At 58.1% G+C, this 100,735-nt stretch carries 85 protein-coding genes; 23 read left to right on the top strand and 62 right to left on the bottom strand.

Features of this window, described 5'->3' with window-relative positions; translation table 11 throughout:
- Window positions 1-122: 122 nt before the first annotated feature.
- From sppA to ADG881_RS00425, 3 genes are read right to left on the bottom strand one after another with little or no spacing between them, the layout of a single operon-like run.
- Window positions 123-1,097 (bottom strand): signal peptide peptidase SppA, encoded by a 975-nt coding sequence (gene sppA, locus ADG881_RS00435; protein WP_007150095.1) that lies wholly within the window; start codon window positions 1,095-1,097, stop codon window positions 123-125.
- A 2-nt stretch (window positions 1,098-1,099) separates the two neighbouring features.
- Window positions 1,100-1,789 (bottom strand): HAD-IA family hydrolase, encoded by a 690-nt coding sequence (locus ADG881_RS00430; protein WP_007148956.1) that lies wholly within the window; start codon window positions 1,787-1,789, stop codon window positions 1,100-1,102.
- Window positions 1,786-2,739, bottom strand: coding sequence for an RluA family pseudouridine synthase (locus ADG881_RS00425; RefSeq protein ID WP_007150845.1), 954 nt, complete (start codon window positions 2,737-2,739; stop codon window positions 1,786-1,788). Before ADG881_RS00425 ends, ADG881_RS00430 begins: the two co-directional genes overlap by 4 nt.
- Before the next feature lie 618 nt (window positions 2,740-3,357).
- Here ADG881_RS00425 and rne point away from each other — a divergent pair.
- Window positions 3,358-6,627, top strand: a complete 3,270-nt coding sequence (gene rne / locus ADG881_RS00420) for a ribonuclease E (RefSeq protein WP_039925838.1) — start codon at window positions 3,358-3,360, stop codon at window positions 6,625-6,627.
- 334 nt (window positions 6,628-6,961) lie between these two features.
- Here the strand turns inward: rne and murB are convergent, their stop codons facing one another.
- From murB to ADG881_RS00380, 8 genes are all read right to left on the bottom strand, one after another.
- Window positions 6,962-8,005, bottom strand: a complete 1,044-nt coding sequence (gene murB, locus ADG881_RS00415) for a UDP-N-acetylmuramate dehydrogenase (protein WP_007149347.1) — start codon at window positions 8,003-8,005, stop codon at window positions 6,962-6,964.
- Window positions 8,002-8,475, bottom strand: a complete 474-nt coding sequence (locus tag ADG881_RS00410; RefSeq protein ID WP_083787435.1) for a low molecular weight protein-tyrosine-phosphatase — start codon at window positions 8,473-8,475, stop codon at window positions 8,002-8,004. The genes murB and ADG881_RS00410 overlap by 4 nt, the downstream gene beginning before the upstream one ends.
- Window positions 8,475-9,230, bottom strand: coding sequence for a 3-deoxy-manno-octulosonate cytidylyltransferase (gene kdsB, locus ADG881_RS00405; protein ID WP_007149286.1), 756 nt, complete (start codon window positions 9,228-9,230; stop codon window positions 8,475-8,477). The genes ADG881_RS00410 and kdsB overlap by 1 nt, the downstream gene beginning before the upstream one ends.
- Before the next feature lie 175 nt (window positions 9,231-9,405).
- Complete coding sequence (lpxK, locus tag ADG881_RS00400; protein ID WP_007150611.1) at window positions 9,406-10,401, bottom strand: tetraacyldisaccharide 4'-kinase; 996 nt, start codon at window positions 10,399-10,401, stop codon at window positions 9,406-9,408.
- A gap of 9 nt (window positions 10,402-10,410) precedes the next feature.
- The gene (gene msbA, locus ADG881_RS00395; protein ID WP_039925835.1) at window positions 10,411-12,159 is read right to left on the bottom strand and encodes a lipid A export permease/ATP-binding protein MsbA; all 1,749 of its coding nucleotides are present in this window, start codon (window positions 12,157-12,159) and stop codon (window positions 10,411-10,413) included.
- The gene (locus ADG881_RS00390) at window positions 12,156-12,581 is read right to left on the bottom strand and encodes a biopolymer transporter ExbD (protein ID WP_007150916.1); all 426 of its coding nucleotides are present in this window, start codon (window positions 12,579-12,581) and stop codon (window positions 12,156-12,158) included. The genes msbA and ADG881_RS00390 overlap by 4 nt, the downstream gene beginning before the upstream one ends.
- Window positions 12,578-13,207 carry a MotA/TolQ/ExbB proton channel family protein gene (locus ADG881_RS00385; RefSeq protein WP_039925832.1) on the bottom strand — a complete coding sequence of 210 codons (630 nt, stop codon included), beginning with the start codon at window positions 13,205-13,207 and terminating at the stop codon, window positions 12,578-12,580. The genes ADG881_RS00390 and ADG881_RS00385 overlap by 4 nt, the downstream gene beginning before the upstream one ends.
- Before the next feature lie 30 nt (window positions 13,208-13,237).
- Window positions 13,238-15,466, bottom strand: coding sequence for a DNA internalization-related competence protein ComEC/Rec2 (locus ADG881_RS00380; protein WP_156790303.1), 2,229 nt, complete (start codon window positions 15,464-15,466; stop codon window positions 13,238-13,240).
- Between the two features lie 332 nt (window positions 15,467-15,798).
- Here ADG881_RS00380 and ADG881_RS00370 point away from each other — a divergent pair, with 332 nt between their 5' ends.
- Window positions 15,799-16,401: a DUF2062 domain-containing protein gene (locus ADG881_RS00370; RefSeq protein ID WP_039925826.1), complete on the top strand. Its 603-nt coding sequence runs from the start codon at window positions 15,799-15,801 to the stop codon at window positions 16,399-16,401.
- Here ADG881_RS00370 and lolD read toward each other — a convergent pair.
- Window positions 16,384-17,070 carry a lipoprotein-releasing ABC transporter ATP-binding protein LolD gene (lolD, locus tag ADG881_RS00365; RefSeq protein ID WP_007149563.1) on the bottom strand — a complete coding sequence of 229 codons (687 nt, stop codon included), beginning with the start codon at window positions 17,068-17,070 and terminating at the stop codon, window positions 16,384-16,386. The genes ADG881_RS00370 and lolD overlap by 18 nt on opposite strands.
- Complete coding sequence (locus ADG881_RS00360) at window positions 17,063-18,298, bottom strand: lipoprotein-releasing ABC transporter permease subunit (RefSeq protein ID WP_039925823.1); 1,236 nt, start codon at window positions 18,296-18,298, stop codon at window positions 17,063-17,065. The genes lolD and ADG881_RS00360 overlap by 8 nt, the downstream gene beginning before the upstream one ends.
- A 181-nt stretch (window positions 18,299-18,479) precedes the next feature.
- Between ADG881_RS00360 and ADG881_RS17160 the strand changes: the two genes are divergently transcribed.
- Genes ADG881_RS17160 through ADG881_RS00345 form a run of 3 tightly spaced genes read left to right on the top strand, consistent with a single transcriptional unit; the run spans window position 18,480 to window position 21,495 of the window.
- Window positions 18,480-19,493 carry a hypothetical protein gene (locus tag ADG881_RS17160; RefSeq protein ID WP_007150501.1) on the top strand — a complete coding sequence of 338 codons (1,014 nt, stop codon included), beginning with the start codon at window positions 18,480-18,482 and terminating at the stop codon, window positions 19,491-19,493.
- Window positions 19,494-19,534: 41 nt separating this feature from the next.
- Window positions 19,535-20,542, top strand: coding sequence for an agmatine deiminase family protein (locus ADG881_RS00350; RefSeq protein ID WP_007149349.1), 1,008 nt, complete (start codon window positions 19,535-19,537; stop codon window positions 20,540-20,542).
- A gap of 59 nt (window positions 20,543-20,601) precedes the next feature.
- Window positions 20,602-21,495, top strand: a complete 894-nt coding sequence (locus tag ADG881_RS00345) for a carbon-nitrogen hydrolase (protein WP_050760095.1) — start codon at window positions 20,602-20,604, stop codon at window positions 21,493-21,495.
- Between the two features lie 336 nt (window positions 21,496-21,831).
- On the opposite strand, the gene ADG881_RS00340 is transcribed toward ADG881_RS00345, so the two are convergent.
- Window positions 21,832-22,743, bottom strand: coding sequence for a LysR family transcriptional regulator (locus ADG881_RS00340; protein ID WP_007149022.1), 912 nt, complete (start codon window positions 22,741-22,743; stop codon window positions 21,832-21,834).
- Window positions 22,744-22,901: 158 nt separating this feature from the next.
- On the opposite strand from ADG881_RS00340, the gene ADG881_RS00335 reads away from it, so the two are divergent.
- Both ADG881_RS00335 and ADG881_RS00330 read left to right on the top strand, forming a co-directional pair.
- Window positions 22,902-24,242, top strand: coding sequence for an OmpP1/FadL family transporter (locus ADG881_RS00335; protein WP_007151414.1), 1,341 nt, complete (start codon window positions 22,902-22,904; stop codon window positions 24,240-24,242).
- 12 nt (window positions 24,243-24,254) lie between these two features.
- Window positions 24,255-27,566 carry an Ig-like domain-containing protein gene (locus ADG881_RS00330; protein ID WP_007149336.1) on the top strand — a complete coding sequence of 1,104 codons (3,312 nt, stop codon included), beginning with the start codon at window positions 24,255-24,257 and terminating at the stop codon, window positions 27,564-27,566.
- 358 nt (window positions 27,567-27,924) lie between these two features.
- Here ADG881_RS00330 and ADG881_RS00325 read toward each other — a convergent pair whose 3' ends face one another.
- From ADG881_RS00325 to ADG881_RS00305, 4 genes are all read right to left on the bottom strand, one after another.
- Complete coding sequence (locus tag ADG881_RS00325; protein WP_155134750.1) at window positions 27,925-28,512, bottom strand: hypothetical protein; 588 nt, start codon at window positions 28,510-28,512, stop codon at window positions 27,925-27,927.
- 408 nt (window positions 28,513-28,920) lie between these two features.
- Window positions 28,921-29,721, bottom strand: a complete 801-nt coding sequence (locus ADG881_RS00315; protein WP_007150300.1) for a polysaccharide deacetylase family protein — start codon at window positions 29,719-29,721, stop codon at window positions 28,921-28,923.
- On the bottom strand, window positions 29,711-30,889 hold the full coding sequence (locus ADG881_RS00310; protein WP_007149679.1) for a glycosyltransferase: 1,179 nt from the start codon (window positions 30,887-30,889) through the stop codon (window positions 29,711-29,713). Before ADG881_RS00310 ends, ADG881_RS00315 begins: the two co-directional genes overlap by 11 nt.
- Window positions 30,890-31,192: 303 nt before the next feature.
- Window positions 31,193-32,362: a sulfotransferase gene (locus tag ADG881_RS00305; protein WP_007148555.1), complete on the bottom strand. Its 1,170-nt coding sequence runs from the start codon at window positions 32,360-32,362 to the stop codon at window positions 31,193-31,195.
- Between the two features lie 120 nt (window positions 32,363-32,482).
- Between ADG881_RS00305 and ADG881_RS00300 the strand changes: the two genes are divergently transcribed.
- Window positions 32,483-33,286, top strand: a complete 804-nt coding sequence (locus ADG881_RS00300) for a glycerophosphodiester phosphodiesterase (RefSeq protein WP_007148913.1) — start codon at window positions 32,483-32,485, stop codon at window positions 33,284-33,286.
- Here ADG881_RS00300 and ADG881_RS00295 read toward each other — a convergent pair.
- The gene (locus tag ADG881_RS00295) at window positions 33,250-34,419 is read right to left on the bottom strand and encodes a patatin-like phospholipase family protein (RefSeq protein ID WP_007149749.1); all 1,170 of its coding nucleotides are present in this window, start codon (window positions 34,417-34,419) and stop codon (window positions 33,250-33,252) included. The two genes, ADG881_RS00300 and ADG881_RS00295, sit on opposite strands and share 37 nt — an antisense overlap.
- Window positions 34,420-34,549: 130 nt before the next feature.
- On the opposite strand from ADG881_RS00295, the gene ADG881_RS00290 reads away from it, so the two are divergent.
- Window positions 34,550-35,674 carry a GNAT family N-acetyltransferase/peptidase C39 family protein gene (locus ADG881_RS00290; RefSeq protein ID WP_007148621.1) on the top strand — a complete coding sequence of 375 codons (1,125 nt, stop codon included), beginning with the start codon at window positions 34,550-34,552 and terminating at the stop codon, window positions 35,672-35,674.
- 199 nt (window positions 35,675-35,873) lie between these two features.
- On the opposite strand, the gene nqrM is transcribed toward ADG881_RS00290, so the two are convergent.
- The 11 genes from nqrM to ADG881_RS00235 form a co-directional block, all read right to left on the bottom strand.
- Complete coding sequence (gene nqrM, locus ADG881_RS00285) at window positions 35,874-36,110, bottom strand: (Na+)-NQR maturation NqrM (RefSeq protein WP_007151334.1); 237 nt, start codon at window positions 36,108-36,110, stop codon at window positions 35,874-35,876.
- A gap of 1 nt (window position 36,111) precedes the next feature.
- The gene (locus tag ADG881_RS00280; protein ID WP_007150716.1) at window positions 36,112-37,122 is read right to left on the bottom strand and encodes an FAD:protein FMN transferase; all 1,011 of its coding nucleotides are present in this window, start codon (window positions 37,120-37,122) and stop codon (window positions 36,112-36,114) included.
- Between the two features lie 199 nt (window positions 37,123-37,321).
- Window positions 37,322-38,551 (bottom strand): NADH:ubiquinone reductase (Na(+)-transporting) subunit F, encoded by a 1,230-nt coding sequence (gene nqrF / locus ADG881_RS00275; protein WP_007150714.1) that lies wholly within the window; start codon window positions 38,549-38,551, stop codon window positions 37,322-37,324.
- Between the two features lie 15 nt (window positions 38,552-38,566).
- Window positions 38,567-39,187: an NADH:ubiquinone reductase (Na(+)-transporting) subunit E gene (nqrE, locus tag ADG881_RS00270; protein WP_007150757.1), complete on the bottom strand. Its 621-nt coding sequence runs from the start codon at window positions 39,185-39,187 to the stop codon at window positions 38,567-38,569.
- Window positions 39,188-39,199: 12 nt separating this feature from the next.
- Window positions 39,200-39,865, bottom strand: coding sequence for an NADH:ubiquinone reductase (Na(+)-transporting) subunit D (locus tag ADG881_RS00265; RefSeq protein WP_007148629.1), 666 nt, complete (start codon window positions 39,863-39,865; stop codon window positions 39,200-39,202).
- Entirely contained in the window at window positions 39,865-40,695 is an 831-nt protein-coding gene (locus tag ADG881_RS00260; RefSeq protein WP_007149451.1) for a Na(+)-translocating NADH-quinone reductase subunit C, read from the bottom strand. The genes ADG881_RS00265 and ADG881_RS00260 overlap by 1 nt, the downstream gene beginning before the upstream one ends.
- On the bottom strand, window positions 40,695-41,954 hold the full coding sequence (locus ADG881_RS00255; RefSeq protein ID WP_007150141.1) for an NADH:ubiquinone reductase (Na(+)-transporting) subunit B: 1,260 nt from the start codon (window positions 41,952-41,954) through the stop codon (window positions 40,695-40,697). The genes ADG881_RS00260 and ADG881_RS00255 overlap by 1 nt, the downstream gene beginning before the upstream one ends.
- A gap of 2 nt (window positions 41,955-41,956) precedes the next feature.
- Window positions 41,957-43,303: a Na(+)-translocating NADH-quinone reductase subunit A gene (locus ADG881_RS00250; RefSeq protein WP_007149803.1), complete on the bottom strand. Its 1,347-nt coding sequence runs from the start codon at window positions 43,301-43,303 to the stop codon at window positions 41,957-41,959.
- A gap of 267 nt (window positions 43,304-43,570) precedes the next feature.
- Entirely contained in the window at window positions 43,571-45,010 is a 1,440-nt protein-coding gene (locus tag ADG881_RS00245) for a glyceraldehyde-3-phosphate dehydrogenase (RefSeq protein ID WP_007150258.1), read from the bottom strand.
- A gap of 194 nt (window positions 45,011-45,204) precedes the next feature.
- Entirely contained in the window at window positions 45,205-45,801 is a 597-nt protein-coding gene (locus ADG881_RS00240; protein WP_007151439.1) for a uracil-DNA glycosylase family protein, read from the bottom strand.
- A complete protein-coding gene (locus ADG881_RS00235; protein ID WP_007149630.1) occupies window positions 45,798-46,676 on the bottom strand; it encodes an acyl-CoA thioesterase II in 879 nt (292 codons plus the stop codon). The genes ADG881_RS00240 and ADG881_RS00235 overlap by 4 nt, the downstream gene beginning before the upstream one ends.
- Before the next feature lie 195 nt (window positions 46,677-46,871).
- On the opposite strand from ADG881_RS00235, the gene ADG881_RS17825 reads away from it, so the two are divergent.
- The 6 genes from ADG881_RS17825 to ADG881_RS00205 are packed head-to-tail and all read left to right on the top strand — an operon-like array spanning window position 46,872 to window position 50,497.
- Window positions 46,872-47,981 carry a collagen-like protein gene (locus ADG881_RS17825; protein WP_007151279.1) on the top strand — a complete coding sequence of 370 codons (1,110 nt, stop codon included), beginning with the start codon at window positions 46,872-46,874 and terminating at the stop codon, window positions 47,979-47,981.
- Complete coding sequence (locus tag ADG881_RS00225) at window positions 47,981-48,754, top strand: hypothetical protein (RefSeq protein ID WP_007150522.1); 774 nt, start codon at window positions 47,981-47,983, stop codon at window positions 48,752-48,754. The genes ADG881_RS17825 and ADG881_RS00225 overlap by 1 nt, the downstream gene beginning before the upstream one ends.
- Window positions 48,755-48,761: 7 nt before the next feature.
- Entirely contained in the window at window positions 48,762-49,175 is a 414-nt protein-coding gene (locus ADG881_RS00220; RefSeq protein ID WP_007149237.1) for a phage tail protein, read from the top strand.
- 13 nt (window positions 49,176-49,188) lie between these two features.
- A complete protein-coding gene (locus tag ADG881_RS00215; RefSeq protein WP_007150393.1) occupies window positions 49,189-49,599 on the top strand; it encodes a phage tail protein in 411 nt (136 codons plus the stop codon).
- Between the two features lie 8 nt (window positions 49,600-49,607).
- Window positions 49,608-50,024, top strand: coding sequence for a phage tail protein (locus ADG881_RS00210; protein ID WP_007150579.1), 417 nt, complete (start codon window positions 49,608-49,610; stop codon window positions 50,022-50,024).
- Complete coding sequence (locus ADG881_RS00205; RefSeq protein WP_007150419.1) at window positions 50,024-50,497, top strand: GNAT family N-acetyltransferase; 474 nt, start codon at window positions 50,024-50,026, stop codon at window positions 50,495-50,497. The genes ADG881_RS00210 and ADG881_RS00205 overlap by 1 nt, the downstream gene beginning before the upstream one ends.
- Here the strand turns inward: ADG881_RS00205 and ADG881_RS00200 are convergent.
- Complete coding sequence (locus tag ADG881_RS00200; protein ID WP_039925815.1) at window positions 50,472-50,759, bottom strand: hypothetical protein; 288 nt, start codon at window positions 50,757-50,759, stop codon at window positions 50,472-50,474. The genes ADG881_RS00205 and ADG881_RS00200 overlap by 26 nt on opposite strands.
- A 108-nt stretch (window positions 50,760-50,867) precedes the next feature.
- Here ADG881_RS00200 and mfd point away from each other — a divergent pair, with 108 nt between their 5' ends.
- On the top strand, window positions 50,868-54,347 hold the full coding sequence (gene mfd, locus ADG881_RS00195; RefSeq protein ID WP_007149410.1) for a transcription-repair coupling factor: 3,480 nt from the start codon (window positions 50,868-50,870) through the stop codon (window positions 54,345-54,347).
- Between the two features lie 158 nt (window positions 54,348-54,505).
- A complete protein-coding gene (locus ADG881_RS00190; protein ID WP_007150955.1) occupies window positions 54,506-55,102 on the top strand; it encodes a peptidoglycan binding protein CsiV in 597 nt (198 codons plus the stop codon).
- A 5-nt stretch (window positions 55,103-55,107) separates the two neighbouring features.
- Here ADG881_RS00190 and ADG881_RS00185 read toward each other — a convergent pair whose 3' ends face one another.
- Together ADG881_RS00185 and ADG881_RS00180 are read right to left on the bottom strand one after the other, a co-directional pair.
- The gene (locus tag ADG881_RS00185) at window positions 55,108-56,829 is read right to left on the bottom strand and encodes an alpha/beta hydrolase (protein ID WP_007148798.1); all 1,722 of its coding nucleotides are present in this window, start codon (window positions 56,827-56,829) and stop codon (window positions 55,108-55,110) included.
- 149 nt (window positions 56,830-56,978) lie between these two features.
- Complete coding sequence (locus tag ADG881_RS00180; RefSeq protein WP_007148681.1) at window positions 56,979-57,896, bottom strand: oxidoreductase; 918 nt, start codon at window positions 57,894-57,896, stop codon at window positions 56,979-56,981.
- 425 nt (window positions 57,897-58,321) lie between these two features.
- Here ADG881_RS00180 and ADG881_RS00175 point away from each other — a divergent pair, with 425 nt between their 5' ends.
- Window positions 58,322-58,738 carry a thioesterase family protein gene (locus tag ADG881_RS00175; RefSeq protein ID WP_007148830.1) on the top strand — a complete coding sequence of 139 codons (417 nt, stop codon included), beginning with the start codon at window positions 58,322-58,324 and terminating at the stop codon, window positions 58,736-58,738.
- A gap of 24 nt (window positions 58,739-58,762) precedes the next feature.
- On the opposite strand, the gene ADG881_RS00170 is transcribed toward ADG881_RS00175, so the two are convergent.
- The 15 genes from ADG881_RS00170 to topA all read right to left on the bottom strand — a co-directional run bounded on the left by ADG881_RS00170 (window position 58,763) and on the right by topA (window position 75,249).
- A complete protein-coding gene (locus tag ADG881_RS00170; protein WP_232211659.1) occupies window positions 58,763-60,475 on the bottom strand; it encodes an alpha/beta hydrolase in 1,713 nt (570 codons plus the stop codon).
- Window positions 60,476-60,591: 116 nt separating this feature from the next.
- Entirely contained in the window at window positions 60,592-61,797 is a 1,206-nt protein-coding gene (locus ADG881_RS00165) for an NAD(P)/FAD-dependent oxidoreductase (RefSeq protein ID WP_007149639.1), read from the bottom strand.
- A 103-nt stretch (window positions 61,798-61,900) separates the two neighbouring features.
- Window positions 61,901-62,167 carry a hypothetical protein gene (locus ADG881_RS00160; RefSeq protein ID WP_155134549.1) on the bottom strand — a complete coding sequence of 89 codons (267 nt, stop codon included), beginning with the start codon at window positions 62,165-62,167 and terminating at the stop codon, window positions 61,901-61,903.
- A 298-nt stretch (window positions 62,168-62,465) separates the two neighbouring features.
- Complete coding sequence (gene cysK, locus ADG881_RS00155; RefSeq protein ID WP_007149098.1) at window positions 62,466-63,434, bottom strand: cysteine synthase A; 969 nt, start codon at window positions 63,432-63,434, stop codon at window positions 62,466-62,468.
- Between the two features lie 39 nt (window positions 63,435-63,473).
- Complete coding sequence (locus ADG881_RS00150; RefSeq protein WP_007149580.1) at window positions 63,474-64,499, bottom strand: CNNM domain-containing protein; 1,026 nt, start codon at window positions 64,497-64,499, stop codon at window positions 63,474-63,476.
- Between the two features lie 57 nt (window positions 64,500-64,556).
- A complete protein-coding gene (locus ADG881_RS00145; protein WP_007148750.1) occupies window positions 64,557-65,300 on the bottom strand; it encodes an S-methyl-5'-thioinosine phosphorylase in 744 nt (247 codons plus the stop codon).
- Entirely contained in the window at window positions 65,300-65,872 is a 573-nt protein-coding gene (locus ADG881_RS00140; RefSeq protein WP_007149652.1) for a hypoxanthine-guanine phosphoribosyltransferase, read from the bottom strand. Before ADG881_RS00140 ends, ADG881_RS00145 begins: the two co-directional genes overlap by 1 nt.
- Entirely contained in the window at window positions 65,859-67,016 is a 1,158-nt protein-coding gene (locus tag ADG881_RS00135; RefSeq protein WP_007150993.1) for a mechanosensitive ion channel family protein, read from the bottom strand. Before ADG881_RS00135 ends, ADG881_RS00140 begins: the two co-directional genes overlap by 14 nt.
- A gap of 41 nt (window positions 67,017-67,057) precedes the next feature.
- Complete coding sequence (nagZ, locus tag ADG881_RS00130) at window positions 67,058-68,104, bottom strand: beta-N-acetylhexosaminidase (RefSeq protein ID WP_007150126.1); 1,047 nt, start codon at window positions 68,102-68,104, stop codon at window positions 67,058-67,060.
- Complete coding sequence (locus ADG881_RS00125; protein ID WP_007150839.1) at window positions 68,104-68,574, bottom strand: L,D-transpeptidase; 471 nt, start codon at window positions 68,572-68,574, stop codon at window positions 68,104-68,106. The genes nagZ and ADG881_RS00125 overlap by 1 nt, the downstream gene beginning before the upstream one ends.
- A gap of 94 nt (window positions 68,575-68,668) precedes the next feature.
- Complete coding sequence (locus ADG881_RS00120; RefSeq protein WP_007148573.1) at window positions 68,669-69,325, bottom strand: TetR/AcrR family transcriptional regulator; 657 nt, start codon at window positions 69,323-69,325, stop codon at window positions 68,669-68,671.
- Window positions 69,326-69,533: 208 nt separating this feature from the next.
- Complete coding sequence (locus ADG881_RS00115) at window positions 69,534-70,781, bottom strand: hypothetical protein (protein ID WP_232211748.1); 1,248 nt, start codon at window positions 70,779-70,781, stop codon at window positions 69,534-69,536.
- 53 nt (window positions 70,782-70,834) lie between these two features.
- Entirely contained in the window at window positions 70,835-71,626 is a 792-nt protein-coding gene (locus tag ADG881_RS00110; RefSeq protein WP_007150055.1) for an outer membrane lipoprotein-sorting protein, read from the bottom strand.
- Window positions 71,627-71,900: 274 nt separating this feature from the next.
- Window positions 71,901-72,431, bottom strand: coding sequence for a hypothetical protein (locus tag ADG881_RS00105; protein ID WP_039925810.1), 531 nt, complete (start codon window positions 72,429-72,431; stop codon window positions 71,901-71,903).
- A 73-nt stretch (window positions 72,432-72,504) separates the two neighbouring features.
- Window positions 72,505-75,249: a type I DNA topoisomerase gene (topA, locus tag ADG881_RS00100; RefSeq protein ID WP_007149281.1), complete on the bottom strand. Its 2,745-nt coding sequence runs from the start codon at window positions 75,247-75,249 to the stop codon at window positions 72,505-72,507.
- Between the two features lie 215 nt (window positions 75,250-75,464).
- Between topA and ADG881_RS00095 the strand changes: the two genes are divergently transcribed.
- Window positions 75,465-75,902: a universal stress protein gene (locus ADG881_RS00095; RefSeq protein WP_007149061.1), complete on the top strand. Its 438-nt coding sequence runs from the start codon at window positions 75,465-75,467 to the stop codon at window positions 75,900-75,902.
- Window positions 75,903-75,952: 50 nt separating this feature from the next.
- Here ADG881_RS00095 and ADG881_RS00090 read toward each other — a convergent pair whose 3' ends face one another.
- A complete protein-coding gene (locus ADG881_RS00090) occupies window positions 75,953-76,603 on the bottom strand; it encodes a cyclic nucleotide-binding domain-containing protein (RefSeq protein ID WP_007150848.1) in 651 nt (216 codons plus the stop codon).
- A 321-nt stretch (window positions 76,604-76,924) separates the two neighbouring features.
- Between ADG881_RS00090 and lexA the strand changes: the two genes are divergently transcribed.
- Genes lexA through ADG881_RS00075 form a run of 3 tightly spaced genes read left to right on the top strand, consistent with a single transcriptional unit; the run spans window position 76,925 to window position 78,792 of the window.
- Entirely contained in the window at window positions 76,925-77,539 is a 615-nt protein-coding gene (gene lexA, locus ADG881_RS00085; RefSeq protein ID WP_007149021.1) for a transcriptional repressor LexA, read from the top strand.
- A 55-nt stretch (window positions 77,540-77,594) separates the two neighbouring features.
- Window positions 77,595-78,011, top strand: a complete 417-nt coding sequence (locus ADG881_RS00080; RefSeq protein WP_039925808.1) for a DUF1499 domain-containing protein — start codon at window positions 77,595-77,597, stop codon at window positions 78,009-78,011.
- Window positions 77,959-78,792, top strand: coding sequence for a TatD family hydrolase (locus ADG881_RS00075; RefSeq protein WP_050760093.1), 834 nt, complete (start codon window positions 77,959-77,961; stop codon window positions 78,790-78,792). The genes ADG881_RS00080 and ADG881_RS00075 overlap by 53 nt, the downstream gene beginning before the upstream one ends.
- Here ADG881_RS00075 and ADG881_RS17300 read toward each other — a convergent pair.
- Both ADG881_RS17300 and rlmKL read right to left on the bottom strand, forming a co-directional pair.
- Window positions 78,781-79,110 (bottom strand): glutaredoxin family protein, encoded by a 330-nt coding sequence (locus tag ADG881_RS17300; RefSeq protein WP_083787434.1) that lies wholly within the window; start codon window positions 79,108-79,110, stop codon window positions 78,781-78,783. The two genes, ADG881_RS00075 and ADG881_RS17300, sit on opposite strands and share 12 nt — an antisense overlap.
- Complete coding sequence (rlmKL, locus tag ADG881_RS00065; protein WP_007151267.1) at window positions 79,107-81,221, bottom strand: bifunctional 23S rRNA (guanine(2069)-N(7))-methyltransferase RlmK/23S rRNA (guanine(2445)-N(2))-methyltransferase RlmL; 2,115 nt, start codon at window positions 81,219-81,221, stop codon at window positions 79,107-79,109. The genes ADG881_RS17300 and rlmKL overlap by 4 nt, the downstream gene beginning before the upstream one ends.
- A 255-nt stretch (window positions 81,222-81,476) precedes the next feature.
- Here rlmKL and rmf point away from each other — a divergent pair, with 255 nt between their 5' ends.
- Window positions 81,477-81,683 (top strand): ribosome modulation factor, encoded by a 207-nt coding sequence (gene rmf, locus ADG881_RS00060; protein ID WP_007149522.1) that lies wholly within the window; start codon window positions 81,477-81,479, stop codon window positions 81,681-81,683.
- A 216-nt stretch (window positions 81,684-81,899) separates the two neighbouring features.
- On the opposite strand, the gene ADG881_RS00055 is transcribed toward rmf, so the two are convergent.
- From ADG881_RS00055 to ADG881_RS00005, 11 genes are all read right to left on the bottom strand, one after another.
- Window positions 81,900-82,910, bottom strand: a complete 1,011-nt coding sequence (locus ADG881_RS00055; RefSeq protein WP_007148539.1) for a quinone-dependent dihydroorotate dehydrogenase — start codon at window positions 82,908-82,910, stop codon at window positions 81,900-81,902.
- 589 nt (window positions 82,911-83,499) lie between these two features.
- Window positions 83,500-85,881, bottom strand: a complete 2,382-nt coding sequence (locus ADG881_RS00050; RefSeq protein WP_007148966.1) for an RND family transporter — start codon at window positions 85,879-85,881, stop codon at window positions 83,500-83,502.
- A gap of 11 nt (window positions 85,882-85,892) precedes the next feature.
- Complete coding sequence (locus ADG881_RS00045; protein ID WP_007150865.1) at window positions 85,893-86,984, bottom strand: YCF48-related protein; 1,092 nt, start codon at window positions 86,982-86,984, stop codon at window positions 85,893-85,895.
- Window positions 86,985-87,101: 117 nt separating this feature from the next.
- A complete protein-coding gene (locus tag ADG881_RS00040) occupies window positions 87,102-88,508 on the bottom strand; it encodes a DUF1329 domain-containing protein (RefSeq protein ID WP_039925801.1) in 1,407 nt (468 codons plus the stop codon).
- Window positions 88,509-88,554: 46 nt separating this feature from the next.
- Window positions 88,555-90,558 (bottom strand): DUF1302 domain-containing protein, encoded by a 2,004-nt coding sequence (locus ADG881_RS00035; protein ID WP_007150927.1) that lies wholly within the window; start codon window positions 90,556-90,558, stop codon window positions 88,555-88,557.
- 232 nt (window positions 90,559-90,790) lie between these two features.
- On the bottom strand, window positions 90,791-93,400 hold the full coding sequence (gene pepN, locus ADG881_RS00030; protein WP_007148554.1) for an aminopeptidase N: 2,610 nt from the start codon (window positions 93,398-93,400) through the stop codon (window positions 90,791-90,793).
- Window positions 93,401-93,512: 112 nt separating this feature from the next.
- On the bottom strand, window positions 93,513-95,873 hold the full coding sequence (locus ADG881_RS00025; protein WP_007148701.1) for a hypothetical protein: 2,361 nt from the start codon (window positions 95,871-95,873) through the stop codon (window positions 93,513-93,515).
- A gap of 280 nt (window positions 95,874-96,153) precedes the next feature.
- Entirely contained in the window at window positions 96,154-96,426 is a 273-nt protein-coding gene (locus tag ADG881_RS00020; RefSeq protein WP_007149160.1) for a YeaC family protein, read from the bottom strand.
- Window positions 96,427-96,550: 124 nt separating this feature from the next.
- Window positions 96,551-97,441, bottom strand: coding sequence for an NAD(+) kinase (locus tag ADG881_RS00015; protein ID WP_007148707.1), 891 nt, complete (start codon window positions 97,439-97,441; stop codon window positions 96,551-96,553).
- A gap of 78 nt (window positions 97,442-97,519) precedes the next feature.
- Window positions 97,520-98,593: a cyclic nucleotide-binding domain-containing protein gene (locus ADG881_RS00010; RefSeq protein WP_007150435.1), complete on the bottom strand. Its 1,074-nt coding sequence runs from the start codon at window positions 98,591-98,593 to the stop codon at window positions 97,520-97,522.
- 133 nt (window positions 98,594-98,726) lie between these two features.
- Entirely contained in the window at window positions 98,727-100,088 is a 1,362-nt protein-coding gene (locus tag ADG881_RS00005; protein WP_007150770.1) for a hypothetical protein, read from the bottom strand.
- Window positions 100,089-100,735 lie beyond the last annotated feature (647 nt).

The following is a 100,735-nucleotide window of genomic DNA, read 5'->3' as shown; positions in this document are numbered from 1 at the left end:
GCCTCTTCTAGCTTCTAGCTTCTAGCTTCTAGCTTCTAGCTTCTAGCTTCTAGCTTCTAGCTTCTAGCTTCTAGCTTCTAGCTTCTAGCTTCTCGTAGCTCGTAGCTCGTAGCTATATATGATCAACGAATCACCGGCGAGGCGCTCAGACCCAACTGGGCCGCCATGCCTTCACCAATGGACACACCAAAACGGCGAATAAACTCTTCCATGGGTGAACGGCTGGAGCTGTAATTCAGCATTTCTTCCTGACCGGCCACCTCACGGATCACCTGCCCCGGGCTCATCAGGCCGTCAATCAGCCCCAGATCCAGTGCCCGCTCACCGGTCCAGAACAACCCCGAGAACAGTTCCGGGTGGCTATCCACTTTCAGACGATCGCCGCGACCTTCTTTCACTGCAGTAATAAACTGCTGGTGAATATCATCCAGCATGGTCTGTACATGCTTGCGATGGGCCGGCTGAATCGGCGAGAACGGGTCCATCAGGTCCTTGTTTTCGCCGGCGGTCAGCACACGGCGCTCCACGCCCAGCTTGTCGGCAGCCTGCTCCAGCCCGAACCCGGCCATGATCACACCAATGGAGCCGACGATACTGGCCGGATCTGCATAGATTTCATCCGCTGCGGAGGCGATAAAGTAGGCCCCGGAGGCGCCCACATCGGTAATGGCCGCATACACTTTCTTGTCCGGGTACTCGGCCCGCAGCCGCTTGATGGCGTTGTACACCTGGTTTGATTGCACCGGCGAGCCACCCGGGCTGTTGATCTTCAACAGTACGGCAGTGGTATTTTCCGCTTCAAACGCCCGCGTCAGGCCGGTGACGATCAAGTCTGCACTGGCATCCTGATCCGGCGCGATCACACCGTTTACGTCAACAATCCCCACGTGCTCTTCCGCCATGGTCACCGCAGAACCGGTTTTGCCCGGAATCACCATCACCAACAGGGTAAACAGGTATATAAAGGTCAGCGCCTTGAAAAAGATGCCCCAACGGCGGGACTTGCGCTGTTCATCCTGGGCCTGACCCAGCAATTTCTCGATCAGCTTCCATTCCCGCTCATTCTGCGGGGGCTGGGAAGATGGCTGATTTTCCATAGTCACACACTCTCCATTACAAATTCAGACGCCGCCAAACCCACCAGCGGTAGCAAATGGTCCAATCGGTCTATCACCGCCAAAGGCTCGCACGGGAGCAATTGCTCAACCGGGTGGGCGCCATAACTCACGCCAATACGGTCAACCCCGGCAGCACGGGCCATCTCCAGATCGAATGTAGTATCGCCCACCACCACGGCCCGCTCTGGCGGCACAGCCATGGTCTCCAGCAACTCCAGCACCATGGCCGGATGCGGCTTGGACTGGCTTTCATCGGCACACCGGGAGGCATGAAAATAACGGTCCAGACCGGTATTCCCCCACACCCGCTGCAACCCCTTGCGGCTCTTGCCAGTGGCCACCGCCAGCTTAAAGCCACTTTCGCGCAAGTGAGTCAGTACCTGTTCCGCCCCCGGATAAAGGGCGCTGGGGGTCTGCTCGGCGGCGATAAAGTGGAAAGCGTAGCGATCACGCATGGCGACGATCCCTGCATCGTCCAGCTGTGGATAGAGCGTGGCGATGGCCTCCGGCAAACCCAGCCCGATGATACTGCATACCACCGGGTCAGCCAGGGAAGGCAGCTCCAGATCCAACGCCGCCAACTGCATGCAGCTGACAATGCGGCCGGTGGAATCCATGACCGTGCCATCCCAGTCGAAAATCACCAGGTCATAAGGACGCGCATTATTCATCGCTGGCTCCTGAGGGCCGTCAGAATCGCCTCGTAATCGTCATCCAGTGGTGCGGTAACCGTCAGCCGCTTGCCCGTGTTCGGATGCACAAATACCAGGGTGCGGGCATGCAGACAAAGGCGGCGACGGCCAATTTCGGCCAACAACGCTTCTCCTTTGGCAATTCCGTATTTGTCATCCCCCAACAAGGGAAAGCCGCCAAACTGGCTATGCACCCGAATCTGGTGGGTGCGACCGGTTTCCAGAGTGGCCTCCACCAATTGCGCTTGGGCAAACCGCTCGAGCAGACGATAATGGGTCACCGAAGGCTTGCCCTCACGGGAAACCCGCACGATACGCTCGTTGCCATTCATCATTTTCAGCAAGGGCGCATCAAGAGTGCGCTCCTTGCCCTTGAAGCCCTGACACAGCAACCAGTAACGCTTTTCCACCTGGCCGCCCTGCATCAGGCGTTGCAGCTTGCGCAGAAACGAGCGCCGACGGGCCACCATAATCAATCCACTGGTATCGCGGTCCAGCCGGTGCACCAGCTCCATTTCCTTTTCATCGGGATACATCACCCGCAGGGCCTCAATCAGCCCCAGGCTGACACCACTGCCACCATGCACCGCCAGGCCTGACGGCTTGTTGAAAATGAACAGCTGGTCATCCTCATAGACACAGGCCCGCCGCAAGCGCTCGGCCAACCCTTCGCTCACCGCCGGCGGCGCGGCGGATTCACTGGTACGAATGGGCGGAATACGCACCACATCACCACTGGCCAGGCGAGTGGTCTGCTTGGCGCGTCCCTTGTTAATGCGCACCTCACCGGAGCGAATAATCCGGTAAACACGGGATTTGGGCACCCCTTTAAGGTGGGTAAACAGGAAATTATCCAGGCGCTGACCGTGCCGGCCTTCATCAATGGTGACAAACGTCACCCGGTTCGCTGCGGGGGTATCTTCTGACATGGCGCGATTCTAAGCGTGATCGGCGGAAATGTCTGCATCTGGCGCGGGGAAGCTCAGCAATCTATCTGATTGATCCGGCTGGCCTTTTGTTGCTATAGTCAAGCGTCGACCTGAATAGGCAACGGCGACGCGCAGCGAACATTCGCCGTTCGGCCCTCTCCGGCTACAGCCGATGAAGACAGAGCCCGCCCCCAGGTCACAGAAAAAGCGTTAGGCCCACCTTCCACACGGGAAATACCCACACGGAACTGGGCACACGCTGCAGAAGACCCATTTACAGCGCCCGAAAAACGGGCCCTGAACATTAACGATGGTGGCCTGCAGCGCCGGTCAAACGACCTGGAAAACAGACAGACAAGAGTTTACACATTGCTGTGTGAGGATAACCACGGCAATCGCGTGAAGCATTACAGACTGGCCAACTGCCAGCATGATTACGCACTAAACATTGCACACAACTCGGAGAGCCGCTGACTCAGGCAACACGATCACCAAGGAAAGCGATCCACACGCCCAGCGTGCGCCCAACCCGTGACATGCCTGCCACAGCACTCCCCCTGGTCTGCTACCGGTTACACCCGGCCCTGCCCCATGCCACCACAAACTTGTGGTAGCACCATGAAACGTATGCTTATTAACGCCACTCATCCTGAAGAGGTTCGGGTGGCACTGGTCGACGGACAACGTCTGTATGACCTGGATATCGAACACCGCACACGGGAACAGAAAAAAGCCAACATCTACAAAGGCAAGATCACTCGGGTAGAACCTTCCCTGGAAGCCGCCTTTGTCGACTTTGGTGCCGAGCGCCATGGCTTTCTTCCCCTCAAGGAAATTTCCCGCCAGTACTTCCAGAAAGACCCCAAGGACATCCAGGGTCGCATCAACATCAAGGAAGTCATCAAGGAAGGTCAGGAAGTCATCGTTCAGGTGGCCAAGGAAGAGCGCGGCAATAAAGGCGCCGCCCTCACCACCTTTATCAGCCTGGCTGGCCGTTACCTGGTCCTGATGCCCAACAACCCCCGCGCCGGCGGCATCTCCCGCCGCATCGAAGGGGAAGAACGGGCGCAGCTGAAAGAAGCGCTTGGCGCCTTGACCATTCCCGACGAAATGGGCGTCATCGTGCGCACCGCCGGGCTGGGCCGCAGCGCTGAAGAGCTGCAGTGGGACCTGAACTACCTGCTGAAGCTGTGGACCTCCATCGATGAGGCTTCCCAGGACCGCAAGGCGCCTTTCCTGATCTATCAGGAATCCAACGTCATCATTCGTGCCATCCGTGATTACCTGCGCAAGGATATCGGCGAAGTCCTGATCGACTCCAAGAAAGTCTATGACGAAGCCCAGGGCTTTGTTCAACAGGTCATGCAGGACTTCCAGCACAAGATCAAACTGTACGACGACGAGACCCCGCTGTTCTCCCGTTTCCAGATTGAGTCGCAAATCGAAACCGCCTTCGAGCGGGAAGTGAAGCTGCCTTCCGGTGGCTCCATCGTGATCGATCCGACAGAAGCGCTGGTCTCCATCGACATCAACTCCTCCCGTGCCACCAAGGGTGCGGATATCGAAGAGACCGCCCTGCAGACCAACCTGGAAGCCGCAGAGGAAATTTCCCGACAGCTGCGCCTGCGGGATATCGGCGGCCTGATCGTGGTGGATTTCATCGACATGGGCCCGGCGCGCAATCAGCGTGACGTGGAAAACCGCATGCGCGATGCGCTGGAAGCGGACCGCGCTCGCATCCAGCTGGGTCGCATCTCCCGCTTCGGCCTGCTGGAACTGTCCCGTCAGCGCCTGCGCCCCAGTCTTGGGGAAACCTCCAGCATTGTTTGCCCGCGCTGCGACGGCCAGGGCCACATCCGTGACGTGAAATCCCTGGCGCTAAGCATCCTTCGTCTTATCGAAGAAGAAGTGATGAAAGAGCGCACCGGCGAGATCCAGGCACAGGTGCCGGTGGCCGTGGCCACCTACCTGCTCAATGAAAAGCGCGATCCCCTGCGTGCCATTGAGAAGAACCACAACGTCCGCGTGGTGATCATCCCCAACCAGAACCTGGACACGCCTCACTTCGAAGTGGAGCGCATCCGTGATGACCAGACCAGCACCCAGTTGAGCCATGAGATGGACCTGCTGGAAGGCAACAAGGATGCGGATATCGCCTCCGCCCAGGACACGGAAATCAAGACCCAGGAACCGGCCGTCAAACTGATGGCACCGGACACCGCCCCGCCGCCGCCCAAGCCCGCGGCTGCCGCACCGACGCCACAGGTCCAAAACCTGGGCCTGCTGGCACGTCTGTTCTCCTGGCTCGCCCAGGTCTTTACCGCTGAGCCCAAGCCGGCCAAGGCAAAGAAAGAACAGCCCCAGCGCAAAGGCGATAACAAGCAGCGCCAGCAGCAGAACAGCCGTGGCGGCCGTGGTGGTAATACTCGTAACCGTAACGACAACCGCAACAACGATAACCGCGGCAAGAACGACAACCGCAACAAGCGTGATGGCGGCAAAGGTGGCGATAACGACAATCGCAATAACCGCAACAAACGTCAGAACGACAAGGACGGTGGTCGCAAGAACGATAACCGCCAGGCGGACAATCGCTCTTCCGACAATCGTGACAACCGTGGCGACAACAAGGACGACGGCAACCGCAACGAACGCCGTGGTCGCAACGACAACCGTCGCAACAACCGCAACAATGACAACCGTGGCGACGGTCGTAACGAAAATCGTAACGACAACAAGCCCGACAACAAGGCAAATGACGGCGGCAAGCCGCGTAATAACCGCAAGCCGGACAACGCTGCTGACAACGCCGAGAGCAAAGGCAGCGACAAGGGTCCGAAAGCCCCGCGCCGCACCGATGCCAAGGACGATCGTCCGCTACGCGAACGCCAGCGTCCTGGCAAAGGGGAAAACAATAGCGACGGCAAGAGTGCGGTAGCTGAAGCCTCTGCGGACAAACCGCAGCGCAACAATGCGCCCAAACCGGCCCGTCCACGCAACGAACAGCCCGCACCCGTGGATGACGAAGGTCACCCGCCTGCCAAGCTGGTTCCGGCTCAGGAGCCGTCTGCGCAAGCGAAGGCCGACGATCAGGCTAAAAAAGAGGTAGCCGACAAGGCTGCTCAGGCCGAGCAACAGCCGGCGGCCAGCAAGCCACAAGCCGCAGCTGAACCGAAGCAGGAACAGACCGCCGCTCCGGCTCAGCCGCAGCAACCTGCTGCCGAGCAACAATCTGCCGCCCAGGCCCCGGCCGCGCAAAACACCGCTGCACCGAAAGCCCAGGACGACAAGCCGGCCACCGTTCAGCCGGCAACCAGCAACAGCGATACGGCTGCCGCTGCTCCGGCGCAGGAAAAGCCGGAGGCCGATAGCCAGCCGCAGCAGCCCAAGACTGACGCCCCGAAAACCGCCGATGCCGAGAAAGCGACGCAACCCGCTCCACAAGCGGAAGCCGCCAAAGACGCTCCGGCAGCGCCAGCAGCAGCTCAGCCAGAAGCGGCCAAACCGGCTGAGGCGCCAGCGCCGACCAAACCGGTAGAGGAAAAGCAGGCAGAGAAAGCGGTAGAGGCCGAAGCCCCCAAAGCAGAAGCCCCCGCCGCCGAGCCAGCAGCTCCAAGCCGGGCCAGCAATGATCCGCGCTCCCCGGGCTACAAACCGACCCCGGCAGCCCCGGCGCCAAAGGCGGAAGAAAAGCCCAAGCCGGCACCGGCCAGCAATGAGCTGCCCAGCCGTGCCACGGAAGTGAAAGCGGTCAAAGCCGAAGCCAAGCCTGCTGCTGCCGAGCAGGGCCGCGCCAGCAACGACCCACGCCAGCGCCGCCGTGAGCAGCTCGCTGCCCAGGAAGCGGCTGCCAAGGCGCAACAAGCGGAATCGTCCTCGGAAGACTGAGGACATTCCAGCCACAAAAAAGCCCGCTTCGTGCGGGCTTTTTTGTGGCTTATGGTTCTTCACGGATTAAAGTGAACAACACGCTTCTCGCCGTCTGAAGGGTTTATCGCGAATAAACGCTCGACGCCGGATGCCTGACGTACCCCCCCTTAGCCTGAACAGCTGTCGTTATTGCGGTATCTCTTTTGAGAGGTATTTTTGAGGGTTTCTTTGAGGAGCTGTCAGGGCCATCATTCAGACAATAATCGGGTATTGCTCCAGCTACATGCTGAAATCAATTGTGGCCATGGGTCTCATGCATCCCATCCGTCTATGGGGGCTCTGGGGCTCCTGGCTATGGTAACAGCACCGGCTCCTGCTCCAACGACACACCAAACGTCGCCTGCACGTCAGCGCACACCGCTTCTGCCAACGCCACCACATCCGCACTGGTGGCACCGCCATGATTGACCAGCACCAGCGCCTGTTCGCTATGCATACCAACAGGGCCCAACCGCTTACCCTTCCAGCCGGCCTGCTCGATCAGCCACCCTGCTGCCAGTTTCACGCCATCCGCTTGTGCGTACGCCACCAAATCCGCAAAACGCACCTTTAACGCATCACCCTGCTCTTTGGTTACGACCGGGTTTTTGAAAAAACTGCCCGCGTTAGCCAACACGGCAGGATCCGGCAGCTTACTCTGACGCACCGCAATCACATGCTCGCGAACCGCAGCGGGGGAAATATCCGCTTGCGACAAGTGGCCAAAGCGCGCCTTGAGCGGCCCATAGCTCACATTACACTGGGGTGTTTTATTCAGACGAAGCTCGATGCCGGTAATGATATAGCGGCCACGATCACCGCTTTTGAAACGACTGTCGCGGTAGGAGAATTCGCATTCATGGCCGGCAAAATGGACTACCTGGGCGGTGACCACATCCATCACCGTCACCTGCTCCAGCACCTGGGACAACTCGACGCCATAGGCACCGATATTCTGAAAAGGTGCCGCCCCCGCCGTACCGGGAATCAAGGAAAGGTTTTCCAGCCCTTGCCAGCCCTGCTCAACGGTCCAGTCCACCAGATCATCCCAGTGCACGCCAGCACCGGCGGCCACCCAGACATGGGTGTCGTCTTCCTTCACCTGCGCCATGCCATCAATAGCCAGGCTCAGTGTCAGCCCCGGCAGATCAGAACGAATCACCAGGTTACTGCCTTCACCGATCACGAAAAGCGGCTCTGCCGGATTACGCTCCGCCAGCACCTGTGACAATGCATCCAGCGTGGTCGGGCGGGCCAGACGATGGGCTCGTGCTGGCAACCGCAGGGTATTCAGGGACGTCAGATCCGCATCGCAGATCTGCTCGAACGAACCGGTCGGTGGCGCCGCCTGGCTCACAGTTGCTCCCGCACGCGGCTCAACAATCCTTCAGCGCCATCTTCAATCAAGTCCAGCACGGTATCGAATCCGTCTTCGCCGCCATAATAAGGGTCGGGCACTTCCCGCACCGAAGTGTGCTGTGCATAGTCCAGAAAACGGGCAAGAGTGCCCTGATACGATGCTGGTCGCATGGCCTTCAGATCCGCCAGGTTGGCGTCATCCATGGCCAGCACCCAATCAAAGTCCGCAAAATCCGCCGGGCTGACTTGCCGGGCGCGCAAGGACGCCATGGAATAGCCCCGCCGCAACGCCGCTTCCTGGGTGCGGGGATCCGGCGCCTTGCCGATATGCCAATCGCCGGTTCCAACGCTATCAATACGAATACGATCTTCCAGGCCTGCAGCCTTCACGCGTTCACGAAAGACCACTTCAGCGGTGGGTGAACGGCAAATATTCCCCAGACAAACAAACAATACCGACACGCCCATCATTTACCTCCCAGCTGCGCCCGCAGGCGATCAAGGTCCGCTTGGGTATCGACCCCACCGGGCACTGCCTCACAGGCAGGCTCCACGTGGATGGCCACGCCATTGGCCATGGCCCGTAGCTGCTCCAGAGATTCCAGCTTTTCCAGTGTGGCCGGCTGCCATTGCACATACTGATGCAAGAACGCTACCCGGTACGCGTAGATCCCGATATGCCGCCACCACTGCCCTGCGGACATATCCTGTTTGCCATCGGCAAAGGCATCACGGTGCCATGGCACCGGCGCCCGGGAAAAATACAGCGCCCTGCCCGAATCATCGAAAACCGCCTTCACCACATTGGGATTAAACAGGTCTTCCGCGCTTTCAATGGCTTCACACAGCGTTGCCATCTGGCAGTCCGGGTTCGCCGCCAGATTGGCCGCTACCTGATTGATCACCGCAGGAGGAATCAATGGCTCGTCACCCTGCACATTAACGATAATGTCATCGTCAGCCAGCGACAGTTTTGCAGCCACTTCCTGAAGACGATCCGTCCCGGAGGGGTGATCATCACGGGTCATGACCACCGGCACGGTGTCACCCAGCACATCGGCAATGCGGGCATCGTCAGTGGCCACATAGACCTGATCAGCACCACTTTGCTGGCAGCGTTCCGCCACCCGCTCCACCATGGTTTTACCGGCAATGTCCGCCAACGGCTTGCCCGGCAAACGGGTAGACGCATACCGCGCCGGCACCACTACGTAAAAACTCATTCACTACCTCGAAAAAAATCAGGGCCGAAGTTGAAAGTGTAAAGTTCAAAGTTAAAACGCGAAAATGTTCAGCGCAGATTTTGATAATTTTCCATTTCGCGCTGTTAGGTACGCGGGCACAGCCTTGGAGTCACTCCCGCTTTAGACGCGCTTTTCAACTTTGAACTTTAAACTTTCAACTCTCTTTACCGTTCACTCCCAACGCCCGATCAATCATCTGATCCAGCAACCCGTCCGGCAAGCTCGCGGTCACCGGAAGAAACCACCAGTGGGGCTCGGCAAAGGGGGCACATTTCACCGCGTCCTTTTCTGTCATCAGGACAGGCAGCCCATCGGCAAAGGCCAGATCCGCCGGTTGATAGGCATGATGGTCGGGGAAAACGTGAGGCGTCGTGCTGAGCCCCAGAATACTGAGCAGATTAAAGAAGCGCTTGGGATTACCGATACCAGCGACCGCATGGACCTGGGGATGTTGGCGCAGGAAGTCGTCAGGGCTGAGAGTGCGGTCGTCGGCCAGGCATGTCATGCCTGACGGGCGCATGATCATGGGATAGGCACCGGTCCATCCCCCGCCAGTGCTGATGACAAAATCCACTTCCTTGAGCCTGGTGGCAGGCTCTCTTAATGGACCTTCCGGCAGGCAGCGGCCGTTACCCAGGCCACGCTGACCATCCACCACCACCACTTCGGCGCTGCGCGGCAGAGCATAATGTTGCAAGCCATCATCGCTGATCACCAGATCCGGCGCGTACTCGCGAATCGCCACGTCCAGCGCATTGCGCCGGTCCGGATCCAGCACCACAGGGGCGCCGGTACGGCGAGCTATCAACACCGGCTCATCCCCTACGTCCAGCGCATCACTGCTAGCGGACACATGCTGGGGATACTGTTCGGTTTTACCGCCAAAGCCGCGGGATACCACCGCCACTTTCAAGCCCCGGGAGCGCGCCGCTTCCACCAACGCAATCACCAATGGGGTTTTGCCTGTTCCCCCCACGGTGATATTGCCCACTACCAACACCGGGACGGGAGGGCTTGGGCGTTGCTTCCTGAATTGTTGCAGACGGCGCCGCGCCTCAAGAGACACCAGCGCAGACAGAGGCCGCAGTGGAACCAGCCAGGGGCTGCCCTTATACCAACCCTGTTGAATCCATTCGCTCAGTGACCCCATGTCGTCCGCTTACTCCTCGGAAAAATTCATCCGGTACATTTGCGTATAGAGCCCGTTCTTTTCCAGCAATTCCTGGTGCGAGCCCTGCTCGATCAATTGGCCCTGATCCAGCACCATAATGCGGTCCGCTTTTTCGATGGTAGACAAGCGATGGGCAATGACCAGGGTAGTGCGCCCTTCCATCACCTGCTCCAGGGCCTGCTGGATGTGGTGCTCAGACTCGCTATCCAGCGCACTGGTCGCTTCATCAAGAATCAGAATAGGCGCATCCTTGAGCAGCGCGCGGGCAATCGCTATCCGCTGCCGCTGGCCACCGGACAATTGCACACCATCCTGGCCCAGCAAGGTATCCAGGCCATGCTCAAGCTGTTCAATAAAGCGCCAGGCGTGGGCGTCCTGCGCCGCTTTTATGATGGTGGCGTCATCCGCGCTGCGCAGCTCGCCGTAGGCAATGTTATTTCTCACGCTGTCGTTAAACAGCACCACCCGCTGACTGACCATGGCAATCTGGTTGCGCAGCTCGCCAAGCTGGTACTCATCCAGGGGAATGCCGTCGAGAAGAATGCGCCCCTGATCCGGATCAAAAAAGCGTGGCAGCATGGCGCTGATGGTGCTTTTACCCGCACCAGAGCGGCCAACCAGCGCCACCGTCTCACCGGCCTTGATGGAAAAGTTAAGATGCCGCACCACCGGAGAGGCCGGGTCATAACCAAAGGTCACACCCTGGAACTCGATATTACCGTCAGCCTTGGTAGCCACCGCATAGGTACCGGTATCCACTTCCTGCTCGGTGTCCAGCAATTCAAACAGGCTGGCCGCACCCGTTACGCCCCGCTGCACTTTCACGTTCACATCCGTGAGCTGCTTGAGCGGTTTCTGGATCATACCAGCGGCGGCAATGTAGGAGAGAAAGCCCCCCACGGTCAGGTCTTCACCCATCAAGTGAATATACAGATAGGTAATGGCCCCAATGCCCACCGCCACAAACAACTGCACGATGACCGTACTAGCAATCTTGCTGGCATTGAGCTTTACGTTCTGCTTGGCAAAACTGCGGCTGACATTGTGGAACCGGTCTGCTTCCTGTTTCTGCCCGCCAAAGATCTTAACCTCGCCACTGCCCTCAATGGCTTCACCCAGAAAATGGGTAATGTTCGCCATGGACGACTGAATCCGACGACTGATTTTCCGAAAACGTTTGCTGGTCACGTTCATAACCAGGGCAATCAACGGCGCCACGGCCACCAGAATCAGTGTCAGCTTCCAGTTCTGCCATAACAGAAAACCAAACAGGCCAATCACCGTGAGACCTTCGCGGATAATCACGATAATGGCATCGCTACCGGCACTGGTGACCTGCTGCGCATCAAAGATGATCTTCGACATGATGCGGCCAGACGCATTGCGGTGGTATTCCGACTGGGGCAATTTCAGCACATGGCCGAATACATCATTACGCAGCACATACACGATCTGCTGGGCCACCCAGTTCATGGAATAACTGCCCATGAACTGGCCCAGGCCCTGGAAAATCACCAACACCAATGGCGCGATCGACACGATCAGCACGCGCGCATCGGTCGGGTTGACGATGGTTTCCCCCAAGTAACCGGCCAGCTGTGCCGCCCCTGCCTGGGTCCCGGCATACAGGGCATAGCCAATAACGCTGATAATCAGCATGAACCAGTAAGGGCGGACGTAGCTCAGTAGCCGCTTGTAGGTAGGCCACACGTCCTCGGAGGAAAGGGGTTGAGTCATTTTGCCTCGTTGGGGGATTCGCGAGTGGTGAGCGACAGCTTAACAAAACCCAGCTGCCCGGCCACGTCATAAACACGCACGACAGCCTGATACGCCACATTGGCGTCCGCATAAATTTGCAACGGTTGATCCGTTTTATCCTGCCCAAGACGCAGCAACGCAGTACGCAGCGCATTGCTGTCACTGGCTGCCAACTTCTCGCCGTTCACCAGGTAATCGCCCGTGGAGGTAATCGTCACTTCAACTTGATCATCCACCTGAGCCTGCGGAGCGCCATCGGCTTCCGGCAAGGTGATCGACAACTGTGTCTTGTCATCAAACGTGGTCGATACCATGAAGAAAATCAGCAGCAGGAACACCACATCAATCAAGGGTGTCAGATTAACGCTGATCTCCTCCTGGCTGGGCCGGGGAAATTTCACGCCTTCTCTCCCGGTTCTGCCTCACGATCACCGTGTACCAGATCCACCACATGAACGGCGCTTTGCTCCAGCTCCACAGTAATTTCTTCTACCCGGCGTACAAAGAAGCGGTGAAAGAAGATTGCCGGAATAGCAACCACCAGGCCCGCTGCAGTGGTCAGCAGTGCCTGGGAAATACCACCAGCCAGCTGTGCCGCGTCACCAGTGCCGTGAATCATGATCGCCGCAAACACATCGATCATGCCGACCACGGTGCCCAGCAAGCCCAGCAGCGGAGTAATCGCCGCGATAGAGCCCAGGGTGCTGAGAAATTTCTCCAGCTCGTGCACCACACCAGTGGCACTTTCCTGGATACTTTCTTTCATGATGTCACGACCATGGCGAGCATTGGCCAGGCCGGTCGCCAGGATGCGACCCAGCGGCGAGCTGTCGCGCAGCTTCACCAGATTGCCTTCATTAAGCAGGCCGCGTTTCAGCAGCGTCTGCACCTGGGGAACCGTATCCGCTGGCGCCAGTTTGCTGGGCCGCAGGGTCCAGAAACGTTCAACCACAATGGCCAGCGCCACCACTGAACAGATCAAGATCGGGAGCATCATCCAGCCCCCGGACTGCACAAGATCTTGCACCTTAACTTCTCCCCTTGCTCACAAATCGGGTTACCAAAAACGCCAGCGAGCCGGTCCATGCCAGGGCCGGGCATACGCTTGTCGCCATTTTGTTATAAGCCGGCCATTATCGACGCCCCCCTGTCGAAACACAATCATGCCATCCAGGTCCGTGCGCAGAACTGTGATGCCCGCGCTATCCAGCGTATTCAGCACCTGCGGATGAGGGTGACGGAACCGGTTGCGGTAGCCGGCGCTGACCAGCGCAACATCAGGCTGCAGCTGACGCAGCAAGGCATCGCTGGTGCTCGATTTACTGCCATGATGCCCCAGCACCAACAGATCCACGGGCGCCAACGCCCCAAGCAAACGGTATTCCTCCTGGAGGCCGATATCGCCAGGCAGCAGCGCAGAGGCAAAGGCCCCATCCACATGCAGCACGCAGCTGGCGCCATTCCCTTCCCGACCTGATTCACGGGGCCACAGCACCGTGAAGGTCACGCCGTCCCAGCGCCACTGATCACCGGCCTGGCATAATTGGCTACCTGGCACCCTGTGCGGCTCGCCACTGAGCAACAGGCCTGATGCCGGCAAGTCAGTCAGCCCGCCGGCATGGTCATTGTCACCATGACTGATCACCGTGCGGTCTACCTGCTGCCCCGTCACCGACAGCCACGGCCTCATACTCTGGGCCGCCATGCTGCCACCGGGCCAGGACGGCCCGGCATCATAAATCAGCAGGTGTTCACGGGTACGTATTACCAATGCCAGCCCCTGCCCCACATCAAAAGCCGTCAGTGACCACTCCCCCGGCGCCAGTGTTGCCGGCTTCTGCGTCAACCAGGGCAGCAGGAAAAGCGGCAGCAAGCGTCGAGGAAACGGCAAAAAAGGCATCAGCAGCAACATCAACCCAACCATCAGGACAATACCTGCGGTCATGGACGGCAGCCTGAGCCATGACGGCACGCCCAGATTCGCCAGCCATGTCATGACCCACACGGAAAATTCCACCCCGGTCGCGGCAGCACCCAACAGCCAGGGCTGCTGGAACAGCGCCCCCAGCAATGCCGCGGGGATAACCAACAAGGTGTAGAGCGGAACCAGAATCAGGTTTGCCAGCGGGGCGCTGGGTGTCCACTGCTGAAACAGCACCGCACCCGCCACGGCCATCACCACCGGCAGCAACAGCATCAACTGCCAGGGCGCATGGCTGCGGGTCAACATGGCGATACAGGCGACCGCACCGAATGACAGCCACAGGCTCGCTGACAACGCAGCCAGCGGCGTGATCAACAACACCACCAACAAGGCCATACCCAACGCGCGCCACAGCGAAACCGGCACTCGCCACCACTGGGCCAGTGCCACCACGATCAGCATTACTAGTGCACGCATGGTGGGCAGGCTGAAGCCCGCCAGTGCCGCATACCCCATGGCACCGAGCAGCCCCGGCAGCCAGGCAAGCTGCTGCAGCGAATATCGTCGCAGCGCAGGAATTACGCCTTGCAGCACTGGCGCAAGCAATGCCCTGCCCAGCCACCAGAACCACCCCGCCACGATGGCAATATGCAGCCCGGAAATGGCCAGCAGGTGAGCCCCGCCAGTGAGTTGAAAGGTACGCCAGAGAGACGACGGCAGCCCGGCACGGTCACCAACAACCAACGCCGGCAATACCGCTTTGCCGAAGGGAGAGCCAGACACCGATGCCGCCACCCGAGAGGACAGCGCCTCCCGCCAGGCATCCACGCCACCATGATTGGCGATTATCGAAACACGCTCGAGCTTGCCACGGGCATCCACCCCGGCGGACAGATCGGCACGGGCACGGTCCGGACCAAACCGGTTATACACGCCACGCGGCACCTTCAGCTCTGCATCCAGAGCCACCCGGTCACCCGCGCTCAGCAACACCGAAGGCGCGTAGCTATTGAGTACCACCTGGTGCGTGCCGGGCCATGCCTCACTGCCCCACACCGTCAGATGGATCTGCTGGCGAACCTGCCAGCGGCCGAAGCGAAATTCACGGCGAGTAACCGGAATATCCCGCACCTGCCCCTGCAGGCTGAGCACCGCCCGGTCCTGCTCTGCAGGCAGGCGTTGTGCCAATCCCTGGTGCAATTGCCAAACGCCGAAACCGTAGCCCAGCACCAACCAGACGAGCCACAGGGAACGGTAACGCCACCCCCCCACCGCTGCCACGGCAGAAAGCACCAGCAACGGCCATAACACACCCAGCCAGCAGCCAGCCACCATGGCCGCTGCCGTCAACCACATACGCATCCTTGCTCCGCGGTATTTTCTGAAACGACGACGTGAAAACGATTCAACAGACATCACAACATGACGATTCTGTTGACGAACCCAACAATCCCGAAAGCCGTCAGCGAAGGAGTATGCCTTTTTTATCGATGCGGGCATAATAGCGCCCGCGGGGAAACAGGAAGGGAGCACACACGCCCTTTTGCCCCACTTTTTTCGCGGTTAATCCCGGCACGAACGTACCGGGCATAGCAACGAACTGATAGAGTGCGTTCGTGGACGGCAAGATAACGCCAGCCAGAATGTACCGGGGCAGCCAGACGCTCCCGACCCCAGCCAGTAGATGCGAGTTCATGCCAAAACGGATATTCCGCAAATACCTGCCAACACCCGAACGCATTCGGCAGACCAAGTCGTTGAGCTTTCTCGGGGAGGTGTTGTCGGACCCCAACCTCTGGCACATCAACCGCCGCTCACTGGCGGGCGCGGCCTTTATCGGCATCTTCTCCGGTTTACTACCCATTCCCCTGCAGATGGGACTAGCCGCGTTACTGGCGGTACGTTTTCATTGCAACCTGCCACTGTCGGTGATGCTGGTCTGGATTTCCAACCCGGTCACCTATGTCCCCATTTTCTACTTCACCTACCGCATCGGCGCCTGGTTGTTGGGCATGCCGCCCCACAGTGGCGAAGGCATTACCGTGGCCTGGTTTGTGGAGCAGTTGATTCCCCTGTGGGTGGGCTCGTTGCTGTGCGCATTCCTGTTCGGTGGGCTGGCCTACCTGGCAGTGAAGGTCAGCTGGCGGCTGGCGGTGATTCGTAGCTGGAACCTGCGGGCACACCGGCGCGTCCGGGCGGAACGCCGGGAGGCCAGACAGGAAGCAAAGGAAAACGCCAAAGAAGAGGCAAAACGTGAGGCCGACGAGGCCCGCGACGACTCAAAGCCGCCGCAGTAACCCGTCGTGCAGCTCATATTGCTGCGGGCAGCGGGACGCAAACTCCCTATCGTGGGTCACGATCATGAACGCCGTGCCCAGATTCTCATTCAACTCGATCATTAGCGCCTGCACTTGTGCAGCGGTGCGCTCATCCAGATTCCCGGTGGGCTCATCCGCCATTACCAGTGCCGGCTCGGTCACCAGCGCACGGGCAATCGCCACCCGTTGACGCTCACCGCCGCTTAACGCCGAAGGCTTGTGCTTGAGACGAGGCCCCAACCCCACCCGCTCCAGAATCGCTGCGGCCCGGGCCTGACAATCCGCCGGCTTTTCGCCACGGATCAACAATGGCATGGCCACATTTTCCAGCGCGGTAAATTCCGGCAACAAATGATGAAACTGGTAAACGAACCCCAGGTAGCGGTTGCGCAGCCGCCCGGTTTCGCGGTCATTCAACGATGCCACCGAAGTGCCTGCGATAGAGACCGACCCGCGGGTAGCGTGATCCAGCCCGCCGAGCAGATTCAGCAAGGTCGACTTACCTGAACCGGACGCACCGATAATCGCCAGGATATCGCCCTTGTGCACGGTCAGGTCCACACCCTTGAGCACTTCCAGTTCGTTATTGCCCTCTTCGTAGGCTTTCACCAACGTTTGCGCATGCAGGACAGGCGTCGAATCATTCATAACGCAGCGCCTCCGCAGGTTGTACCCGGCTAGCGCGCCAGGAAGGATACAGGGTGGCAGAGAAACTAATGAACAGCGCGATCCCCACAATGGTGCCCACATCGGACCACTGCAGCTCGGACGGCAGATAATTCACAAAATAGGCATCAAACAAGCGGGTATTAAAGGTCTTCTCTACCCACTCGGCGATATTGCTCACATTGGTCGCCAGCAGTACGCCAAGCGCGGTCCCCAGTAAAGTGCCCGCCACCCCGATCAGCGTGCCCTGAACCATGAAAATGCGCATGATCGTGCCCGGTGACGCCCCCAGCGTGCGCAACACCGCAATGTTGCCGCGCTTCTCGGTCACCAGCATCACCTGGCTGGAAATGATATTGAAGGCGGCCACCGCCACGATGAAGCTGAGCAACAGCGTCATCATGGTCTTTTCCATCTTGATGGCCTGGAACAGGTTGCCGTGGCTGCGGGTCCAGTCACTGGTGTAGTAATTCGGCCCTAGCTCCTGTTGCAGCGTCCAGCCCAGATTCGAGGCACTAAACAGGTCGTTCAGCTTCAGCCGCACCCCTTGCACTGTGCCCGCCTGGCGAGCCAGTTTGGCGGCGTCCGCCACATTCACATAGGCGTAAAGCGAATCGACCTCGGCCCGCACCCGGAAAATCCCGGTGACGGTGAACCGCTTGAAACGAGGCATCACCCCGGCTGGCGAGATAGTGGCTTCCGGTAGCACCAGGGTCACCTTGTCACCCAGCTCCGCTCCCAAGCGCCGCGCCAGCCCATAGCCCAGCACCATATCAAACTCACCCGGCTCAAGGCTTTCCAGCTCGCCCTGATGCATGAAATCGCCGACGATGGACACCTTGCGCTCGGCATCAGGCTCAATGCCGTTGATCAGCGACCCGGCCACATTGCCACGATGGGTCAGCATGCCCTCCAGTTGCACGAACGGTGCCGCCGCCTGGATCTCGTCGTGATGATCCACCCGGTTGGCCAGCGCCTGCCAATCCTGCACCGGCTCACGGCCATGCACCGAGAGGTGCGTCACCATGCCCAGAATGCGGGTCTGCAGCTCACGATCGAAGCCGTTCATGACAGAAAGCACCGTTATCAGCACCGCTACGCCCAACATCAGGCCCAGTGCGGAAATCAGTGTAATCACCGAAATAAAACTGTTGCGGGCACGGGCGCCGGTATAGCGCAGACCCACATAGAAGGATAGAGGTCGAAACATGCAGCGCATTTAACCCGAAACCCGGAGCAAATACTACGGCCATCACCGCCGGAAGCCGGCGCAAAGACCCCGGCACTCCGCTTTGTGATCGGCGTCAGCGTTCGCCTGCTAGCAAAATGGTTGAATAAGTTTACCTAACTTTCTAATATCGAAAGAAAATACAATCTCGCCGGGGGAAGAAATGAAGATAAAAATAATGACGTTGCTGGCCTCAGCAGCGCTGGCCATGCCCGCTGCCTCACTGGCGGCCGACGTTCCCCAACGCGGCATGTCCCAATCCCAGGTCCGCGCAGAATTCGGCGCCCCCAACCAGAGCAAGGGCCCGGTGGGCAGCCCCGCCATCACCCGCTGGTTCTACAACGGCTTCACCGTCTACTTCGAAAACAACACCGCCTTGCACACCGTCGTTGATCGACCGGCAAGTGCCGCACCGGATGTGGTCTCCGGCCAGCAGGTCGATACCCTGCCCCCCATCGAAGAAAAAACGGAAGAAAAAACCGCAGCGACCACCAACGCACCGGCATCTTCAGCCAGCACCAGCGACAACAATGATCAGGGTGCGCCAGTATTCGATCCGGTTTCCGGCCGTTTTGTCAGCGAAGGCGACAACGACGCCACCCCGGCCAGCAGCCCGGCACAATCCACGCCTGCCGCTACCACACCAGGCCAGGCCACAACCCCTGCACCGGAAACGAAAGCCGCAGCCACCACGGAAAGCGCCCCCGCCGCACCCGACACCGCCAAGCCAGCGACAAAAACGGCTGAAACGGCCCCCGCCGCTGCAACCAAGGCAAGTACTCCTACCCAGACAACAGCCCCCGCCGCTGGCGCCACCGACGAAGGCGAATTCCGCTTTGACCCCGTCACTGGCCGCATCATCATCGCTGGCGAAGACACGCCCGAACAGGCTGCGCAGAAGAAAGCGGCCAGCGTAGAGCAAGAAGCCCGGCAGTCCGTTGACCAGGCCAGCGAAGCGGCCAATCAAGCGGTAGAAGACAGCCAGGCCAAAGCACAAGGCGCCGTTGATGACGCCAACGAGAAAGCACAGGCTGCCCAGGCTCAAGCCGAGCAAAACGTGGAAGAACACGTCGAGCAGGCAGAGCAGACCCAACAGGCCGCAGAGAACGCGGCGAACGACGTAAAAGACACGGCCGATGACGGCGGTTTCTATATTGACTGGGGTGCCCGCCAGTAGCACACTCGCGCGCATAGCCAACCCTGCGGACACTCTTCGCTATGCGCCAACTTCTTCCTGAATGGACTCCCCAATGGGGGGTCCTGCTCGCCTGGCCCGACGCCCATACCGATTGGGCCGACCACCTGGCCGACGCCGAAACCTGTTATCTGGATATCCTCGCGGCCCTGCTTGATCACGAGCATGTGCTGCTGGTGTGCCGTAACGCCCACACCCGTGAACATATTCACGCTCAGGTCGCTGCACGGGGCATCGACGCCCAGCGCCTGCAGGTGGTGATCGCCGACTACAACGACACCTGGGCCCGGGATTTCGGCCCCATCGCCATTCGCAACGGCGAGCAGACACAGCTGCTGGACTACACCTTTACCGGCTGGGGCGGCAAGTTCGCCGCCGACAAGGACAACGCCCTCAACCAGCAACTGCCCTGGCAGCTCCCCCAGGAAACCCACGCCCTGGTGCTGGAAGGCGGCGCCATCGATACCGATGGCCATGGCAACCTGCTGACCACCCGCCACTGCCTGCGCAACCCCAATCGCAACCCGGACCTCTCAGAAGCGGAACTGACCGAACAGCTGAAACAACAACTGGGCGTCAAAGACATCTGGTGGCTGGACCATGGCGAACTGGAAGGCGACGACACCGACGCCCACGTGGACACCCTCGCCCGCTTTGTGGACGAGAAAACCCTGGTCTATGTGCAATGCCAGGATACCCGCGACAGCCACTACCCCGGTCTCGCCGCCATGGAACAGGAACTGCAGAGCCTGGCGGACAAGCATGATTTGACCCTGGTCCCGCTGGCCCTGCCGTCTGCCCAGTATTGCCGCGAGGGAGAACGCCTGCCAGCCACCTATGCCAACTTCCTGATCACCAACGAGAAAATTCTGGTGCCGATTTATGGCTGCGACACCGACCAGCAAGCACTGAATGCCCTGCAATCCGTATCCGGGCCGCGCACGGTGGTGGCCGTCAACTGCCGGGTACTGATCGAACAGCACGGCAGCCTGCACTGTGTCACCATGCAATTGCCGCAAGGCGCGCTTTAAGCCTGTTAACAACCCGGTCAAAACTGAGCCTGGCCTGCCCCAGTACAAGGAAAATGCCCATGCGTGTTGCCGTTATCCAGCAAACAAACACCGCCGACCTGCAAGCCAACCTGGATCATTCCCTGGCGCAGGTGCGCGAGGCCGCCGCCCAGGGCGCGGAACTGGTGCTACTGCAGGAATTACACCGCAGCCTGTATTTCTGTCAGACCGAGGACACCAGCGTCTTTGATCTGGCCGAATCCATCCCCGGCCCCAGCACCGAAACCCTGGGTGCACTGGCCAAAGAGCTGGGCATCGTCATCGTCGGCAGCCTGTTTGAAAAGCGCGCCACCGGCCTCTACCACAACACCGCCGTGGTGCTGGAAAAAGACGGCAGCCTGGCCGGCATCTACCGCAAGATGCACATCCCGGATGACCCGGGCTTCTATGAAAAATTCTATTTCACCCCCGGCGATGCAGACTTCAACGATGGCCGCAGCGGCTTCAGCCCCATCGAAACCAGCGTGGGCAAACTGGGCCTGCTGGTGTGCTGGGACCAATGGTACCCGGAGGCCGCCCGCCTGATGGCGCTGGCCGGCGCGGATCTACTGCTCTACCCCACCGCCATCGGCTGGGACCGCACCGATGAACAGGACGAGCAACAGCGCCAACTGGACGCCTGGATCACCATTCAGCGCGCCCATGCGGTCGCCAACGGTTTACCGGTGCTGGTCGCCAACCGCACCGGCTTTGAACAAAGCCCGGCCGACGACAGCGGCATTCAATTCTGGGGAAACAGCTTTATCTGTGGGCCACAGGGCGAATTCCTGGCCCAGGCCGACAGCGACAACGAGCAGGTGCTGCTGGCCGACGTGGACCTGCAACGCAGCGAGTCCGTACGCCGCATCTGGCCCTACCTGCGCGACCGGCGCGTAGACGCCTATGGTGACTTGCGCAAACGCTACCGGGACTAGCAGGCTGCTAGGGAACCTCTAAAGAACGCCTTGCATGCTCAGCGCGGCCTGGGTGTGTTGGCGCACTGGGCACGGCAGCTCGCTTCCCTGACCACAGAGCGCACGGAAACCGCCCAACAATAATACGCGCGCCCCTTTACCTCCTTGTCAGGCAGATAAATCACGCCATTGAGAATGGATTTCACAATAACCAGAGCGGAAATGACGAAAATCGTGCGGGGAAAGCAGCAATTATTCTTTTTTGAGGGCTAAAAATAGCGATTCTGTCTCGCACAAGAGCGAAAGCACCATCAAAAAAATAAAACTTATATTCAGGAAAAAACGCCCGTCAGACGATTAATGCTCCCCCTTTCCTGCGGGGACTTTCTCAAAAAGAAAATCCATAAAAACCCGAGTCTTCGCCGGTAAACACTTCCTTTCCGGGTAAACCAAATAAAAATCCAGATCTGGCGGGCGATAATTCGGCAGCACTTCCACCAGGCGTCCATCATCAAGGTAAGGCTGAATATCCCAGGCACTTTTCAACGCAATACCCATACCGTCCACAGCCCATTGCAATAACACTTCACTATGATCGGTATGCAGCCTGCCGTGCACCTTGACCGCATGCCGGTCCCCCTGGTCATCGTACAGCGGCCAGAAGTCCTTGAACGACGCATGGCAATCCAGAATCAGGCACTCATGGTCGCGTAAATCCTCCGGAGTTTTCAGCGCAGGGTGCGTGGCCAGATATTGCGGCGAAGCGATCAAGTGGCAGCGGTTGTCCATCAGCTTTCTGGCCACCAGAGAAGAGTCTTCCGGCTGCCCAATGGCAATCGCCACATCCAGCCCTTCACTCACGAAATCATAGGGTCTGTCGCCCAGAAACAGTTGCACCGGCACCTCTGGAAAGCGGGCAATAAACTCTTTCACAAGCACCGCAATACGGTTGCGCCCCAACCCCATGGTGGACCACACGCGCAAGGTGCCGTGGGGCCCCTTGGCAAGCTGCACCACCGCCTCGGCCGTGTCCTCCAGGTCGCCCATCAAACCATCCAGCCGCTCAAACAGGGCGCGCCCTTCATCGGTCACCTTCATCGCCCGGGCATTACGGTTGACCAACCGCACCCCCAGCTCTTGTTCCAGGTGGCGTAAGCGCTGGCTAATGGTCGCTGGCGACATCCCTAATACCCGCGCCGCATCGGTCATCTTCCCCGCTTTGACCAACTGCACAAACACGCTGAATTCCTTTATCAGCTTTACCGTCATTTTTATTCCTAAAAGTAGTTTTTATTTTTTTCGGTTTTTAAAAGATGCACCCAAGTCCTAGTCTGAAGTTCGTTCACAGGTCCTATACATAAACGTAAAAAGTCTCACGAACAACCACTAACCAACAAAAACAGATACCAACAACAGGGAAACGTGATATGAAAATGCCATCTTTCCGGCACGCCGGTTTGACTTCGCTTGCTTTTATCGCCCTCACCCCAACCGCCATGGCCAATATGGGCAATATTGGTACTAACTACGGTGTATTACCGGGGGATGTGGCCAGTGCCCAGGCACTCTCGCTCTTCAACAGCGATGTATCCGCTACCTATTACAACCCGGCCTACCTGGCCCATGACGAGCGCGGGGAACTGACACTGGGGCTGTTACATGCCGATCACGATCTGCGCATCAGCAGCCAGGGAGGCGCAGCACCGCTGGGCCGCAGTAGCGACGTGATTCAGGACACCCCCTCCCAGCAAACACTTATCGGGATGAAAACGAATCTCAGTTCGCTAACAAAAAGCGAGCACCCCATTTATTTTGGTTTTATCGCGGGGGTAGAAAAATACGGCGAAGAGATGCTGGCGTTTAACTCCAGCACCTCCAACAGCGGGCAATATTTCAGTTACGGCCGCCAGCCGCTGTTCCTGAACCTGGGGGGCGCCACCGAAATCCTGCGCGGCATCGACGTGGGGCTGACTGCCCGCGTCACCTTGCACGCGGACGCCGAGCTGTACGCTTATACGGACCTGCAGGGCAACACCAGCCTGGAAAGCCTCAATGTCAGCGCCAAGCCCTCCATACGCCCGATTTTCGGGATGAACGTGAACTGGGCCGAAACCTTCTGCGGCGGCGGCGACTGCCTGTTTGACGGTATCGAGACCGCCCTCTCCTTCCGCGGCCATTCCAATACCGAAACCAAGGTCGAAGCCACCACCATTATTCCCGGCACCATTCCTTCCCCCGGCCTCAACCTGGCCATCGCCACCCTGGATGCTTACCAGCCGGATATCACCTCCCTGGGCATGCTGTACCGCAGCGACCGCTGGCGGCTCGGGCTCACCCTGGAATACCAGGCCTGGTCCGATCTCAGTGATGAATTCGAAAGTGACACCATCAAGGACCAGGCAAACCTGAACTTCCAGGATGTGCTGATCCCGCGCCTGGGGGGCGAATTCCGGGTGAATGACATGCTCACCCTCACCGGCGGCGTCGCCTTCCAGGAGTCGCCCTTGGAAGGCAAACGCAGCCTGGATGTGAACTACCTGGATGCGGACCGCACCCTCATCGGCCTTGGCGCCACCCTGGAACTGCGTGATCCGCCTGTTCTGGCTTACCCGCTATCACTGTCTTTCGGTTACCAGTACCAGATGATCGACGAGCGGGACTTCGAGCTCACCTCCACCGACCCCATGGTGCCAGTGAATCCCTATGAAACCGTCACCACCGAAGGGGACGTCAGTGTCTTCTCCGGCTCCATGACCATGAAATTTTAATCGGAGGCTATAATGAAAAAAACGCTAGCAACCCTCACCTCCGCCGTGCTGCTCGCCGCCTGCGGCGGCGAAGACAGTGGCAGCACCAACACCGATACCTGGAACGCCGGCAGCCAATCGCTGGTGTACAGCTACCCGGCCAAAGGGCAAACCGAAATTGCCACACCTGCGCCGGTGATCCTGCGTTTCACCAGTGCGGTGAACAGCAGCAGCGCACAAAGCCATATCACCCTGCACGAGGGCAATCGCAACGGCACCAGCCTGAGCTACACCCTGCGCGAAATCGACAACGGCCGCGGCCTCGTGCTCACCCCCGACACCCGGCTGACACCACTCTCGCGCTACACCGTCGTCGTCGATGGCCTGCCGCTAGTGGATGGCGATACCGACAGCCATGTTTTCAGCTTTACCACCCGCGCCCTGGAAGAAGGGCCACGCAGCCAGGTACTGGCAAGCAGCGACTTTGCGCTAAGCCGCCTGGTGCCCGACGGGCAAGCGCTACCGGTCATGGACTTCTCCACACTCCGGCTGCAGTTCTCCCAGCCGCTGGACCCGGCCAGCGTTCAATACGGCAACGACAGCACCGACACCCTCACCCTGAGCGGCCCCGGCGGTGAGCTGGTCGAAGCCCGAGTACTGGTAGACGGCCCCTACCTCACCCTCGACCCAACCAGTGACCTGACACCGGGCCAAAACTACACCCTGACACTGGCGAGCGGGCTGGCCAGCACCGCAGGCAATGCACTGGCTGCCGACAGCTACACCCTGACCCCCAAAGACTCCCGCCCCCGCGAAGTCATGGTCCAAAAAGTCAGTGACTCGGCCAACCGCGCCTTGCTGTCGCCACTCACCGGCCTGCCGATTAACGAGGTGCCCATTAACGCCACCCTGCTGGGCGACGACAATGCCACCCAACAAGGGGGGGACGTTCACGCTGAACTGGCCTTCGTGCCCAACTACCCGGAGGTCACCCCCTTCACCGTGCCCCGCAGCACCGTTCTCGCCGGCAGCAGTATCGATGTGAATATTGGCGGCGAAGTCCCCGCCGGTTTCAGCACCGGTGCGGTTAACGTGCACTTCCTGTCCGATGCCAGCGGTTACCTGCTACCTAACCCCTACACACAGCGGGCCGATGCGCCCCGGCAGGTGCGCCTGTTCATGGATGTGGCCATGTCCACCGAAGACCCCACCGCCAACGGCGGCGTCACCCAGGACATTCTGCATATCGAACTGGTGGGTACCGCCCTGGTAGTCGACGGCATCATGACCATTGATGCGGTCAGCATGGTAGAGCCGAATATCCTTGGCCTGGAAAGGGGTTACGGCACCCTGAGCTTCCACATGGAAGCCTACCGGGACCAACTAAACCCGCCAGAACAGGTGGCGGATACCACGCCCCCGGAGTTGCAAAGCTGGCAACCGGGGGGAAACGGCACTCTGCAAAAGCCTGACGCCCCCGTCATCCTCAATTTCAGTGAGCCACTCAATAGCGACACTCTCGACGGCAATATTACTCTGCTCGAAAATGGCAGTGAAATTGACAGCCAGTGGTATCAGGATGGAGCTGCTGTGGTGATCAAACCGGATACGCCATTGCAACGCGACAATGACCAGATGTCTTTCAGCTATGAAGTGCAACTGGGGACAGAAATCACCGACCTGGCTGGCAATCTACTGGTTCCACCTTCACTGACTCCTTTCAAGCTGACCCAAATCGTACAACAGCGGACCAACCCATTTACCGGGATGTTAGAACCAGTGGAACAACGCTCCCCCATTGTTCTGGCCACGATCCCGGGCTTTCCTTGTGCTCTGGACCCGGCCACCCGTGACCTTGCCAACAATGATGCGGGTCGTTGTCTAGGCGGTTTTCCCGGTATTGATACGGGTAGCGCCTATGATATCAAACCCGAAGACGACCACATCCCTGTTACTCAATTGTCAGCCAACCGTCCAATCGTCGTTGAGTTTTCCCGGCCCATCGATCCACAATCCGTCGTGCTGGGCAGCAGCTTTATCGTGGAGGAAATCAACCAAAGCGGCGCTACACTTGCCAGCGTCGACGGAGATATAAGACTGGAGGGCCAACGCCTCTCTTTCTGGCCGGAGTCTCCCTGGCAGCCCGGCTCACTATATCGTTACACCCTGGGTTCCAATGGCGACAGCATGTCTGCGCAGGCACAGTGCGATGGCAGTGAATCCATCTGTGATATGAATGGGTTCCCACTGCAAACCAATGTGCTGGGCAGCGTTGAGATCAAACCGGTGACTGCCCCTCAGGCTGGAGCGCTATTCCCTCCCGAACGAGAATATCAGGTCATCAAAAGTGCCATTGCCAGCAACGGAGGAGGCCCTGCAATGGTTCAGTATTTCAGGGGGGGCAGCAGCACTGAAGACGTGTTGCAGATGTTGAGCAATCAGCCCAGCTATGACAGCAATGCCAACTTTGTCCACGATATCAACGAAGTTGTATCAGATGGTCCGGATTTTTTTGCCATCCCCCTTTACACCGACTATCAATACCCGTTTGAAGAACCGTCCGCTGCCGGGCAACCTCTGGACCCTGAGGCAGATCAGGAACTGGATCCCAATGGTGTCCTCCCGCCCCCCAACAGCGCCAAGGTGTTATCGCGCCGCTTCAACGGCAATACACCACTGGAACAACCAGTACCCGTAATCAATGGCGCCAATGTGGGTTGCGGATACGCGGAAGCCGTCCCCTATGACCCACCATTCGATTTCTTTGTCTATGGTGTTCCCATGGAATGCCCCGAACAAAAATTCACCTATCTCACCGGAGCCCTCGCGGCGGAAGTAACGCAGGAATATGTGGACGGTCAAGGCCTGAAAGTCAAAATCTGGCCGGGACAGATCATGAGTACCGGCCTGAAAATACGCCAGCGACTCCTGAACGTTAGCAATTTGATCAAAGCATATAGTGGAGCTCAATTGCTGAGGATGCGTTATGAAGAAGACGAGAACGGAGATCGTACACAACCCATTACCGGATGGATTCATGAAGTCGATGGTAAGCCATACTTATCAGCAACGGTTGATCTCTACATGGAAGGGCTTGAACTAAAAGAGGCACTTAACTTTACAGATCCAACCCATAATCTGCTGAGCTATCCGATCACCATGAACCTCTCGGGCGAAGTAAAGTTTCTGGCCGATGGGCGAATGGTCATTGAGCAGTATAATCTTGAACCTGTCGACTTGAATATTCGTGTACAGATCAATGACGGTTCTTATGCAGGCGAGATTTTGCTGACTATCCCTGCTCATGGTAACTATCTTCAATACGTATCCGACCCTATTAAATAGTAGATCGGAAGGAAAGGTTAACCGCGGGTTTGCAGGAATCGGGGAGTGCGGCTATTGATAAAGCTGTTTTTAGCCAAGCTGAATAATATGGACATTCTTGCCATGACCCCATGGCAAGAATGCTTGGGGAGGCCCCGCTCCCTTCCTTCGCATTTTCCGTCTTTCTGATTCCGAGGAGCAGGTCAAATTCATTCCAGATACCAACATATGCGGGATCAATATAAAGCTTTAAGTAATAGCAAAAAAGTGTTGACTAGCCTCCCTTCCGCAATAGATCAACCCATTTCCATAAAATGTGCAATGACCCAAAAAAAAGAGGGAGCCAAGCTCCCTCTTTTTTACCGCTATGTCTGTCTTCTTACCAGACGTTAATGTCATCCCCGGGATGGCTGATATTCTGCAGCGTGCCATTCACCGTACAATTTCCGATAGCCGCATTGAAGGTAAATTCTGACTCATCCAGGTAGGAGCTGACTCCATTGCTGAATGTGGCCGGAACCGGTGTTGTGCTACCACCGCAGGCCCCGAGAGGACCGGTGACATCCACGTTACTGAATTGCAGAGATACCGGGTCGACAAAATTCGGCGAGTCTGTCGGAGCATCACTGTTATCGGCCACAGCAGTCCAGTTGGTACTGAAATTCAGCACAACAGCAGAGCACAAACCGCCACCAGTAACGTTACCACCCGTTACTTCAATGATGGCTCCTGTATGGTTGGGATAAGTTCCAGCCGGGTAATAATCCACATTACCATCCAGCTCTAAAGTACAGTTGACCGGAATACCATATTGGGTCAACGCGCTCGCGCCACGAAATGTGGCACTCACAGGGGTAGAGCTCACCACAGCACCGGAGTTGTCACGGATTTCTGCGGCCATGGCGTTGCTGCTCAGCACCATCGCTGAACTTACTGCGACAAAGATCATTGTTTTCTTCAGTTTCATTGGATTCTCCATTGATATCTTTATTGATAAAATCACGGAGGAGTTATCCCTCCCTCAATCTTTGCCGATACTGTCAAGAACCTTTTTTGTCCTTATCGACATCACCACAATGGACAAAACAACAGAAAATCAATACAACAAAAATACAAAAGCTAACATCCAAAAATATAAACCATGAGAAATCATGTTATTTCATGCATTTATCTTATTTATAGGGAAATACTTTTTTATAAAAGCTGAGTTTACTTATTTTTCACAAAATTCCTGAACTCAGCTTTTGATTTATATGTATTTCATCACTCTGAAAATCCGCTAATATGGACGATGAAAATTTCGTGTGCCATATCATATCTGTTGCGCCATATCTGTAATGTACCGTGGCGAAAGACCGAGTACGTCACAGTACGCTTACCCGCCCTTCTGGCGGGTTTTTTTTGGATATTTGAAGGATATTAAAGTGGTAGTGGACAGCAGACTAAGACTACCTGGATCGACTTTGACGTTCGTCAGTACCTGGGGATAAGCCACAGCCTTCGTCACCGCTTTTATCAACGGCGTAATTTCACCGGCAAGCCGCAACTCAAAATCGTCCGGATGCAGCCCGATGCGTATCGGTGTTCCAGAGCGGCGGGACTGGCTGATATTAATGGCATTGAAAAAGCGTAACGTCCAGGCGCGAAACGCGGTGTCCGCTTCAAAACCTGCCAACGGCAGCCGGGTGAAGGTGTGTTTGTGGGTATCGTGAACACCAGACAAGGTTTCCACATACCGAAACGGCAACCCGGCAAGCTGTGCCGGGGTCAACGCGCCCAATGCCCACGCCGGCGGCACGTACAATGGCGATGGGGTCAGACCGTTACGGATAAACCAGCGATAACAGTCCCACACCAGCCGCTGAATGCCGTCGCCGGAGAACGACAGATGCTCCGCCACATCCCGTGACAACAGTGCGCTGTGCAAGCGGTGATAAAGCGTCATGGGTGGCTGACAACGGTGAGACCAGCCATGGCCGGCCAACGGATGCCCCGCCTCCTGCAGAGCCCGCAACCAATCCAGGTCTTCTGCCTGCCAGCCTTTACCGGGAACGACCAGCAAGGTCACCGCTTGGGCGGGCAACTTCAGCCGCGCCAGCATGGCGGTGACACGCGTGCGGGTCTCGGGCATCACATCGTGAATCGAAACCAGTGCGGTTAATGGCTCAGAGCGCATTGCGGATGTAACTGCTACTCAGGCGGCGCAGCAATGCCAGGGTGGGAGAAGGCAGCGCCGGGTTTGGGTTGGGTGCCAGCGTGGCACAGTGGGCCAGCACCGCCGTCCACTGCGTCACCGCATGGTCGTTCATGGATAATGCGGCCTGGCGGGCCTGGCCGGCCTTAAGCGAGCGGGTTACCGGGCTGAGTGATTGCAGGCGTTCAAGGGTATCGAACAAGCTTTCCCCTTCGTCCATTATCCACAGGCCGCTGGCCAATGCCGGCCATTCATTGATGCCGCAGGCCGGCGTGGTAATCACCAACCGCTCCCGCGCCATGGCTTCCAGCGCTACCGTACCAAAGGCTTCCACCGATGAGGGCAACACCAGCACCTGACAGCGATCCAGCATGCTGACTACTTGCTCTCGGGTACACCAGCCGTGGAAATGCAGGTTACCCTGCTCACCGCAGGCTTTTTCCACCTTGCCGCGTAGCGGGCCGTCGCCGGCAATTTCAAACTGCAAATCCGGGCGACGGGACGCCAGCGCGAGGAAGGATTCAATGTTCTTTTCCGCCGCCAGCCGGCCCACATAACAGACCCGCTGCACGGTATTGTCCAGCTCGACCACTGGCGTATGCACGAACTCGCGGGCCAACGGTGTGCCCACCAGCTGCGGATTGCGCGCCCCCGCTGCCCGGGCCTGGGCGATCATCGATTCGCAGATGGTAGCGGCGGTTTCGCTGCCCTGAAACAGGGTGCGGTTCACCCAGTTGAGAAAGCCGCCAGCCAGCCGCGCCAGCCGTTTTCCCCAATACAGCTCCACCAGGCGGTTGTAATCCGTCTGGAAAGTAACGCACACCGGAATCCCCCATTTCTTGGCGATCCAGTAGCCGATCATGGAGAAAATACCGGGCCCCGGAATCACGATCACATCCGGTTTCATTTCCCAGACCAGCGCGCTGAGTTCACGCACTTTGGGAAAGAACAGCCGCTGGGTGGGGTCGCCGGGAATCGGTATGGACGCACCCTGGCAAGGATGAGGATCCTGCATGCAGGGCTGCACCAGTTCCACTTGCGCCACCTGATCTTTCAGATGCGAGGCCAGGTCCTGGAAGTAGGCGCCGACGCCATTCCGCCCCTTGATCGCATCCACCACAAACAGTATGCGTAGCTCTTTGGTATCCATGGCCGGCAGTATCCGGGCCGCTCATGTCGATAATGTGACAGGAGCGTCACGCCATGACGGTGTAATTGCGACAAGATGTAACGAAGCCCTAACTCGCTGTAAGAGCGTCGCTGGCCGCGCGATTCCGTGACATCTACAACGACGCTGTAGGAGCGCCGCTTGAGGCGCGAATCTGCTTGCCTCATCAGCTGCGAGTCACGAGAAGCGTGTAACGAAAATCGAAACCCGCGAATGGATTTTTGCTTTTCGAAACTCGCTTCTAGCAACTCGAAACTATTTTGGTTCGCGCCTCAAGCGGCGCTCCTACAGCGGTTTTTCATCAGTGTTGGGGAGCGGGTATCCAAAACGTTCATAGACCCAGCCGAAGACATCAACCAGCTCATGGGGACTGATGCCCAGTTCGTCCGAACTGTAATGATGGCCGCTGCGGTACTGTTTGGCCTTGCGATCCTGCTCCTGCAGACGCTCGCAAAATTGCGTGTCGGGCTGCCAACCAAACCGCTGGTAAAAACCCTGTACGGTCTCGCCAGGAGCAGATGCCAGAGTTTCCATCACCGACAGCGCCTGGCGCTGTTCCGGCATCTGATTTACCACCTCCAGCAGGTGACGATAGTAGTATTCCAGCATTGCCAGAAACCCTTCACGCCAGTAGCCGGTGGTGTCACGGCCATCGAACAGGCGCGCTCCTATAAGGATGGAATTCACCTGCGATGGCACCGCTGCAGAGGGGCTGCGCAGGCAGCCGATAAAACGGGCATCCGGAAAGGCGTCGGCCAGGGTTTCCATCCACGGGGTAAACGATGGGTTCTTCGATAGCAGGTTTTTTTCCGGGCCGTGGAAGTAAAGGTGGCGCTGAATAAAACGACGGTAAGCGCGCATCAATCGCTGCTTTTCTTCCGGGCGGCCATCGCGGTCCAGAAACGTCAGTTGCCACAGGGCAGGAACAGGCACCGCAAGCACCAGCAGAAAGCAGCCCCACACCGGGATCAATCCCAGATAATCCTCTTCCGGATCCAGCAGCCCGGTCTTGTGCACCCCGTCCAGCCCGCCCAACAAACGCCTTTCCGCCCAAAACAAAAGCCGCGCCCCTGGGCGGCCGATCACTTTGTCCAGGTGAGCGACGCCGGTCCAGAAATAGCGCTGAGTAATCGAGGGGGCAAACAGCAGCTCCCATAGGGCCGTGGTGGTAAAGCGTTCATCCATGGCCAGCAGTCGGTGCAGGAAGGTGGTACCGCTGCGGGGCACGCCTACCACAAAAAGCGGCTCACGCACCTGGACGCGACGAAAATCAGGAAACAGCAAATAATCCAGCCCCAGGCCGATGCCATTGACTCCCTGCACCAGCAGGAATACCGGCCAGAACAGCAGCATTACCAACAGCCGCTGCAACGAGAATCCGCGCAGTTGGCCCTGGTAACCGGGGAACCAGCTGGCGGCAAACAGTGCGGTATAACGTTTCAACAGCGTTGGCATGATCAGGCTCGAAGGGAAGAAACGTTGAAACAATAAAACAGTTTCAAGTCACAAAAATGACAACACTGCCTCTTGTGTCCAGGTCACAGCGCTGTCATCTTTCTCGCAAAGAATTGCGCTATGACACTGCCAATGACCGACCTGACGAACCCTTCTGCTTACCCTGCTCTGGTAGGCCACCGTGGCGCCCGCGGCGAAGCGCCAGAAAACACCTTGGCCAGCTTTCAAGTGGCAATAGAAGCCGGTGTGACAGAAATGGAGCTGGACGTGCGGCTATCTTCCGATGGCCAATTGATCGTGCTGCACGACAGCGACGTAACCCGCACCACCGGTGTCCGTGGCAATGTACGCCAGTACACCCGTGCCCAGCTTGGCGTGATGGATGCCCGCCGCAATACCCCCGGCTGGCACAGCCCCACCGGCATTCCCTCACTGCAGGAAGTGGTTGAACTCTGCGGCCCGGATATGCGTTTTCAGTTCGAGGTGAAAGGGGCAGACCGTACCGTCCTCCACCAGCTGGCTCATCACCTCACGCACATGATCCATGATCAGCAGCTGCAATCACGGGTGGTGATCACGTCCAGCCACACCGGCTTTCTACGCATGATCGGCACCATGGCCCCGGATATCGAACGGGGTTACGTGTGCCAGCATCGTTACCTGCAACCCACTCGCCGCGCCAAAGGGCTGGGCTGCAGCTGGGTGATCGCACATTACTCGCTGGTAGGCCCGGCGTTGATGCGCCGGGCCAAACGACGGAGCTTGAAAGTGTCCGTGTGGACGGTGAACGACCTGACCGAAGCCGAACGGCTGGCCAAACTGAAAGTGCACAGCATCATCACTGACTTCCCCACCAGCTTTGTCAGCCACTTCCGCCGCAAACACCGTTACGGCTCTTCGGAAGCCGCCTCCATTAACGGCTGATCGTTAAGAAACGCCATGATCTCTTCTTTACGGGCCATGGCGTCCTTGCGCCCCATCTCGATCAAGGCATTGGTGAAGCCGGGCTCAAACAGCAGATAACTCATGGCACTGGCCCCGGGGGAACGGGTCGCCCCGGAGCTGCGCAGGAAGAATCGCAAGGTGCGGGGCAATTCACGGATATGCTCCGCCGCGATTTCATCAATGGGCCGCGAGGGGTAAATTTTCAGCACATCCACTTCTCGCAGCTTGATACCGTGCTTTCTGCGGGTGCGCTCGCCCAGAGCAGACAGGGTGTGATTGATTCGCTCAAGCCGCTCCACATCCCCTTCCAGCGTATCCACGAATACACTGTTCAAAACATGCCCCAACACCTGTGCCATGGAAGGATAGCCGCTGAGCCGACGCTGATGCCCGGCACTGACGTTGCCGGAGACACCAATCACCAGTAAGCGCGTGGCGCCCAGATGCAGGGCCGGGCTCAACGGTGCCAGCTGACGCAGTGCCCCATCGCCGTAGTAGGCACCATCCACATTGCTGGCGGGGAACAGGATAGGAATCGCCGCGGATCCCAATAAATGCTCCACGCCAATGCGCGAACGCTTGCCCTTGCGGCGCGCCCGGATCCATTCGGGCAGTTCATCTGCGCCCTGAAAAAAGCTCACCGACTCGCCACTGGCATAGGCAGAGGCCGTAATCGCCAATGCCCGCAGGTGCCCCTGATCCAGACTCTCCTGGATACGGCGAAAATTAATCACCAGCGACAGCAACCGCTGCAGTGGCGTGTTATCAAGAAGGGAGCTGCGCTCCGGGGTTTTGCCCGTGGCCACGCCGGAGAAAAACCAGCGCATCACGCCACGCAGGCAGGCGTACAGGTCCGTACGGTAGACCTGCTCAGCGGTAATGTTCGACCAGACCCGTTCCAGCCCTCGCACCGCAGCCCGGTAGTTGCCCGCATTGGCTGACAGCGCCGCCGCATTGATCGCCCCCGCCGAGGTGCCGCAGATAATCGGGAACGGGTTGGGAGCGCCGCGCGGCACCATCTCCGCAATCGCCGCCAGGACACCGACCTGGTAGGCGCCCCGCGCCCCGCCGCCGGACAATATCAATCCTCTCACCGGATCCTGCTTGTGCATCGATACCCTCCCTGTTGGTTGTAGTCAGTATGCCGCGCTGACCGCCACGCCACCACCGCCCGGCGTATGAATAATGCTGGCGGGGCAATACGCACTGCCTTATTCTGAACGCTCTCAAGGACACAGGATTATGTGCGCTTTCTCCCTCCGCCCTGCTCTTCCCGACGATCTGGATGCACTCACTGCGCTGGAACAGCGTTGCTTTTCATCCGATCGACTGTCCCGTCGCAGTTTCCGTAAATGGCTTAAACGTCAGCATACTGGCCTCATCGTTGCGCTGGATGAACAACAGCAACTGGCTGGCTATGCGCTGGTGTTGTTGCAGCCCGGTACGCGTCTTGCCCGGCTTTACTCCATCGCAGTGGATCCTCAACAACGGGGCAAAAAACTCGGCGAGCATTTACTGGAAGCCGCCGAAGACTATGCGCACCAGCAGCGGCGTCTGTTCCTGCGACTGGAAGTGCGCAGGGATAACGCCGCGGCCATCGCGCTGTATGAACGCATGGGCTACCGCCTGTTTGCCCAGACGGCGGACTATTACGAGGATCACGAAGACGCCCTGCGTTACCAAAAGCGGCTGCACTATCAGCCCGGCAACCCGCCCGCCAATCAACGCGGCAACCCTGCTCCTCAACATTTGCCCTGGGTCCAGCAGACCACCCCGTTCACCTGTGGCCCCGCCTGCCTGCTGATGGCCCTGGCCGCGCTGAAACAGCAAACGCCCACGACCACAGAGGAACTGTTGCTGTGGCGCGAAGCCACCACCATTTTCATGACCGCAGGCCATGGCGGCTGCCATCCGCTGGGGCTGGCGCTGGCCGCCCGGCAACGAGGCCTCAACGCCCGCGTCTGGTGTAACCAGACCGGACCCCTGTTTGTGGATTCAGTGCGTGATAGCGATAAAAAAACGGTAATTACCACTGTGCACGATCACTTTGTCAGCGAATGCGCGCGGCAAGGAATCCCTGTCCACTACGAAGATTTTGGCGCCAATGAGGTGGACAAGGCCATTATCGCCGGCAGCATCGTACTGGTGCTGATCAGCACCTGGCGGCTGGATGGCCGCAAGGCTCCACACTGGGTCGCCATCAGCGGCAGCGACGAAGAATGCTTCTACATTCATGACCCGGACCCCGGTGAAGACCAGGTACCTATGGACTGCCAGCATGTGCCCATCACACGGGAAAAATTTGATCAGATGCGACAATACGGGCAGGCAAAGCTGCGCACGGCGGTGATATTGAGCCGCCCGTGAGTAACGCCTTGCTGAGCGTCGCCATAAAACCGTTTCGAGAAGCGAGTTTCGAGTCGCGAAAACCCGACACTTCCGCTCTTTGAGATTTTGCTTTTCGAAACTCGCGACTGCTGTTATCCCGCCGCCAGCGACGCTCCAACGGGTCGTTCAGGCACAAAAAAGCCCACACGGGGCGGGCTTCTTGTGGCCGGGCGCGGGCTTACATCTTCATCACGTCTTTACCCAGGGTGGCCGCTTTTTCGCTGTTCACCTTGCGGGCATTTTCTTCACATTCGTCGTCGTTACCGCCGCAGATTTCACAGTCCTGTTTCATGCCCAGTGAGGCCAGGCCACCACAGGAGCCTTTGACCGGCTTGTTGGAAAGGATCACGCCCACAGCCATGCCGGCGAAAAGCAGGCCAATGAAAACTACTGCTGCCACAATGGTCATGAACATGTTACTTACCCTCCACAATTGCATCGAAGGCGGGAGTTGATAACTCTTCCACGCCCTTATTGGTTCTGACAATAAAAAAGACTGCCAGTTCATGGTCTTTGGCGAAAGCCATTCCTTCATCCGGGCCCAGCACCGTCATGGCGGTGGCCAGACCGTCAGCCATCATGGCACTTTTGTGCAAAACGGACACCGAGGCTAACTGATGCTCCACCGGGTAACCGGTACGGGGATCAATCGTATGGGAATACAAGCGGCCGTCCGACTCAAAGAAGTTCCGGTAATCGCCACTGGTGGCCACGGCCATATTCTTCAGGTCTACCACCTGCTCCACTTCGCGAACACCCGCAATCGGGCGTTCTACGGCAACCCGCCAGGGCTGTTTATAGGGCTTGCTGCCCTTGCCCAGCAGTTCTCCGCCGACCTCTACCAGGTAGTTATTCACACCATGGCTATCCAGTAAGGCCGCCACCTTGTCCACTGCAAAGCCTTTCGCAATGGATGACAGATCCACATAGACGCCGCCGGGCTGCAGCAGTTGCTGCTCGCTGAGCAGCAGTTTCTGCCAGCCAACCCGTTCCTTCGCTGTCTCGACTTCGCTGGCCTCTGGCGGCTCAAACCGGTCCGGGTCCGGCCCGAAGCCCCACAGGTTAACCAGCGGCCCCACCGTCACGTCATAGGCACCACCGGTTTGTTCCGACAGAGAGAACGCGGCCAGCAGCACCTTTACGGTATCCGCGGGAAGGTTCATCAGGGTCCCCGGCTCGGCGTCGTTGAAGCGGCTCAGGGAGGAATCCGGGCGGTAGGTGCTCATCTCCGCGTTCACCTGCTCCAGCGCCGCTTCGATATCCCCCTTCAACGCTTCCACGCCTTCGTCCGGGGTACCGGTGTATTTGACGCTCCAGGTCGTCCCCATGGTGGGGCCACTGAGTACAGACAGGCGATTCTTGCTGTCATCACAGCCCGTCAGCAGCAGCGCCAGGGAGACAATCAGCAGAGGAAGAATGCGGGGCATTGTCATGTTCCGGTGGTTAGCAGGAGCGAGCTCAAAGGTTAAAGTTCAAACGCGCGTTGCCCAGGCACCACGCTGACACGGCTATAGCCGCGACGAGCAATTTCGCAGGGAAATGCACAAGATCACCGCTTACCTTTTCAACTTTAAACTTTGAACTTTCAACTTAAAGAAACGCCGGCCCGAAGGCCGGCGTCTGGAATTATCCGCCGAAGTCATCCAGCAGGATATTTTCCGGTTCCACACCAAGATCTTCGAGCATCTTGATTACCGAGGCGTTCATCATCGGCGGACCACACATGTAGTACTCGCAGTCCTCAGGGGCCGGATGGTCCTTCAGGTACTGTTCGAACAACACGTTATGGATAAAGCCGGTAAGGCCGTCCCAGTTGTCTTCGGGCTGCGGATCCGACAGGGCCAGATGCCACTCGAAGTTATCGTTCTCGTCCGCGAGCAGATCGTACTCTTCATTGTAGAAGCACTCACGCACACTCCGCGCACCGTACCAGAAGCTGATCTTGCGCTTGGAATCCAACCGTTTGAGCTGATCAAAGATATGGCTACGCATGGGCGCCATACCCGCGCCACCACCGATGAAGACCATTTCCGCATCGGTTTTCTTGGCGAAAAACTCACCGAAGGGTCCGAATACGGTGATCTTGTCACCCGGTTTCAGGTTGAAGACGTAGGAGCTCATGATCCCTGGCTGAATATCCTTGGACCCGGGAGGCGGCGTCGCGATACGGATATTGAACTTCAGGATGCCCTTCTCTTCCGGGTAGTTGGCCATGGAATAGGCGCGAATCACTTCTTCGTTGTTCTTGGTGTTCAAGTCGAAGAATTTGAAACGTTCCCAGTCACCGCGGTATTCCTCGTCGATGTCAAAGTCGGAAAACTTCACATCAAACGGCGGCGCTTCCAGCTGCACATAACCACCCGCGCGGAAATCCACGTTTTCGCCTTCCGGCAATTTCAGCGTCAGCTCTTTAATGAAAGTGGCAACGTTATTATTGGCAATAACCTCGCACTCCCACTTCTTCACGCCGAAGAATTCTTCCGGCACCTGGATCTTCATGTCCTGCTTCACGTTGACCTGACAACTCAGGCGCCAGCCATCGCGAATCTGCCCTTTGGTGAAGTGGCCTTCTTCGGTGGGAAGAATGTCTCCCCCACCGTCGAGTACCTGGCAGCGACACTGCGCACAGGTACCGCCGCCACCACAGGCTGAAGACAGGAAAATCCCCTGGTCTGCCAGGGTGCCCAACAGCTTGCCGCCGGCGGGCGCATCAATGCCTTTTTCGGCATCGTCGTTAATATCGATGTGTACGTTACCGGTTGCCACCAGACGGGAACGGGCAGCAAGAATCACCGCCACCAGCGCCAGCACAATGGCAGTGAACATGACGACACCGAGAATAATCTCAACACTCATGATTCAACTCTCCCCTTACAGCTGCACGCCGGAAAATGACATGAAGCCCAGTGACATCAGACCCACGGTAATGAAAGTGATGCCCAGACCTTTCAGACCATCCGGTACGTCGCTGTACTTGAGCTTTTCCCGGATACCCGCCAGCAATGTAATCGCCAGCGCCCACCCGGTGCCGGCACCCACGCCGTATACCATGGACTCACCCAGGGTGTAGTCACGCTCCACCATGAACAGGGAAGCACCCAGAATGGCGCAGTTCACGGTAATCAGCGGCAGGAAGATACCCAGCGCGTTGTAGAGGCTCGGCACATACTTGTCCAGGGTCATCTCCAGAATCTGCACCAGCGCGGCGATAACGCCAATGTAGCTGAGCAGCCCCAGGAAACGCAGATCCAGCTCGGCCAGCGCCGGTACACCGGTCCAGGCCAGCGCCCCTTCATCAAGCAGGTAGGTTAGCAGCAGGTTGTTCACCGGCACGGTGATGGTCAGTACCACCACCACGGCAATCCCCAGGCCAATAGCAGTCGAGATCTTCTTGGATACGGCAATAAACGTACACATGCCCAGGAAGAAGGCCAGCGCCATGTTTTCAACAAAGACGGCGCGGACGAACAGGCTCAGATAATGTTCAAACATTCCTCGTCTCCGTTAAAACGCGTCGCTGACACGGGTGTGTGGCTTCATCTTGAAGTCGTCCGGCTCTACCTGCTCCGGCTTCCACGCGCGGATGGCCCAGATGAACAACCCGATCAGGAAGAAAGCGCTCGGCGGCAGCAGCATCATGCCGTTGGTCATATACCAGCCACCCTCGGACACCTTGGGCAGAATTTGATGACCGAACAGGCTACCGGCACCCAGCAACTCACGGGTAAAACCGAGGCCCAACAGGATCGCGGAGTAGCCCAGGCCATTGCCCACACCATCCAGGAAAGACGGAATCGGCGGATTCTTCATGGCGAAGGCTTCCGCACGGCCCATCACGATACAGTTGGTAATGATCAACCCCACGAACACCGACAGCTGTTTGGAAATGCTGTAGGCGTAGGCTTTCAGGAACTGATCCACCACGATTACCAGCGACGCAATAATGGTCATCTGCACGATGATCCGGATGCTGGAAGGAATGCTGTTGCGAATCGAGCTTACGAAGAAGTTCGAGAACGCGGTTACTGCGGTCAATGCGATACACATGGTGACCGTAGTACTCAGGTTGCTGGTTACCGCCAGCGCGGAACAGATACCCAAGATCTGTAGCGCGATGGGGTTGTTGTCGAAAATCGGACCTAACAGAATGTCCTTGGTTTTCTCCGCCATTACGCGTCTCCTTCCGGCTGCTCGCTGGATTCAACGGCATCCGTGGCTTCTGCCACATCACCGCCACCTTGCCGCATGCGCTTCAGGTAGGGGCCAAAGCCGTTCTCGCCGACCCAGAAGCGAAGCAGGTTGCTGACACCTTTGCTGGTCAGGGTAGCGCCGGCCAGGCCGTCCACCTTGTGTTCAGCATTCGGGGTGTTGCTTTCCACCGTACCCTTGATGACCTGGATTTCCACCTCGCCCTGATCACCGTACAGCTTCTTGCCTTCCCAAAGGGCCTTCCATTTGGGGTTATCCACTTCACCGCCCAGGCCCGGGGTTTCGCCATGCTCATAGAAACCCAGACCGGCCACGGTGTTGGCGTCCGGCTCCAGCGCCAGGAAACCGTAAAGCGTGGACCACAGGCCATAGCCGTGAACCGGCAGGATGATACGGCTCAGTTCGCCATTATCACCACGGGCCAGGTATACCTCGGCCACCTCCGCCTGGTTCTTGATACCGGCGATGTCCACGTCGCCACTAAGGCGCTCGGACTGGGCCGGGTCCTTGGCGGCGGTACGCTGATCGTAGCTTTCCGGCATTTCGACATAGTCACCGCTGTCGATGTCGACAAACTTGCGCTCGATGGACTTGAACTGCTCGTTCACGTCCTGGCTAGCGTCGTACATGCCAGCGGCAAGCAGGATGTTCATGCGCTTGTCGATCAGCTTGTTTTCGTTCTGCACCGGGCGCAGGCTCACGGCGGCGGTAGCAACCACCACACCGCAGACCACACACACCAGGAAGGCAACCAGCAGGGTCTTGCCGACGCTTTCATTTTTTCCAGCCATTACACTTCTCCCCCGGTACGACGCAGACGACGGCGAATGTTTGACTGAGTGACAAAGTAGTCAATCAGCGGCGCACACAGGTTACCGAACAGGATTGCCAGCATGATGCCTTCCGGGAAGGCCGGGTTGATTACCCGGATCAAGACGGTCATCACACCAATCAGGGCACCGAAGATGTATTTACCGGTGTTGGTCATGGACGCAGACACCGGATCGGTGGCCATGAAGATCATGCCGAAGGCGAAACCGCCCACGCTCAGGTGCCAGTACCACGGCATGCCGAACATGGCATTGGTCTCGGACCCAATCACGTTGAACAGCGCAGACATGCCCACCATGCCCAGGAACACGCCCAGCACAATGCGCCAGGAAGCGATCTTGGTCATCAACAGGGCCGCGCCACCGATCAGGATAGCCAGAGTGGACGTCTCACCGATGCTGCCCTGAATATTACCCAGGAAGGTATTCATCCAGCTCAGGCTGGCGGTGGCCGCCGCTGCGCCTTCAGTCAGGGCGTTACCGGTCAGGCCAGCCGCGTAGTTCAGGCTGCCAGAGGCGGCCAGAGACAGGGAGGTAGCGCCGGAGAAGTTGTCCACGGCGGTCCAGACTGCATCACCGGACATCTGCGCCGGGTAGGCAAAGTACAGGAACGCACGGCCAACCAGTGCCGGGTTGAGGAAGTTCTTGCCGGTTCCCCCGAACACTTCCTTGCCGATAACGACACCAAAGGAAATCCCCAAAAAGACCTGCCACAGCGGAATGGACGGCGGCAGAATCAGGGTAAACAGAATACCGGTCACGAAGAAGCCTTCGTTCACCTCATGGCCGCGCTTCCACGCGAACAGGCCTTCCCAGATGAAACCACCCAGGTAGACGGTAATCAGAATGGGAATGTAGTAGACCGCACCATGCAGCACGTTGGCCCAGATACTGGCCGGATCAAACCCGGTCAGCGCCGCCACCAGGTCACTGCGCCAGCCGGCCAGCGGACTGGCACCGAGCTCGGCAATCTGCATGTTGGCTTGATAACCGGTGTTCCACAGACCGAACAGGATCGCCGGGAAGGTGCAGAACCACACCGTCATCATGATCCGCTTCAGATCGAGACCATCACGCACGTGGGCCGCGGAACGGGTTACCGAATCCGGGGTGTAGAGCATGGTGTCGAACATTTCGTAGAAGGTGTAATACTTCTCGAATTTGCCACCCTCGTGGAAATGGGGGGACACTTTGTCATCCAGAAACTTTCTCATACCCATGCTCAGCCCTCCGCCTCAATCGTGGTCAGGTTGTCGCGCAGAATCGGACCGTATTCATACTTGCCCGGGCACACGAAGGTGCACAGGGACAGGTCTTCTTCCAGCAACTCCAGGGCACCGAGGGCCGTGGCGCTGTCGGTATCACCAACGATCAATGCGCGCAGCAGCTGCGTCGGCAGAATGTCCAGCGGCATCACTTCTTCATAGGCCCCCACCGGCACCATGGCACGCTCGGAGCCGTTGGTGGTGGTGGTGAAGTTGAAGCGCTTGCCCGGCATCAGCTTGGACAGGTAGATGTTCATCACCGAAAAACGGTTGGTGCCGGGTGAGATGTAACCCAGCAGCTCACGTTCATGGCCTTCACGCAGGGCCGTCAGCTGGCTGGTGGTACGGCTCAACCAGGCCACCGGGCCACGGGCGTTGTGACCGTTCAGCACAGAGCCGGAGATCAGGCGGTTATCGCCACTTTTCAGCTCGCCCTGAACGAAATCGTCCACGCTGGCGCCAACACGAGTGCGCAGAGCACGCGGTGTTTTTGCCTGCGGGCCGGTCAGCGCAACCACACGGGCGGAGCTGATCTTGCCGTCAGTGAACAGGTTGCCAATGGCAATCACGTCCTGATATCCCACGGACCAGACGGTTTTGTGCAGGCCCACCGGATCCAGGTGGTGAATGTGGGTGCCCACATTGCCAGCCGGATGCTTGCCCGCAAACGCCTCTTCACGCACCTGGCCACCGGCAAAGCTCGGCAAGTCCGTGTTCGGACCACGACACACCCATACCGGGCCGTCCGTCAGGCGGCTCAGCACCACCAGACCATTGCGGAAGGCCTGCTCGTTTTCCTTGATCACCACCGCCGGGTCCAGCGCCAGGGGGTTGGTGTCGAGAATGGAAACGAAAAGGGAATTGGGAGTACTGCCGGGTGCCGGCACCTTGCCGAACGGGCGGGTACGCAGCAGGGTCCACTCACCGGAATCCACCAGCTGTTGCTGTACCGCTTCGCGGTCCAGGGAAGCCAGCTGATCGGCATTGTGAGAGGCAAAGGTGACTTCATCTTCCTGGTCTGCCACTTCAATCACCACGGATTGAAGCACGCGCTTGTGACCACGATTGATCGCAATCACCTTACCGGCAGCAGGAGCGGTGTATTTCACACCCTCGGTTTTCTTGTCCGTGAAGATCAGCTGGCCTTTCTTGACCACGTCTCCCTCGCGGACTTCCATAGTGGGTTTCATCCCCACATAGTCACCGCCGAGCACGGCAACAGAACGAACCTGATGACCTTCCTCAATCGTCTGGCGCGGTGCACCAGCGATGGGCAGATCAAGGCCCTTCCTGATTTTAATCATAGTTTCTCGCCCACGTTGCGTGTTGCTGAAGTCGAGGCACACCCCCAGATCGCCCTGAAAAGCAGGGAATTACCGGGGATGTTCGCAAATTCCGGAATATGCAATGGATGCCGACAAAAACCCGGCGGGCACATTATAAAGTCGTACCTGCCTGTTCGCCAGCACCGTCAGACCCGCCTTTTGTCGCATGGAACCATCTTGGTGCGACAAAAAAACGGGAAATGCACCGAAAAAAAGCCCGCAGGGCGGGCTTCTTCATTCCGGGGTTCAGTCCTTTGGATACGCCGGGAATTCCACCCCGGAGATCTGCTGCAGGATGCGAAGCACCTGGCAGCTGTAGCCGAACTCGTTGTCATACCACACATACAGCACGCAGTGGCGGCCATTCACGATGGTCGCTTCCGCGTCAATCACGGAGGCGTGACGAGAGCCGACGAAATCCGTAGACACCGCATCCGGGCTGCTTACGAAATCCACCTGGCGCTGCAACGGAGAATGCAGGCTCACCCAACGCAGGTAATCGTTGAGCTCTTCCAGAGTGGTTTCCTTGCCCAGAGTCAGGTTCAGGATCGCCATGGACACGTTCGGGGTTGGAACGCGGATGGAGTTACCGGTCAGCTTGCCGTCCAGATTCGGCAATACCTTGGTGGCAGCAGTGGCCGCACCGGTTTCGGTTAGCACCATGTTCAGGGGTGCAGAACGACCACGACGGGGACCTTTGTGGAAGTTATCCAGCAGGTTCTGGTCGTTGGTGTAGGAGTGCACGGTTTCCACGTGGCCAAACTCGATGCCGAACTTGTCTTCCAGCGCTTTCAGCGGCGGAACGATGGCATTGGTGGTACAGCTGGCAGCAGAAATGATCTTGTCGCTGTCCTGGATCAGATCATTGTTCACGCCGTGAACGATGTTCTTCATGTTGCCCTTGCCCGGCGCAGTCAGCATCACACGGGAGACGCCGTTGCACTGCAGGTGCTGGGACAGGCCTTCTTCATCGCGCCACTTGCCGGTGTTGTCGATTACCACGGCATTGCTGATGCCGTAATCGGTGTAATCGATGGACGACGGGTCGCTGGAGTAGATCACCTTGATGAAGTTGCCATTGGCGATGATCGCATTCTCTTCTTCGTCCACGGCAATGGTGCCGGCGAACGGGCCGTGAACGGAGTCACGACGCAGCAGGCTGGCGCGCTTCTGCAGGTCACCCTTGCCAGACTCGCGCACCACAATAGCCTTCAGGCGCAGGCCATCGCCGGAACCGGCTTTTTCGATCAGCAGGCGGGCCAGAATACGGCCGATACGACCGAAGCCGTACAGCACCACATCGGTACGCTCAGGCATGCCAACCTTGCTGCTCACCGCTTCTGCCAGCTCTTCGCGCACGTAGTCTTCAATAGACAGGCCGCGATTGTCCTTTTTGTACTCCACCGCCAGTTTACCGACATCAATCCGGCAAGGGCCGAGATCCGACTTCGCCACTTCCTGAAGAATCGGGAAGGTATCGACCACAGACAGCTCGGAATCTTCGACCTGCTTGACGAAACGGTGGCTCTTCAGAATCTGGATAACAGACTTGTTGACCAGGGAACGGCTGTACACGGTCGTGGTAACGTTCTTTTCACGATGCAGGCGGCCGATCATGGGGATCATGGCTTCTGCAATTTCTTCGCGATTTTTCCAGCGTCCGAAATGGTCTTCCAGTTTGCTCACGGAGATGGCCCTCTCAGTTTGGGTTCAGGCGGCGGAAAGCGGCGTCATTGCCCTGCTTCCCGGCCCACCTGCGGTGGTGGAGTTCGGGGCGCGCATAATAGCGCCAAAAAGCCGCATTATCCACCCGGGTTACGGGGATATTGCGCGCCATGATTCGGCCCTGGCCGAAACAAACCGCCAGCTCATCAGCCTTATCATCCCGCAGGCGGTGCCTGCAAAGCGGTGGCAACCTGTTCGCGCAGCACCGGCACCACTTCCTCATCAAACCAGGGCCGCTGGCGCAGCCACAGGCGATTGCGGGGGCTGGGATGGGGCAACGGGAAAAACCCCGCCTCCAGCGCCCGGGCAAAATGCCGCACATTGTCGGTGAGCGTTTTACCCGGCTGCGGCAGGTAGTACCGCTGGGCGTACTGCCCCACCAGCAACGTCAGACGCCGGTTCGGCAGCTCCGCCAGCAGCGGCCCATGCCATTGCGGCGCGCATTCCGGGCGCGGCGGCAGATCGCCGCCTTTCCCGCGCCCCGGGTAACACAGCCCCATGGGCACAATCGCCACCTGGTCCGCGTCGTAGAACGTTTCAGGGCCGATCTGCAGCCAGTCGCGCAACCGTTCACCGGACGGATCATTCCAGGGGATACCGGTTTCATGAACACGCGTCCCCGGCGCCTGCCCCACGATCAACAGCCGGGCGCCCTCCCCGGCCTGCACCACTGGCCGCGGCCCCAGAGGCAGGTGCGGCTCACACAGCCGGCAAGCGCGCACCTCTTCCAGCAGGTCGATCAGCTGTGTCATTCCGCCGGGCTGTCAGAGGGGTGCAAACGCATCAGCCCTTCCTGGGCCACCGACGCCACCAGCGTGCCGTCCTGACGGTAGATGGAACCGAAATTCAGGCCACGGGAGCCGCCTGCGAAAGGACTATCACTGCGATACAGCAGCCATTCATCAATGCGAAAGTCATCATGGAACCACATGGCATGGTCGATACTGGCGCACTGCACATTCGGCTGCCAGAAATTCATCCCGTGGGGCAGCATGGCGGTGCCCATCAGGCCGAAGTCCGAACAGTAGGCCAGTAGTGCCCGCTGGGTCATGGAGTCGGCCTCGACCCGATCCACCACCCGGAACCAGACTTCGCGGATCGGCGGCTTGGGCTCAGAGGAGATGGAATCCTGCGGCGTTACCGGGCGGAATTCCACCGGACGTTCGGTCAGAAAATCCTGCCGGTACTGCTCAGGCAAACGATCCACCAGCTTCCTGCGAATCGCCTCATCGTTTTCCAGCCCCTCCGGGCCCGGCACGTCCGGCATCGGCGCCTGGTGGCAAACGCCTTCCTCGGCCACCTGGTAGGACACCGCCAGAGAAAAAATCGGCCGGCCATGCTGGATCGCGTTCACCCGGCGTGTGGTGAAACTCTTGCCGTCACGGATACGGTCCACGTCATAGACAATCGGTATATTGAAGTCTCCCGGACGCAGAAAATAAGCATGCAGCGAATGCACAGGGCGACTTTCATCCACCGTCCGCGATGCCGCCAGCAGCGCCTGCCCGGCCACCAGCCCCCCAAACACGCTGCGCTGGCCATTGGCCTCGCTCTGCCCGCGAAACAAATTGTTCTCCAACTGTTCCAGGTCAAACAGACCCATCAGCTCCTGAACCGGTGCTTTCATAGCCAATCCTCAGCGCAATAAAACCCATGGTCGCCATACTACCTGCAACGAAAAAGAATTTTGAGATTGACGACATACTGGAAAGTAGGCAGGCGCAATAGCGGATACAGCTTGTTTGTTTAACAAAGAAATGCCTAATATGTCTTCAACGACTAAAGAAGGCCCGACCTTCTGCATCTCCTGGGGGACAATCTGATGCTTCAATCACTTCGCTATTGCCTGGCGGCAATAGGGGTTTTCTGCGCGCTTGCCACAACGTCTGCCCACGCAGACGTACCTTCCCGCCTGGTAGTTCAGGGATATCTCACCGACCTTAGTAGCCAGCGCCCTTTGCACGGCACCTTTGATGTGGTGGTCACCCTTTACGATATGTCCGGGCGAACCACGGAATATCAAACCGCTGGCGGCACAGCCACCGATCCCCAGGGACTCGGCGCGGTACTGTGGACTGAAACCCAGGTAATCACCGCCGAAGACGGCCGCTATAGCGTGGTTCTCGGCGCCGAACCACACAATTCCTTGCCCGACGATCTGCTCGGCAGCGATCAGGTAGAACTGGGTCTGGCCATCGATGGCGACAGCGAAATGACGCCACGCCTTGCGGTCACCACCGGTAGTGTCCCCTACGCCTTGCAGGCGCGTGAAGCCGAACAAGTTAATGGCGACATCACCCCACGCACAATCAGCATCGCCGATGACCTTGTCATTAATGAATTCGGCGAGTGGGTTGGACCGGATAGCGGATTGATTGGCCCCAAGGGTGATACCGGTGACGCGGGGCCTGCTGGCGCAGACGGTGTTGATGGCGCAACTGGCCCCAAAGGGGATACCGGCGCCCAGGGGCCTGCGGGCCCCGTCGGTGCCACTGGCGCAGTTGGACCGCAAGGACCTGCCGGCCCGCAAGGTCCCACCGGTGCTGATGGCGCCACCGGACCCAAAGGGGATACCGGCGCCCAAGGGCCTGCGGGTCCTATCGGCGACACTGGCCCTCAAGGCCCCCAAGGCCCCATGGGCACTCCGGGTATGATGGGCCCCCCTGGCCCAATGGGCCCCACCGGCATGACCGGCCCCGCCGGCACCTTTAGCACCAGCAATGTTGCTCAAAAGGCCTGTACCAGTGCGACAAGCTGTCAATGTGACAGTGGCGTGGTACTCGCCGGCGGCGTTCAGTGCGCCAGCAATAGCTACATTACTAACAGCTACCCCAGTGCCGCCGGCGTCTGGAGCGGCAGCTGTGAAACCTGGCAGACAGGCGCAGCCGCTACGCCCAGCGCCATCACCATTACTTGCGCGGTAGCCAACTAATGGCTATCACGCGACGGCAGTTTATCGCGGCAGGGGGCGCGGCCGGCGTGCTGTTAAGCACCCCTCTGCTTGCTGGAGCCACTGCCACCCGCGTAGAACTGGTCAATGGCGCCCGCGCCATTGCCCTGGGCGACAACCAGCGATTGCAGGTCAGCGATCATGGTCGACAGGCCCTGTGGCAACGCAATGGCAGCATTAAGAGCCTCACTACCGGCGCAGCCTACGAAACCCGTATCGTGGCCGCCGCACTGGATGGCGACAACGTTGTCCTGCTGGATCGCGGCCAGCGCCAGCTCCGCTGGTTCCGGCCCGACGGTTCACAGGCGCGCCAAATCAACCTGACCGAGCTGCAGGAGCCTGCTGACTTTGTCCTTCATGGCGCACACGCGCTGATTGCAGACGTACACGGCCACCGCCTGATGCGCTTGAATCTGCGCACGGGGGCGAGCCAGTGGGTGGAAAGCGACCGCCCGCTGAATGGCCCTGCCTCGCTGGCCAAGACCGGGGATCGCATCAGCCTGCTCACTCTCGGTGACCGGCGGCTGCATCACTTCACCCTGACCGGCCATAGCCTGGGAAGTGAAGTGAGCGCCATGAACATGCCCAGCGGGCTGACCGCCGTCAACGACCAGCTACTGGTCCTGGACCGGTGCCAGAAACAACTTTGCTGGGCGGATCGTTCCACCCCGCTACTGGCACTCCCCCAAACCGGCGCTCAGCAGCTGGCTCACTTGAGCTGGCAACCGGGCAGTAACCTGCTGATCAGCGTATGAGGTCACTATGAGCGAACCCTTTATCGCCGAAATCCGCATCTTTGCGGGTAACTTTGCCCCACGCGGCTGGGCTTTTTGTAATGGGCAACTGCTGCCGGTCAACCAGAATACCGCGTTGTTCAGCCTGATTGGCACGACTTACGGAGGAGACGGCCGCTCGACAACCGCCCTGCCCAACCTGCAAGGCCGAGCACCCGCACATCCCGGCAGAGGCCCCGGGCTGCCAAGCTATCGCCTTGGTCAGTTGGCCGCAAACAACCCGGTAGAAGTGGTACAGAGCGTCACGCCTGACCGTAACCTGGGCAATAGTCAGACCACCCGCACCGTGGCCGCCAAAATACCTGCGGGCGATCAGCGCCACCCTTATCTGGGGCTGAATTTCATTATTGCCCTGCAAGGGCTCTATCCATCCAGAGGCTAGGAGTCATTTACTGATGAGCGAACCCTTTCTCGCTGAAATCCGCATTTACGGCTTCAACTTTGCCCCCAGAGGCTGGGCACTTTGCGATGGCCAGATTCTGCCCATCAACCAGAATCAATCCCTTTATTCTCTGCTGGGCACAACCTATGGCGGCGACGGCAGAACCAGTTTTGCGCTTCCGGACCTGCGTGGCCGCACGCCCATGCATCCTGAAACGGGCAACATCAATCAGGGCTTTAAAGGGGGAACTACGAACACAAGCGGCCCTGCCGACGACGGAGAAACCCTGGACAGCCTGACCCTGGACCGCAATCTGGGCAGCACACTGAACACCACCTCCGTTGCCACCCAAGGTGCGCAGATGGATTCCATCGCGCTAAACTTTGCCATCGCCCTGCAAGGGCTTTTCCCCGGCAGAAGCTAGAGGCCCCTATGTCTGAACCCTTTATCGGCGAAATTCGTATGTTTGCCGGCACTTTTGCTCCGCGAAGCTGGGCATTCTGTGACGGCCAGCTATTAGCCGTGTCACAGAACGATGCGCTGTTTTCCCTGTTTGGCACCATCTATGGCGGTGATGGCAGAACCACCTTCGGTTTACCGGATTGTCGCGGACGCTCCCCGGTACACGCAGGCACGGGCCCGGGGCTTCCTCAGGTTCGCCTGGGCGCCAAAAGTGGCAGCAATGCCAGTGGTACAGTTGCAGCCACCACCAGCGTCAGCATTGATCGCGGCCTGGGAAAAACGCAACAGACCTGGGAGGCACTTCCTGTTAACGCAGAGTCGCTAACCCCACAATTGTTTGTGCATTTCATTGTGGCCCTGTTCGGCATTTACCCTTCCCGCTCGTAATGCACAGCTACCGTTTACGCCCGGCCAGTGACAGCGATACCCCGGTGTTACTGGCCATCTACACCAGCACCCGCCAGGAAGAAGTGGCGCAGACCGGCTGGCCCCAGGCGCAGCAGGATGCCTTTCTGGCCCTGCAGGCCAAGGCGCAGCACGAACATTATCTTCAGCATTACCCGGAAGCGGAACGGCACCTGATCGAATTAAACGGGGAGACCGCCGGGCGGCTGTATGTCTCGGACTGGGCACAGGAAATTCGCATTGTGGACATCGCCCTGCTGCCCGCCTTTCGCGGTACAGGGCTGGGGTCACAGATTCTCTCCACCTTGCAATCACGGGCTCGCCAGTCCGGCAAGCCCCTGACTATTCACGTGGAAACCAACAACCCGGCGCGGCGACTCTATCTTCGGCTGGGCTTTGAGGAGCAGGAAGACAAAGGCGTCTACCTGCTTATGCGCTGGCAAGCTGGCGATTGAACACCGCCTCGAAATGGTAGGTGCCATCGCTGGCGCCCAGCGGCCCCACCGGCACCAGAAACACGGACGCCTCACCCAGCGTCTCGTTGCGCATAACGACCGCGCCTTGCTCCAGTTGTAACTGGCCCGCGAACAGCAGTGAAAAGCACTCCCAGCCCTCGGGAGACACCGGCACATTCACTTCTGCCAGCGTCAAACTATCGCCATTTTCCAGCGCGAACGCCTGCCCTTCACAATCTTTCCATTGTTGTAATGTGATCATGCCACCTCCCCAAATGATGCCCGCAGTGTAGACGGCGCTGACGGCACCGTCACCCTTGGCTACAATACGCCGCCTGATATCTCACCGAATGCGCAGGAACGGGTCTCGATGAAGCTACTCCCCGACAGCAACCTCTTTCCCAGCGGGCGAGAGCACTACAAAGACTGGGCCGGACTCAATGCCGGCAGCATGGCCGCAGTACTGGCCGAGCTGGCCCGCAGCGAAGACCACCTGTTCGTGATCCTGGCGCCCAACAGCAGCCGCGCCCAGCAGCTCACCGACTCCCTGAGCTTCTATCTGGCCGGCAGCGACACGCCGGTGATGCTGTTCCCGGACTGGGAAACCCTGCCCTACGACCTGTTCAGCCCCCACCAGGACATCATCAGCGACCGCATTCAGGTGCTGCACCAGTTGCCCACCACCCACAAGGGCATTCTGGTGGTGCCGGTCAATACGCTGATGCAGCGCCTGGCGCCGCCGATCCACATCACCGGCAACAGCTTCCTGCTCAAGGTGGGCGATCGTTTCGACATGGAAGCCACCCGCAGCCGGCTGGTCGCCAGCGGCTACCGACAGCGGGACAACGTGTACGAGCACGGCGAGTTTGCCGTGCGCGGGGCGATCATGGATATCTACCCCATGGGCGCCGAGCAGCCATTCCGTATCGAACTGTTCGACGATGAAATCGAATCCCTGCGCCTGTTTGAAGCGGAAAGCCAGCGCTCCACCGGCAAAGTGGACGACATCACCCTGCTGCCTGCGGCGGAATTCCCTCTCAGCGCCGAAGGCATCGCCCGCTTCCGCAGCAACTTCCGCGATACCTTTGACGTGGATACCCGTCACGTTCCTCTCTATCAAGACGTAACGGACGGCCTGGCAGCCCCCGGCCTGGAATATTATCTGCCGCTGTTTTTCGAACAAATGGCCACCCTGTTCGATTACCTGCCCGACGATGTGCGGCTGGTAGAACTGGCCGACTGCCAGAACGCCACCGAACACTTCTGGCAGGATGTGGAACAACGCCACGAATCCCGCCGCCACGATATTCACCGCCCGATTCTGGCTCCCTGGCAATTGTTCCTGCGCCCGGACGAACTGAACGCGGCCCTGAAACAGCACCCGCGCGCGCGCCAGGCCCCTAGCGATGCGCCCAGCGTGGACCAGGCCATTCACTTTGATGTGGCGCCCATGCCCGCGCTCACCGCCGATGTACGCGCCAATAATCCGCTTGCCCTGCTGCATACGTTTTCCGACGCGCACCCGGACACCCACATCCTGATCTGTGCGGAAACCGCCGGGCGCCGGGAAGCGCTGCTGGAACTGATGCAGAAAATTCAGATCCAGCCGGCCATGAAAGACAACTGGCCAGACTTCATCGCCAACCCGGCGCGCTGGAGCCTGACCCGAGGGGAGCTGGACGCCGGTTTCTATGCCCCGGAACACGCCTTGTTAGTGGTCACCGAAAACGACCTGTACGGCGAACGGGTGCTGCAACGTCGGCGCCGTAAATCCAGCAGCGACGATGGCGCCGCCGAACAGGCATTCCGCTCGTTGGGGGAAATGACCGTGGGCTCCCCGGTGGTCCATCTGGAGCACGGCGTGGGCCGCTATCTCGGCCTCACCCACATGGAAGTGCACCGCCAGCAACACGAATTCCTGCTACTGGAATATGCTGGCGGCGACAAACTCTATGTGCCGGTCTCCTCCCTGCATCTGATCAGCCGTTACGGTGGCGGCGACACCGCGCCACTGAACCGCCTGGGCACCGAGCAATGGACCAAGGCCCGCCAGAAAGCCGCGGAAAAAATCCATGACGTGGCCGCCGAACTGCTTAACACCTATGCCCGCCGCGAGGCTCGCGAAGGCCGCCAGTTCGATGTGGACCTGAATGACTACGATCGCTTCAGCGCCGCCTTTCCCTTCGAGGAGACCCCGGACCAGCAGGCCGCCATTGCGTCTGTGGTCGCCGACATGCAATCCAGCCAGCCCATGGATCGGCTGGTCTGCGGTGACGTGGGCTTCGGCAAAACCGAGGTGGCCATGCGCGCCGCCTTCGTGGCCGTGGAAAACCAGACCCAGGTGGCGGTACTGGTACCCACCACCCTGCTCGCTCAACAGCATTACGAATCCTTCACTGACCGTTTCGCCGACTGGCCCGTAAACATCGAAGTGCTGTCGCGCTTTCGCAGCGCCAAGGAAAAGACCCAGGTGTTGCAACGGCTCAAGGAAGGCAAAGTGGATATTCTGGTGGGCACCCACCAGCTGCTCCAGGAAACCGTGGCCTTCGACAATCTGGGCCTGATTATTGTCGACGAAGAACACCGCTTCGGGGTGCGCCACAAGGAACGCCTGAAACAGATGCGCGCCGAGTGTGACATTCTCACCCTCACCGCCACCCCGATTCCGCGTACCCTGAACATGGCCATGAGCGGCATGCGTGATATTTCCATCATCGCCACACCGCCGCAAAAACGCCTGTCGGTGAAGACCTTTGTGCAGCAGCACAACGATACTGCGATCAAGGAAGCGCTGCTGCGTGAACTATTGCGCGGCGGGCAGGTGTATTACCTGCACAACGATATCGACACCATGGAGAAAACCGCAGCGGACATCCGCAAGCTGGTCCCTGATGCCCGCGTTGGCATTGCCCACGGGCAGATGCGCGAACGGGAACTGGAAGCGGTGATGAGTGACTTTTATCACCGTCGTTTCAACGTGCTGGTAAGCACCACCATCATCGAAACCGGCATTGATGTGCCCAGCGCCAACACCATCATCATCGATCGCGCCGACAAGCTCGGCCTGGCCCAGCTTCACCAGCTTCGTGGCCGGGTGGGTCGCAGCCACCACCAGGCCTACGCCTACCTTATTACCCCCAGCCCCAAGGTCATGACCAAGGACGCCATCAAACGGCTGGAAGCCATCGAGCAAGCCACCGACCTGGGCGCCGGCTTTATGCTCGCCAGCCAGGACATGGAAATCCGCGGCGCCGGTGAACTGCTCGGTGAAGAGCAGCACGGCAACATCGAAACCATCGGTTTCAGCCTCTATATGGAAATGCTGGAGCAAGCTGTGGAAGCACTGAAACGCGGCGAGCAACCGGATGTGGAAAAACCCCTCAGCGGCGGCCCGGAACTGAACCTGCGTATTCCCGCACTGATCCCGGAAGACTACCTGCCCGATGTGTTCGGCCGCCTCACGCTCTACAAGCGCATCGCTGGCTGTAAAACCCGTGCGGGACTGAAAGAACTGCAAGTGGAAATGATCGACCGCTTTGGCCTGCTGCCGGAGCCGGTGAAAAACCTGTTCGCCGTGACCGAACTACGCCAGCAGGCAGAGCGGCTGGGCATTATTCGCCTGGACGCCCACGCCACCGGCGGCAAGCTGGAATTCGGTGAGCGCACCCCGGTGGACCCGCTCACCATCGTCAAGCTGGTCCAGTCCGGCCCCAACCGCTTCAAGCTGGAAGGCGCCAACGCCCTGCGTTTTGTGGAAGACAGCGAAACCCCGGAAGAACGTATTCAAGTGGTGCAGGAACTGCTCACGCGCCTCGCGGCCCAAAGTATCCAGACAGGCGCCGCAGGCTGAATACCCCTTCAGCCTGCGTGTCTGAGAGCGGGTCAAACCGCACTCTTGTCACAAAAACCGTGCCGATCGCCCCATCGCCCGTGAGCAATCCAGGCTGATTGGGGTATAGTCGGCCCCAAAATCAACGCCTGGTCGGCAGGCGGCACAAGGAGTGTTCAATGCATCGCGCTTTACTGTTGGTTGTTCTGGTTCTGTTGGGCAACACCGCTATCGCACAAAGATGGTACAAAGTGGAAGTGCTGGTGTTTGCTCAAAACAATGCCAGCAGTGAAGAAATCTGGGCGGCCGGCCTGCAGCCTCACTATGCCTCACAGGCCGTGCCCATTGGCCAGCCAGAAACCAGTGAAGTGGCCGACCCGGATGCCGTTGCCCGGGGCGCCTGGCAACCGCTGTCCCAGGATGACGAAGTGCTTCGCTATATGCTGGAACGCATGGAAGGCACCGGTGACTACCGCGAGCTGTATCATGCCGCCTGGGAGCAACCCATCGGCAGCAAGGCGGAAACCTTGCCGGTCTATGTGCGTGGCGGGCAAACACTGCCCACCGAAGACGGCGAAATACCGGAACTGGAAGGCACCCTGCAGTTCAGCAAATCCCGCTATCTCCATGTAACACCACAGATCTGGTTTAACACGGAAAGTAACGGCGAGCGCCTGTACGTGGATATCGACGAAAAACGCCGCCTGGCGGGCCATCAGGTGTACTATTTCGACCATGCCCTGTTCGGCATGCTGGTTCGCGTTACGCGGGCCTGAACACGTCAGGCCGATGCTGGAGCATCCAGTTCCAGCAGCTCGGTCAAGAAATCCTGCCACAGATCGTAGACCATAAAGTGCCCCTGTTCGGGGAAACTACGAAACTGCACGTTCGGTAAATCTGCGGCAAGGTGGCGCGCGCCCTCAATGGAAATAATGCCATCGGTTTCACCGTGCCACTGCAGGATCGGTACGGTAATCTGCTTGAGATCCACCCCCAGGGGTTTGAGATGGTTCAGGTACTCTTCCATCATGATGCGTGCCCCCTGGAAATGGCCTCGGCGAGTCCGCTTGATGGTCCGCGCCAGCAAATCAGGATTGTTGAACACCGCTTGGTCCGACGCTGACATGCCCCGCGCCAGCATCTTGTAGAAGCGTTCCGGGGCCTTCTGTACCCCACGCACCCCCAGCCGTCCTACCAACATGAACAGGCGAGGATCGCGGCGGGAAATCTGCAGGCTCATCCGGTGAATGGGCTCCAGCTTGTCCAGCTCAAGATGCTCGCCCGCCAGCGTCGTGCCCAGCAGGCCTAACCGATCGAACAGGTCCGGATAGTCCGCCGCGGCACACAGTGCATAAGGGCCACCGCCACAATACGCCGCCATGGGCGGTTTTCGGATATGCAGGTGTTCACACAACGCCCGGATATCCCGGCCAAGATCCTTGAACTGGTAATTCGGCTTATAGGTGGAAATGCCATAACCGGGCCGGACGATCAGAATCATTCGCAGGCCGCGCTCACGGTACCAGTCTTCAAACACGGTATGATCAGGCATCGAGGCGCCCTGATTCTCCAGCGTCAGTACCGGCCTGCCCTTGGGATCACCGTATTCGTACCAGCTCAACACTCGCCCATCAGCAAGGGTCAGGGTGTATTCTTCGTCGTCATCCTGCAGTCGGGGCAAACGGGCAGCCTGTACCAGCGCATGTCCCATGGCATGGCTGACCAACTGCACCTGGCTGGTGGCGCTGAGCTTTCCCATGACCGATTTCAGCTGGCTACGGGCAGTGCTGATCTTGATGTTCAGCAATTGCGCACTCTGTTGGAGATTCCCAACCTTGCAGAGTAGATGTAGCAGCCGGGATTCTGCTTCGGTGATATTGAAAACCGAACGCAACATTTCTGGCGATGGCGTCACCACACTGTGCCCCGCCAGCACCCAGACGATGGTGCGCACCTGGGCGATCGCCCCGGGCGCATCCGATTTTTGCACCGGCAGGCACAACAGTGAGATACCGTCCTGGGGTGAGGTGAGCAGCTGCGTGTCTCGCCCTTCCGCGAGCCGGTTTACCCGCTCAAGAGCCTGTTTCAGCTCCCTGTCTGCGATGCTCAAGGTACCGTTTACGCGCAGCTGGACGGGGCCCTCGGCCAGTACCTGCTGCGCCACCGGATTGGATTCCAGCACCTGCAATTGCTCACCCAGCATCAGCATGGGCCAGGGCATCTGGTTGTACATGGCATTGAGCACATTGGTGCGGTCTTCCAGCGCATGCATGTACGAGCTGGAGCGTACCGCTCGCTCAAGGTGCGCTATCAGGCCTTCCACTTCTGCACTACGCGGTGCCGGGCCAGGCACCAGGGCCGATTCTGCCGTGCTCTTTTTGCCGGGCGAGCCATCTTCCGACTCCGTCCAGCCGGCAATGGTATCCAGCAACTCGACCCAGTCCCCCGGGGATAGCGCGGTTTCATAGATCTTGCCGATCAACGCATCATTGTCGTTTTTCAAAGCCGTTCCCGATTCCGTTAGCCATGAAATAGCATAGGCAGGGACCTGCGAAGCGGCAACCGGAAGGAGATGAAAAGGGAATCCTGAAGCCTGGGAGGGACAGGGCCACCCCCACATAGCGGCTCATAACGGCTTATGCCGCGCGCTCTTCAATGCCCCTGTGTATTCAGGTAGCGAACCCCCGTGAGCCGTTCGGACTCGTCCCATAACCGTTGCGCCAGGCCTTCGTTATCCGTGATTTTTCGGGCAAAGGCCGGTGCAGGGTAGCCCCGCAGCTCGAGAATTTTTCCATCCGGGCCGTAATAACCTCCGGAGACCACCTCATCACTGGTGGCCGCCATCACCCCCGGCAGGCAGCCCATCTCGGCTGGCTGGGCCATAACCTTGTTGAACAGACCGCCGCCGGGGATGGTGTCCTGCAGATGGGTCGCCGAATAGCCGGGATGGGCTGCCATAACCTGAATGTTTGAGCCGCGTTTGCGCAAGCGGCGGTGCAGATCCTTGGCAAAAATCAGGTTGGCCAGCTTGCTCTGGCAATAGAAAGGCCAGCGGGAATAACGCTTCTCCGCATTGAGATTCCCCCACATGATCTTTCCGCTACGGTGCGCCAGGCTGGAGATCTGGACGATGCGCGGGGCCGGCGCCGCTTCCAGCAGATCCAGCAAGGGGCCGGTAAGCGCGAAGTGCCCGAGATGATTGGTACCAAACTGTATTTCAAAGCCATCTTGGGTGCGCTGTAGCGGCGGCGCCATCAAGCCCGCGTTGTTGAGCAGAATATCCAGCTTGCTGATACGCTCTTTCAGCGCCACAACAAACGCCTTTACCGATGCCAGATCGGCCAGATCCAGCGGCATGACAATCAACCTGGCATCCGGAGTCTGCTCTCTGACCTGCTCCACCGCCGCTTCCGCCTTGGCCGTGTTTCGGCATGCCAGGATCACCTCTGCGCCGTTGGCGGCAAACAGCTTCACCGCTTCCAGGCCAATACCACTGTTGGCACCGGTGACCAGTATGGTCTTGCCGGTAAGGTCAGGAATATGCGCTGGGCGCCAGCTGGATTTGGCCATGGATCCTCCTTGGATAATGGATAGTCGGCACTATTGTTCGCCGCAGCCAGAACGGTAGCACGCTCCCGTTGAGCCAATTAGTCAGATCGCTGCCAGGCAACCGCTGGACGCCGGATGCCCGACGACGGACGCTTGCCTTCAAAACCTGAAACCCTTGGCCTCCATGCTCTCTGCGCATAATGCATGCCCCGATTATTGCCTGAATGATGGCCCAGGCAATCCCTAAAACACCCCTCAAAAGAGATTCCGCAATAACGACAACCTCTAAGGCTATGGGGTTTTACGTCAGGCATCCGGCGTCGAGCGTTTGGCAAAGTGCCGGGTATTCGCGATAAATCCTTCAGACGGCGAAAAGCGAGCCATTCACTCTAATCCACGAATAACCTAAAATTAGCGCCCTCCCCACTCCACCGGAGCTTCTTCCCATGGCGCGCGTCAAACTCGATTTGCCCGAGCAGTTTCTCTATACCCATACCATCAACGTGCGCATGACCGACCTGAATACCGGCAAACATGTGGGCAATGATCAGATGATTTCGCTGCTTTCCGAAGCTCGCTACCGATTCTTCTGCGATATCGATTACAGCCAGGAGCGCATTGTGGTGACCGACCTGGTAGCCAGCTATCGTGCAGAAAGCTTTGCGCAGGACGATTTGCAGTTTGAAGTGGGGCTGATGGATTTCAACAAGTACGGGGCAGACCTGATTTTTCGGGTAACCAAACAGCCCAGTGGGCAACTGGTGGTCTTGGCCAAGCAGGGCTTCGTGTTTTTTGATCACCAAAATCACGGCGTGATGCCCGTACCCGAGGACTTCAAGGCAAAGTTCCCCGGTATTGCCTAAGCACCTGACCCGCCCCGCAGGCGGTTACCCGTTTTCCGTAGCCGCCGGCAATTCCAGCAACTCGCTGAGAAAATCCTCCCAAACGGCATAAATCATGAAGCGCCCCATTCCTGCAAAGCTTCGGAATTTCACACCGGGGATCTCGGACGCCAAACCGCGGGCGCTGCCAATAGAAATAATGCGGTCATCTTCACCGTGCCAGTGAATCACAGGAATGGTGATGTCACCCAGATCCACTTTCCAGGGAAACTGCAGACGCAGGTATTCATCGATAAGGATCTTTGCCCCCTGAAAATGGCTCCGCCGCATACACTTGATCAACCGACTCAGTAAATCCGGATTGCCGAGAACGTCCTGATCGTGCTGACAGAGAGACTTGGCCAGTTTGGCAAAATACTTTTCCGGTGCATGTTGCACGCCGCGTAACCCGAGCCTGCCCATCAACACAAACAGACGCGGGTCTCGACGAAAAAGCTGCAGGAACATTTTGTGCAAGCGGTCCAGCTTATCCAGTTCGAAGTGCTCGATGGGAACCGTGCTGGCAAGAATACCCAGCCGCTCAAAAATTTCTGGATTTGTAGCCGCTGCGCACAGGGCATAGGGACCACCACCACAATACGCGGCCATTGGCGGGCGCTGAATTTTCAGGTGCTGACAGAGGGCCAGAATATCGTCAGCAAAATCCCGAAATTCAAAGTTCTTCTTGTAGGTAGAAATGCCATATCCGGGGCGCACGATCATGATCATGCGCAAACCTTTTTCCCGGTACCAGCCATCAAAAAACGTATGGTCGGGCACCGCAGCCCCCAGGTTATCCAGCGTCAGTACCGGGCGCCCATTCGGATCGCCATACTCGTACCAGCTGAGTACCCGGCCGTCGGGTAACGTCAGTGTAAATTCACGCTCAGTCTGCACCTGCGGCAACCGGGCGGCTTGCACCAGGGCATGCCCCATGGCCTGGCTGACCAATTGCACCTGGCTGCTGGCGTTAAGTTTGCTCATGGTGGACTTGAGCTGAGTACGCGCCGTGTGCACGCTGATATTGAGTAGCTCGGCACTCTGATTCAGATTGCCGACTTTGCACAGCAGGTGCAGCAGCCGGGATTCTGCATGGGTAATGTGAAAGACGGAACGAAGCATCTCTGGCGAGGGTGTCACCATACTCTGTCCGGCCAATACCCAGACAATGGTTCGTACCTGAGAAATACTGCCCGGCGCATCGGATTTTTTCACTGGCAGGCAGAGCAAGGAAACCGAGTCTTGCTGGGAGTTGAGAAGCTGCGTTTCCCGCCCCGCTTCCAGTGAAATCACCCGCTTCAGCGACTGGCGCAGCTCCCGGTCACTGAATTGCAAAGAGCGGTCCGGCAGGATCTCCAGTGGGCCGCTGGACAACGCCTGTTCCGCCACCGGGTTGCATTCGAGCACCCCCATTCGCTCATCGAGCATCAGCATGGGCCAGGGCATCTGGTTATACATGTCGTTGAGGATACGGGTGCGATCCTCAAGCGCATGCATGTACGCACTGCTACGCACGGCACGATCCAGATGATTGATCAGCACTTCGACTTCGGCAGGGGTTCTGCGGCTATCAATATCGGTGCTCACCGAGCCCGACGGTGGGCCTGAGGGAACATCTGTCCAGCTGGTAATGGTATCGACCAGATCCACCCAGTCGCCGGGGGAAAGTGCGGTTTCGTAAATCTGCCCGATTAGCTCATCATTATCCGTGTCACTCACCACCACCCCACCTGCCCGCGCACCGCTTATTAACCTTCATCATAGAAAGGGGGTATCAGGGGGGCAAGCTTTAAGGCCACCGTTCACTGCATCCAATCGCCCACCAGAGCAGCGCTTTACAACGCCAACCCCGTGCACCAGCCATTGGCCCACGCCCACTGGAAATTGAAGCCTCCCAGTTGTCCGGTCACATCCAGCACTTCGCCAATAAAATGCAGCCCGGGGACCGTTTTGACTTCAAAGGTTTTTGAGGAAATGGCATCGGTGTCCACCCCGCCCAGGGTCACTTCCGCCGTGCGATACCCTTCGGTGCCAGAGGGTTTGAACGCCCAGCCTTTCAAGGTCGCAGCCACACTGGCCAGCCGTTCATTGCTGAACTGCTGGAGATTGCCTTGCCAGCCGAATTGCTCGGCCAGTGCAGCCGCCAGCCGCTGGGAGAAGTACTGGCGTAACCATCGTTCCAGGCCACGGTTGGGATGTGCCCGGCGCTCTTCCACCAGTTGCTCGAACAGATCTGCCACCTGGGGCAACCAATCCACGATCACCGGCTGGCCCGGCGTCCAGAAGCTGGAGACCTGCAACATGGCAGGCCCGGACAGGCCACGATGGGTAATCAACATGGGCTCGGCGAAGGACGCCGCTGAGGTTTGCGCCACCACATCGGTGCTGATGCCTGACAGGGCAGCCAGCCAGGCCTTGTCATCAGGCTGCAGGGTAAACGGTACCAGGCCGGCACGGGTGGGCAGAACCTTTAACCCGAATTGTTCCGCCAGTTGGTAGCCAAAACCGGTGGCCCCCATGGTGGGAATCGACAGGCCGCCGCAGGCCACCACCAGCTTCGCACACTGGACGGTCCCCGCACTGGTACTCAGCGAAAAGCCCGATTCCGTTTGGCTGACGCGTCGAATATCGGTCTTCAGGCGGATCTCGGCTCCGGCCCACTCACATTCCGTCAGCAGCATACCGAGAATGTCTTTGGCCGAATCCGCGCAGAACAGCTGCCCGGGCGCTTTTTCCACGTGCTCAATACCATGGCGCTCCACCAGTTCCAGGAAATGCCAGGGGGTGTAACGTTTGAGAGCCGATTTGCAGAAATGCGGGTTGGCGGAGACAAAATGTTCCGGTGTGGTATTCAGGTTGGTGAAATTGCAACGCCCGCCGCCGGACATAAGGATCTTCTTGCCGGCCTTGTTGGCATGGTCCAGCACCAGCACCCGATGGCCCTGGTAGGCCGCCGTGGCCGCACACATCAGCCCGGCTGCGCCGGCACCGATAACCACCACATCGACCTGGGTTGTGCCTGCCCCTGCTTTATCTGACATGAAACCACCAGCCTGAATCCGGCCGGCAAGGATAACGGGGATGCACCGCTAGTGCCATCGGTGCCGCTCGGACGGCGGGCCGGCTTACGGCCCAAACCGGTGATTACTGAATAACGGAAATTTCGGCGGTGGTGCCGTAATGTTCGCTGGTCGCCTTGATCGCGGCAGCGCCATTGGCCACCTGAATGTCGTTGCGATAGCGGCCGCTGCTCATGACCTGCTCGCCCGGCACTACGCGGGTACCTTGCGGCGCATCATTCTGCACAATAGGAAGTTGTTCCTGCCGATCACTGCTGCTGATGTCATCTTCTTCAAAGTAACAACCACTGAGCAATGTGGCACCGCAGAGCATGACTGCGAGGTATTTCATGGTGTTCCCCCAATAGCCCGCCTGAAGGCGGAAACTGCCCGTGTACGGGCTTATCATGCAGTTATACCCTGCCCGCCGCTGACAGTACAGCGCTCAGCCCGGACAGCCCACAGGGGGCAACCCAAACTGCACACCACATTCTACTCTCGAATCGCTACTGGCCACCTCGGTAAGGAGTCCAAAACATGTCGTAGGTCGGCTTAGCCTGAAAGGCGTAAGCCGACATAAACCGGGCGGCGAATATTGACAGTCGGCTTACGCCTTCGCCCAAGCCGACCTACAAACTGACCTCGACGGACTACTGGCCGAGCTCCTGTTCAGTGAAGGTATCGGCAAACAAGGGGGAGCTGAGGTAACGTTCGCCGGAATCCGGCAGCACCACCACAATGGTCTTACCGGCAAATTCCGGCTGCTGGCTGAGACGATCCGCTACACACATGGCCGCCCCACAGGAAATACCCGCCAGAATGCCTTCTTCCTGCATCAACTTGTGGGCCCACTCCATGGCCTCTTCGTTGCTGACCTGCTCCGCCCGGTCCACCACTGACATATCCAGGTTCTTCGGCACAAAGCCGGCGCCAATGCCCTGAATTTTGTGGGGACCATGGGTCGGCTCTTCGCCTTTCAGGGCGGCGGAGATCATGGTGGAAGAATCCGGTTCCACCGCCACCGCCGTGATGGCCTTGCCCTGGCTGTTCTTGATGTAACGGGCCACGCCGGTGATAGTGCCGCCAGTGCCAACCCCGCTCACCAGTACATCGATGTCACCACCGGTGGCTTCCCAGATTTCCGGACCGGTGGTCTTCTCGTGGATCGCCGGGTTCGCCGGGTTGTTGAACTGTTGCAGCATCAGGTGGCTGTCCGGGTTTTCCTGCACCAGCTCTTCTGCCCTGGCGATAGCCCCGGGCATGCCTTTCGCGCCGGGCGTCAGCACCAGTTTGGCACCCAGCGCCTTGAGGATCTTGCGACGCTCCAAGCTCATGGAATCCGGCATGGTCAGCACCAGATCGTAGCCCCGGGCCGCAGCCACATAGGCCAACGCGATGCCGGTGTTACCACTAGTGGGCTCCACCAACGTCATACCCGGCTTCAGTTTGCCGCTCTTCTCTGCGTCCCAGATCATGGACGCGCCGATCCGGCACTTCACACTGCCCGCCGGGTTACGGGATTCGATCTTGGCGAGAATATTGCCCTGAGTGATGCGATTGATCTTCACCAGGGGGGTATTACCGATGGTTTCGCTATTGTCTTGGTAAATGCCGGTCATAATGCTCTCCTCCATTCTCGGCGCGCGTTGCGCGATGCCTTACTGTGGTTTGTCCTGCTTTTTCAGCCGCCGATTCCAGCGTTGGCGCGCATACAGGCGCAGGTCGGCCACGTTATCGGTTTCATCCATGATTTCACGGCCCAGGATGCTTTCCAGAATATCTTCCAGGGTGATCAGGCCCACCCAGGTGCCGTGGTCATCATAAACCACCGCCATATGCTGACGTTGGGTCAACATGGCGCTAAACAAGTCTTCGATATTGAGCGTGGTATGCACCATGGACACTTCGCGGGCCAACGCCTGCATGGTCTGGTCCGGGCCACTATCCAGCAAATCGGATTTATGGATATAGCCTTTCGCTTCACCACTGGCGCTCATCACCGGGTAACGGGAAAACGGCTGCCCCTTCTCCCGCTCCTTGAACGCGCTCACGGTCAGACCCGGCTCTACTACCCGGCAGACCGTGCTCGGGGTCATGATGGTGCCGACCCGGATATCATGCAGGCGCAAAATATTGTGAATCACCCGGTGCTCATCGTCATCCAGCGCGCCCTGATCCTCGCCCATGTCCGCCAGGGCCCGGATTTCCGCCCGTACATCCACATCATGTTCGTTGCCACCAATGCGGCTGGTAATCAGCTTGGACAGCCAGACAAACGGTAACAGCGACACCATGATGACCTTGAGCGTGGGCGGCAGCATGGTGGCCAGTGAACGCCAGTATTTCGCACCGATGGTTTTGGGAATGATCTCGGAGAACACCAGAATCGCCAGCGTCATGATGCCCGACGCCGCCCCCAGCCAGGCCTCCCCGAACACCACGGCCACCTGGGCACCAACACCGGTAGCGCCAACGGTATGCGCCACCGTGTTAAGGGTCAGAATCGCTGACAGGGGCTTATCGATATCGTCCTTGAACCCGCGCAGGCTTTTATACAGCTTCGGGTTAGTGTCGCGCAGACCAGCAATAAAGCTGGGCGTAATGGATAGCAGTGCCGCTTCCAGTACGGAGCACACAAAGGAAAAACCGATGGAAATGGTGGCGAATATAATCAGCAACGTCACCGATGCATGCTCCTTATGCCAGCAAGCAACCTGACAAGCAGGCTGCCTGAATAGGGGTTATGACGGCGAATAATGTCGAGCAAAGTCCGCCAGCAGTTGACGCACATTGGCCATCCCATCGTGGATGACTGCTTCGATTTCCGCCATGGTAATTTCATGGGTGGACTTGCCGGCGGCCGGATTGACCACCAGGGACAGCATGGCGTAAGGCAACGACAGCTCCCGGGCCAGCACCGCTTCAGGCATACCGGTCATGCCGACGATATCGCAGCCATCGCGCTCCAGGCGGGCAATTTCAGCGGCGGTTTCCAGCCGGGGACCCTGTGTTGCACCGTAGCAACCGCCATCATTCCAGCTCAGTTCTGCCGCCGCCAGGCGGGCTTTCAGGGCATTGCGCAATGTCACATCAAACGGCCAGCTGAAATCCACATGCACCAGCGGCTCATCCAGATCATCGAACAGGGTCATGGCCCGGCCATAGGTGTAATCAATAATCTGATCCGGCAGCACCAGTGCCCCGGTGGACGCCTGGGCGGTAATGCCGCCCACCGCATTGGCCGCCACAATCGCCGTGGCCCCCGCCTCTTTCAGGGCCACCAGATTGGCGCGGTAATTCACCTGATGGGGCAGCAACACATGCGGATCACCATGGCGGGCCAGGAACAGCACCCGCTGGCCATCCAGCTCCCCTTCCAGCACCGGTGCGGAAGGTGCACCAAACCGGGTTTCCACCGTGTGGGTATCGATGATGCGCAAGTTATCCATGCGCGTGAGGCCGGTGCCACCAATAAAGGCCAACATCAGAGGTCGCTCTCTCTTACCGCATAAATACCCGGCGCATTACGCCAGAATCCCTTGTAATCCATGCCCATGCCGAACAGGTAATAATCGTCTGCTTCCAGCGCGGTGAAGTCGGCTTTCAGGCCCGGCCTGGCCTTGCGGTCGTGCTGCTTGTCCACCAACACACAGGTTTTCACCGACGCCGCGCCCTGGGCTTTGCAAGCTTCAATGATCGACAACAACGTGGACCCCACATCCAGAATGTCGTCCACGATGACCACGTGGCGCCCTTCCAGGGTGGCATTGGGGGTTACGATCCATTCCACATCGCCACCGCTGGTCGCGCCCAGATAACGGCTGGCGTGGAGGTAATCCATCTCCAGGGGAAAATCCAGACGCTTGACCAGTTCCGCCGCGAAGATCATGCCGCCATTCATGATGGTGACGAACACCGGCACCTTGCCGGAACAGGCCTCGGTCACTTCGAAAGCCAGCTTGGCGATGGCTTCCTGTACCTGATCGGAGGAATGCAGTTCGATGGCGTTGCGCCGAACCCTCATCAATTCCTGTTGCAATTCATCAGCGCTGGACATGCTGTGCGTCCTCCGGGTTGTTGTCTTCCAGGCCCGTGGCCGGGCCATCATCATTCTGGCTGACCAGATGCAGGGTGCGCGTGGGGAACGCAAACTCGGCACCATGCTCATGGACAATGTTCATGATTTTCATCAACACGTCCTGCTTGATCTCATGGTACTGCACCCATTGGGTGGTTTTGGTGAACGTATAGATAAAGAACTCCAGGTGAGAGGCCCCATAACTATCGAAGTTCACGATCAGGGTACGGTTTTCCGTTTCCAGGTCTTCATGCTCAATCAGCATGGTGCGCACGTCAGCAACAATGCCGGGCATCTTCTGCCAGTCATCATAGCGAATGCCGATTTTTTCATTGATACGGCGGTTGTACATCCGCGACGGGTTTTCCAGCACGATGGAGGTAAACATGGCATTGGGAATATACAGGGGGCGCTGATCAAAGGTGCGGATGCGGGTCAGGCGCCAGCCGATATCTTCCACGCTCCCTTCGATAGAGCGATCCGGTGAACGCACCCAATCCCCGACCCGAAACGGCTTGTCCAGATAGACCATCATGCCGCCAAAGAAATTGGCCAGCAGATCCTTGGCCGCAAAGGCCACCGCCATGCCGCCAATACCACCAAAGGCCAGCACCCCGGAAATGCTGTAGCCCAGTGTCTGCAAAATGATCAGCAGAGAGGTAATAATCACCGATACCCGTAACAGCTTGGCAACCGCAGCGGCCGTGGACCGATCCATCGGCTTGCGCATGCGCCCCGGATCAATCAGGTTTTTTTCTGTATAGGAAACAAACCGGTTCAGGAACATGGCGATAATGATGATAAAGGCGATACGACGCACCTGGGGCACTAACTCAAACAGGGCGTTTTCCTCAGCGGACACCGCCTGCAACAGCTCCATGGACACGGACAAGCCAATCACCCAGAACACCAGACGAACCGGGATACGCGCGGCCTCCAGCAAGGCGTCATCCCACAGGGTTTCGGTTTTTCCAATCAACCGCTCTGCCACATCGATGCTACGCATCAGAATAAAATTGATGGAGACAGTACACAGCACAATGATAAAAAGCTGAGTCAGCCAGATATCCATTGGTGTCTCGACTGTTGGCCACTGCAGCAATTGATTCCAGTCCCAGTTCATTAATGTCTTCCTTCGCTTTTACTGTTCAGTGAGAGTCTGTTTTAGGTTGCCGCCTGCTCGCGCAATGCAGCGGCCAGCTCAGTGGCAATGGCCCGGCGCTCCGGCACCATGGGCAAGCGTGGCCGGGCACGCAGCCCTGCTGCCGGCACCTGGCCCTGAAACCGGTTCGTCCCCAGGAAGTCCAGTACCTGCTCCGCCCCTTCACGGCAATTGCAGGCCAGCACCATGTCACAACCGGCATCCAGCGCCGCCTGCGCCCGTTGCGGATAACCTCCCACACCGTGGGCACCCGCCATGGACAGGTCATCGGAAAAAATGACGCCCCGGAAACCCAGCCGCTCACGCAGCTGCGTTTGCAACCAATAACGGGAAAAACCAGCGGTCTGCTGCTCCACCGCGCTATAGATCACATGGGCGGGCATGATGCCGTCCAGTTTAGGCGCCAACGCCATGAAGGGGCGCATATCCGCCGCTTCCAGGTCCGCCAGCGGACGCGGATCTACCGGTAATTCAAGGTGCGAGTCGGCAACCACATGGCCATGCCCGGGAAAATGCTTTCCCGTGGCCGCCATGCCAGCGGCGCTCATCCCATCAATAAAGGCGCCAGCCAGGGCGATCATGGCATCTGCGTCACCATGGAAACTGCGATCACCAATCACCGAGCTGTTGCCGTAGTCCAGATCCAGCACCGGCGCGAAACTGATATCGATATCCAGCTCGGTCAGCTCCGATGCCATCAACTCGCCCAGCAGCGCCGCTTCGCGCACCGCCTCTGTGGGAGACTGGTCATAACGCTGCCCCAGCGCCGCCATGGGTGGCAGGCGGACAAAGCCGTCGCGGAAGCGTTGCACTCGCCCGCCTTCCTGATCCACAGCGATCAGCATGTCCGGGCGTACGGCACGGACCTGGCGCACCAGTTCGGCCAGCTGTTCGCGGTTGGCATAATTACGGGTAAACAGAATCAGACCACCGGCACCGGGGTGTGCCAGCATGTCTTTTTCCGTGGCGCTGACCTCAAGCCCTTCCAGGTCGAGCATTAATAACGGGGAGGCGGATGCAGACATGGCAACCTTGTAGGCAGAAGACATTAATCGGTGATCGTTACCCGGGTACCCACCGGCACCTGGTCAAACAAACGGATCACCGCATCATTTCGCATCCGGATGCAGCCGTGGGAGGCAGGTGTGCCCATTGACTCACTGTCCGGTGTGCCGTGAATATAAATAAAGCGCCGAAAACTATCCACGTCAGCGCCCAGATTCTGTCCTGGTTCCAGACCGCCAAGCCAAAGAATGCGACTCAGCACCCAGTCACGCTCGGGAAAGCGGGCGCCCAGCTCGGCGTCGAACACTTCACCGGAAAACTTGCGCCCCAGCAGCACCGCCCCTGGCGGTAGCCCGGCACCGAAACGGGCCCTGACCACATGGGCACCTCGAGGCGTGGCGCCGCTGCCCATGGCTTCGCCGGCACCGTTAGCGGCGGAAGAAATCGCAAAGCGCTCGGTCCGCGTGCCACGCAGCTCCAGCCATTGTTCAGACAAGTTGATAATCAATTCCATGGGGATAGTTTCAAGTTGAAAGTGCGAAGTTGCAACGCGAACCCTTACCACATCAGCGAGTCAGCCAACCGGCCAGCCTCACGCGTTGCCGCCTTTACTTGCCCGTATGCAACGGCTGATCCGGCACTTCTGCCTGAATGCCACCGACCAGAAACGGCAGCAAGCGTTTGGTGATATCCGCCGTGCTGGCGTCCATGTTGAAATCGGCCTTGCTGATGCTTTGCAGCGATTGCATGCCCGACAGGGTGAAAATGACTGCCCCGAGGCTGAACTGCACCCGCCAGAACAGTTCCATGGGCGGCACATCCGGTACGGCCTGCTGCAGATGGCGCTGCAAACGGGCAAAGACCGCGCTGTAGTGCTGGTGGAGATATTCGCGCAAATGGCTCTGTGGCTGACTGTACGCCTGCCCGGAAAGGCGGAAGAAGATGGCAGCTCGCTGGGGGTCCTCGGGATGTGTGCCCAGCGCCAGGCGGAACACAATCCCCAGCACATTTTCGGGGGTATCGGGAATGCCGGAGGCTTCCATTTCATCAAGCTTGGCGTCCAGCGCCAGGCTGAACGGCGTCAGGAAGCGCTCGAAGACGGCCTGAATCAAGGCTTCCTTGGAACCGAAATGGTAATTCACCGCTGCCAGGTTCACCCCGGCCTTGCTGGTAATGGCACGCAGACTGGTTTCCGCGAAGCCCTTCTGGGCAAACAATACCTCTGCGGTATCAAGAATCCGGTCTACTGTCCCCGCCTGTGCCATACCCTGCCCTGTGTGTTCAAAACATACGTTTCAAACATACGTTTGGCTGATAGGAGGGTCAAGAAGGAAAGCGCCCTCACGGATAAGAGTGCACAACCGGTTTCGGTCCGTTTGATTGGCTTATCGCGAATAGCTCGCACTGCGCCGGATGCTCAACGCCGGTGCCTGACGTGAAACCGGGCATCCGGCGTCCAGCGGCAGGGACCCGCTAGAAGTAATACACCAATTCCGCCTGGATAAAGTCAGAACGACTGATCGGCCCCAGCCCAGGGTTGGTATTCACATTGCGCAGGGCATCCCGGTACAGTTGCGAGGCGCTTTGCGGCTTCCCGGTATCGGTATAAAAGCGGGCCTCCAGGCTGGCTTTCAGGCTGTTCCCGAAACGACGGCTGGACTCGAGGCTGATCGCTTTTTCCTCGTCCTCGGTGTCATAGATGATGCCGGCGAGTATCTCGGTGGAAGCTACGTCGTTGAAGGTAAACCGGGTGCCCAGCAACACATCACTGGCCAGAGGAGACGCCAGACTGTCATCCCGGTCTTCCCAGATGTACTCCACAATCCAGCCCAGATCCGTGGCCGTATCGAGCAGCCCGACCTGGGTATATTCAAAACCGCCATCCACGGCATTAAAGCGCTCGCCCTGCCCGGATCGGCTGATCGCCTCCAGCTTCCATAGCCAACCGCTATTCAGGTATTGCAGCTCCAGCCCGGTCTGGTCGATGACGTTGTACAGCGGGATAAATTCCGGATCACTGCCCGATGGCAATTGCCCGGTGGCGATCAGTGCCTGCAGCTCAGCCAGCGTCAGCGAATCCGGAATCAGTAGCGGGTCGCGGCTGGTACCGGAAAAATGCGACAGGGCCAGCTCCAGCCCGTTGTCGAAGTACTGCTGGTAGCGGATGGCAAAATCCACACGCTGGTTTTCTTTCGAGGATTCGTACTGCGCGTTATCGGATACCGGCAAAGGTGTACGTGGACGCCCCTCTTCACCCGCGTAGGTACGCTCACGGAAACCGGGCAGCACGAACACATCGACGATCCCCCAGTCCCGGACCGTGGACAGGTTAATCATGGGCTGGCCGAGTTTTTCCTCGCCATCCACCTGATCCACCTGATCGGTCTGGTTGATGATATCCACCAGGTGGCGCCCTTCGGTGACGCCCCAGAACACCTTGCGAATACCCACCCGGGATTCCCAGCCATTGCCCACATGAATCCAGGACAACTCACGGATGTCCCAGTGAGTGCGCTCTGTATCGTGTTCATCCACCCGGGCATAGGGGATAAAGGTGAACAGGTCATCACGGTTATTCCACTCATGGAAAACTTCCGGCTTGATATAGCCGGAACCATTGGTGGAATAATCCGCCTGGGGATAGGGAGAGTCCTGGGTAAAATAACGCCCTTCCAGCGCCACTTCACCGCGAAATTCCCACGCAGAGGAGACGAGTGGCACTGCCAACAGCAATGCCGTAGCCAACCCGTTTTTCATATTCTTGGCGGAAGAAATCAACGAGCGCGCTTCAGGCTGTTTTTGTTGAAGTCTGACTCACTCAGCCCCGTGTCATAGCGGTAGTTGCTCCAGAACAGGTCCGTGGATTTGCCTGTCTGGTGGTTAACCATGGACATCTTGGCGGGCTGCCAGAACTTGTCTTGATACTGTGAAAAGTCACTGGCCGTTAGCGTCTTGAGCAGGCTTTTCTTGCGGTCGTAGTAGTCCACTTTCCAGGTGCGGTATTCCTGCTGGTCGATCCAGGAAACTTGCCGGGTGTAGCCGGAGTCCTCATCTTGCGGGTAGCGCTCGACCACAAAACAGGTCAGTTCGCCGCAGGGTTCATCGCGCAGATACTTGTAGGTGTACTTCTCCACCTCCTGGCCGCGCATGTCTTCAAAACTGAATTCACTGCCCATGAAAGGACCGGACTTGTTCCGTGAGGCAATGGTCTTCACCCGGCGCAACGCGGGCAGGTACAGCCATTGGTCGTCGTCGCGGGTCTTGTAGCTGAACGTAAGCATGGCGGTGCCGCGCACGTCACGGGGGGTATCGAAGATGGTCAGGCTCTTGTCACCCTCTTCCTCACCGGTGCCTTCCAGCGTCTTCACGCGCAGCTCCCGGTCCGAGGTCTGGCCACTCTTGCTGATCAGCACCATCTTCATGTCGGCCTGAAAGTCCCCAAAGCCCTCGCCACGGCTATCCGCCTCCCGGGCGATCTCCAGGCCTTTTTCTTCCGGGGTCTGGGCCAATACGGCAGGTGCGGCCAGGGCCATTAACAAAGCGGCGGGCAGTAAACGGGCGTTCATCGCATTCCTCACGGTGTACATGTCTGGGGCTGCGCCGGCAAAGCGGGCAACAGCATGTTTACCATGATAGCGATCCAGACAAAAACGGCGATGCCCAAAGAGGCCAAAAGATAGTTGAAAGTGGATAGTCGACAGCTACGCGACGATGCTTCTGGTTTCCAACGTAAGAGGCCGCACCCGTTTTCCGGGCGCGGCCTCTTACGTTGAGCGAATGAAAGTGCTCAGCCACGCACTGCCAACAGTCCACTATCAACTGTCACCTGACCTTTGACCTTCACCACTCTTCCAGGTAGCCCATGCAATGCTCCACCAGCTCCCCAACCCGGGTCACACTGTCGGCAAGGCGCTGGAGATCCCCTTCTGCCAAAGGCGCGTAGCGGTCTTCGGCCATCAGGTTGAGGGCATTCTCTTCGCTGGGTGGCGCCGGGCGGCGGGCCAGGCCTGCGGCGCCCAGTGCGGTCTGCATTTCCCCGTCCAGCCAGGCAATCAGATCCCCGCGGTCGGCACGAGCGCGGGCCAGAATAGCGATCTCTGGCGCTTCAACGCCAGCATCCCGAAAGGCCTGCTCCAGCGCCGCCAGGCTGAACAAGGTGTCCGCACCGTCTACCTGAAAGGTCTTGCCGGATTGTCGCGCCAGCCCCACCAGCACCGAATACAGATGAAACACCACCGCCCCGCGTAGCGCCAGGCGCACGGTGGGCGAGGCCTCGGCCTGCTCGTGGGTCAGTTGGCGTAACAGGGCATTGGCAAAGTAAATCCGCTCGCGCAAACCGCTTACGGTGTTGTCTCGAACCATTCTGGACATAAAACACTCCGCTGCACGCACCACGCGACACGCAGGCTATCGCCTGCATGCGTGAAGCGTGATGCTTGCTGGATTACTTCTTGGCTGCGGCCTTTTTGGCCGGGGCTTTCTTTTTTGCTGCCTTTTTCTTGGCAACCGCCTTCTTCTTCGCGGGGGCTTTTTTCTTGGTCTGTTCTTCGACCCATTTGCCGTCGCGATAGAAGGCCATCCAGCCGGTGGCCTTGCCGTCGATTTCGCTCATCACGTACTGCTCTTTGGCCTTGCGGCTGTAGCGCAGCACGCCTTTGTTGCCGTCCGGGTCGGCGGCAGGAGCCTCAGCCAGATACGCGTGCTTCGGATCCAGCTGCTTGGCCACGCTTTGAATTTCTTCAATCAGCGGTGGGCGCGTTTCCCGGTTTTTCGGGAATTTACTGGCGGCCAGAAACAGGCCAGAGGCCCCGTCACGCAACAGGTAGTGATCATCCACTTTCTGGCATTGCAGATGCGGCATGGGAATGGGGTCCGCACGCGGGGGAGCCGGCTCGCCACTCTTGAGCAGCTTGCGGGTGTTACCACACTCTGCATTGGTGCACTTGAAGAACTTGCCGAATCGACCGGTGCGCAACTGCATGTCGTTACCGCACTTTTCACATTCCAACACCGGGCCATCATAGCCCTTGATACGGAATTCACCCTTCTCAACCACATAGCCATCACAATCCGGGTTGTTACCGCAGATGTGCAGCTTGCGCTTTTCGTCGATCAGGTAATTTTCCATGGCCGTGCCACACTTCTGGCACCGCTTTTTACTGCGCAGTTCATTGGTTTCCGCTTCTTCATCATCGTCTGCTTTCACCGTTTCAGCTTCTTCACCGGGCAGCAGATTCATGGTGGCAGTGCAGCGCTCTTTCGGCGGCAATCCGTAACCGGAACAGCCCAGAAACACGCCGGTGGAACCGGTGCGAATCTGCATCGGGCGGCCACAGGTGGGGCATTCAATATCCGTGTCAGTGGGCAGATTGGCGCGCATGCCGCCCACTGCCTGTTTGCCCGTGCCTTCGCCCTGGGCGGCATCCAGCTTGCTGACGAAATCTTTGTAGAATTCGTTCAGTACGTCCTGCCAGTTCCGTTGCCCCTCAGCAACTTCATCCAGGGTTTCTTCCATGCTGGCAGTGAAACCGTAGTCCATCAGGTTGGGGAAGTTTTCCACCAGACGGTCGGTAACGATGTCGCCCATTTTTTCAGCGTAGAAACGGCGGTTGTCCTGACGCACATAACCGCGATCCTGAATCGTTGAAATGATCGCTGCGTAGGTGGACGGGCGGCCAATGCCGCGCTTTTCCAGTTCCTTGACCAGGCTCGCCTCGGTAAAACGGGCTGGCGGCTTGGTGAAGTGCTGGTTGGCATCCACGTTATCGATAGACAGCACATCGCCTTCTTTCACATCCGGCAACAGGGTGTCTTCCTGGCCCTTGCGCGAAGCCGGCGGCTGAATTCGGGTCCAACCATCGAACTTCATGATCCGCCCTTTCGCTTTCAGCTCGTAACCGTTGCCGGTGGCCGTCAGGGTGGAGCTCAGGTATTCCGCCGGGGGCATCTGGCAGGCGATGAACTGTCGACGAATCAGCTCGTACAGGCGCTGGGCGTCGCGTTCCATATCTTTCAGGGAATCAGAGGTGCGCCGCACATCCGAAGGACGAATGGCTTCGTGCGCTTCCTGGGCGCCTTCCTTGCTGCTGTAGGACAGCGGCGCATCTGGCAGGTATTTGTCACCCAGCTTTTCACCGATCCATTCCCGACAGGCTGCCACCGCATCGGAACTCAGGTTGGTGGAATCGGTACGCATGTAGGTAATGTGCCCGGCTTCGTAAAGCCGTTGCGCCATCATCATGGTCTTTTTTACCCCAAAGCCCAGGCGGGTACTGGCGGCCTGCTGCAGGGTGGAAGTAATAAACGGGGCGGAGGGCTTGGAACGAGTGGGCCGCTGCTCACGCTGGCTGATGGTCAGTGTGCCGGCGTTTTCCAGTGCCTGCTTGTGGGCACCGGCATCGTCGCCATTGTTAGGACGGAACGCCACACCGTTATGCTTTGCCACCTGCAAACGCAGGGCTTCGCCATCACCACTGTGGGTATCGCTATACAGCTCCCAGAATTCTTCCGGAATAAAGGCGCGAATTTCACGTTCGCGCTCTACCACCAGCTCCACAGCCACAGACTGTACCCGGCCGGCAGAAAGGCCACGGGCGATCTTTTCCCACAACAACGGGGAGATCATGAAACCCACGACCCGGTCCAGAAAACGTCGGGCCTGCTGGGCTTCCACCCGGTGCAGATCCAGCTTGCCGGGTTCTTCGAACGCCGCCTGGATCGCTTTCTTGGTAATTTCGTTGAACACCACCCGGTCGAACCGGTCATCCTCTCCGCCAATGACTTCCCGCAGGTGCCAGGCAATCGCCTCCCCTTCGCGGTCCAAATCCGTTGCCAGATAGATACGGTCTGCTTTCGCAGCCAGGCGTTTCAGTTCGTCGACCACCTTGTCCTTGCCGGGAAGCACCTCATAGTGGGCCGCCCAGCCTTTTTCCGGGTCGATCCCCATGCGGTTAACCAGCTGCTTCTTGGCCTTCTTCTTTTTATAGGCGTCCCGCTCCTCCTTGGGCAGGGAGCGCGTGTAGGCCGCTTCCTTGGCCCGCTCCTGAGGGGTGCTCTTTTGGGAGCCGCCACTGACCGGCAGATCCCGCACATGGCCGACACTGGACTTCACGATGAAGTCGTCGCCCAGGTAGCGGTTAATGGTCTTGGCCTTGGCAGGCGACTCCACAATTACTAACGATTTTCCCATTCTCAGGTACTCAACATCCGGTCTAAGGCTCGTGATGGGCGCTATTTAGACAGCGCCGGTATAGGCGGGTCAAGCAGGAAGTGCCCCCGTTTTCCTTTTTTAGTAGTAGTACAGGCAGACCGGTCAGGGCAACCCTCATCTGTGAAACAGCCCGCTGGCAACCCCGACAAAGCGCGCTATACTGCAGGAAACCTCACGTTTTCAGGGAGAGAACCGTGCCCAGTCCCTACCGCAAAATTCTGGTTGCCATCGATGGCAGCGACGAATCCCCCCAGGTGCTGTCCCGCGCAGCAGGCGTGCTGTCAGGCAATGACGGTGAGCTGCATCTGATCCATGTCATCGAACCACTGGCCCTGGCCTACGGGGCGGATGTGCCCATGGATGTGACGGACTTGCAAAGCGGCCTGATGAAACAGGCCCGTGAAATGGCGGACAAATACGCAGGGCAATACAACATTCCCGAAGCCAACGTTTATGTGGACATGGGGTCCATCGAAAAGACCATTCTCGACAAGGCGGACAAGATAGGAGCGGATTTGATCGTGGTGGGCAGCCATACCCGCAGCGGCCTGGCCCTGCTGCTGGGCTCAACCGCACGCGGCCTGGTGCCCGGGGCTCATTGCGACGTACTGGCCGTCAAGGTCGATCAGTAGCCACAACGAGCCGTAAAGGAATTCCGCACGCAAGCTGACGCAAGCGTGAATCAGGTCAGCTGTAGTGTGCCGGTGCTCGCCTGCCCTTCTCCATTCCAGCGGCACAGCAATTCAGCCAGCCCCTGGGCCTGCACCTTCAACGCGGCCAGCTCTTCCGGGCTGTTCTTCTCTCCGTGAAAAACCGGCAGCTTGCGCATGGAATGCACCAGTTCATGGGTCGGCGCCTGCATTCGCTTCACTTCCAGTGTCCAGCGAATGTGGTGAACGATCATATGGAAAAACGCCAATCGGGTCGCCAGCGAATAAGGGCCATCATCGTCATTGAATTCATTGAAATCCAGGCTCGCCAACACCGCTTCGCGGGCGTTGTCTGCCACCGTAATCGTGGCACTGCGCGGTGTCCCTAACAGCATGGACAGGGTGCCGAAGACCTCCCCCGGAGATACATAATAAAGCGGGGATTCCGGCGCGGTGTCCGAGAGTACTTCCAGCTGCCCCCGAAGCAGAAAATACAGAGTGGAATCCACATCACCGGCCCGAATGACGCTTTCTCCGGAAGCCGCCACCCAAAGGCGGGTAGTCTTTTCAAGCTGTTCAAATTCGTCCTGATCATCCCGGGCGATTTCATTAAAAAACGGCACACCAGCCAACAGCTGGCGCCGCCGTTGCTGGCCGAAATCGTTATTATTGGCCTGCTCCATCCATTATCCCCACTGTCTTGATGGCATTTCTATCAACTCCACATGCTAGTACCCGCGCCTTAACAGAGCAACGACATGGACGTAAAAGCGGGATAAAACCTCGCCCGACAACTGTTCAAATAACACTGTTCATATTATCAGTGCCTGTGCTAGCATCCAGAATGTAGCACTGCCTGTCAGCCACGACTTACAAGCCCAGGCACGCAACCATACAAATGCCTACAGCCACCCGTGACAGGCATGGGATGAATACGACCCCGGCAAGGTTGCCTGCACGGCCACCGGCAGGCACTCCACTCTGCAGGAAACAGGGAGAAGGTTATGAGCAGCAAACTTACCGACCGACAGCAGCAGGTTCTCGATTGTATCCGCGAATGCCTCTCGGACAGCGGCATGGCCCCCACCCGTGCAGAGATTGCCGACATCATGGGGTTCCAGTCCAAGAATGCGGCCTCGGATCATCTCCGTGCCCTTGAGCGCAAGGGCTATATCAAGCTGCACAGTGACCGCTCGCGGGGCATTCAGCTGCTGGATAACGCCTACTGGGGCGAAGAAGAACTGCCCATCGTCGGCAGGGTCGCCGCAGGCGTTCCCATCGAAGCCATCGAAAACGTGGAACGCACCGTGCCGGTCCCCCAGGGGCTGTTCAAGCAACGCCCTACCTACCTGTTGAAGGTACAGGGCGACAGTATGGTAGATGCGGGTATCTTCGACGGTGACCTGATTGCGGTACGCAAATCCAATGTGGCGCGCACGGGTGAAATCGTAGTGGCCCGCATTGACGAAGAAGTCACGGTGAAGACCTTAAAGTTGAATAAATCCAGCGCCACCCTGCTGCCGGCCAACGAAGCCTATGAGCCGATCAAGGTGCCCGCTGATCAACTTATCATCGAAGGCATTTTCGTGGGGCTGATTCGTGATCCGAACTCTTATTAAAGCCTGTATCCACACGGGTATAGGCACTTGCCTGATTGTATGGAGTGCATTTGCCATGGCTGATACCCATCTTCTTGCGCCCTGTCCGGACTCACCCAACTGTGTGTCCAGCCTGGCGACCCAGGCCGATAAGCGAGTCGCTCCTCTACAGGTAGGCGCCGACCGGCAAAGCAGCCTGAAAAAGCTGGAAAGCCTGCTTGGCAACCTGCCCCGTGTGGACTATGACGTGGTAGGTCAATCACGCATCCAGGCGCGCTTCACCAGCCGGGTTCTGCGGTTTGTGGACGATGTGACCTTCTATGTTCGCGATAACGGTGTGGTGGAAGTGCGCTCGGCCTCGCGGACAGGCTACTGGGATTTAGGTGCGAACCGTCGTCGGGTAGAATCCCTGCGCGAGCAGCTATCTGAACAGGACACCGATGACCGCACCTCACAGCAACACGCCTTCGGAAACGCAGAACACCGCGTCTGATCAATGGGCCGATATCGGGGTTAACCTGACCGACCGGCAATTCAACGACGATCGCGAAACGGTGATTGAGCGGGCGGCCTCGGCCGGGGTTGCCTGGCAACTGATTACCGGTACCAGCATCGACGAGTCACGCGCCGCCATTGCCCTGGCCGACGAACATCCCAGCCTGTTTGCTACCGCCGGGCTGCACCCGCACAGCGCCCGCTTTTACTCGCCTGCCCTGGAAAAAGAACTGCACGAGTTGCTCGCCCATGAGCAGACGAAAGCCGCAGGTGAGATGGGACTGGATTTCAACCGGGACTTCTCTCCGCGACCGGACCAGGAGCGCGCCTTCGAGGCCCAGCTAGCGCTGGCGGCAGAGATGAAACTGCCTGTTTTCCTCCATGAGCGCGATGCCCATGAGCGTTTTCTGCCTATCCTGAAAGCGTTCCGCGACGATCTGCCCGGCGCCGTCGTGCATTGCTTCACCGGGTCGCGTCAGGCGCTGTTTGACTATCTGGATCTGGATTGCCATATCGGCATTACCGGCTGGGTTTGCGACGAGCGCCGCGGCAAGCCACTGGCAGAACTGGTGCCCAATATTCCGGATCAGCGCCTGCTGCTGGAAACTGACGCCCCCTACCTGCTACCCCGGGACCTGCCGGAGCCTCCCCCGAAAAAACGCCGTAACGAACCGGCGCTACTCCCCTGGATTGGCCAGCGTGTCGCACAGCTACGCGGGCAGCAGACACAGGACGTAGCCGCCATGACCTATCAAAATGCGTTAGCGTTATTTCGCTAACCGGGACGCCATTCCATCACGGAACCGAAAAGGGTGGGGGGCCGGGTTTAGCCAAAGGCACGGGAAGCCTGGACGGCACCCCCCCGGCCCCCACATTAAGAAAAGGAACTGCTGCACGTCGAGCACACCGAACGGCCAGGCCAGCTCTTTGCCCTCGCGCACCAACACCGGAATCCGCTCACCATACTGCTCGATCAAGGCATCATCCTCAGCGATATCCACCGGAGTAAGCACCAGCCCCGGATTCACCATGGCCACCAGTTCCTTCGCTTGCTCACACAGGTGGCAACCCAGCGTGGTGTAGAGCACAACCGTCATGCATCCTCCACATGACGAATCGCGTAACAGTAATGGATTTTCTCATTTCGGCGGAAATCTTCAGGGATACTCCAACGAGAAATATCTTCCACGTCAAACCACTTACTGATGCTTTCATCCATCTGGAAACGGCGGTAATTACAGGAAAAATACAGCACCCCACCCGGTTCCAGGCAACGCATGATCTTGCGAATCAAATCGCCATGATGCTCTTCCACCACGAAATCACTGCGTGATTTGTTGTTGGAAAAAGTGGGCGGATCGCAAAACACCAGATCAAACTGTTCCTTGCACTCATCCAGCCAGCGCATGGCATCCATACGAGCCAGCTCGTGCTGGTCGGTGGAGAAGCCATTGGCCGCCAGATTGCAGGCGGTCCAGTCCAGATAACGCTTCGACGAATCCACTGTCACCGTGCGTTTGGCGCCGCCCACGGCAGCATGCACCGTGGCCGACCCGGTGTAGGCAAACAGATTCAGGAAGCGTTTCCCGCTGGCCTGCTCCGCAATGCGCAAACGCGTGGGGCGGTGATCCAGAAACAGACCGGTATCCAGGTAGTCCTGCAGGTTAATCAGCAACTGAGCCTGGCCTTCACGCACTACCCGGTAGTGCCCCTGGGTGTCCAGCTTCTGGTATTGCTGGTTGCCCTTTTGTTTCTCGCGTGTGCGCAAGTGCACCTGCTCACGGTGTACACCGAGGGCAGCACGGACCGCGGTTACCGCCCAGTCACGCCGCGCTTTGGCCTTTTCAGGGTCAATCGTTTTCGGCGCCTTGAATTCCTGCACCAGCACCTGGTCGCCATAGATATCCACCGCCACGTTGAATTCCGGTAGATCACGATCGTAAAGGCGATAGCACTGGATATCCTCCCGTTCCAGCCAGCGACGCAAGTGCTTGCCGTTTTTACGCAAACGGTTAAGTAACGGTTGCGCACCTTCCGGGACATTGAATGCGCCCTCGTCAGCGACTTGTGCCACAACAGGTGGCGTCGGCTTACGCGGTGAATACAGGCGAATAAAATTATTGAACGGCCCGTTCTTCAAGCGCCATTGCCGCTCCAGATTCATGCCGGAACGGTCCATCACGTCCACATCCGCGCCCAACAGCAACGCCTGATAACCGGGCGCGCGCAGCGCCAGAATCCGGCCGATGGCATAGTGTAGCCAGCCCGCCTGCTGCTTCTCGTCAAGACGCTCGCCCCAGGGCGGGTTGCCCACCACAATGCCGTTGGCCGCAAAGTCACGCGGTCGCAACGCACCCAGCTCCCGGCGCTCAAAATGGATCGCATTGCGCACCCCGGCGCGCTCGGCATTCTGCAACGCCAACGGCAACGTCTTGCCATCAGCATCAAACCCCTTCAACGACAGCGCCGGCACCGGACGATTGGCGCTCTCCCCCGCCTCCTTCTGGGCATCCAGCCACAGCTGGCGACGACAACCCCGCCAGTGCTGGAAGCCGTAGTGCTGACGCTGGGCACCGGCGGCGCGCCCGGCAGCCATCAGGGCCGCCTCTATCACCAGGGTGCCACTGCCACAGAACGGGTCCAGCAAGGCAGGGGGTCGCTCTGCTTTACCCCAACCAATGGCCCACAGCATGGCCGCCGCCAGGGTTTCACGCAGTGGCGCCCGACCGCCCGCAAGGCGGTAGCCGCGGCGATGCAGGGGCTCACCGGCCAGGTCCAGCCACAAGTGCGCCTCGTTCAGGTCCAGACGGGCACGGATACAACAACTGCCCTTCGGTTCCCGGGAAATCGCAAACTGCTCGGGCAGCGCCTGGATAAAACGCTTGGCACTGATCCGGTTATCGCCACGCACTTCCGCACCGTGCTCAATATGCACGTGTACAGGGGCGTCATTCGCTACCAGCGACAGCCAGTCCTGGCTAGCCGCCAGCTTTTCCGGAGCAATGTCCGGCGTCACCCCCAGCGTCGCCAGATGCAACAGCACCCGCTCGGACAGGCGAGACCACAGGCACACCTTGAGGGCGTCCGCCGAGCCCCCGGAGAAACTCACATGAGCCCGCCCGGCTTCTGTTACGGATATGCCCAGTGAAGACAATTCGTCACTGAGCAAATCTGCCAGGCCTGGCATGCAGGTGGCCACAAATTCCATTACCAAATCCTCTTAAGTGACTGATTCATGCCCTATGCGAAAAACTAACTACTTGTTTTTCATGGCATTACACAAACGGTCATCAACCTGTCCTTTATACGTCATATGCTTAACCAGCACTGACCATATTGCTACATGGTATTCGACACCACCTTACCGCTTTCCCATACTGAATGTGTCGGCCCCGCTACTTGGCTACGTTTTTAGCCGAGGGGCCATTTTTCGGTACCGCTATCTGTGAAAGGGAAAGCGTTTATGAAGCGACAAAAACGTAGTAAAGACGACCGCGCTTACAACCGGGGATACAACGCCGGCCTGGATGGAAAATCCCGTGAAGACTGCCCGTTTGGCACGCTCCAGGCACGCACCAACTGGATGGGGGGATGGCGCGAAGGTCGCACTGACTTTGCTCACGGAATGCTCGGCGTCGCCAGCATTCAGAATCTGAAAAATATCGGTTAATTTCTTCCAGTTTCACAACGCCGACGCGTTCAGCGCGCCGACCCACAGGGCCCCACCCGGGCCCTTTTTAATGTCCGTCACAATCAAACCCTTTCACCACAGCGAACACCCTCGCTACGCGAGGTTCGTCCCCTGAAAGGGAACTCCTACAGCGGCTTCGTATAAAGCTTTAGATCAGGAAACTTTTCAGCTCTTTCATCCAATTGAGCGTGTAGCTCAAATGCCTTTCGGCCAGGCCCGGGCAATATCACCGATCAGGCCCGGGCCCTGGTAGATCAGACCGCTGTAAATCTGCACCAGATCCGCCCCCTGACGCTGCTTTTCCAGTGCATCATCGGCGCTATTAATGCCCCCCACGCCAATAATCGGGATACGACCATTAAGCGCATGGCGCATGGCAGCCAGCGCCCGGTTGGCAATGGGGGTTAGCGGCGCGCCACTGAGCCCACCTTGTTCCTCTCCGTGCTTCAGGCCCTGCACGCCTTCGCGGGACAAGGTGGTATTACCCACGCATACACCGTCGATTCCGTGCTGCACAAAGGCTTCTGCCATCCCCTGCAGCTCTTCTTCGCTGTTATCCGGGGCAATCTTGATCACCAGCGGCACCCGGCGACGGTGTTCCTGGTCCAGGCGCGTCTGGGCTTCGCGCAACGTACCCAGCAGCTCATCCAGAGCCGCACCGTGCTGCAGGGTGCGTAAACCCGGCGTATTGGGTGAGGACACATTGACCACCAGGTAGCTGGCATAGGCGTGCACTTTCTGCTGGCAGATCAGGTAGTCCTGAACCGCATCTTCCACCGGGGTATCCTTGTTCTTGCCAATGTTGATCCCCAGCACTCCTTTATAGCGGCTACGTTTCACCGCCCCTACCAGATATTCCACTCCCAGATTATTGAAGCCCATCCGGTTGATCAGGGCCTGGGCCTGGGGAAGGCGGAACAGGCGCGGCTGAGGATTGCCCAGTTGCGGACGTGGCGTAACGGTCCCCACTTCAAGGAAGCCAAAACCCAGATCAGCCAGCCCATCGATGCAGTCACCATTCTTGTCCAGCCCTGCAGCCAGCCCCACCGGATTGGCAAACTCGATTCCCATCACTTCTTTGGGCGCCGCCGGCACCGTGCCAGGCCACAACTTGCCTGCCCGCTTGCGCAGCATTGCCAGCGTCAGCTCGTGGGAATGCTCTTCAGAGAGAGAGAACAGTAAAGGTCGTGCCAGGGAGTACAGCATGAAATAACCCGATCGGTGGTAATCGGCGGCATTATAGCCAACGGCCCCGGTGACTTCGATGTTTTGTGTCCGACAGTGGGCGAATGGTGCCCCGGCTCATCTGCCACCCACTCCCACACCCCACTACATCGGGCATATTGCATGTAGCGAAAACCGTGTTGCAGCCGCGAAACGGCATAAAAAAGGTTCATCGCGGAATGGAGTGATCAGCCAGCTTCAGAACTTGTCTCATTATCCCGCCCTGGCAACCGCTGGACGCCGGATGCCCGACGACGGACGCTTGAATTCAAAACCTGAAACCCTTGGCCGCCATGCTTTCTGCGTAAAATGCCTTACCCGATAATTACCTGAATGATGGCCCTGACTATTCCTCAAAATACCCCCTCAAAGGAGATAACGTGATAACGACAGCCTCTCAGGCTAGGGGGTTTACGTCAGGCATTCGGCGTCGAGCGTTTGGCAAAGTGCCGGGTATTCGCGATAAATCCATCAGACGGCGAATAGCGTGTTATTCACTCCAATCCGCGAAGAACCAAAAAAAGCCCGGCAGAGCCGGGCTTGAACATAACCAACGAAATCAGCGCGCCAGTTAACTGCGCAGTTTGGCGCGGGCCGGGTCCGGCTTGAGCAGGAAACGAGCCAGAGCCGGCAGAAGCCACAGGGCGCCGATCATGTTCCACAGGAACATAAAGGTCAGCAGGATGCCCATGTCCGCCTGGAACTTGATGGAACTGAATACCCAGAAGACAACACCTACCGCCAGGGTAATACCGGTGAACGCCACCGCCTTACCCGTGGTTTTCAGGGTCTGCTTGTAGGCTTCTTCCAGCTCCATACCCTGCTTCAGGTATTCAGACAGCTTGCTGTAGATATAAATACCGTAATCCACACCGATACCCACACCCAGAGCAATCACCGGCAGAGTGGCGACTTTTACGCCGATGCCAAGGTGAGCCATCAGTGCCTGACAGAGAATCGAGGTGAGCCCCAACGGTACGATGATACAAATCACCGCACGGAAAGAACGGAAAGCGATCAGAATCAGCACCGACACCACCGCATAAACCAGAGCCAGCATCGGGTACTGGCTGGCGGCGATGGTCTGGTTGGTTGCTGCTTCCACGCCCGCGTTACCCGAGGCCAGCTTCAGCTCCATCACATCCTTGTTGTTACGGGCCTCGGCAAACTCTGCCACTGCCCCGGTAACGCGCTCCAGTGTTTCTGCCTTGTGATCGTCCAGGAACACGTAAACCGGCGTCAGGGAGCAATCCAGGTTGTACAGGCTGTCCGGCATGAAGCTCATAACGTTATTCAGCGCATACTGATCCCGGGAAATGGTCGCCCATTTCATGGACCCTTCATTCATGTTGGTCGAGATCAGCTTCGTCGCAGACGCGATGGTCGTGACGTCTTGCACCCCTTCCACATTACGCAGGTTCCACGCCAGGTCATCCACGGTCTGCATGGCCTGATAGGTATTACAGGACTCCATCGGTGTCTTGCCCATGACCACCAGCACATCCGCACTTACCGAGTAATTGGATACCAGGAAGTTCACGTCATGGTTGTAACGGTAGCGTGGCTTGGGCTCATAGCCGCGCGGGCAATCCATGTCTTCACACGGGTCCGGCCACAATTCGGGGGCCCCTTTGTCCAGATCACCAATTTTGAGATCCTGACTGAGATAAATACCGGCACCATAACCCGCAACAGCCACAACAATAGATAGCGCTGCCAACGGAGTGCGAGTAAAGCGGGCAAACAGCCCCGCCAGCGGGTGATCTTTCTTTTCCCCAGCCTGAATCTTGCGAATGGAAGCACCACTCACGCCCAGGTAAGACAATACCAGCGGGACAACGACCAGGTTGGAAATGATGATCACCGCCACGCCGATGCTCGCGGCCATGGCCAGCTCACGAATCACGCCCACATCGATCATGTAGAGGGTGAGGAAACCGATGGCATCCGACACCAGCGCCACCATGCCCGGCACACACAGCGCCTGGAACGTAGAGCGGGCCGAATCCAGCGAGCTACGCCCTTCTGCTGCATAGTTGGCCAGGGTGTTAACGATCTGAACACCGTGTGATACCGCAATGGCAAACACCAGGAACGGCACCAGCATGGAATATGGGTCAATGGTGAAGCCCAGGCTGCTGACAATGCCCAGCTGCCAAATCACGGCCACAAAGGAGCAGGCCGTCACGGTCAGTGCACTGCGCAGGCAGCGGGTGTCGATCAACAGCAACAGCGCGATCAACCCCAGGGTGAAGAAGAAGAACATGGCCACTTCTTCCGCCGCTGCCATCACGTCACCGGCTTTTTTGGCCAGGCCGACGATGTGAATGCGAACGTTCGGGTATTTATCCTGATACTTGCCGCGGATCTCTTCCAGCCGGGCCGACAGGGCCGGAATATCGACACCGTCATCGCCCAAGGCATCCAGCAAATAAGCGTGCACCACGCTGGACTGGAAGTTATCGGCAACCAGACGACCCACCTGCCCGGAACGCAGCACGTTGGTACGCAGCTGTTCCAGTGAATCTTGTGAGCCATCATAGCCTGCAGGAATCACTTCCCCGCCCTGAAAGCCCTGCTCGGTCACTTCGTTCCAGCGAACATTGCTGGTCCACAGTGAACGGATTTTGCTCGGATCAACGCCTTCCAGTGCAAAGACTTCGTCAGTGACTTCTTTCAACGCGTTGACATAGTCTTCGTTGAAGATGTCATCGCCCTGGGTTTCCGCAACAATCACGCGGACGTCATTACCCAGGCTCAAATCATTCTGGTGCTCGAGGAAATTCTGGATATAAGGATGATCCAGCGGGACCATCTTGCGGATATCGGTGTTCAGTTCGATCTTGCTGGCCTGGAAACCCAGCAGCACGGTGGCTGCGATAAAGGCCAGCAGAATCAGGGGCCGAACAGCGAACAGCCCACTGGCAATACTTTTGGAAATGCGACCTGACATTGCTGTGCCCCTTATTTAACGTCTTCGATCACACGCAACCCACCCTGCCCGGCGACAAGAATGCCACCCGCATCACGGGGAAGAACTGCGGAGATAGAATCGCGATCCGGCAAGAACCGCAGGGAAAAAGATTGACCGCCATCATGGCTGGTAAGGATGCCACCGGCGTTAGTGACCAGCACCACAGTGCCATCCGCCAGTACGGTGCCATCGTTCACGCCGCGGCTCAGCTTTGAGGGAATTTTTGCCCAGCTGCGCCCCCGATTAGCCGTCAACCACACATTGCCCTGAAGGCCATAGGTCAAAGCTTTATAATCAGAAATCGCCGTCACCCCGAACAGGGTACCGCTGTAAGGACTTTGCAGTTTTTCCCAGCTCACACCTTTGTCGGCAGAGTGGAACATCACGCCCTTTTCGCCCACGACATAACGATCGTTTCCGCCTTTGGCAGCGGCATAGTCATACAAATGCCAGCCATCACGGTTATCCAGGCTATCCAGGGCTTTATTCCAGGTTTCGCCACCATCGGTGGTTCGCAGGAAGTAGCCATACCCGCCCACAGCAACCGCACGATCACGGCTATCGCAGAACACATCCAGCAACGGTGCACCGGATGTATCTACCGGTGCCATGGCAGCACTATCGCCATAGAGATCGTCGCCTTCATCACCGTAGGCATCATCACCGTACGGGTCGCCATAGAGATCATCCATGGCGTAGTCATCCAGCTCCTCCTCAACCGGCGCCGCATCATCCTCGCCACTACCCAGAGGGTCGCTGTACTGCACGGTCCAGGTTTCCCCACCATCATCGCTGCCCAGCACCACCGCATCGTGGCCAACCGCCCAGCCGTGGCGAGCATCAGCAAAACACACCGAAGTAAGCAATACTTCAGATGGCGTTACCGCCTGCTTCCAGTGATCGCCCTGATCATCGGAATAGAGAATTTTACCCCGGTCGCCCACAGCAACAATCCGGCTATCGGCATAGGCGATATCCAGGTAATTGTTAGCGGTGACCAGAGGCGCATCATTCGAAACGAAATCTGCCTGCAGGGGCGCAGACAGTATGGCCGAAAAAGCCATTAGCACTGTTTTTTTCATTGTCCCTTACTCTTCCCGAGGGCCCTTTTTCAGGGCCGAGCACAAAACGACCGGGAGCCATGGGCGGCCTCCCGGTCGTTTTGCATTGCCGGCTTCAAGGAGCCGGCGTTTTTATAATTAACGACCGCGGCGGCGTAGCGCTGCCGGGTGGAAATAGCGGTCGCCGGGTACCGGCTGGCTGTAATCAAGCATCGTTGACTCTTCGTTATCCAGGAACTGCACGTGATAACGCTGAGCACGCAGGTCGTGGAACGTATCCAGAGCGGTCCACTGGGTCGGTACTTCGTAGTAGTTCTTGATGTAAGCCAGGCTGACGCGCCACAGCTCGCCACGACGGTCGTACTGGTCGATGGCGGCAATCTGCCAGGAATCCGCATCAATATAGAAGCGACGCTTCTCGTAGATGTGGCGCTCACCTTCTTTCAAGGTTGCTTCCACCACCCAGACACGGTGTAACTCCCAGCGCTGGTAATCCGAATTGACGTGACCCTTCTGCAGCAAGGTCTCGTACTTCACATCCGGGCTGTCCAGCTTGTAGTTGTTGTACGGGATGAACATTTCTACTGGCTTATCGCTAACCAGCTTCCAGTTGTACTTGTCCGGCGCACCGTTATACATGTCGGTGTCGTCTGCCGTACGCAGGCCATCGGCCGCCGCAATCGGCGTGTCGTAAGCCAGGTTCGGTGCACGACGCACGCGACGCTGGCCGGCATTGTAGCCCCACGCTTGGCGCGGCATTTTCTGTTGGTCCAGCATTTCGTGTACCAGTACCGCACCACCGGCCAGACGTGCCGGCGCTTTGGTGAAGGACAGGTAGTAGAAAATGATGTTATCCAGGGAGTCGAAGTTGTACTTCGGATCGTAATAACGGAAATACACTTCCTGCTGCGAGGTAATCAGCGAGTAGGCACCGCTACGCTGAACGGCCACTTCTGACGCACGACGCACCACGTACAGACCACGCCAGCGCAGAATGTGATTCCAGATTGCCTGCTTGGCTTTCTGCTCGTTGCTACCACTCAGAATCGGGAACGGAATACCGCCAAAGGCGTTATCCACGCCGGTTTCACCCAGCTTGGCTTTGGTCGCGTTGCTTTTGGTATTGTCGTACACCCATTGCGGTGCAGACGTGGAGCGATGGCTCGGATACACGTTCAGCTTGAAGGTGTCCGGGTAGGTTTTCAGCATAGCCTGCACACCATCCGGCACCTTGTCCGCATACTGGGACACGTTCTGGGCGTTGATGGTGAAGGCGATTTTGTCAGACTTGTACGGGTCCGGGTGATGCTGGCCCGGGCGGGTGTATTCCTTGGGAATATCCTTGCGCTGAATGCCACCGGTGTAATCCGGGATACCCAGACCTGTAGAGATCGCTTTGCCGTTGCCTTTAATCTGTGCACCGAATGGCGTCAGGGATTTACCCAGCTTCGCCGCTTCCTGGCTGGAAACACCAGCGTGCACATTGGCCGCTACGCTCAGAGACAGTGCCAGTGCACCACCCATTGCGGTCAATTTCTTCAACATGATTGCTCTCCGTTAAAAACAGGCCGGCATTCCGGCCTGGAACAAATTAGAAAGAGTACTTAACAGAAACCGAAGCGTTGTTCCGGTCGGCCAGTTTGTTGGAATATTTGGCGCCCCAGAAGGTGGTACCAGACATGGCCACTTCCAGGTTGTTCAAGTACAGGAAACTCACGCCCAGGGTGGCTGCCTTACGATCTTCCATAAAGTTGCCGCCAATCGGAGAGTTACCGTTTACATCATGGGCAAAACGTACACTTGGGCTCATGGAAACACCCGCGAAAACGTTACTGTAATCCGCCTTCAGCACCGCACGGTAGCCCCAGGAGGTGGGGTCCAGGTTGTACTTGTTCGGATCATCCGGGCTCAGGATCTGTGCTTCTGATTCCAGAATTGCCGCTGTTGAGTTGTATTCTTCATCCGGGCTTTCCAGCCCTTCGATGTGCTCAACACCCAGCTCCAGCAAGGCGATAAGGCCATCAGAACCGAATGTAGGACCGAAGTTAAAGATGCTGACAAGAGAGCCGTTGTAGCTCTCCACTTCGTCATAGAAGTAATAGAGCTCACTATCAGTGACTACTGTATCGCCGGACAGACAGCTTCCACCCATTTCTGCACGCACACAGTGACCGGTCAGATCTTCAATTCTCACGACAGTATCAGGGCCCAGCAAACCTGCGGATTTACCAGCGGCTCCTGCCAGGGCAGAAATCAGGTCATCGCCCGCTTCGTTGATAATCGCACGCTTGGGACGGTAAGCAATTTCACCGGCCAGGGACATGCTGCCAATACTGGTGTTAAAGCTACCACCAATCATGTCCTGATCTTCGGCGTACGCCATCTGATATTCTGCAGTGTCGATGATCAATGGCATCGCTGCCGCGCCACCACCTTGTGCCGCCTGGACATTATTCAGACGAGCCCCCACAACCGGCGTCTTCGCATGGGTGCGGGTGTAATACAGCGCGAACTCCGTGCCATTAAGGCCTTCAGCAAAATAACGGTATGCCAGACCAAACTGACCACTGTCTGAAGCTTCTTTGTCTCTGATGCGGTCTACCGTCACCTGAGTCGCTTCGTATTGATAGTCGGAGTAGTTAAGAGCGGTATAACCTGCAAAGGCCCCTTCGAGACCCGGAGCGTTAGCGCCCAGAGCAACGACCCGCCCGTCAATGATTACGTTGTCTGCACCCTTGCCCGGGAAGGCGTCATGAGTGGAGAAGTAGGTACCCGTTGGCGCATCTTCCGAGTTCTTCCAGTCCAGCTGGTAGAACGCCTCAAGGGTGGCATTGAAGGTCAAGCCGTAGGAGAAGTACAAGCTATTGAGGGGAAGCAAGGCCTCTTTGATTTCAGAACCCGGCAGACGCAAGGCATTCAGATCAAAATAGTTGGCAGTGTTAACACCATTCTGCATGAACAGCGCCTCACCCCAGTTAATCACCTGCTGACCAAGACGTACGTTCAGGGGGCGATCGAACATATCGAAGTTGCCCCACACATACGCATCCAGCATACGCGCACGCTGGCCGGCGTAGCGCTCGGCATCACGGGTAAAGTCGTCACCCGTGCCATTGTTCGCATAATCCGAATAGGTCGCGTAACGGCTGAAACCATTTCCTGGTACATACGGGGCAGACGCATTCAGAACACCGCCATTATGGTCGCCGCCCATAATCACCTGATCATAAAAGGCGGTGCCACGCAGAAACATGCCGTACTTGCCCTGCCAGCTCAGATCCAGCTCCGGGGTGATTTTGTACACCAGAGAGGCCAGGCCCGTATCGTAGTTATTATTGGCATCGTTCTTGTTGATCTGAGAACCGTAACCGGCCTTGGTCATGTCCACCACGTCACCGGTGGCGGCAAGCATGGAATCCTGCCCCTCCGTCCGGAACAGGGCACCAACTGACAAGGTCGTATCCAACCGGCCCGACCAGTCCGGGTTTTCAAAATCAAGTTGAACCGCTGAAGCAGGAAGGGACAGCCCGGTAAGGGCAGTGATGCTGGCAACAGCCATAGCCAGCCTGGTTTTACGCAGGTGATTATTATTCATGTAGCTCTCCGAATTGCCATGCGCATGGCTTTATTGTTTTTTACTCGGGCAACAGCAGCTCCCATTTGCAGCAGGTCCCATCATTCTTCCTGATACAAACCACCGCCCGAGCTAATGCATAATTCTTACACATCAGGAAAAAAAATAAATCCCCTGTGTACTCTATTATTAACGACTAGCCGGTCATCCCTTTATTGGCCCCGTACAGCTCCATCCGGCGAGGTCCGCAGAATCAGGATGACAGGATGCGGCCCAGCACTTCTGCCACGTTACCGGATGAATTTTTTTGCACATTAGCAAGTACTTCTGCCAGCCGCTCCCGCCGCTGCGGTTCGAGCCTGGGCAAGCGCGCCGCGCCATTGGCCAGGCGGGCCGCCACCTGCGGGTTGATCGCATCCAACCGGGACAGCGCCTGGGCAAACAAGCGATACCCCGCCCCACTTTCCGCATGGAAGGCCGACGGGTTGCCATTGGTGAATGTTCCCACCAGAGCCCGCACCCGGTTCGGCGTTTTCCAGTCAAAGGCAGGATGCTCCAGCAAACCATTGACCCGATCGACTGTCTGCTCGCCCGGCACCGTGGCCTGCACCGCGAACCACTGATCCATCACCAGTGCCTCCTCCTGCCACCGTTCAGCAAACTGCGCCAGAGCCTGGTCCGCCCCCGGCAAGTCATGGTGCACCAGCACCTTCAGCGCCCCCAGCTCTTCACTCATACACAGGGGAAGCTCAAACAATTCAACCGCCAATCGCGCCGCTTCGTCGTGTCCGCCTGCTGCCAAAAAGTCCAGCGCCAGATTACGCAATTGCCGTCGCCCCATGGCACGGCCATCCATGCTCAATTCCGTCGCCAGCAGGTTTTCTGCCAGAGACAGCCAGTGTGACTGCAAGGCCTTGCCCAATGCCCGTTTCATGGCACGGTGAGCCAGATGAATGGATGCCGGGTTCAAGGGTGTATGCCGGTCACCCAATGCCACTTCACTGGGCAAGGTGAGCAACAACGCGGCCTGAGCGGGATCTTCATCGCTGCGTGCAATGACTTGCTCCAGCACGGGCACCAGCGCCGCAGCTTCTGCATCCGCCTCTCCGGGTTCAACCACCAGCCGATCCAGGGCGGCGAAGTAAAGGCGCTGAGCCGCATTCCAGCGGCAATAGCCATCACTGTCATAAGCCAGCAGTCGTGCCAGCTGCGCCTGCGTGTAGTCATAATCCAGCACCACCGGGGCAGAGAAGCCGCGCAGCAACGAAGGCGTCACGCCCTCAGGCACCGCGAAAGACACGGTTTCTTGTGCCTGGTCCACAATGATGACCTGCTCACCCTGCCCGTTCGCGTCCAGCGCACAGGGGGCGCCCTGGTCATCCAACAGGGCCAGACGGATCGGGATCACCAGAGGCTGCTTGTCCTCCTGACCCGGAGTGGCAGGAGTATGTTGCCGAAAAGTGAGGTGATATTGCCCCTCACGGTACTCGTCGGTAACGGTCAGCACCGGCGTGCCCGCCTGGCTGTACCAACGCTTGAACTGGCCCAGATCACGGCCGGAAACGGCCTCCATGCTGGCTACGAAGTCATCACAGGTTACCGCTTTGCCATCATTCGCTTCGAAATAATGGTCTGTCGCCTTGCGGAAATTCTCCGCCCCCAGCAAGTGATACTGCATGCGAACAATTTCCGCGCCCTTTTCATAAATGGTCAGGGTGTAGAAATTATCAATCTTCTGGTATTCCTCCGGACGAACGGCGTGAGCCATGGGCCCCTGATCTTCCGGGAATTGGTGATTCACCAGGAAGTCCACGTTCTCCACCCGCTGAACGGCAGCGGAATTCATGTCCGCCGAAAACTGCTGATCGCGAAAGACCGTAAACCCTTCTTTCAGACTTAGCTGGAACCAGTCGCGACAGGTCACCCGGTTACCGGACCAGTTATGGAAGTATTCGTGAGCCACCACGGATTCCACCCGCTGGAACCCTGCGTCTGTGGTAGTCGAGGGATGCGCCAGCACACAGGAGGTGTTGAAAATATTCAGACCCTTGTTTTCCATGGCCCCCATGTTGAAGTGGCTGACCGCCACGATCATGTAGATATCCAGATCGTATTCCCGGCCGTAAACCTGCTCATCCCAGCGCATGGCGTTTTTCAGCGACGCCATGGCATGGTCCAGCTTGTCCAGATCACGATGCTCGGCATACAGACGCAATGCCACCTTGCGGCCGGATACCGTCATGAAAGTGTCTTCCAGGCACGCCAGGTCTCCGGCTACGAGCGCAAACAGATAACAGGGTTTCGGGAACGGGTCTTCCCAGGTTACCCAGTGGCGATCCCCCTCTTCCCCCTGATCTATCGGGTTACCATTGGATAACAGCAACGGATAGCGCTGCTTGTCCGCCCGCACCGTAGTGGTAAATCGAGACAGAACATCCGGACGGTCCGGGAAAAACGTAATATGGCGAAAGCCTTCCGCTTCGCACTGGGTGCAGTACATGCCATTGGACTGGTACAACCCTTCCAGCGCGGTATTTTTTTCCGGCTCAATATCGACCACGGAGGTGAGCGTACAGGCTTCACGCAACCCCTCAACGGTTAACAGGCCGTTCTCATAGTGATAGCGGTCGCTATCGAGCACCACATCATCCAGCGCCAGAGTGCGCAAGAGGAGGCCTTCACCGTTGAAAGCCATTACTGTGGCGTCAGGAGAGGCAGGATTGCGACGCAGAGACAGGCTACTGGTCACCGTGGTCACACCATCGCGAATATCTACATCCAGTGCCACACTATCGACCAGATAGGCAGGAGGACAATAATCCTGAAGGCGTGTGATAGCGACGGCTGCATGACCAATTTCCATGAGAACAACTCCTGACAGGAAGAATCAATGAAGGCGCAGTTTAACGCGTCCCCAGAACGACAACACCCCGCAAAAGCGGGGTGTTGTCGTTCTAACGGAAGGATAAAAGGAGCTACGGTGCGTCGACCTCAACGAATGCAGACGCGGCATTGCTTCCCGCAGTTCCAACCGCAATGTTGGTCGGATCCAGCACAAAAGAGACCACTTCAGTCTGCAGCTCTCCTGTGGCTAGCGTCTCACCTGTGGTAGCCGGCGTCACACCATCTTCACTCGGTCGCAACAGAGAGGCGTGATGACCAATAGTCAGACTGGTCAACAGATTTGCTGAAGACGCACCCGGTGCCGCACTTGGCAATGACGCACCAGCGAGAGTCGCCAGTGGGCTGGTGCCGGCCAACGGCGCACCGTCAACACTATTAGGGATAACCTTGTCCGCAGTGTAGACCTTGGTATCACCAAGGCCACTGGCATCTCCACCACCCTTGATCTGCTGAATCAGTACCGGCACACCGATGCCGCTCAACGTGGAAGCGAAGTTCACCGGGTCACCGGAATCAACAGTGCTTTGTGCTGCGTACAGAAACTTCTCATAATCTGACGTGCCCTGATTCACTCCTGCCTCCGCCAGACCCGCATTTACGGTAGGACCAAGCGCCAGGGAATTGGCGAGAATCTGGGTCAATTGACCACCAGAAGCAGACGATACAACACCGCTAAGCGGCTTGAGGTTGCTGGTAAAACCTGCCATGCCATCAGCGCCAATCGACATCTGATTTACGGTTGCATAAACGGAACCGACGATGCCGCCAAGAGACACACCAACCACTTTCACGTCAGAAGTATCCAGGCTGCCCAGCGTCTGAGCCTCAAGATTATCGCTGATCACTGTCAGGCTGGCATTGAGGTTGAGCATATCCATGACCGACTGACGCAGGTTATCGCGAGTATTCTGAAGTACAGCCAAATTAATGAACTGACCACCAGAACCAGCCGCATCATTGAAGTGACGCTCACGGGGCGCATTTTCACCCAACCCGGCAAACGCCGCACCCAGTCCGGCAGGATTTTCTACATTCAGACCATAGAGTGGTGAACCGGTGTTGTTGGTTACGCCATGCAAGGGCAAATCAACCGCTACCGTCGCCACGCAGGCATTGCCAAGACTATGGGCAAGCGCAACCACAGAGCTACGATCACTGGTAATCCCGTGAATATAGATCACAACAGGATACGGAGCCGCACAAGCGCCCCCACCCGCTGCAGAGCCCGGCAACGTAACCTGAAGCGGCACGGTCTCCAGGCTTTGCTCAGTGGCAAACGGATAGCGGTAAGTGACATTGGTAGAACCATCCACATCCTGTGGCACACTCATACCCAATGCGCCCGCCAACGTGGCATCCGGCACCCAGCTATCCTGAGTATAGCTGGCGCTGGCGGTAGTTTCCGGGGTGGTCAGATAATAGGGAAGCTGAATATAACCGGTGTACAGATTGGCGATATTAGCTGGAAGCCCTGTCAAACCACCGATGTCTGTTTCTGTCGCTGCAGGCACACCTACAAGCTCAGACTCTACCGGCGTGGGCAAGAACCCGCCTGCCTGCAGCCCATTGATACTCGCGGATGGCACACCCAACCCAGCCAAAGCTGCTCTTGGTGCAGCCATGCCGACCAAAGGCGCGATTGGATCAGTGGTTGTAAAGGTGTAGGAGATAGCCACCTGGTCTTTACCAGACACAGGGTCTGCAGCAAGGCCATTAACTGCAAGAACACCACCAGCAATGGCTTCCCAGCCCTGAATTGCACCACGGACCGCCGCCAGTGAGCCCGACACTGCAGGCTCGTTTTCACCCAGCAAATCATAGGCTGTTGATGCCTTGATCGGATCACCATTGGCATCCATAACTGTGTTAGTAACGAACACCAGATACTTGGTTTTTGCCTGAAGCGGCTGCTCAGGGATAACCCTCAACACATTGTTGGTGCCGCCATCCAGGGACACAACGGATGCGGTAACCGGTGTAATCGCTGCAGAAAGAACCGGCGACATGGGATCAATGTTGGACGGATCCAATGCGTCACCTGCACCGGTATTCAGGGGCAACAGGAAGACGTTTGGCAGAGCACACGCCATCTTGACGGTAGCGTCTGTCAGCGTACAGACACTGGCAGAATCAATACTGCCCTCAAAGGCAATATCGAAATAGGCATTGGTAGAGAAACCGTCCAGACCATTAACTGCCGCCTCCACTGGGTTCGTGGCGACACCCACATTCGCCGTGCCATCACTGGTAGGCGCATCGGCAAAGATCAGATCAGTATTGAGAGGCAGATCCGATGTAACGGGGTTAAATTTCGGGTATGTACCGTGGAAGGTGGCTCCTTCGCTCTGGTCCGGTACCGTGTCGCTCCCGCCGCCACAGGCAGCCAGCGCCATAGCCACTGCCAGAGGCAGTACCTTTTTATAAGTATTCATGATCTCTCCCAAACCACTTTTTATTATCTAATTCCTGCCGTTGCCTGCACTTACACTCAGGGGGGCTTGATACAAGCAGCAGAAGGCTCTTTAGCCAAACGAATTATTTGTGCCTACGCTAACCCCACTACCGAAGCGGGGTTTCTAGGAAGAATACATTAATTCCGTTTTTCCACAAACGCGCGGAACAGAAAAATAATGGCGGGAAACGCCGGCAGGCGTTTTTTCAGGGACGACTCGTCGGTCATCGACGAAAAGTATTCAAATAATTAAAATATGTTTACTGCAGCGTATCCGGGCCACGCAAGATTACTGGCTGTTCTTCCGGTTTTTCTTCACTGCTCTTGCAGGCCTGCTCCATATACCCGGTGCGCTGCTCTTCCGGCAGGTTCTGCTGCTCCCAGGCAATCACCGCCTGCAGACACAATTCCTTTTGTTCACGGGTTAAAACGCGGCCATCCGCCCACTTCCCGGTTTCCACCGCACGGCGCATGTTGTCGCAGGCCTCCGGAGACATGGAAGCAATCAGGTCTTCAAAACTTTGGTAGTTCATTGGTTTCACTCTTCAAAAATCTGCAGCCTGCGACCCGCTTTATTTATCCCGAACAGATTCACCATGCGAAGATGACTAAACAACGGAATAACAGCGCGGCTCGGCTTTTTACTATTAGCTACTATTAACTATTGTCACCAGGCCGGGAGCTCCAGCCCAGCTTGGACCGACACGCCTGATAAAAATCGTGCCCCGGAGGATGAATCAGGTGTAGACGATGCGGTTTTTTACGGATCGCAATCACATCATCCACCTGCAGACGAATCCCCTCTGTGCCATCGCAGCTGACCAGGGGCCGTACTTTTTCCGTGGTGATGTGGATTTTAATTTCACTGTCACCGGCCACGACCAGCGGGCGGCTGGTCAGGGTATGGGGATTCAGGGGAACCAGCACCATGGCATCCAGCTTGGGATGCATGATGGGCCCGCCGCCGGACAGGGCGTAGGCGGTAGAGCCGGTAGGTGTAGAGATAATCAGGCCGTCGGAGCGCTGTCCATAAACAAAGTGCCCGTCGATCATCAATTCAAAATCGATCATGTGCACACTGTCACCCGACAGCAACACGATATCGTTCAGGGCACTGCCCTCACCCACCACGGTTTTGCCCCGGCGCACTTCCAGATCCAGCAGGAAGCGCTTTTCCGTGCTGTATTCACCATCCAGCACCTGGCCAACCCGGGATTCGATTTCGGAAGGAAGAATATCGGTAAGGAAACCCAGGTGGCCGCGGTTCACGCCCAGTACCGGCACGTTATAGCGGGACAAAATGCGCGCAGCGCCCAGCAAACTGCCATCGCCCCCGACCACAATCACCAGATCGCAGGACTCGCCCATTTGCGACGCACTGGCGGCCTGCAAACCCATCTCCGGCAGATTGCCGATAATGTGTTTATCGAGGATGACGGTGCAATCGCGGCCATGCAGAAAGTGGATCAGCTGACGCAATGAATAGAGCGCCTGCTCACTTTCCGACCGAGCAATTAATCCGATATTGCGAAATTTCTCTTGCGCCACAGGGGGATCTCATTCAGGTAAAGCTGCGTTGGGTGATGCGAAACCCGAAAATCGGGCAGCCTCACCATCCGGCAAGCGCTACCCCTGAGTCAGGTACTCGTGCAGGGTACCAGCATTGGCATTCAGGCCGCCATCCAGCACGATCACATCCAGGCCGGCGTTTTTTAACAGAAAAGCGGCGGTGGCGCTACGTCGCCCGGTATCGCAGTAGGCGATATAGGTCTTGCCCGGGTCCAACAGGCGGGATTTCAGGCGCAACACATTCAGGGGCATGTTGGTGGCCCCCACCAGATGCTCCTGATCAAATTCATCACTGGTGCGCACATCCAGCCACCAGGCGCCCTTCTCGGCAGAAGACAGTACCTGATCCCCCGGCATGGTGTTGATGATGGGCTCACGCAGCAGAGCATCAAAGTCCTGCCGGTCCAACTTCATCAGCACACCGTCTGTGGCCATGGTCACCGTGGCATTACGTGGCTTGCCTGATAACAACGCTTCTTCGCCAAACCACTGCCCCTCTTCCAGCATGGCTACCGGAGTCGGTTCGCCCTCGCCCAGACCGATTGACACCTCACACACCCCTTCTTTCAGGATATAGCAGCAATCAGCCGCCTCTCCCTGACGAATAATCACCTCGCCTTCTTTGTGGCGGGTGGCTTTGAGGCGACGGAAAATTTCCAGAATATTGGTCGGCGGCACCCGGTGGAAAAGCTTGGACTTGAGCAACCGGATCATCCATTCCCGGTCGTTCTGGTAGGCGGAGTTGGCATTAATATCAAGAATGACGTAACCCGCCGACTGATCCCAGGACAAAATGGTATCCAGCCGGAAGCTGTCAAAACGCACCACGCTCACCTCACCCACGGCTTTCGCGGTACTACGGCGGGGCTGAGCATGCTCCAGCGGATGCCAGGACGCGGTATCACCGGCACTTACCGTATGGCTTTTACCCTCTTCATCCGTGAGCTCTACCCGGCCACTGAGCAGATAAATCGTGGTGTTATCCTGGTCACCCAGCGAAAAAAGGACATCATCTGACGCATAGCGGCACACTTCCTGCTGGTCGAGCAACCAGTCCAGCTGATCGCCGGACAGGGCATTAACCGGCACAAACGTCTGTAACAGGCTTTTATCGATGGATTCCTGCGCCATAACAGCGACTCCCGATGTTCTTGTTGTTGCAATGGTTGTTGCAATGCTGCCGGGCCAAAGCCCTGATCAGAAAAAAGTACTGCAAAAATCTTACCAATCAAGCACCTAGCGGAACCAGTTCACAGTTATTCGCTCAACGGAAACGCAGCACATTGTCGATAGCGGAATCATTGCGGCAGTTCGGGCAGCGGTTGGCGTTGCAATCGGACACCCCGGGCTTGAACTGGTTGGGCACTTCCACACGGATCACCCGCTTGCCACAAGGCGTCTCATCGGCCCCCACGGGAACCTGGCAGGTGGGGCTTTCATAGTGCGCCAACCAGGCCCGGTAATGGTCTTCGGTGACCAGGCATTTGCGGGCGGCAAAGGCAATGGGGTTTTCCATGTAGCTGGCCACCTGGTCCGCCGCGATGGAGATATGCCCCGCGCCGGGGTGAAAGGCGATAAAGCTCAGCCCCAGCTCTTCCAGCTTCTCCAGGGTCTTCTGCGCCCCGCTATTGGCGTCTTTTGCCTTATTGCGTTTCTGTTCGGCGATTTCCCCACGGAGCTGGCCAATCAGGTCATCCCGGGTCAGCACATCCATTTCCAGCGCATGTAACTGCTCCGACATCTTCGCCCGCTCTTCCTCCAGCCGCTGCTCCAGCGCCAGCTTGTATTGCTCCGTCAGCACCTCCATCTCGCTTCCCTGGTGCTCACTGCGGCGACTCTGCTCTTCCAGGCTCTGATTCAGGGATAGCAGCTGCCCTTTCAGGGATTCATTCTGCTCCCGCAAGGCGCCATTCTGGGATTTGATCGCCTTGAACTGCCCCATCACTTTTTCCAGCTGGGCATTGAGGATTTCTTCTTTCTGCTGGGCCGCGTACCGCACCTTGGCGGCGTCTTCAGACTGGGTATTCTCAAGGGTCTGCACCCGCAGGCGCAGCTCCTTGATAATGCGCGCCAAGCGGACACGCTCCTGGTCTGCTTTCTTTTGCGACTCATCCGTTTCCGGCGCGATCGTTGGCGCGGATGTGCCCACCACGGGCGGAGGCGCGACATCCATCTCGTCATCCATTTCCAGCCCCATTTTCGGGCCTCGCTCACGAATGGAATCACGGATGGCAATAAAGTCGTTGGCACCGGGCTTCATTCCCGGATCCCACATCTGGTCCTGATGCCAGGCCACCGGGCACTGGCTGCGACACGCAAGACGAACCGGCCCCGCTCCCATATCTGGCCCCTGGCCTGCGTGTTCCGCAAGGTGGCGCAATGGCACATTCCAGGTGGTATCGGCCATTCCGTCTTCATCAAAATCGATGGTAAACAACACTAGGGAGCGCACCCGCAACTGGCCGTTAACCAGGCAATAGGCGCCCCGCACCTCTTTGTCTGCAAACTCAGGCACCCCGACCATCCCGTCAAGAATGGCTTCGAAATCTGCGTAGAGCATGCTTTTGGAAATACCCCGATGATCAAAAAACAGAATCGCTTCCGAGGTAACAGAGGATGCAGCCATGGTGCCGGTCCTTCCCTTGAAATTATTTTATAGGTGGCCGCCGCAGGCAGATGCGTCGCACATCGCGTCACTCCCAAAAGTGACACCCACAGTCGCGGCGCTGCCAATTATAGTCAGGCCTTATGGAAAGAGTGTGACCTGAAAGGCAGTTAAACAAAAGTCACGCCAATAGCTTGCGTCAGACGACGCCATCAGAACAGTACCGAAGTCACGTTGCGGCAGAAAAGGCAGGCAGAGATGAGGCGGGATGAACGGAGGGGTAACCAAAGAGGGGCAGAGAACAGCGAAGGATTACAACTCCTCGCCGTCATCTGCCCAATCATCATCTTCCAGCCACTCTTCCAGGCTTTCCATCAGCAGTTTTTCTTCCAGACGCTCTTCCAGATAATCATCCATTGCCTTTCTCCTTCTATCGTTTCACATGTCGTCCATGAAATTAGACAGAAAGAAGGTGACAAGTTCATGAAATAGGCGCTGCACGCTTCACGCGGCAGGCAACACGGAAAAGCAAAGAAGAAAACAGCAAGTTACAGGCATGCAGCGTGTTGCGAGGAGCTTGCAGCGTTTTTCACATACAAAAAAGGCCCTCCCGAAGGAGAGCCTTTCTTGCTGAATAGTGGCGGAGCGGACGGGACTCGAACCCGCGA

The organism is Alcanivorax sp. DG881, from assembly GCF_000155615.1.
Taxonomy (GTDB): domain Bacteria; phylum Pseudomonadota; class Gammaproteobacteria; order Pseudomonadales; family Alcanivoracaceae; genus Alcanivorax.
The sequence above is the reverse complement of the archived record's forward strand: the minus strand, read 5'-3'. Positions and strand labels throughout refer to the sequence as shown.

Coding starts and splice junctions, on each gene's coding strand:
- ADG881_RS00020 (WP_007149160.1), bottom strand. CDS start 96,426: ATGAACTACCAAAGTTTTGAAGACCTGATTGCTTCCATGTCTCCGGAG.
- rne (WP_039925838.1), top strand. CDS start 3,358: ATGAAACGTATGCTTATTAACGCCACTCATCCTGAAGAGGTTCGGGTG.
- lpxK (WP_007150611.1), bottom strand. CDS start 10,401: ATGGGGTCACTGAGCGAATGGATTCAACAGGGTTGGTATAAGGGCAGC.
- ADG881_RS00305 (WP_007148555.1), bottom strand. CDS start 32,362: ATGCCAACGCTGTTGAAACGTTATACCGCACTGTTTGCCGCCAGCTGG.
- ADG881_RS00345 (WP_050760095.1), top strand. CDS start 20,602: ATGCGTGTTGCCGTTATCCAGCAAACAAACACCGCCGACCTGCAAGCC.
- lexA (WP_007149021.1), top strand. CDS start 76,925: ATGAGCAGCAAACTTACCGACCGACAGCAGCAGGTTCTCGATTGTATC.
- ADG881_RS00105 (WP_039925810.1), bottom strand. CDS start 72,431: ATGTCCAGAATGGTTCGAGACAACACCGTAAGCGGTTTGCGCGAGCGG.
- ADG881_RS00200 (WP_039925815.1), bottom strand. CDS start 50,759: ATGATCACATTACAACAATGGAAAGATTGTGAAGGGCAGGCGTTCGCG.
- ADG881_RS00125 (WP_007150839.1), bottom strand. CDS start 68,574: ATGGAATTGATTATCAACTTGTCTGAACAATGGCTGGAGCTGCGTGGC.
- sppA (WP_007150095.1), bottom strand. CDS start 1,097: ATGGAAAATCAGCCATCTTCCCAGCCCCCGCAGAATGAGCGGGAATGG.
- ADG881_RS00330 (WP_007149336.1), top strand. CDS start 24,255: ATGAAAAAAACGCTAGCAACCCTCACCTCCGCCGTGCTGCTCGCCGCC.
- ADG881_RS00025 (WP_007148701.1), bottom strand. CDS start 95,873: ATGAATACTTATAAAAAGGTACTGCCTCTGGCAGTGGCTATGGCGCTG.
- pepN (WP_007148554.1), bottom strand. CDS start 93,400: ATGGAAATTGGTCATGCAGCCGTCGCTATCACACGCCTTCAGGATTAT.
- ADG881_RS00040 (WP_039925801.1), bottom strand. CDS start 88,508: ATGTTGAAGAAATTGACCGCAATGGGTGGTGCACTGGCACTGTCTCTG.
- ADG881_RS00110 (WP_007150055.1), bottom strand. CDS start 71,626: ATGAACGCCCGTTTACTGCCCGCCGCTTTGTTAATGGCCCTGGCCGCA.
- ADG881_RS00410 (WP_083787435.1), bottom strand. CDS start 8,475: ATGGGCGTGTCGGTATTGTTTGTTTGTCTGGGGAATATTTGCCGTTCA.
- ADG881_RS00165 (WP_007149639.1), bottom strand. CDS start 61,797: ATGTCAGATAAAGCAGGGGCAGGCACAACCCAGGTCGATGTGGTGGTT.
- nqrF (WP_007150714.1), bottom strand. CDS start 38,551: ATGAGTGTTGAGATTATTCTCGGTGTCGTCATGTTCACTGCCATTGTG.
- ADG881_RS00210 (WP_007150579.1), top strand. CDS start 49,608: ATGTCTGAACCCTTTATCGGCGAAATTCGTATGTTTGCCGGCACTTTT.
- ADG881_RS00035 (WP_007150927.1), bottom strand. CDS start 90,558: ATGAATAATAATCACCTGCGTAAAACCAGGCTGGCTATGGCTGTTGCC.
- ADG881_RS00235 (WP_007149630.1), bottom strand. CDS start 46,676: ATGAAAGCACCGGTTCAGGAGCTGATGGGTCTGTTTGACCTGGAACAG.
- ADG881_RS00310 (WP_007149679.1), bottom strand. CDS start 30,889: ATGGATACCAAAGAGCTACGCATACTGTTTGTGGTGGATGCGATCAAG.
- ADG881_RS00315 (WP_007150300.1), bottom strand. CDS start 29,721: ATGCGCTCTGAGCCATTAACCGCACTGGTTTCGATTCACGATGTGATG.
- ADG881_RS17300 (WP_083787434.1), bottom strand. CDS start 79,110: ATGACGGTTGTGCTCTACACCACGCTGGGTTGCCACCTGTGTGAGCAA.
- ADG881_RS00325 (WP_155134750.1), bottom strand. CDS start 28,512: ATGAAACTGAAGAAAACAATGATCTTTGTCGCAGTAAGTTCAGCGATG.
- ADG881_RS00010 (WP_007150435.1), bottom strand. CDS start 98,593: ATGGCGCAGGAATCCATCGATAAAAGCCTGTTACAGACGTTTGTGCCG.
- ADG881_RS00120 (WP_007148573.1), bottom strand. CDS start 69,325: ATGGCACAGGCGGGGACAGTAGACCGGATTCTTGATACCGCAGAGGTA.
- ADG881_RS00145 (WP_007148750.1), bottom strand. CDS start 65,300: ATGTTGGCCTTTATTGGTGGCACCGGCCTCACGCGCATGGATAACTTG.
- ADG881_RS17825 (WP_007151279.1), top strand. CDS start 46,872: ATGCTTCAATCACTTCGCTATTGCCTGGCGGCAATAGGGGTTTTCTGC.
- ADG881_RS00250 (WP_007149803.1), bottom strand. CDS start 43,303: ATGATTAAAATCAGGAAGGGCCTTGATCTGCCCATCGCTGGTGCACCG.
- nagZ (WP_007150126.1), bottom strand. CDS start 68,104: ATGTCTTCTGCCTACAAGGTTGCCATGTCTGCATCCGCCTCCCCGTTA.
- ADG881_RS00360 (WP_039925823.1), bottom strand. CDS start 18,298: ATGTTTCGACCTCTATCCTTCTATGTGGGTCTGCGCTATACCGGCGCC.
- ADG881_RS00370 (WP_039925826.1), top strand. CDS start 15,799: ATGCCAAAACGGATATTCCGCAAATACCTGCCAACACCCGAACGCATT.
- ADG881_RS00135 (WP_007150993.1), bottom strand. CDS start 67,016: ATGAACTGGGACTGGAATCAATTGCTGCAGTGGCCAACAGTCGAGACA.
- ADG881_RS00350 (WP_007149349.1), top strand. CDS start 19,535: ATGCGCCAACTTCTTCCTGAATGGACTCCCCAATGGGGGGTCCTGCTC.
- ADG881_RS00005 (WP_007150770.1), bottom strand. CDS start 100,088: ATGGCTGCATCCTCTGTTACCTCGGAAGCGATTCTGTTTTTTGATCAT.
- ADG881_RS00215 (WP_007150393.1), top strand. CDS start 49,189: ATGAGCGAACCCTTTCTCGCTGAAATCCGCATTTACGGCTTCAACTTT.
- ADG881_RS00340 (WP_007149022.1), bottom strand. CDS start 22,743: ATGACGGTAAAGCTGATAAAGGAATTCAGCGTGTTTGTGCAGTTGGTC.
- ADG881_RS00045 (WP_007150865.1), bottom strand. CDS start 86,984: ATGAAAAAAACAGTGCTAATGGCTTTTTCGGCCATACTGTCTGCGCCC.
- ADG881_RS00075 (WP_050760093.1), top strand. CDS start 77,959: ATGACCGCACCTCACAGCAACACGCCTTCGGAAACGCAGAACACCGCG.
- ADG881_RS00090 (WP_007150848.1), bottom strand. CDS start 76,603: ATGGAGCAGGCCAATAATAACGATTTCGGCCAGCAACGGCGGCGCCAG.
- ADG881_RS00260 (WP_007149451.1), bottom strand. CDS start 40,695: ATGGCTGGAAAAAATGAAAGCGTCGGCAAGACCCTGCTGGTTGCCTTC.
- ADG881_RS00430 (WP_007148956.1), bottom strand. CDS start 1,789: ATGAATAATGCGCGTCCTTATGACCTGGTGATTTTCGACTGGGATGGC.
- ADG881_RS00180 (WP_007148681.1), bottom strand. CDS start 57,896: ATGGCCAAATCCAGCTGGCGCCCAGCGCATATTCCTGACCTTACCGGC.
- ADG881_RS00425 (WP_007150845.1), bottom strand. CDS start 2,739: ATGTCAGAAGATACCCCCGCAGCGAACCGGGTGACGTTTGTCACCATT.
- ADG881_RS00205 (WP_007150419.1), top strand. CDS start 50,024: ATGCACAGCTACCGTTTACGCCCGGCCAGTGACAGCGATACCCCGGTG.
- ADG881_RS00175 (WP_007148830.1), top strand. CDS start 58,322: ATGGCGCGCGTCAAACTCGATTTGCCCGAGCAGTTTCTCTATACCCAT.
- ADG881_RS00265 (WP_007148629.1), bottom strand. CDS start 39,865: ATGGCGGAGAAAACCAAGGACATTCTGTTAGGTCCGATTTTCGACAAC.
- ADG881_RS00295 (WP_007149749.1), bottom strand. CDS start 34,419: ATGCACAAGCAGGATCCGGTGAGAGGATTGATATTGTCCGGCGGCGGG.
- ADG881_RS17160 (WP_007150501.1), top strand. CDS start 18,480: ATGAAGATAAAAATAATGACGTTGCTGGCCTCAGCAGCGCTGGCCATG.
- ADG881_RS00190 (WP_007150955.1), top strand. CDS start 54,506: ATGCATCGCGCTTTACTGTTGGTTGTTCTGGTTCTGTTGGGCAACACC.
- rmf (WP_007149522.1), top strand. CDS start 81,477: ATGAAGCGACAAAAACGTAGTAAAGACGACCGCGCTTACAACCGGGGA.
- nqrE (WP_007150757.1), bottom strand. CDS start 39,187: ATGTTTGAACATTATCTGAGCCTGTTCGTCCGCGCCGTCTTTGTTGAA.
- ADG881_RS00080 (WP_039925808.1), top strand. CDS start 77,595: ATGGCTGATACCCATCTTCTTGCGCCCTGTCCGGACTCACCCAACTGT.
- ADG881_RS00240 (WP_007151439.1), bottom strand. CDS start 45,801: ATGACACAGCTGATCGACCTGCTGGAAGAGGTGCGCGCTTGCCGGCTG.
- ADG881_RS00280 (WP_007150716.1), bottom strand. CDS start 37,122: ATGCCCCGCATTCTTCCTCTGCTGATTGTCTCCCTGGCGCTGCTGCTG.
- cysK (WP_007149098.1), bottom strand. CDS start 63,434: ATGACCGGCATTTACCAAGACAATAGCGAAACCATCGGTAATACCCCC.
- nqrM (WP_007151334.1), bottom strand. CDS start 36,110: ATGTTCATGACCATTGTGGCAGCAGTAGTTTTCATTGGCCTGCTTTTC.
- rlmKL (WP_007151267.1), bottom strand. CDS start 81,221: ATGGAATTTGTGGCCACCTGCATGCCAGGCCTGGCAGATTTGCTCAGT.
- mfd (WP_007149410.1), top strand. CDS start 50,868: ATGAAGCTACTCCCCGACAGCAACCTCTTTCCCAGCGGGCGAGAGCAC.
- ADG881_RS00255 (WP_007150141.1), bottom strand. CDS start 41,954: ATGGGTATGAGAAAGTTTCTGGATGACAAAGTGTCCCCCCATTTCCAC.
- ADG881_RS00220 (WP_007149237.1), top strand. CDS start 48,762: ATGAGCGAACCCTTTATCGCCGAAATCCGCATCTTTGCGGGTAACTTT.
- ADG881_RS00335 (WP_007151414.1), top strand. CDS start 22,902: ATGAAAATGCCATCTTTCCGGCACGCCGGTTTGACTTCGCTTGCTTTT.
- ADG881_RS00290 (WP_007148621.1), top strand. CDS start 34,550: ATGTGCGCTTTCTCCCTCCGCCCTGCTCTTCCCGACGATCTGGATGCA.
- ADG881_RS00050 (WP_007148966.1), bottom strand. CDS start 85,881: ATGTCAGGTCGCATTTCCAAAAGTATTGCCAGTGGGCTGTTCGCTGTT.
- ADG881_RS00380 (WP_156790303.1), bottom strand. CDS start 15,466: ATGCGTATGTGGTTGACGGCAGCGGCCATGGTGGCTGGCTGCTGGCTG.
- lolD (WP_007149563.1), bottom strand. CDS start 17,070: ATGAATGATTCGACGCCTGTCCTGCATGCGCAAACGTTGGTGAAAGCC.
- ADG881_RS00160 (WP_155134549.1), bottom strand. CDS start 62,167: ATGAAATACCTCGCAGTCATGCTCTGCGGTGCCACATTGCTCAGTGGT.
- ADG881_RS00140 (WP_007149652.1), bottom strand. CDS start 65,872: ATGTCCAGCGCTGATGAATTGCAACAGGAATTGATGAGGGTTCGGCGC.
- ADG881_RS00225 (WP_007150522.1), top strand. CDS start 47,981: ATGGCTATCACGCGACGGCAGTTTATCGCGGCAGGGGGCGCGGCCGGC.
- topA (WP_007149281.1), bottom strand. CDS start 75,249: ATGGGAAAATCGTTAGTAATTGTGGAGTCGCCTGCCAAGGCCAAGACC.
- ADG881_RS00300 (WP_007148913.1), top strand. CDS start 32,483: ATGACACTGCCAATGACCGACCTGACGAACCCTTCTGCTTACCCTGCT.
- kdsB (WP_007149286.1), bottom strand. CDS start 9,230: ATGAGTTTTTACGTAGTGGTGCCGGCGCGGTATGCGTCTACCCGTTTG.
- ADG881_RS00055 (WP_007148539.1), bottom strand. CDS start 82,910: ATGCTGTACTCCCTGGCACGACCTTTACTGTTCTCTCTCTCTGAAGAG.
- msbA (WP_039925835.1), bottom strand. CDS start 12,159: ATGACTCAACCCCTTTCCTCCGAGGACGTGTGGCCTACCTACAAGCGG.